Annotated in this window: 114 protein-coding genes and 1 pseudogene (2 of these 115 cut by a window edge); 49 read left to right on the top strand and 66 right to left on the bottom strand. The window is 45.8% G+C overall.

Going from position 1 to position 115343, the window contains the following annotated elements:
* The 4 genes from L2096_RS04600 to zupT all read left to right on the top strand — a co-directional run.
* Positions 1-970: the 3' portion of an aldehyde dehydrogenase family protein gene (locus L2096_RS04600; protein ID WP_250364949.1), read on the top strand. 479 nt of this gene lie to the left of the window's left edge; only the last 970 of its 1449 coding nucleotides appear in the window; its start codon lies off the left edge, out of view; the stop codon is at positions 968-970.
* A 396-nt stretch (positions 971-1366) separates the two neighbouring features.
* A complete protein-coding gene (locus tag L2096_RS04595; protein ID WP_250364948.1) occupies positions 1367-2845 on the top strand; it encodes a sodium-dependent transporter in 1479 nt (492 codons plus the stop codon).
* Between the two features lie 12 nt (positions 2846-2857).
* Positions 2858-3001: a methionine/alanine import family NSS transporter small subunit gene (locus tag L2096_RS04590; RefSeq protein WP_004933550.1), complete on the top strand. Its 144-nt coding sequence runs from the start codon at positions 2858-2860 to the stop codon at positions 2999-3001.
* Between the two features lie 82 nt (positions 3002-3083).
* Positions 3084-3890, top strand: a complete 807-nt coding sequence (zupT, locus tag L2096_RS04585) for a zinc transporter ZupT (protein WP_004944576.1) — start codon at positions 3084-3086, stop codon at positions 3888-3890.
* Positions 3891-3921: 31 nt separating this feature from the next.
* Here zupT and rsmB read toward each other — a convergent pair whose 3' ends face one another.
* Complete coding sequence (rsmB, locus tag L2096_RS04580; RefSeq protein WP_250364947.1) at positions 3922-5226, bottom strand: 16S rRNA (cytosine(967)-C(5))-methyltransferase RsmB; 1305 nt, start codon at positions 5224-5226, stop codon at positions 3922-3924.
* The gene (fmt, locus tag L2096_RS04575) at positions 5223-6182 is read right to left on the bottom strand and encodes a methionyl-tRNA formyltransferase (protein ID WP_111812402.1); all 960 of its coding nucleotides are present in this window, start codon (positions 6180-6182) and stop codon (positions 5223-5225) included. Before fmt ends, rsmB begins: the two co-directional genes overlap by 4 nt.
* Positions 6183-6494: 312 nt before the next feature.
* Between fmt and ilvD the strand changes: the two genes are divergently transcribed.
* The 4 genes from ilvD (at position 6495) to L2096_RS04555 (ending at position 11948) form a co-directional block, all read left to right on the top strand.
* Positions 6495-8180: a dihydroxy-acid dehydratase gene (ilvD, locus tag L2096_RS04570; RefSeq protein WP_111812401.1), complete on the top strand. Its 1686-nt coding sequence runs from the start codon at positions 6495-6497 to the stop codon at positions 8178-8180.
* A 72-nt stretch (positions 8181-8252) separates the two neighbouring features.
* A complete protein-coding gene (locus tag L2096_RS04565) occupies positions 8253-9581 on the top strand; it encodes a hypothetical protein (protein ID WP_004944586.1) in 1329 nt (442 codons plus the stop codon).
* Positions 9582-9760: 179 nt separating this feature from the next.
* Positions 9761-11080: an NAD(P)/FAD-dependent oxidoreductase gene (locus tag L2096_RS04560; protein WP_250364946.1), complete on the top strand. Its 1320-nt coding sequence runs from the start codon at positions 9761-9763 to the stop codon at positions 11078-11080.
* Between the two features lie 127 nt (positions 11081-11207).
* Complete coding sequence (locus L2096_RS04555; protein ID WP_250364945.1) at positions 11208-11948, top strand: sulfite exporter TauE/SafE family protein; 741 nt, start codon at positions 11208-11210, stop codon at positions 11946-11948.
* Here the strand turns inward: L2096_RS04555 and L2096_RS04550 are convergent.
* The 4 genes and pseudogenes from L2096_RS04550 to L2096_RS04535 all read right to left on the bottom strand — a co-directional run bounded on the left by L2096_RS04550 (position 11940) and on the right by L2096_RS04535 (position 18018).
* A pseudogene (locus L2096_RS04550) lies at positions 11940-12853 on the bottom strand (LysR family transcriptional regulator). The gene L2096_RS04555 and the pseudogene L2096_RS04550 overlap by 9 nt on opposite strands.
* Positions 12854-12965: 112 nt before the next feature.
* Complete coding sequence (locus L2096_RS04545) at positions 12966-14261, bottom strand: solute carrier family 23 protein (RefSeq protein ID WP_004933573.1); 1296 nt, start codon at positions 14259-14261, stop codon at positions 12966-12968.
* A gap of 271 nt (positions 14262-14532) precedes the next feature.
* Positions 14533-17217, bottom strand: a complete 2685-nt coding sequence (gene ppc, locus L2096_RS04540) for a phosphoenolpyruvate carboxylase (protein ID WP_250364944.1) — start codon at positions 17215-17217, stop codon at positions 14533-14535.
* Positions 17218-17403: 186 nt separating this feature from the next.
* Complete coding sequence (locus tag L2096_RS04535; protein WP_004933577.1) at positions 17404-18018, bottom strand: TetR/AcrR family transcriptional regulator; 615 nt, start codon at positions 18016-18018, stop codon at positions 17404-17406.
* 148 nt (positions 18019-18166) lie between these two features.
* Here L2096_RS04535 and L2096_RS04530 point away from each other — a divergent pair, with 148 nt between their 5' ends.
* From L2096_RS04530 to L2096_RS04505, 6 genes are all read left to right on the top strand, one after another.
* On the top strand, positions 18167-19273 hold the full coding sequence (locus L2096_RS04530; protein WP_250364943.1) for an efflux RND transporter periplasmic adaptor subunit: 1107 nt from the start codon (positions 18167-18169) through the stop codon (positions 19271-19273).
* Positions 19270-22398: an efflux RND transporter permease subunit gene (locus L2096_RS04525; protein ID WP_250364942.1), complete on the top strand. Its 3129-nt coding sequence runs from the start codon at positions 19270-19272 to the stop codon at positions 22396-22398. Before L2096_RS04530 ends, L2096_RS04525 begins: the two co-directional genes overlap by 4 nt.
* A gap of 132 nt (positions 22399-22530) precedes the next feature.
* Positions 22531-22908 (top strand): hypothetical protein, encoded by a 378-nt coding sequence (locus L2096_RS04520; RefSeq protein ID WP_004933584.1) that lies wholly within the window; start codon positions 22531-22533, stop codon positions 22906-22908.
* Positions 22909-23010: 102 nt separating this feature from the next.
* Positions 23011-24129, top strand: coding sequence for a molecular chaperone DnaJ (dnaJ, locus tag L2096_RS04515; protein ID WP_250364941.1), 1119 nt, complete (start codon positions 23011-23013; stop codon positions 24127-24129).
* A 118-nt stretch (positions 24130-24247) separates the two neighbouring features.
* A complete protein-coding gene (gene dapB / locus L2096_RS04510) occupies positions 24248-25069 on the top strand; it encodes a 4-hydroxy-tetrahydrodipicolinate reductase (RefSeq protein ID WP_004933588.1) in 822 nt (273 codons plus the stop codon).
* 199 nt (positions 25070-25268) lie between these two features.
* Entirely contained in the window at positions 25269-25916 is a 648-nt protein-coding gene (locus L2096_RS04505) for an START domain-containing protein (RefSeq protein ID WP_004944619.1), read from the top strand.
* A gap of 48 nt (positions 25917-25964) precedes the next feature.
* On the opposite strand, the gene L2096_RS04500 is transcribed toward L2096_RS04505, so the two are convergent.
* Together L2096_RS04500 and dkgB are read right to left on the bottom strand one after the other, a co-directional pair.
* A complete protein-coding gene (locus L2096_RS04500; protein WP_004944623.1) occupies positions 25965-27143 on the bottom strand; it encodes an MFS transporter in 1179 nt (392 codons plus the stop codon).
* A 9-nt stretch (positions 27144-27152) separates the two neighbouring features.
* A complete protein-coding gene (dkgB, locus tag L2096_RS04495; protein ID WP_025096041.1) occupies positions 27153-27956 on the bottom strand; it encodes a 2,5-didehydrogluconate reductase DkgB in 804 nt (267 codons plus the stop codon).
* Positions 27957-28097: 141 nt separating this feature from the next.
* Here dkgB and L2096_RS04490 point away from each other — a divergent pair, with 141 nt between their 5' ends.
* Complete coding sequence (locus tag L2096_RS04490; RefSeq protein WP_250364940.1) at positions 28098-29003, top strand: LysR family transcriptional regulator; 906 nt, start codon at positions 28098-28100, stop codon at positions 29001-29003.
* Here the strand turns inward: L2096_RS04490 and L2096_RS04485 are convergent.
* Complete coding sequence (locus tag L2096_RS04485) at positions 28986-29339, bottom strand: hypothetical protein (protein WP_250364939.1); 354 nt, start codon at positions 29337-29339, stop codon at positions 28986-28988. The genes L2096_RS04490 and L2096_RS04485 overlap by 18 nt on opposite strands.
* A 90-nt stretch (positions 29340-29429) precedes the next feature.
* Between L2096_RS04485 and L2096_RS04480 the strand changes: the two genes are divergently transcribed.
* The gene (locus L2096_RS04480) at positions 29430-30842 is read left to right on the top strand and encodes an aminotransferase-like domain-containing protein (protein WP_004933615.1); all 1413 of its coding nucleotides are present in this window, start codon (positions 29430-29432) and stop codon (positions 30840-30842) included.
* Positions 30843-30884: 42 nt separating this feature from the next.
* Here L2096_RS04480 and ahr read toward each other — a convergent pair whose 3' ends face one another.
* From ahr to L2096_RS04440, 8 genes are all read right to left on the bottom strand, one after another.
* On the bottom strand, positions 30885-31907 hold the full coding sequence (gene ahr, locus L2096_RS04475; protein ID WP_004933617.1) for an NADPH-dependent aldehyde reductase Ahr: 1023 nt from the start codon (positions 31905-31907) through the stop codon (positions 30885-30887).
* Positions 31908-31930: 23 nt separating this feature from the next.
* Positions 31931-32485, bottom strand: coding sequence for a DNA-3-methyladenine glycosylase I (locus tag L2096_RS04470; protein WP_004933621.1), 555 nt, complete (start codon positions 32483-32485; stop codon positions 31931-31933).
* Positions 32486-32519: 34 nt separating this feature from the next.
* Positions 32520-32765 carry a hypothetical protein gene (locus L2096_RS04465; RefSeq protein WP_055415563.1) on the bottom strand — a complete coding sequence of 82 codons (246 nt, stop codon included), beginning with the start codon at positions 32763-32765 and terminating at the stop codon, positions 32520-32522.
* An 11-nt stretch (positions 32766-32776) separates the two neighbouring features.
* Positions 32777-33313 carry a M23 family metallopeptidase gene (locus L2096_RS04460; protein ID WP_004933628.1) on the bottom strand — a complete coding sequence of 179 codons (537 nt, stop codon included), beginning with the start codon at positions 33311-33313 and terminating at the stop codon, positions 32777-32779.
* 37 nt (positions 33314-33350) lie between these two features.
* Complete coding sequence (gene mutY, locus L2096_RS04455) at positions 33351-34385, bottom strand: A/G-specific adenine glycosylase (protein ID WP_250364938.1); 1035 nt, start codon at positions 34383-34385, stop codon at positions 33351-33353.
* A 130-nt stretch (positions 34386-34515) separates the two neighbouring features.
* Positions 34516-34878, bottom strand: coding sequence for an HIT family protein (locus L2096_RS04450; protein ID WP_004933633.1), 363 nt, complete (start codon positions 34876-34878; stop codon positions 34516-34518).
* Between the two features lie 59 nt (positions 34879-34937).
* The gene (locus L2096_RS04445) at positions 34938-35681 is read right to left on the bottom strand and encodes a dienelactone hydrolase family protein (RefSeq protein WP_004933637.1); all 744 of its coding nucleotides are present in this window, start codon (positions 35679-35681) and stop codon (positions 34938-34940) included.
* Between the two features lie 193 nt (positions 35682-35874).
* Positions 35875-36033: a DUF1328 domain-containing protein gene (locus L2096_RS04440; protein WP_004933640.1), complete on the bottom strand. Its 159-nt coding sequence runs from the start codon at positions 36031-36033 to the stop codon at positions 35875-35877.
* A 187-nt stretch (positions 36034-36220) separates the two neighbouring features.
* Between L2096_RS04440 and L2096_RS04435 the strand changes: the two genes are divergently transcribed.
* Positions 36221-36673, top strand: a complete 453-nt coding sequence (locus L2096_RS04435) for a YcgN family cysteine cluster protein (RefSeq protein ID WP_004933643.1) — start codon at positions 36221-36223, stop codon at positions 36671-36673.
* On the opposite strand, the gene L2096_RS04430 is transcribed toward L2096_RS04435, so the two are convergent.
* On the bottom strand, positions 36670-37308 hold the full coding sequence (locus tag L2096_RS04430; protein ID WP_218261696.1) for a cation efflux transmembrane domain-containing protein: 639 nt from the start codon (positions 37306-37308) through the stop codon (positions 36670-36672). The genes L2096_RS04435 and L2096_RS04430 overlap by 4 nt on opposite strands.
* 64 nt (positions 37309-37372) lie before the next feature.
* On the opposite strand from L2096_RS04430, the gene L2096_RS04425 reads away from it, so the two are divergent.
* From L2096_RS04425 to L2096_RS04405, 5 genes are all read left to right on the top strand, one after another.
* The gene (locus tag L2096_RS04425; RefSeq protein WP_111812391.1) at positions 37373-37786 is read left to right on the top strand and encodes a Cd(II)/Pb(II)-responsive transcriptional regulator; all 414 of its coding nucleotides are present in this window, start codon (positions 37373-37375) and stop codon (positions 37784-37786) included.
* A gap of 122 nt (positions 37787-37908) precedes the next feature.
* Positions 37909-39099 carry a PQQ-dependent sugar dehydrogenase gene (locus tag L2096_RS04420; RefSeq protein ID WP_048765198.1) on the top strand — a complete coding sequence of 397 codons (1191 nt, stop codon included), beginning with the start codon at positions 37909-37911 and terminating at the stop codon, positions 39097-39099.
* A complete protein-coding gene (gene blaASDC, locus L2096_RS04415) occupies positions 39100-40284 on the top strand; it encodes an ASDC family class C beta-lactamase (protein WP_250364937.1) in 1185 nt (394 codons plus the stop codon). It begins immediately after the preceding gene.
* Between the two features lie 79 nt (positions 40285-40363).
* Complete coding sequence (locus L2096_RS04410) at positions 40364-41638, top strand: replication-associated recombination protein A (RefSeq protein ID WP_025096028.1); 1275 nt, start codon at positions 40364-40366, stop codon at positions 41636-41638.
* Positions 41639-42114: 476 nt separating this feature from the next.
* A complete protein-coding gene (locus tag L2096_RS04405; protein ID WP_250364936.1) occupies positions 42115-44151 on the top strand; it encodes a putative bifunctional diguanylate cyclase/phosphodiesterase in 2037 nt (678 codons plus the stop codon).
* On the opposite strand, the gene L2096_RS04400 is transcribed toward L2096_RS04405, so the two are convergent.
* The 8 genes from L2096_RS04400 to dapA all read right to left on the bottom strand — a co-directional run bounded on the left by L2096_RS04400 (position 44148) and on the right by dapA (position 50832).
* Positions 44148-45002 (bottom strand): formate/nitrite transporter family protein, encoded by an 855-nt coding sequence (locus L2096_RS04400; protein ID WP_119690648.1) that lies wholly within the window; start codon positions 45000-45002, stop codon positions 44148-44150. The two genes, L2096_RS04405 and L2096_RS04400, sit on opposite strands and share 4 nt — an antisense overlap.
* A 208-nt stretch (positions 45003-45210) precedes the next feature.
* Positions 45211-45942, bottom strand: coding sequence for an amino acid ABC transporter ATP-binding protein (locus L2096_RS04395; protein WP_055414841.1), 732 nt, complete (start codon positions 45940-45942; stop codon positions 45211-45213).
* Entirely contained in the window at positions 45920-46588 is a 669-nt protein-coding gene (locus L2096_RS04390; protein WP_004944662.1) for an amino acid ABC transporter permease, read from the bottom strand. The genes L2096_RS04395 and L2096_RS04390 overlap by 23 nt, the downstream gene beginning before the upstream one ends.
* A gap of 2 nt (positions 46589-46590) precedes the next feature.
* Positions 46591-47256, bottom strand: coding sequence for an amino acid ABC transporter permease (locus L2096_RS04385; protein WP_004944663.1), 666 nt, complete (start codon positions 47254-47256; stop codon positions 46591-46593).
* Positions 47257-47289: 33 nt separating this feature from the next.
* A complete protein-coding gene (locus L2096_RS04380; protein WP_004933682.1) occupies positions 47290-48075 on the bottom strand; it encodes a transporter substrate-binding domain-containing protein in 786 nt (261 codons plus the stop codon).
* 488 nt (positions 48076-48563) lie between these two features.
* Complete coding sequence (purC, locus tag L2096_RS04375; protein WP_004933683.1) at positions 48564-49283, bottom strand: phosphoribosylaminoimidazolesuccinocarboxamide synthase; 720 nt, start codon at positions 49281-49283, stop codon at positions 48564-48566.
* A gap of 37 nt (positions 49284-49320) precedes the next feature.
* Entirely contained in the window at positions 49321-49926 is a 606-nt protein-coding gene (locus L2096_RS04370) for a lipoprotein-34 precursor (NlpB) (RefSeq protein ID WP_250364935.1), read from the bottom strand.
* 9 nt (positions 49927-49935) lie between these two features.
* Positions 49936-50832, bottom strand: a complete 897-nt coding sequence (dapA, locus tag L2096_RS04365) for a 4-hydroxy-tetrahydrodipicolinate synthase (protein ID WP_004933688.1) — start codon at positions 50830-50832, stop codon at positions 49936-49938.
* A gap of 387 nt (positions 50833-51219) precedes the next feature.
* Here dapA and pncA point away from each other — a divergent pair, with 387 nt between their 5' ends.
* Together pncA and L2096_RS04355 are read left to right on the top strand one after the other, a co-directional pair.
* Positions 51220-51849 carry a bifunctional nicotinamidase/pyrazinamidase gene (pncA, locus tag L2096_RS04360; protein ID WP_004933690.1) on the top strand — a complete coding sequence of 210 codons (630 nt, stop codon included), beginning with the start codon at positions 51220-51222 and terminating at the stop codon, positions 51847-51849.
* Between the two features lie 50 nt (positions 51850-51899).
* Complete coding sequence (locus L2096_RS04355) at positions 51900-52859, top strand: bile acid:sodium symporter family protein (protein WP_250364934.1); 960 nt, start codon at positions 51900-51902, stop codon at positions 52857-52859.
* Here L2096_RS04355 and L2096_RS04350 read toward each other — a convergent pair.
* The 12 genes from L2096_RS04350 to ribBA all read right to left on the bottom strand — a co-directional run bounded on the left by L2096_RS04350 (position 52856) and on the right by ribBA (position 63281).
* On the bottom strand, positions 52856-53323 hold the full coding sequence (locus tag L2096_RS04350; RefSeq protein WP_151746035.1) for a 2-thiouracil desulfurase family protein: 468 nt from the start codon (positions 53321-53323) through the stop codon (positions 52856-52858). The genes L2096_RS04355 and L2096_RS04350 overlap by 4 nt on opposite strands.
* A gap of 2 nt (positions 53324-53325) precedes the next feature.
* A complete protein-coding gene (locus L2096_RS04345) occupies positions 53326-53676 on the bottom strand; it encodes a GNAT family N-acetyltransferase (RefSeq protein ID WP_350028480.1) in 351 nt (116 codons plus the stop codon).
* Positions 53677-53719: 43 nt separating this feature from the next.
* Positions 53720-54271: a VOC family protein gene (locus L2096_RS04340; RefSeq protein ID WP_004933698.1), complete on the bottom strand. Its 552-nt coding sequence runs from the start codon at positions 54269-54271 to the stop codon at positions 53720-53722.
* Between the two features lie 15 nt (positions 54272-54286).
* Positions 54287-54925, bottom strand: coding sequence for a maleylacetoacetate isomerase (gene maiA / locus L2096_RS04335; RefSeq protein WP_151746036.1), 639 nt, complete (start codon positions 54923-54925; stop codon positions 54287-54289).
* On the bottom strand, positions 54912-56231 hold the full coding sequence (gene fahA, locus L2096_RS04330; RefSeq protein ID WP_250364933.1) for a fumarylacetoacetase: 1320 nt from the start codon (positions 56229-56231) through the stop codon (positions 54912-54914). Before fahA ends, maiA begins: the two co-directional genes overlap by 14 nt.
* A gap of 333 nt (positions 56232-56564) precedes the next feature.
* Positions 56565-58403: a glutamine--fructose-6-phosphate transaminase (isomerizing) gene (gene glmS, locus L2096_RS04325; protein ID WP_250364932.1), complete on the bottom strand. Its 1839-nt coding sequence runs from the start codon at positions 58401-58403 to the stop codon at positions 56565-56567.
* A gap of 12 nt (positions 58404-58415) precedes the next feature.
* Positions 58416-59780 carry a bifunctional UDP-N-acetylglucosamine diphosphorylase/glucosamine-1-phosphate N-acetyltransferase GlmU gene (gene glmU, locus L2096_RS04320; protein WP_004944682.1) on the bottom strand — a complete coding sequence of 455 codons (1365 nt, stop codon included), beginning with the start codon at positions 59778-59780 and terminating at the stop codon, positions 58416-58418.
* 19 nt (positions 59781-59799) lie between these two features.
* Positions 59800-60315, bottom strand: coding sequence for a phosphatidylglycerophosphatase A family protein (locus tag L2096_RS04315; RefSeq protein WP_250364931.1), 516 nt, complete (start codon positions 60313-60315; stop codon positions 59800-59802).
* Entirely contained in the window at positions 60293-61210 is a 918-nt protein-coding gene (gene thiL / locus L2096_RS04310; protein WP_076033210.1) for a thiamine-phosphate kinase, read from the bottom strand. The genes L2096_RS04315 and thiL overlap by 23 nt, the downstream gene beginning before the upstream one ends.
* Positions 61211-61224: 14 nt before the next feature.
* Complete coding sequence (nusB, locus tag L2096_RS04305) at positions 61225-61674, bottom strand: transcription antitermination factor NusB (RefSeq protein ID WP_004933735.1); 450 nt, start codon at positions 61672-61674, stop codon at positions 61225-61227.
* A 3-nt stretch (positions 61675-61677) separates the two neighbouring features.
* Positions 61678-62148, bottom strand: coding sequence for a 6,7-dimethyl-8-ribityllumazine synthase (gene ribH, locus L2096_RS04300; RefSeq protein WP_004933736.1), 471 nt, complete (start codon positions 62146-62148; stop codon positions 61678-61680).
* 11 nt (positions 62149-62159) lie between these two features.
* The gene (ribBA, locus tag L2096_RS04295) at positions 62160-63281 is read right to left on the bottom strand and encodes a bifunctional 3,4-dihydroxy-2-butanone-4-phosphate synthase/GTP cyclohydrolase II (protein ID WP_004944690.1); all 1122 of its coding nucleotides are present in this window, start codon (positions 63279-63281) and stop codon (positions 62160-62162) included.
* 92 nt (positions 63282-63373) lie between these two features.
* On the opposite strand from ribBA, the gene L2096_RS04290 reads away from it, so the two are divergent.
* The gene (locus tag L2096_RS04290; protein WP_048765242.1) at positions 63374-63589 is read left to right on the top strand and encodes a hypothetical protein; all 216 of its coding nucleotides are present in this window, start codon (positions 63374-63376) and stop codon (positions 63587-63589) included.
* Here L2096_RS04290 and L2096_RS04285 read toward each other — a convergent pair.
* Positions 63578-64891 (bottom strand): hypothetical protein, encoded by a 1314-nt coding sequence (locus L2096_RS04285; protein ID WP_171063718.1) that lies wholly within the window; start codon positions 64889-64891, stop codon positions 63578-63580. The genes L2096_RS04290 and L2096_RS04285 overlap by 12 nt on opposite strands.
* A 59-nt stretch (positions 64892-64950) precedes the next feature.
* Here L2096_RS04285 and serB point away from each other — a divergent pair, with 59 nt between their 5' ends.
* From serB to L2096_RS04270, 3 genes are all read left to right on the top strand, one after another.
* The gene (serB, locus tag L2096_RS04280) at positions 64951-66171 is read left to right on the top strand and encodes a phosphoserine phosphatase SerB (protein ID WP_004933741.1); all 1221 of its coding nucleotides are present in this window, start codon (positions 64951-64953) and stop codon (positions 66169-66171) included.
* Positions 66172-66591: 420 nt separating this feature from the next.
* Positions 66592-66927: a ciprofloxacin tolerance protein AciT gene (aciT, locus tag L2096_RS04275; protein ID WP_004933743.1), complete on the top strand. Its 336-nt coding sequence runs from the start codon at positions 66592-66594 to the stop codon at positions 66925-66927.
* A gap of 157 nt (positions 66928-67084) precedes the next feature.
* Positions 67085-67570, top strand: a complete 486-nt coding sequence (locus L2096_RS04270; protein WP_004933745.1) for a hypothetical protein — start codon at positions 67085-67087, stop codon at positions 67568-67570.
* Between the two features lie 60 nt (positions 67571-67630).
* On the opposite strand, the gene dtd is transcribed toward L2096_RS04270, so the two are convergent.
* Positions 67631-68068, bottom strand: coding sequence for a D-aminoacyl-tRNA deacylase (gene dtd / locus L2096_RS04265; protein ID WP_048765245.1), 438 nt, complete (start codon positions 68066-68068; stop codon positions 67631-67633).
* A 162-nt stretch (positions 68069-68230) separates the two neighbouring features.
* Here dtd and pncB point away from each other — a divergent pair, with 162 nt between their 5' ends.
* The 3 genes from pncB (at position 68231) to asd (ending at position 71246) form a co-directional block, all read left to right on the top strand.
* Positions 68231-69442 carry a nicotinate phosphoribosyltransferase gene (gene pncB / locus L2096_RS04260; protein WP_004933750.1) on the top strand — a complete coding sequence of 404 codons (1212 nt, stop codon included), beginning with the start codon at positions 68231-68233 and terminating at the stop codon, positions 69440-69442.
* Between the two features lie 107 nt (positions 69443-69549).
* Complete coding sequence (locus L2096_RS04255) at positions 69550-70398, top strand: sulfurtransferase (RefSeq protein WP_055414855.1); 849 nt, start codon at positions 69550-69552, stop codon at positions 70396-70398.
* Positions 70395-71246, top strand: coding sequence for an archaetidylserine decarboxylase (gene asd, locus L2096_RS04250; RefSeq protein ID WP_004944709.1), 852 nt, complete (start codon positions 70395-70397; stop codon positions 71244-71246). Before L2096_RS04255 ends, asd begins: the two co-directional genes overlap by 4 nt.
* A 53-nt stretch (positions 71247-71299) precedes the next feature.
* Here asd and L2096_RS04245 read toward each other — a convergent pair whose 3' ends face one another.
* From L2096_RS04245 to L2096_RS04225, 5 genes are all read right to left on the bottom strand, one after another.
* On the bottom strand, positions 71300-72058 hold the full coding sequence (locus L2096_RS04245; protein ID WP_048765251.1) for a sulfite exporter TauE/SafE family protein: 759 nt from the start codon (positions 72056-72058) through the stop codon (positions 71300-71302).
* Between the two features lie 95 nt (positions 72059-72153).
* The gene (zapE, locus tag L2096_RS04240) at positions 72154-73239 is read right to left on the bottom strand and encodes a cell division protein ZapE (RefSeq protein ID WP_250364930.1); all 1086 of its coding nucleotides are present in this window, start codon (positions 73237-73239) and stop codon (positions 72154-72156) included.
* Between the two features lie 153 nt (positions 73240-73392).
* Positions 73393-74751, bottom strand: coding sequence for a phosphate regulon sensor histidine kinase PhoR (gene phoR / locus L2096_RS04235; RefSeq protein ID WP_250364929.1), 1359 nt, complete (start codon positions 74749-74751; stop codon positions 73393-73395).
* A 9-nt stretch (positions 74752-74760) separates the two neighbouring features.
* Entirely contained in the window at positions 74761-75471 is a 711-nt protein-coding gene (gene phoB, locus L2096_RS04230) for a phosphate regulon transcriptional regulator PhoB (protein ID WP_004933773.1), read from the bottom strand.
* A 196-nt stretch (positions 75472-75667) separates the two neighbouring features.
* Entirely contained in the window at positions 75668-76366 is a 699-nt protein-coding gene (locus L2096_RS04225) for a TetR/AcrR family transcriptional regulator (RefSeq protein WP_004933776.1), read from the bottom strand.
* Between the two features lie 192 nt (positions 76367-76558).
* On the opposite strand from L2096_RS04225, the gene L2096_RS04220 reads away from it, so the two are divergent.
* Positions 76559-77395, top strand: coding sequence for an SDR family NAD(P)-dependent oxidoreductase (locus tag L2096_RS04220; RefSeq protein WP_250364928.1), 837 nt, complete (start codon positions 76559-76561; stop codon positions 77393-77395).
* Between the two features lie 65 nt (positions 77396-77460).
* Here L2096_RS04220 and L2096_RS04215 read toward each other — a convergent pair whose 3' ends face one another.
* The 5 genes from L2096_RS04215 to L2096_RS04195 all read right to left on the bottom strand — a co-directional run bounded on the left by L2096_RS04215 (position 77461) and on the right by L2096_RS04195 (position 82603).
* Positions 77461-78828 carry an MATE family efflux transporter gene (locus tag L2096_RS04215; RefSeq protein ID WP_004933784.1) on the bottom strand — a complete coding sequence of 456 codons (1368 nt, stop codon included), beginning with the start codon at positions 78826-78828 and terminating at the stop codon, positions 77461-77463.
* A gap of 87 nt (positions 78829-78915) precedes the next feature.
* The gene (locus tag L2096_RS04210; protein ID WP_151795507.1) at positions 78916-80085 is read right to left on the bottom strand and encodes a methionine aminotransferase; all 1170 of its coding nucleotides are present in this window, start codon (positions 80083-80085) and stop codon (positions 78916-78918) included.
* 33 nt (positions 80086-80118) lie between these two features.
* A complete protein-coding gene (locus tag L2096_RS04205; RefSeq protein ID WP_004933790.1) occupies positions 80119-81426 on the bottom strand; it encodes a DUF445 domain-containing protein in 1308 nt (435 codons plus the stop codon).
* A gap of 22 nt (positions 81427-81448) precedes the next feature.
* The gene (locus L2096_RS04200; protein ID WP_025095631.1) at positions 81449-82021 is read right to left on the bottom strand and encodes a CC0125/CC1285 family lipoprotein; all 573 of its coding nucleotides are present in this window, start codon (positions 82019-82021) and stop codon (positions 81449-81451) included.
* A gap of 42 nt (positions 82022-82063) precedes the next feature.
* Complete coding sequence (locus tag L2096_RS04195; RefSeq protein WP_004933797.1) at positions 82064-82603, bottom strand: DUF924 family protein; 540 nt, start codon at positions 82601-82603, stop codon at positions 82064-82066.
* Positions 82604-82811: 208 nt separating this feature from the next.
* Here L2096_RS04195 and gshA point away from each other — a divergent pair, with 208 nt between their 5' ends.
* Positions 82812-84389, top strand: a complete 1578-nt coding sequence (gshA, locus tag L2096_RS04190; RefSeq protein ID WP_104123997.1) for a glutamate--cysteine ligase — start codon at positions 82812-82814, stop codon at positions 84387-84389.
* 18 nt (positions 84390-84407) lie between these two features.
* On the top strand, positions 84408-84920 hold the full coding sequence (locus tag L2096_RS04185) for a disulfide bond formation protein B (RefSeq protein WP_004933803.1): 513 nt from the start codon (positions 84408-84410) through the stop codon (positions 84918-84920).
* 59 nt (positions 84921-84979) lie between these two features.
* Here the strand turns inward: L2096_RS04185 and L2096_RS04180 are convergent, their stop codons facing one another.
* Complete coding sequence (locus L2096_RS04180) at positions 84980-86323, bottom strand: GPI inositol-deacylase (protein ID WP_004933805.1); 1344 nt, start codon at positions 86321-86323, stop codon at positions 84980-84982.
* A 216-nt stretch (positions 86324-86539) separates the two neighbouring features.
* On the opposite strand from L2096_RS04180, the gene L2096_RS04175 reads away from it, so the two are divergent.
* Both L2096_RS04175 and parE read left to right on the top strand, forming a co-directional pair.
* Positions 86540-87124 (top strand): YqiA/YcfP family alpha/beta fold hydrolase, encoded by a 585-nt coding sequence (locus L2096_RS04175; protein ID WP_250364927.1) that lies wholly within the window; start codon positions 86540-86542, stop codon positions 87122-87124.
* 15 nt (positions 87125-87139) lie between these two features.
* Positions 87140-89020, top strand: coding sequence for a DNA topoisomerase IV subunit B (gene parE / locus L2096_RS04170; protein WP_250364926.1), 1881 nt, complete (start codon positions 87140-87142; stop codon positions 89018-89020).
* A gap of 49 nt (positions 89021-89069) precedes the next feature.
* Here the strand turns inward: parE and L2096_RS04165 are convergent, their stop codons facing one another.
* The 4 genes from L2096_RS04165 to alc all read right to left on the bottom strand — a co-directional run bounded on the left by L2096_RS04165 (position 89070) and on the right by alc (position 92536).
* Complete coding sequence (locus L2096_RS04165) at positions 89070-89978, bottom strand: AEC family transporter (RefSeq protein ID WP_250364925.1); 909 nt, start codon at positions 89976-89978, stop codon at positions 89070-89072.
* Between the two features lie 150 nt (positions 89979-90128).
* Positions 90129-90899 carry a hypothetical protein gene (locus L2096_RS04160; RefSeq protein ID WP_250364924.1) on the bottom strand — a complete coding sequence of 257 codons (771 nt, stop codon included), beginning with the start codon at positions 90897-90899 and terminating at the stop codon, positions 90129-90131.
* A gap of 102 nt (positions 90900-91001) precedes the next feature.
* Entirely contained in the window at positions 91002-91517 is a 516-nt protein-coding gene (locus tag L2096_RS04155) for an ureidoglycolate lyase (RefSeq protein ID WP_048765364.1), read from the bottom strand.
* A 14-nt stretch (positions 91518-91531) separates the two neighbouring features.
* A complete protein-coding gene (gene alc / locus L2096_RS04150) occupies positions 91532-92536 on the bottom strand; it encodes an allantoicase (RefSeq protein ID WP_004933818.1) in 1005 nt (334 codons plus the stop codon).
* Positions 92537-92749: 213 nt separating this feature from the next.
* Here alc and hpxO point away from each other — a divergent pair, with 213 nt between their 5' ends.
* A complete protein-coding gene (hpxO, locus tag L2096_RS04145) occupies positions 92750-93907 on the top strand; it encodes an FAD-dependent urate hydroxylase HpxO (protein ID WP_004944763.1) in 1158 nt (385 codons plus the stop codon).
* 61 nt (positions 93908-93968) lie between these two features.
* On the opposite strand, the gene L2096_RS04140 is transcribed toward hpxO, so the two are convergent.
* The 4 genes from L2096_RS04140 to puuE form a co-directional block, all read right to left on the bottom strand.
* Positions 93969-94694 (bottom strand): outer membrane protein OmpK, encoded by a 726-nt coding sequence (locus L2096_RS04140; protein ID WP_004933826.1) that lies wholly within the window; start codon positions 94692-94694, stop codon positions 93969-93971.
* Between the two features lie 189 nt (positions 94695-94883).
* Positions 94884-95207 (bottom strand): hydroxyisourate hydrolase, encoded by a 324-nt coding sequence (gene uraH, locus L2096_RS04135; RefSeq protein ID WP_025095621.1) that lies wholly within the window; start codon positions 95205-95207, stop codon positions 94884-94886.
* The gene (gene uraD / locus L2096_RS04130; protein ID WP_171063719.1) at positions 95204-95707 is read right to left on the bottom strand and encodes a 2-oxo-4-hydroxy-4-carboxy-5-ureidoimidazoline decarboxylase; all 504 of its coding nucleotides are present in this window, start codon (positions 95705-95707) and stop codon (positions 95204-95206) included. Before uraD ends, uraH begins: the two co-directional genes overlap by 4 nt.
* Positions 95708-95844: 137 nt before the next feature.
* Positions 95845-96816, bottom strand: a complete 972-nt coding sequence (puuE, locus tag L2096_RS04125; RefSeq protein WP_149930691.1) for an allantoinase PuuE — start codon at positions 96814-96816, stop codon at positions 95845-95847.
* A gap of 259 nt (positions 96817-97075) precedes the next feature.
* On the opposite strand from puuE, the gene L2096_RS04120 reads away from it, so the two are divergent.
* The 4 genes from L2096_RS04120 (at position 97076) to dsbD (ending at position 100773) form a co-directional block, all read left to right on the top strand.
* A complete protein-coding gene (locus tag L2096_RS04120; RefSeq protein WP_004933837.1) occupies positions 97076-97423 on the top strand; it encodes an HPF/RaiA family ribosome-associated protein in 348 nt (115 codons plus the stop codon).
* Positions 97424-97601: 178 nt separating this feature from the next.
* On the top strand, positions 97602-98144 hold the full coding sequence (locus L2096_RS04115; protein WP_250364923.1) for an ankyrin repeat domain-containing protein: 543 nt from the start codon (positions 97602-97604) through the stop codon (positions 98142-98144).
* 16 nt (positions 98145-98160) lie between these two features.
* Positions 98161-98928 carry a transporter gene (locus L2096_RS04110; protein ID WP_004933844.1) on the top strand — a complete coding sequence of 256 codons (768 nt, stop codon included), beginning with the start codon at positions 98161-98163 and terminating at the stop codon, positions 98926-98928.
* Positions 98929-98949: 21 nt separating this feature from the next.
* On the top strand, positions 98950-100773 hold the full coding sequence (dsbD, locus tag L2096_RS04105) for a protein-disulfide reductase DsbD (RefSeq protein ID WP_250364922.1): 1824 nt from the start codon (positions 98950-98952) through the stop codon (positions 100771-100773).
* Positions 100774-100779: 6 nt separating this feature from the next.
* Here the strand turns inward: dsbD and L2096_RS04100 are convergent, their stop codons facing one another.
* Together L2096_RS04100 and L2096_RS04095 are read right to left on the bottom strand one after the other, a co-directional pair.
* Positions 100780-101970: a GGDEF domain-containing protein gene (locus L2096_RS04100; protein ID WP_151790784.1), complete on the bottom strand. Its 1191-nt coding sequence runs from the start codon at positions 101968-101970 to the stop codon at positions 100780-100782.
* Between the two features lie 117 nt (positions 101971-102087).
* Positions 102088-102984: an alpha/beta hydrolase gene (locus L2096_RS04095; protein WP_004933853.1), complete on the bottom strand. Its 897-nt coding sequence runs from the start codon at positions 102982-102984 to the stop codon at positions 102088-102090.
* Positions 102985-103157: 173 nt separating this feature from the next.
* Here L2096_RS04095 and L2096_RS04090 point away from each other — a divergent pair, with 173 nt between their 5' ends.
* Positions 103158-103595 carry a DUF2147 domain-containing protein gene (locus L2096_RS04090; protein WP_004933856.1) on the top strand — a complete coding sequence of 146 codons (438 nt, stop codon included), beginning with the start codon at positions 103158-103160 and terminating at the stop codon, positions 103593-103595.
* 65 nt (positions 103596-103660) lie between these two features.
* On the opposite strand, the gene L2096_RS04085 is transcribed toward L2096_RS04090, so the two are convergent.
* Both L2096_RS04085 and L2096_RS04080 read right to left on the bottom strand, forming a co-directional pair.
* On the bottom strand, positions 103661-104011 hold the full coding sequence (locus L2096_RS04085; protein WP_039909803.1) for an arsenate reductase: 351 nt from the start codon (positions 104009-104011) through the stop codon (positions 103661-103663).
* A gap of 461 nt (positions 104012-104472) precedes the next feature.
* Positions 104473-105294, bottom strand: coding sequence for an exodeoxyribonuclease III (locus L2096_RS04080; RefSeq protein WP_076033194.1), 822 nt, complete (start codon positions 105292-105294; stop codon positions 104473-104475).
* A gap of 38 nt (positions 105295-105332) precedes the next feature.
* Between L2096_RS04080 and pyrE the strand changes: the two genes are divergently transcribed.
* The 4 genes from pyrE to L2096_RS04060 all read left to right on the top strand — a co-directional run bounded on the left by pyrE (position 105333) and on the right by L2096_RS04060 (position 108936).
* Positions 105333-105983, top strand: coding sequence for an orotate phosphoribosyltransferase (pyrE, locus tag L2096_RS04075; RefSeq protein ID WP_250364921.1), 651 nt, complete (start codon positions 105333-105335; stop codon positions 105981-105983).
* Positions 105984-106260: 277 nt separating this feature from the next.
* Positions 106261-107289 carry a DUF1852 domain-containing protein gene (locus L2096_RS04070; protein WP_250364920.1) on the top strand — a complete coding sequence of 343 codons (1029 nt, stop codon included), beginning with the start codon at positions 106261-106263 and terminating at the stop codon, positions 107287-107289.
* A 23-nt stretch (positions 107290-107312) separates the two neighbouring features.
* The gene (locus tag L2096_RS04065) at positions 107313-108341 is read left to right on the top strand and encodes a methionine synthase (protein WP_055415526.1); all 1029 of its coding nucleotides are present in this window, start codon (positions 107313-107315) and stop codon (positions 108339-108341) included.
* A gap of 103 nt (positions 108342-108444) precedes the next feature.
* Positions 108445-108936: a flavin reductase gene (locus L2096_RS04060; RefSeq protein WP_048765366.1), complete on the top strand. Its 492-nt coding sequence runs from the start codon at positions 108445-108447 to the stop codon at positions 108934-108936.
* A 63-nt stretch (positions 108937-108999) separates the two neighbouring features.
* Here L2096_RS04060 and L2096_RS04055 read toward each other — a convergent pair whose 3' ends face one another.
* The 3 genes from L2096_RS04055 to L2096_RS04045 all read right to left on the bottom strand — a co-directional run bounded on the left by L2096_RS04055 (position 109000) and on the right by L2096_RS04045 (position 112472).
* Entirely contained in the window at positions 109000-109212 is a 213-nt protein-coding gene (locus L2096_RS04055) for a DUF1737 domain-containing protein (protein ID WP_004933879.1), read from the bottom strand.
* A 145-nt stretch (positions 109213-109357) separates the two neighbouring features.
* Complete coding sequence (locus L2096_RS04050; protein ID WP_250364919.1) at positions 109358-110515, bottom strand: esterase-like activity of phytase family protein; 1158 nt, start codon at positions 110513-110515, stop codon at positions 109358-109360.
* A 259-nt stretch (positions 110516-110774) separates the two neighbouring features.
* Complete coding sequence (locus L2096_RS04045) at positions 110775-112472, bottom strand: DUF4394 domain-containing protein (RefSeq protein WP_250364918.1); 1698 nt, start codon at positions 112470-112472, stop codon at positions 110775-110777.
* Positions 112473-113046: 574 nt separating this feature from the next.
* Here L2096_RS04045 and ribA point away from each other — a divergent pair.
* The 3 genes from ribA to murG form a co-directional block, all read left to right on the top strand.
* A complete protein-coding gene (ribA, locus tag L2096_RS04040) occupies positions 113047-113649 on the top strand; it encodes a GTP cyclohydrolase II (protein ID WP_004933891.1) in 603 nt (200 codons plus the stop codon).
* 171 nt (positions 113650-113820) lie between these two features.
* On the top strand, positions 113821-114765 hold the full coding sequence (gene gshB, locus L2096_RS04035) for a glutathione synthase (protein WP_004944798.1): 945 nt from the start codon (positions 113821-113823) through the stop codon (positions 114763-114765).
* Between the two features lie 241 nt (positions 114766-115006).
* Positions 115007-115343 carry the start of an undecaprenyldiphospho-muramoylpentapeptide beta-N-acetylglucosaminyltransferase gene (gene murG / locus L2096_RS04030; protein WP_250364917.1) on the top strand. Its footprint extends 761 nt past the window's final position, so only the first 337 of its 1098 coding nucleotides appear in the window; it begins with the start codon at positions 115007-115009; its stop codon lies off the right edge, out of view.

The raw sequence follows: 115343 nt of genomic DNA, 5'->3' as shown, positions 1-115343 counted from the left end.
CTTTCCACTGAACCTGACCGCACACAAGATTGCACCCGCCATTGTGGCAGGTTGTCCTTTTGTACTCAAACCAGCCAGTTTGACGCCTATTAGTGCCCTCAAGATTGCTGAAATCTTGGCTGAAACTGATCTGCCTCAAGGAGCGTGGTCGATACTGCCTTGTGAGCGCAGTGCGGCAGATATTTTGGTGACTGATGACCGTTTTAAAATGCTAAGTTTTACTGGTTCAGATCAGGTGGGATGGGATATGAAAGCCCGAGCTGGCCGTAAAAAGGTTACGCTTGAGCTTGGTGGCAATGCTGCGGTCATGATTGAGCCTGATACAGCGCTAACAGACGCTTTGATTGATCGTTTAATTGCGGGAGCATACGGTCAGTCAGGGCAGGTGTGTATTAGCGTACAGCGTATTTTGGTTCATAGTGATCTTTATGCCGAGCTGAAAAAGAAACTGCTGGCCAAAGTTAAAAAACTCAAAGCGAGTGATCCGGCACAGGAGTCGACAGTAGTTGGGCCAATGATCAAGGAAAAAGAAGCGGTTCGATTAAAAAAATGGATAGACAAAGCAGAGAAAAAAGGCGCCAAAATTTTGGCAGGTGGCGAACTTAATGGTGTTTTATTTGAGGCGACGTTGTTAGAACAGGTGGATGAAAACCTCGAGATTTATAAAGATGAAGCCTTCGGGCCTGTTGCCATTTTAGAAAAATACAAAAATTTTGAGCAGGGAATTGCCAAAATAAATCGCAGTCGTTTTGGCTTACAAGCAGGTGTATACACTCAAAATCTAAACAAAATGCTGTATGCATGGGAGCATTTACAGGTGGGTGGGGTGATCATTAATGATATTCCCACTTTCAGGGTAGATAACATGCCTTATGGAGGCGTCAAAGATTCTGGTTTAGGGCGTGAAGGAATTCATTCCGCTGTTCGGGATATGCAAGAAGAGCGCCTATTAGTCATCAAAAACGGCTAAGCTTGAGTATCCAGCACTGTACAAAAACTGTTCCACGTGGAACAGTTTTTTCTTTGAGATGGTGATATCTGTTAAGCCAGCCTGATCAACAGATCGACTAAAAATATATTTTTGCTTTAAAAATAGGCAAATCTGATCGAAATGATTATCCAGTTCATGAATCAATGCATCAAAAAAGAGAAAATCTTGATAAAAACAGGTATTGTTCAAGCATAAGAAAGACAAAAACCACATGAACCATCTTTAAGGAAGAAGGAACAGTTTTTTGTCTGTTTGGGGCATGTCGTGACGCTTACCCAGTGAGGCTGCCATCAATACGTTCAAGATTTTACAGGTGGTATTTTTCTTGCAGTAATCAATAAAAATTTAAGCAAGAAAAACCAGGGAATTTATATTATGACTGATACTCGTGAAAACTGGTCCTCGCGATCAGGTTTTATTATTGCTGCGGTGGGGTCTGCCGTGGGTTTGGGCAACATCTGGCGTTTTCCTTATGTGGCCTACGAAAATGGCGGTGGTGCATTTTTAATTCCATATTTACTGGCACTGATTACCGCAGGTTTACCGCTGTTATTTCTCGATTATGCGGTGGGGCATCGCAGTAACAGTTCACCACCCAAAGCTTATCGTAAATTATTTAAAGGCGGCGAAACGCTGGGATGGTGGCAGGTCTGTGTCTGTATCGTGATTGGGCTGTACTACGCCAGTGTACTCACGTGGGCAGGTAGTTATATTTACTTCTCCGTCGGTCAAATGTGGGGCAGTAATCCAGAAGTTTTTTTCTTCAATACCTATTTGCAAACCAGCAAAGCATCGGGGCTTGATCTGACTTTTGTGAGTCATTTGTTCTGGCCAATTCTGGGTATCTGGGCACTGACCTTGATTATTTTGTATGGTGGCGTGAAAAAGGGCGTAGAACTCTCCAATAAGATCTTTATGCCATTGCTGTTTGTTTTGTTTACCATTTTGGTGATTCAGTCCTTACGATTGCCGGGTGCTGTCGAAGGCTTGAATGCATTTTTTACCCCGAACTGGGCTGCCATGATGGACTATAAGGTCTGGCTCGCAGCTTATGGTCATACCTTTTTCTCACTTTCGGTGGGCTTTGGTATTATGGTGACGTATGCATCGTATTTAAAACCCAAAACCAACCTCACTGGATCGGGCCTGATTGTAGGTTTTGCCAATGCATCAACTGAAATTTTGGCTGGAATCGGGATTTTTGCGGCACTGGGCTTTATGGCGCATGCGGCAGGCAGTGAAGTCAAAGATGTGGTCAGTGGCGGTATTGGACTAGCCTTTATTGCGTTTCCTAAAATTATTTCGAGCTTGGGTGCTGGCGCCGATCTTTTTGGTTTGCTGTTCTTCTCGTCTTTGTTTGTCGCCGGTATTTCCTCGATGGTCAGTATTTTGGAAGTTCCCATTGCAGCAATGCAAGACAAGCTAAAATGGGGACGTAAAAAAGCCGTGACCATTATTGGTGGTGGCAGTGCGGTCGTGTCGATCTTTCTATTTTCAAGCGTTAATGCCATCAAGCTGGTCGATATTATCGATCATTTCATTAACAATATTGGCATTATCGGCGGTGCATTATTGTCGATTATTAGTGTTGCATGGTTTAAGCGTACTGCTCTCAAAGCGCTTCGTGATCACGTTAATCGCATCTCGACCATTCAATTAGGTAAAGGCTGGGATTTCACCTTAACTGTAATTACGTCGCTGATTTTGTTAACCACGCTCAGCATGACCGTATATAATTTAATCAAAAATGGCTATGATACTTATAGCGCAAGTTTGCTGGGCATCTTTGGTTGGGGCAGTGTGTTGTTCTGTGCTGTGATTGCTGTGGTACTTAGTAAAATGAAAGATCGCTAGGAGAGAACCAGTATGAATAAGTTTGCAATCATTATGATGATTATCTCCATGGTCTTTGTTTGGGGCGGGCTGATTTTGTCGATTCTTCATTTGATGAAGCATCCAGAAGAGCTCGATGATGTGCTTGAGGATGTCAAAGATCAGCACACACTCTAAATAAAAGCGCCATAAAACAAATTGTAAATGAAAGTCATTATCAATTAAGATGATGGCTTTCTTGTTTTAGGATCAATAGCATATGACGGCACTATTGAGCTCCGAGGTTTTGATTGCATTTAGTGTGACCTTACTTGCAGGGCTCGCCACCCTCATCGGGGGAGCAATTGTGCTGTTCTTCAAGCAGCCCAGCTTTCGTCTGCTTTCTTTTGGTCTGGCCTTTTCTGCTGGTGCGATGATTTATATCTCACTCACAGAAATCCTGAATAAATCAATCCATGCGTTTAGCCAAGTCTTTGATGACAAGATCGGCTTTGCTTGGGGAACGGCTGCATTTTTGGCGGGTGTGGTTGGGGTATTGCTACTGGATCGATGGGTTCCTAACCCACATGATTTGGTCGAAAAAAATACAGCACAGCAGCTTGATCGGCGTCAATTGCAGCGGACCGGATTATTGACCATGCTGGCCATCACGGCACATAATTTTCCAGAGGGACTGGCCACTTTTTTTGCAACCTTAGACAGTCCAATGCTTGGTGCACCTCTGGCAGTCGCCATCGCAATTCATAATATTCCTGAAGGGATTGCGATTGCCGTACCGGTATACATGGCCACCAACAAAAAGTCTTATGCGATCTTGGCCAGTCTACTCTCTGGTCTTGCCGAGCCAGTTGGTGCCGCACTCGGCTATTTCCTGTTAGCGCCCTACATGGGTGATCTGGTGTTTGGTATCGTTTTTGGACTGATTGCAGGCGTGATGGTGTATCTTGCACTGGATGAGCTTTTACCCACTGCCCAGCGCTATGGTCGAGGTCACGAAACAGTATATGGACTGGTTACAGGCATGGCAGTGCTGGCAGTGAGTCTGGTGTTGTTTAAATGGATCTGAGACACACCACACCGCCAGCTAAAAAATCGCGTTATGCGATTTTTTTGATGCGGCAGTAATAAAATCCGTCACCTTGTCCAGAGGTCGGTAGCAGTTGGCGTCCGTAAGCTTGCTCAATCCCCCAGTCGGCCTCGATTTTAAGCTCCGATGCGTTGCCATGTTCTGCAAAGAACGCCTGCATTTGTTGCTCATTTTCAGGTTTGAGGATGGAGCAGGTGATATAGAGTAACGTTCCGCCGACCTTCAATTGAGGCCATAGATTTTTCAAAATTTGCTGCTGCAACGACACGGTTTGTGCAATATCGGTCGATTGTCTGAGTAAGCGAATGTCGGGGTGGCGACGTAATACACCAATCGCCGAACAAGGGGCGTCCAGTACAATACAATCTAATGCGTCAGGCGCCTGCCATGTAGTGGCATCTGCAGCAAGAATCTCAAGTCTTGAGGCATCTAACTGTAAGCGTGAAATATTTTCACTGACACGCAGTAAACGTTTGGCATCGTGATCCAGCGCAATCAGCTGCTCAGGTTTAAATGCCTCAAGCAGATGCGCCGTTTTACCGCCTGGTGCCGCGCAAGCATCCAGCACGATTTTCTGGTCTAGATCGTGCAACAAACTGGCGCATAGCTGTGCATGTTCATCTTGTACTGAAAACCAACCTTGTTGATAGCCCGGCAGCTCGGTGATTTGAACTGACTGCTCGATCACAATACCTACATCCGACCATGCACAGGCTCTGGCTTGTATCGACTGTGCTTGCAGTTTGAGCAGGTAAGCATCGCGTCCGATCTGGCGCTGGTTAATGCGTAAGGTCAGCGGTGCGGTGTGTTTAAGCTGTTGGCAGAGATCATCGAGTTGTGCTGGCCAGTCTCTTTTTAATCGTTTGTACAACCAGCTTGGTAGGCCATGCGCCTGTTGTAGCTGGTTTTGAAATGCATCTGTTTCACGAGTAGCACGTCGTAAGATGGCATTCACAATCCCGCTTAAGGCATGAAAGCCCAGTTGCTTGGTGGCTGTGACGGTTTCAGAAATAGCAGCATGTGCCGGAATACGGGTACACAGCACTTGGTATAGCCCCAGATACAAACAGCTTTCGACCGTTTCGTTATTAAGGGGTTTGGTTAATAGGGGCAGGGTAATGGCTTTTAAGGCAAACCACTGACGCAACGTACCCAAGACCAGTTCGTGAAACAAGGCACGATCACGATCTGGAATATCATTGAGCTGCTGATGCAAAATCCCCGAGAGTGACTGACCTTGCTGCACTTTGAGTAGGGTGCTGACCACTTGGGCACGTAAATTGAGGTCTGTATTTGGACGCGGAAACTGTTTCATGCAAGTACCTGCCCAACATTAAGTTTTTGTGTCTGTGCAATCTGTACAGGATTTAATGCTTTGCCCCCTGGCCATTGTAATGCTTTAAGACAAACCACGCCTGTACCACAGCACACATGCACGCCCTGTTTGTCGATGGCAATAATTTGCCCTGCTTGGGTATCTGCTGCACTCAGGGTTGAAACAGCCGATTGCCACACCCGAAGATTATTTTGATCATCGAGTGGAATAAACGCGACAGGCCATGGGTTAAATGCCCTGATATTTCGATCGATCTGAATGGCATCTTGTGTCCAGTCAATTCGAGCTTCGGTTTTGGTCAGCTTGTGGGCATAAACGGTCTGCTCTTCGTTTTGTACTTCGCGCTCGGCCAGTAGTTTTTGTAATTGCTGCTCAGATTCAAGCACCGTGCAAATGGCCTCTGCGCCTTGTTCGGCCAGCTTTTCATATAAGTGGGCAGAGGTGTCGGTGTCTAGAATAGGGCAGTGTGTTTTTAGCAACATATCGCCAGTATCTAGTCCTGCCGCCATTTTCATGATGGTCACGCCGGTCTCAGGGTCACCTGCGGCAATGGCACGCTGAATCGGAGCTGCTCCACGCCAGCGTGGCAACAATGAGCCGTGAATATTGAGACAACCGTATTTTGGCGTATCTAACACCACTTGGGGTAAAATCAAACCATAGGCAGCAACCACCATTACATCGGCATTTAAAGCGGCCAGTTCGGCTTGGGCGCTTTTGCCCTCGTCAGTCGAAGACTTGAAGTGCAAGGGCTGATACACCGGCAAATGATGCGTTAAGGCCAGTTGTTTGACCGGTGAGGGCGTTAATTTTTGCCCGCGACCTGCTTTACGGTCAGGCTGGGTATAGACAGCAACAATTTCGTGCGATGTTTGCAGCAAAGCGTCTAATGCAGATGCAGCAAAGTCAGGGGTGCCAGCAAAAATAATCTTCACACAGACATTCCAAAATAAACATGTGCACCAGTATAAGCCAAAACCCCGCTAAGCGCGAAAAAGCGCATTGTTCTCGATACGATCCGCACTCAAAACTTATCAGCCATACAAAAATTTATAAAATAAAATCAAAGTCATAAAAATAGATTATGAATTACCAAAAAATTATTCATTTCACTTTGCCGTGTGTAACAAGATTTAATAGCGTTTTTTCGTTATTGTATTCAGTGACGGGCGAAAAAAACAGCACAACACCAATGAGGTGATACCCGCGTAGCGACAGGACCTTGCCTCAGCCACGGAGAAAAACGCATGAGTAATGACAAAATACGCCAGCATTCGGCACCGGTTTATGACGGGATCGAAAATGCACCTGCACGCTCGATGATGCGTGCAGTCGGATTTAAGGATGACGACTTTACCCGTCCCTTTATTGGCATCGCATCGACTTGGGCCAATGTCACGCCGTGCAACATGCATATCGATGGCTTGGCACGTGAAGTTGAGCAAGGGGTAAACCAAGCCAACGGCAAAGGTATTATTTTTAATACCATTACCATTTCCGACGGTATTTCAAACGGTACCGAAGGCATGAAGTATTCCTTGGTATCGCGTGAGATCATTGCCGACTCGATTGAGGCTGTGATTGGATGTCAGGGCTATGACGGGGTGATTGCCATTGGTGGCTGCGACAAAAACATGCCGGGCTGTATCATGGGGCTGGCGCGCTTAAACCGTCCTGGCCTGTTTATTTATGGTGGCACCATTCAACCAGGTCAGGGGCATACCGACATGATTTCGGTGTTTGAAGCGGTGGGACAGTACGCCAAAGGTGAAATCAATGCCATTCAGGTCAAGCACATCGAAGAAGTGGCGCTGCCTGGTCCTGGCTCGTGTGGCGGTATGTACACTGCCAACACGATGGCCTCTGCCATTGAAGCTTTGGGTATGAGTTTACCGGGTTCTTCAGCACAAGATGCCATTTCAGAAGATAAACGTCAGGACTGTCATCGTGCTGGCGAGGCGGTGATGAATCTGCTACGCCTCAATATTCGTCCGCGCGACATCATGACCAAAGCTGCCTTTGAAAACTCGATTAAGGTGGTGATTGCACTGGGCGGATCGACCAACGCAGTATTGCATTTGATTGCGATGGCACATAGCGCAGGTGTGCATCTGGATTTAGACGATTTTGTTCGTATTGGCAAAGAAACGCCGGTGGTGGCCGATTTACGTCCGTCAGGCAAATACCTGATGTCTGAGCTGATCAAAATTGGTGGCATCCAGCCGTTGATGAAACGCATGCTACAACAGGGTATGTTAGATGGCAGCTGCCTAACCGTAACGGGTAAAACACTGGCCGAAAACTTGGCCGAAGTAGAAGATTATCCAGCGGGTCAGGACATTATTTTGCCTTTTGATCAGCCTATCAAAAAAGATTCACACTTGGTGGTGCTCAAAGGTAACTTGTCACCAACCGGTGCTGTCGCCAAAATTACTGGTAAAGAAGGGTTGTATTTTGAAGGTCCGGCCCGCGTGTTTGAGGGTGAAGAAGGCGCGATGCGTGGTATTTTAGAAGGCGAGGTTCAAGAAGGCGAAGTGGTGGTAATTCGTGGCGAAGGCCCTAAAGGCGGCCCGGGTATGCGCGAAATGCTCAAACCTACCTCTGCCATCATTGGCAAAGGCCTAGGGCAGTCGGTGGCACTGTTAACCGATGGTCGTTTTTCTGGTGGAAGTCATGGCTTTGTCATTGGTCATGTCACGCCTGAAGCCTATGACGGCGGACCTATTGGTTTGGTTAAAAATGGTGATAAAATTTCCATCAATGCAGAAACACGTGAGATCACCTTACATATCTCTAACGATGAGATGGACTCACGTCGTGCACAATGGCAAAAGCCACGACCGAAATATACCAGCGGGGCTTTGGCGAAATTTGCAAAACTTGCAGTGGGTGCGGACAAAGGTGCAGTTACCGATCTAAATCTTGATCTATAATTGATCATATTGTCCCTAAATTGTTATAAACCCTTGTATGATTACAGGGGTTTATTGTTCGAGGCGCTATACATGTCACTGTTAAGACGTTGGTTTGATCCGATTCGGTCGAGTTGGTTTTATCAAAAACCTTCGCGTCAGGCGGTTTTACCAACCGATCAAGGATTGCAGATTTATCTGCGTCTAGACGATGTCTACAGTTATCTTGCCGTACAACAGCTGAATCATCTTGATGATATTTTAAGCGACGAACTTAAGCCGCTCAAAGTCATTATTTCGCGCGAAGCCGCCGCGCCGCCAAATAGTATGTCGCATGCCGACTGGCAAAATTATTGTTTGAACGACGCCAAAATTTTGGCTCGGCAGCATCGTTTTAGCTTTGATGAAACACCAGAACTTCCTACACCTGAATCTTTGCAACAAGCCGAAGTAATTTTGCGCAATACCCCGCTGACTGGTAAAGATTTTTTGTACTTGCTTGAAGATGTATTTCATATGCTGTGGCAGCAGCAATATGGCAAGCTACGAACCTTATATACCATGGCCAGTCAGCAGCATAGCCCGCAAAACTTTCCAGAACGAATTTTTAAAGATGTACCAGTGGCAGCAAGTTTCTTTGAATTTGGTGGCCGTAACTACCACGCAGTAGATGATTTACTCCGACTGGCCCGTCGTTTGCGTCAGCAAAAACTTTTGACCGGTGCACCGCTTTTTCTGATCAATCACATTGAATGGCGTGAGCATCTGATCAATGATGCTGAAGAATTGGCTCAGATTCAGGCACTCAAACCCGAGCTAGATCTGTTTATTGCGCTTGAAGATCCGATCAGCTGGTTATTACTGGCTTATATTCGTGAAGAATTGGCCAATTACTACGATATCAAGCTCAATGTGTATCCACTGCCGTATCAGGGGCGTGACTGGTTTGACTGGAGTCTGGCCACTCGTTTATCTAAACGGACTGAAGTGGCATTCACGCCGTTTTGCCGTCCGACAGAGGCTGCAACGCACAATATGGCCCAGCTGTATTATAGTGTGCCCGAAGAGCAGCAGATCGAGACCATTCACTGTATTTTAGAAGCAGTCTGGACCAAAGGACGCGACCTGTCTTTTAAGGCACACTTTGAAGCCTTGCGTCAGCAGTTGCGTATTGACAGCTTATTGCCAGAAGATGAAGTATTGCAGCGCTTAAACCACAATGATCAGGCCTGTATTGCACATCATCAACCCGATTTTCCGGTACTGGCCTTACGTATTGATGGACAGCAATATGTGTTTAACAGCTTGTATCGTGTCTGGCTGATTGAAAGTATTTTTAGTCATGTACTGGAGCAGCAGTATAAACACGACGCGGTTGTATCATTCGCCCAATCATCTGACGCATCAAAAAATGAATTGTGATGCGCTTTTTAAGCATGTCGCATTGAATGAGACCAGCACAAACAGATTGATTACCTAAAACTACACAGCCGCTGTAAAAGTTTATTTTTTATTCAAATTATTCATGTTTATAATAGCTTGCAATTTTCTTATGCATGGCTGCTGATGGGTCGTCATGCATAAGAAAATTGGAGGACGTTATGTCGACTCAAAACAAGTATGCCGAAAAACAACATCGAATCGTCATTGTTGGCGGCGGTGCAGGAGGATTGGAGCTGGCCACGCGTTTGGGTAACCAGCTGGGAAAAAGGAATAAAGCCGAGATTATTTTGGTTGATGCTGCCCTCACGCATATCTGGAAACCCTTGCTGCATGAAGTTGCGGCCGGCACACTCAATTCTTACGAAGACGAGTTAAATTATTTTGCCCATGCCAGCCAGCATCACTTTGAGTTTTTTCTGGGGCGCATGATTGATATTGACCGTAAAGACAAAACGATTTTATTGGCAGCGCTTCAAGATGAAGACGGTAAAGAAGTTGCGCCAGAACGCAGTATTGCCTACGACACCCTTGTGGTTGCCATTGGTTCGACCTCCAATGATTTTGGCACTGTGGGTGCCAAAGAGCACTGTATTTTTCTCGATTCCCGACCTCAAGCCGATCGTTTTCAGCGCGAATTTTTAAGTTTGTATTTAGAGGCGCAGGCTAAAAATCTGGTACAACATCATCACAAGCAGCTCAATATTGCAATTATTGGGGCGGGCGCAACTGGCGTAGAGCTGGCAGCAGAATTACACCATGCAGCCAATCAGTTTTCCAAATATGGCCTAAACAGTATCGACCCTAAAGATGTCAAAATCAGCCTGATCGAAGCGGCACCTCGCGTTTTGCCTGCATTACCCAAACGGGTATCACACGATGCCGAAGCCACACTGCGTGAGATTGGTGTGCAGGTGATCAAAAATTGTCGGGTGGTCGAGATTGATGCACATACGGTCTACTGCGAAGATGAAATCGAGATTCCTGCCACCTTAAAAGTCTGGTCTGCCGGCATCAAAGCGCCCGATTTTTTGCAAGGAATTGGTGGTCTGGAAACCAACCGAATTAATCAACTGGTGGTCAATGCCAGCTTGCAAAGCTCACTCGATGAAGACATTTTTGCCATGGGAGATTGTGCCTGTTACATTCCCGCAGGTGCAGAGCGCCCAGTTCCGCCGCGTGCACAGGTGGCCAATCAGCAAGCCATCTTTTTAGCCAAAGCCATGGCGCTGCGTTTAGAAGGTAAACCACTGGGTAGCTTTGGGTTTAAAGACAAAGGCTCCTTGGTGTCGTTGAGCGATCAGAGTACCGTGGGCAATATCTTGGGTAATATTAATGTCGATGGTCTGTTTGCCCGCATGATGTATATCTCGTTGTACCGCTTTCATCAGGTGGCTTTGCATGGGGTATTCAAGACCAGTTTAATGATCATCAAAGACTTGCTCTCAAAAGGTTCTTCACCACAGCTTAAATTGCACTAACTCCATCTGCTGCTCACCTCTGTTTTAGAGCCTCAATCTTTGCTTGAGGCTCACTTCCAAAATCAAGCATCGTGATGCCACCCGTATTGAATTAGCATGATTCATATATTAGGGAGGAAATGAAACGATGGACATGCTGTTACTGGTGATTGCGGTTTTTATCTTTGCGGGGCTGGTCAAGGGCACGTTGGGGCTTGGCTTGCCGACCGTCGCCATGGGCCTAATGAGCATGGTGATTTCGCCGTTTCAGGCCGCGGCACTCTTAATCGTTCCCTCCATGATCACCAACATATGGCAACTCTTTGCCGAAGGCAGAGTCTGGGCACTGATTCAGCGTTTTTGGTCGTTATTGTTGGGTATTGTACTCGGGACGTGTTGGAGCTTTTTACCTACTTTAAGCGCATCTTCTGGAAAAACCAGTGAAATGCTGCTGGGCGGTATGTTAATTGCCTATGGTGGATTTGGACTCTTTGTCAAACAACTTCCCGATCTTTCGCGCCATTCGGGTTGGCTGTCACCGATTGTGGGATATATCGGCGGTGCGCTGATTGTCTCTACCGGGGTGATTATTATTCCGGCTGTACCATACTTGCAATCGCTTCGGTTAAAGCGTGATGAACTGGTGCAGTCGCTTGGATTGGTATTTACCTTTTCTACCGTTTGTCTGGCGATTTATTTATACCTTTACACAGGTGCCTCCAGTGTCGTGGATTATCGACTGGCATGGCTTGCGGTATTGCCTGCATTGCTGGGTATGTGGTGGGGACAAAAAATCCGCTACAAAATTGCCGAAGAAAAATTCCGTCGACTGTTTTTTGTGGGGCTGATGCTGCTGGGGCTGTATATGCTGGGTTCGCCTTTAACATAATTGCAGCTTGGGAGCTGCGGGCCGATGCGTCAATAAAAAATCGGTAAAGTCACGATACATCGTCGAGAGCTGGCTAAAGTCGCGTGCCACAATGAGTAATTTCCGATTGGCCCATGCACCGCTCAGTGGCAACAGGGCCAAGGCGTGGCTCTCTTTTAAACGGCTTGCTGCACGCGCTGGCATAATCGCCACACCCGCACCTGCGGCCACCACTTCGGCAATGGCAGTAAAATTTGGTAGGCGTAAACGGTAATCGATGTGAATACCAAGCGCACGTGCCTGAATATCGATTGAGCGCTGTAAGGAGTGATGCGTACTTAATCCGATCATACTCTCGCTAAACACCGCCGGTAAATTGAGCGGATGCTGGCGAGTAAACTGATGCGTAGCTGGGCATATCAACACCAAAGGATCATGGACAAAATCTTGAGTTTGTAAATATTCAGTCTGGGAGAAGCTTGAGACCAGCCCCAATTGTGCGCGTCCCTGTTCGAGTGCCTGAATAATCTCAGAGCTTTCTGCCTCGTGCAATTCAATACTGATCGTAGGGTGCTTGAGCAAAAACATTGGCAGTAATGTCGGCAGATATTCACTTTGTGCCGATGAGTTACTCATAAGTGAAGTCGCTGCTGGGGTTCAGCGCGAAAGCGGTTCATGTCTTGTTCTAACAATTGCGCCTGCTGCAACAGCACACGGGCATGATCTAAAACGCGTTGCCCCGCAGGAGTCAGTTCGACACCAGTCCGATGCCGCGTAAACAGGGCACTACCGAAATAGTGTTCTAATTTACGAATACGTTCGCTGGCAGCTTGCAAGGAGAGCGCTGCCCGCTCAGCACCGTGAGTCAGGCTGCCTGTATCGACGACATGTAAAAACAAGCGAAGGTCAACAAAATCGTAGCGCATGGCAACGTTCAATCCTTGAGTGAGCCAGCTTATCATACTGAAAATGATGCATGCTCGCAGCGTAAAGGCATAAAAAAAGCAGCCCTAAGGCTGCTGATCGTATCTAGATGCTTTAACTTTTGTCTTTCAGGCTAAAAAATAAATTCAGCAAGATGGCGGCAAATGTCGCCGTACCAATACCGCCCAGATTAAAACTGCCAAAGGTCAGTTCAAAATTACCGGCACCTAAAATAATGGTCACCGCGGCCACAATCAAATTTTTGTTGTTGCCAAAATTGACCTTGTTTTCAATCCAGATTTTGGCACCGGCAATGGTAATTAAGCCAAATACCACAATCGATGCACCGGTCAGAACGGCGGTCGGAATTGTACTGATCACGGCACCAAATTTGGGTGACAGCCCTAAAAACATGGCAAATACACCCGCAATCACAAAGACGATGGTCGAGTACACGCGTGTAACCGCCATGACACCGATATTTTCGCCATAGGTGGTCATGCCGGGTGCGCCCACACTGCCAGAAAGACTGGTCGCAATTCCGTCTGCCACAAAAGCCTTGCCTAAATGTGGCGTCAGGTTTTCACCGGTCATGGCACCGACAGCTTTAATATGTCCCAGATTTTCGGCCACCAAAATCAGTGCCACTGGCGCAATAATCAGCATGGCATTGGTTTGAAAGGTGGGAGCACTAAAACTCGGTAGACCAAACCATGCCGCCGTAGCGATTTGACCAAAATCAATGGCCTTACCCAAGCCCAGTCCGTTGGTCACGATGGCATAGATCAGATAAGACATCAGTAGTCCAATCAAGAGCAGTAAACGCTGTAATAGCCCCCGAGTAAACACAGCAATGGTTCCCATACACAGTACGGTAATCAGTGCCATCCACATATCAAAGGGATGCCCGGCAACTGCCTTGACGGTAACGGGTGCTAAATTCAGGCCGATAATCATCACCACGGCACCAGTCACCACAGGTGGCATGAGTTTTTCAATCCAGCGCGTACCAGTCAGCATGACCAAAAAGCCAATTGCAGCATAGACCACACCACAGGCGACAATACCACCCAGTGCAACCGATAAATTGGCATTGGCACCTGAACCTGTCACATGACCCGTAGCCGCCGCCACGACTCCAATAAAGGCAAAGCTTGAACCGAGATAGCTCGGCACCCGGCCGCCGGTCATCAGAAAAAATAAAATGGTACAAATACCAGACATTAAAATGGCCAGATTTGGATCGAATCCCATCAAAAGGGGAGCTAGCACCGTCGCACCAAACATGGCGAATGCATGCTGGATGCCCAGTACCGCGCTTTGGACAGGAGGGAGATATTCGTTGGTTGCGACTGGTCGATGATCGATCTGACCGCTGTACGCCTTCCATTTTGGAAACCAGCTGGACATAAAATAGGCTCAAATAATCCAATTGGAGCACATCATACCCTGTCTGGCGATGAGTTATAATTACTCGTTGATGACCTTATGTGTTCAAAATCATAGATTTATTTTTATTATTTACCAAACGGTAAAGATAATTTAGTATGAAATCAAGGTATTGATTTACTTAAACTATACATTATAAAAAGTTGAACCATTGTTAAAAAAACGTTTTTTTCATATGAATGAATCGGCGGCAAGCCTGTACTCACCGCCGATAATGAATAGATTTCAGCGATTAGCCTGTATTACGCAGACCCGCTGCAATTCCGGCAATACTCACCATCAGTGCGTGATCGACAGGTGTATGATCGGCGTTGGTTTTTGCCGTATATTCACGACGCCGTTTCATCAGTTCTGCCTGAAGTAAATGCAATGGCAACAGGTAGGGTTTACGTACCTGCATAGCTTGATCCAGTACATCATTTTTACTGAGCAGCTTCGATTCACCTTTCATGGTCAATAAGGTCTGAACGGCATCGTTCAAACGTGCGCGTAGCATTTCGCCCAGTACCTTAAGCTCATCATCATGAGTAAGATGCGATTCGTAATACAACGCGACATTGGCATCGGCTTTGGAGAGAACCATCTCCAGCATATCGATCAGGGTTTGGAAGTACGGCCATTCTGCCAGCATTTCGTCGAGCAGCGGCTTTTTGTTTTCATCGATCACTTGATTAATGGCTGCACCGGTGCCGAGCCAAGCTGGCAACATGAGTCGAATTTGCGTCCATGCAAATACCCAAGGAATGGCACGTAATGACTCGATTCCGCCACTCACTTTACGTTTGGCCGGTCGTGAACCCAGTGGCAACATTTGCAGTTCAAGCTCAGGCGTCACGGTTCTCAGGTACTGTACAAAATGAGGATTTTCACGCACGGTTTCGCGATATACGCGAACTGAAATATCCGTCATCTGATGCATCAGCTCACGCCACTCTGCCTTCGGTACGGGTGGTGGCAGTAAGGTCGCTTCAAGGGTTGCTGCGGTATACACTTCAAGGTTTTGTAACGCAACGCCTTCTAAACCAAATTTAAAGCGGATCATCTCACCCTGTTCAGTCACACGAATGGCTCCAGAAATAGAGCCAGGCGGTTGTGAAAACAGGGCCTGCTGTGTTGGCGCCCCGCCACGGCTAATCGAGCCGCCACGACCATGAAATAAGGTGAGCTGTACATTGTGCGCCTTGGCCACCGCCGTCAGTTCTTCCTGCGCACGATACTGTGCCCAGTTGGCCGACATAAAGCCTGCGTCCTTGGCAGAGTCGGAGTAACCGATCATGACTTCATGTTTGCCCTGAATATGCTGCTTGTACCAGTCCATATTAAACAGCGTTTCCATGGTTTTGGCTGCGCCGTCTAGATCTTTTAAGGTTTCAAACAGTGGTACCACACGAAGCGGATGCAAAATACCGGCTTCTTTTTGCAGAAGCAAAACGGCTAGGACATCGCTTGGATATTCGGCCATGGAAATAATATATGCACCCAAACTTTCTGGCGGCTGCTCGGCCAGTGTACGCATGGTGGCAAACACTTCTTTGACATCTGCATGTTCAATCAGGCTGTCTTCTGGTTCTTTAAGATATTTAGGCAGAAGTGGGCGTTTGCTTTGCAATTCCTGAATCAGAAAGTTTTGACGGGCTTGCTCAGTCCAAGATTCGAAATTACCCAAGCCTAAATATTCGGTAATGGCGGAAATCGCCTGACGATGACGCCCCGATTCCTGACGAATATCCAGTTTAAGCAGTTCGATACCAAAGCAGTTTACGCGGTAAATAAAATCGAGCAGCTTGCCATTGGCCAGTTCCGGTAAGTTACAGGCGATCAGTGAACGATGACACAATAGCAACGGTTCAAGTAATTCCTGTTTGTGGCGGATAATCTGACTGTCATCGCTATCTAGACCTTGCAAACGTAGCGACAACCAGTGACGTGTAGCTTTCAGGCGTTCACGCGTGGTACGTAAGTATTCACGGTATGGCTCGGGATGACTACGACCCAGCGCAAGGCTTAATTCTTCAGAACAGGCCTGAATCGAGAGTTCCCAGCGTAAACTTTCGATATCACGTAGATACAGATCGGCCGCTTGCCAACGGGACAGCCACAATACTTCTTGCGTGACCGTGTGTGTGACATTCGGATTGCCGTCACGGTCGCCGCCCATCCATGAGGCAAAACGAATTGGAGAAATATCAAGTGGTAAGGTCGCGTTGCAGTGCTGATGCACCAGTGTATTTAGTTCTCGAACAAATTTAGGTACTGCGTTCCACAAGGTTTGTTCAATGGTGGTAAAACCCCATTTGGCTTCATCGAGCGGCGTTGGCTTGTTTTGACGAATTTCATCGGTCTGCCATGCCGAACAGATCAAATGCTTCAGGTTGGTGAGCACTTGCTCACGCTCTTGCGGGGTCAGCTTTTGCTGATCGAGTTTTGACAGGACATCATTGATATCGTCATATTTTTGAATCAGGGTGCGTCGGCTGACTTCGGTCGGATGCGCAGTCAGTACCAGTTCAATATTCAGCTCGCATACCTGATCAAACAGTTGTTGCGGGGTGATGTGATTGTGCTGAAATTTCTCAAACAGGCGAATTAGTGGATTCGGTGAAGGGGCATGTGCATCAAACTCGCTTTGACGACGGCTACGAACCACATGGTATTGTTCTGCAATATTGGCAAAATTCAAAAAATAGGAAAACGCGCGGGTCAGCGGTAAGATTTCCTCGTCCTTTAAATTTAAAAATAACTTTTCTAATTGCTTTTCAACTTTCGCTTGACCGTCACGTGCACCTTTGGCGAGTGCACGAATTTGTTCAATCTGATTAAACAAATCTTGTCCTGCGTGTTGTTTGAGTGTTTCGCCCAGTAAATTTCCCAGTAAGCGTACATCCTCACGCAGTGGAGCATCAATTTGTTGAATCATTCTAGTTCTCCTGTTCTTCTACTATATTCACTTTCAACCACCTGAATATACGCCGATTAGCAAACATTCCAAGTCGTTACATGAAAAAAATGCATTTTTTACCGTGTATTAAGCAAAAAAGGTGCGTTGCTACGCAAATGTTTCGTGATGTAGAAAAACAAAATCAATTGACCAGATCGCCAGCATTTAAGGGCTGTATTTGAGCATGAAAATCTCGATAGCATATTGAATGCTGAGCTCAAGCTCATCAGGCGTAGGAGGCATTTCTATGCCAAGCAAGACATTTTGGTGACGTAAACCCAGTAATAACGACAAGATCAATTCGGTCTGGCGCAGTGGGTCATCGGCTTGAATCAACCCGAGTTTGCTGGCTTGCTCAAAAAAGTGAGTCAGCATGTTGCAGAGTTTTTGATGTGATGCTGCAAAAAACTGTTTTACCAATGGGCTTTTTTCTGCCGCAAGTTCATACAGCACATGATCAAGCTTGAGTGCTTCGGGTAAATAAATGGTGTGGAGCGCACACCGGCTAATACTCGCCAGTTGTTGCTTGAAATCGGATTGGGGCTGTAACTGAAATGTGTCGGCAGAAATGTAGGTTTCACAGCTTTCTTCAATGGCGCAGACAAACAGATTGGCTTTATCTTGAAAATGATTATAGACCGTCAATTTGGTCACACCTGCCATCTGTGCAATCTGATTCATACCGGCATGATGATAACCCTGTTTTAAAAAGATATTTTTTGCTGCTTCCAGAATACGTTGTCGTTTCTCAAGATCTTTTGGTCTTCCAGAATTTTGCACACTAAACCTCAATAAATTTTTTGAAAAACAAAGCAATAACGTTTATTTTTTAATTAATGTACTTATGGGTATATTAATTAAAAAATAAACAATTTAAGATAATCGCATATTGTGCCTTAAAAATAAATTTGAAAAGAGTACTGGGATCATGAACAGAGCACACCTTGGCCTTTCGGGCTTGATCATTTTATGCAGTATCACGTTGTTGGGGTGTCAGAAAGAAAAAACAGTCAATCAAGACATTCCCTTGGTGATGGTGACTAAACCGAGCAGCAGCGCACAAGCACAACACAGTTATGCGGGGCAAGTTGAAGCCCGCCAGCAAACGGCGTTGTCGTTTCGGGTTGCGGGTCAGATTACCGAACGTGATGTGGATGTGGGGGATCGTGTTCGTGCTGGCCAAGTACTGGCCAAACTCGATGTCAAGGATGCGCAGTTACAGCTCAATGCAGCACAGGCACAATTAGATAATGCCAGTGCGGCGGCACAGGTTGCCAGCGACGAACTAAAGCGCTACCAACAGTTACTGCCGATTAATGCGGTAAGTCGTTCCCAGTTTGATGCAATTAAAAATCAATATACCGCGGCACAAGCAAGTTTAAAGCAGGCCCGTTCGAATCTGGATGTTGCAGCCAATCAAACCCGTTATAACCAGTTACGGGCGACTCAGGCAGGCGTTATTACTGCGCGAGAAATCGAGGTTGGGCAGGTGGTAAGCGCAGGGCAGACGGTTTATCAGCTTGCGATCGATGGCGATCGTGAAGTGGTGATTGGCGTACCCGAGCAACTGATCAGTACGCTAAAAATTGGTCAGTCTGCCAGTGTGCGCTTGTGGTCAAGCTCGGAAAATGTTTATCCGGCATATGTTCGGGAAATTTCGCCCGCAGCTGACGCAACACGAACTTTTCGTGTCAAGGTGGCATTTTCACAGGCACAACCGAGTATTCAACTGGGGCAAAGTGCGCGGGTGTTTTTGAGTGAGCCGACTCAGACCTCATTGAGTGTTCCGCTCAGTAGTGTCTCGGCGACGCATCAGCAGCCCTATGTTTGGGTCGTACAAGCCAATCATACGCTCAAGAAAGTTCCGGTTCGCTTAGGGGACTACGGCCGTGAACAGGTCAGCATACGGTCAGGGCTTCAGCCATCCGATTGGGTGGTGGTGGGCGGTGTGCATTTATTGCGTGAGCAGCAAAAAATTCGTCCGATCGACCGAAATAACCGCGCTGTCAACCTTCAAGCGAGGGCTGCATCATGAATTTTAACCTGTCTGAATGGTCACTGAAAAATAAAGCCTTGGTGCTGTATTTTATGCTGCTTTTAATGGTGGTGGGGGTGTATTCGTATACCCAACTTTCACAAAGCGAAGATCCACCTTTTACTTTCAAAGTGATGGTGGTGCAGACCTACTGGCCTGGGGCTACGGCCAAAGAGGTGGCAGAGCAAGTCACCGACCGGATTGAAAAAGAACTCATGACCACAGGTCAATATGACCGGATTTCATCATATTCGCGTCCGGGTGAGTCGATGGTCACTTTCTTTGCCAAAGACACGTACACCTCTGCCGATATCCCGGATATTTGGTATAACGTGCGCAAAAAAGTGAGCGATATTCAGCATGAGCTTCCCGTTGGTGTGCAGGGGCCTTTTTTTAACGATGAATTTGGCGATACCTTTGGCAATATTTATGTTTTGACCGGAAAAGATTTTGATTATGCGCTTCTTAAAGCCTATGCCGACCGTTTGCAGCTTGAACTACAGCGCGTACCCGATGTTGCCAAAGTAGAACTGATTGGCCTGCAAGACCAAAAAATCTGGATTGAACTGTCCAATACCAAAATGGCGCAGCTCGGTGTACCCGTCAGTGCCATTCAGCAGGCCTTACAGCAGCAAAACAATATGGTCAGTGCCGGGTTTTTTGAAACCCCCTCCGACCGGATGCAGGTGCGTCTGACCGGAAAGCTGAGTTCGGTTGAAGATCTAAAGCAATTGCCGATTTTAGTCGGTGATAAAACCATTCGACTCAGTGATGTCGCCGAGGTGTATCGTGGCTTTAGTGAACCGGCACAGCCGCGGATGCGCTTTATGGGAGACAATGGCATTGGTATTGCGGTATCGATGCGTAAAGGCGGCGACATCATTGCTTTGGGGAAGCAACTGCAACAGACTTTTTCTCATTTGCAAAAAACTTTACCTTTGGGCATGACCTTAAGCAAGGTCTCAGATCAGCCGGTGGCGGTTCAGCACAGTATTCGAGAGTTTATTCAGGTACTGGCAGAAGCGGTCATTATTGTGCTGTTGGTCAGTTTCTTCTCTTTAGGATTCCGAACCGGACTGGTGGTAGCGTTTTCAATTCCACTGGTCTTGGCCATGACCTTTGCAGGCATGCATCTGTTTGATGTGGGCCTGCACAAAATTTCACTAGGCGCGCTCATCTTGGCGCTGGGCCTACTGGTCGATGATGCCATCATTGCGGTGGAGATGATGGCGATTAAAATGGAACAGGGCTACAGCCGGCTCAAGGCCGCGGGCTTCGCATGGAAAACCACCGCATTTCCCATGCTTACAGGTACCCTGATTACTGCCGCGGGCTTTTTACCCATTGCTACAGCCAGTTCAAGTACTGGCGAATATACCCGATCCATTTTTCAGGTGGTGACCATTGCCTTGGTGGTGTCATGGATTGCAGCGGTGGTCTTTGTGCCGTACTTAGGTGAAAAGCTGCTGCCCGATTTTAGCCATACACCACAGCGCGCGCCGTGGTATCAGCGTTTTTGGGCGAAACTGCGCAAACAGCCTGAACCTCAGCCTGTGCCTTATGATCATGGGCATGATCCCTATCAAACGCGTTTTTATCAGGCTTTTCGTCATGCCGTCGATACCTGCGTGAGCTACCGGAAAACCGTGATCGTGGTGACGGTTGGACTGTTTGTCGGGGCTGTTTTGCTATTTAAATTAGTGCCACAGCAGTTTTTTCCGCCCTCTAATCGCGCCGAAATTTTGGTCGATATCAAATTAGAAGAAGGCGCGTCTTTAACCGCCACCGAGCAGGCGGCAAAAAAAGTCGAGCAGTTTTTGGCGAAACAATCGGGCATCGATAATTATGTGGCCTATGTCGGTACAGGGTCACCACGCTTTTATCTACCACTCGATCAACAGCTTCCACAGGCCAGTTTTGCCCAGTTTGTGGTGCTGGCTTCGTCACTTGAAAACCGCAATCAGATTCGCCATTCACTTGAGCGAGAGATTAAATTGTTACTGCCATACGCCAGAACGCGAGTGTCGTTACTTGAAAATGGCCCACCCGTGGGCTATCCCATCCAGTATCGTGTTTCGGGAGAAGATCAGGATCTGGTACGTGACTGGGCACAAAAAGTAGCACAGACGGTAAGTCAAAATCCGAATGCCAGTAACGTACATCTGGATTGGGGTGAACCGAGTAAACGCATTCAACTTGAAATTGATCAGGAACGCGCGCGTCAATTGGGAATTAGCAATACTGATTTGGCCAACTTCTTAAATAGCTCGCTGACAGGCAGCGTGATTGATCAATATCGCGAAAAAACCGAACTGATCGAAATCCGTTTACGCGGTGATCAGAACGAACGTGCCGATGTGGCCTCACTGGGCAGTCTGGCGGTGCCGACCAGTAGCGGTCAGAGTGTACCGCTTGGGCAAATTGCCAAAATCAATGCCACATTTGAAGATGGGATTATCTGGCACCGAGATCGATTGCCCACCATTACGGTTCGTGCCGATGTTCACACCGATTTACAGCCTGCTACGGTGGTGTTTGAGTTGCAAAGCTCGATTGATCAGTTGCGCAGTCAGTTGCCGAGCGGTTATTTAATCGATGTCGGCGGTGCGGTCGAGGAGTCTTCTAAAGGCCAGGCATCGGTCAATGCTGGCATGCCGCTATTTTTAGGCGTAGTGCTGACGTTGCTGATGCTACAGCTTCGAAGTATCTCGCGAACCCTGATGGTGTTTTTGACTGCACCGTTGGGCTTGATTGGTGTGAGCTTGTTTTTATTGCTGTTCAATAAACCTTTTGGTTTTGTAGCCATGCTGGGCACCATTGCGCTCTCAGGCATGATTATGCGTAATTCACTGATCTTGATTGATCAGATCGAGCAGGATATTGCAGCCGGGCATGATCCATGGACGGCTATTATCGATGCGACCGTGCGCCGATTCCGACCGATTTTACTGACGGCGCTGGCTGCGGTCTTGGCCATGATTCCGTTATCGCGCAGTATTTTCTTTGGTCCTATGGCGGTTGCCATTATGGGGGGATTGATCGTGGCGACCTTTTTGACTTTGTTTTTCTTGCCAGCACTGTATGCAGCATGGTTTAAGGTTAAAAAAACGCCAACTTTGTCATAATTTTTTGCGAATAAAAGGTGCGAAATAGTGAAAAGTCAAATATAGTAGCACCTTATTGTTAACACAAAAAAACAGAGCATACATTCATTGCAATGAAACCTAAAAATGCAATGGATTCGAGGTTAGATACGAATGGGGCAAGATCAATTAAAACAGCATCGTCGTTATATTACGATTTCTTATGTCTGTATGTTTCTTGCATTGGCAAGTGTGGTTTTAGCAGTGGTTGCCTATTTTCTGGCTCGAAAAGTTGCTCTGGTTGAAAATGCAGAAGTCTGGATTCAGGCGCACGGCGTCTGGATCATGCACAGTACCGTGCTATTTCTGCTCATGACCTTATTTGCCTCGCTTTGGTTTATTCCCCTGATTTTCTTTGCATGGAACAGCGCACTCTGGGTTACCGCGTTGACCATTGCCGGTGTGATTTTTGCTGCAATTGCCTGGTTGTATTTGCTCAATGCATTGATTAAAGGCATGTCTAAGTATTTAAAAAAGAAAGCGGTTTTTTAAAACCGTTATTTTTTTTCGCAATTTCCCTTGTAATCATGACGCACGCCCCCAACTTAATCGCAATCAGGTATTAAATAAATTCCGTGAGGAGCATCGCCAGTCATGGCTAAACGAGATTATTATGAGGTTTTAGGCGTTTCGAAAACCGCAGGTGATGATGAGATCAAAAAAGCCTACCGTAAGTTGGCGATGAAGTATCACCCGGACCGTAACCCCGATAACCACGAAGCAGAAGAAAAGTTTAAAGAAGCTGCTGAAGCATACGAAGTACTGTCCGATGCTGAAAAGCGCAGCATGTACGACCGCATGGGTCATAATGCATTTGAAGGCGGTTTTGGCGGTGGCGGTGGTGGCTTCGGCGGATTTAGCGCAGAAGACATTTTTAGTCAGTTTGGCGATATTTTTGGTGGTGCCTTCGGTGGCGGCGGTGGTCGTCAGCAACAGCGTCAACGCCGTGGCTCAGACCTGCGCTACGTAATGGAACTTACGCTTGAAGAAGCGGTTCGTGGAGTGAAGAAAACCATTACCTTTACTGCACCAGCACCGTGTGAAGTGTGTGACGGTAAAGGCTCGAAAAATCCGAATGACGTTGAAACCTGCCGAACCTGTCATGGCTCGGGTCAGGTACGTATGCAGCAAGGCTTTTTCTCGGTTCAGCAAACCTGTGGCACCTGTCGTGGCCAAGGTAAAATTATTAAAAATCCATGTAATACATGTCATGGTTCAGGCGTTGCCGACCGTCAGCAAACCTTAGAAGTGACCATCCCTGCTGGCGTAGACAACGGCGACCGTGTACGTTTAAGCGGTAAAGGCGAAGCGGTACGTGATGGCCAGTCTGGCGATCTTTACGTCGAAGTAGTGGTGCGCGAGCATGAAATCTTCCAGCGTGATGGTGCAGACCTATATATGGATGTGCCGGTCAGCATTGCAGATGCTGCATTGGGTAAAGAGATTGAAATTCCAACGCTTGAAGGCCGCGTGAGTTTAAAGATTCCAGAAGGCACGCAAACTGGCAAACTGTTCCGCTTGCGCGGTAAAGGCGTACGTCCAGTGCGTAGCAGCATGGTCGGTGATTTGCTTTGCCGTATTGTGGTTGAAACACCAGTAAACTTGACCAGCCGTCAGCGTGAACTGTTAAAAGAATTGCAAGCCAGCTTGGATGGAGACGATCACGGTTCTTCACCTAAGAAAAAATCCTTTCTCGACCGTTTGTTCGATTAAGTGATACTGAAAAAAACCTGCTTCGGCAGGTTTTTTTATGGCGATTTTTTTAGCGCACTGCCTGAGTTTTGATATAGTAGGCTGCAACGTTTGATTATCTATTTTCAGGATTAAAATTATGTCAGCATCTCCACGCATTGGTGTTTTGGGTGCGGGTGGCCGTATGGGTCGCATTCTTATTCAGGCTGTGCAACAGGCCGGCTATCAGTTGGCGGCGGCGGTTGAGCGCCCAGAAAGCAGCTTGGTCGGTACAGATGCAGGTGAGCTGGCAGGAATCGGATCGATTGGGGTCAAGGTGGCGGGTAGCCTGTCTGAAGTATTAAAAGACTGCGATGTGGTGATTGATTTTACTGCACCTGTTGCGACCGAGCAGCATCTACAACTGTGTGCTGAGGCTGGTGTGGCCATGGTGATTGGCACGACAGGTTTTTCAGAACAACAGAAGCAACTTTTGAACGAGACCGCAACGCGTACTCCAGTGGTGTATGCTGCAAACTATTCGGTAGGGGTAAACGTTTCAATCAAATTGCTTGAGCTTGCCTCTAAAGTATTTGGCGACAGTGTGGATATCGAGATTATTGAAGCACATCATCGTCATAAAGTAGATGCGCCGTCTGGCACTGCACTGATGATGGGTGAGGCGATTGCAGAAACCCTAGGCCGTGACTTGAAAACCGATGCAGTGTATTGTCGTGAAGGGCATACTGGTGCACGTGAGCGTCAAAGTATTGGCTTTCAAACCATCCGTGGCGGCGATATCGTCGGTGAACATACCGCGATGTTTATTGGTGAAGGTGAACGTGTTGAGATCACTCACAAAGCCACCAACCGCATGAATTTTGCATCGGGTGCTGTGCGTGCTGCGGCATGGGTGGTCGGACGAGATGCCCGCAAATACGACATGAAAGATGTACTGGGTTTTAACGAGATCGACGTATAAAGCTTCATTCTTATTCTTCTTAATAAACCAAATCGTCTCACATTGAGGCGATTTGGCCTTAAAATAAAAAATGACCGAATACCCATAAGGCGCTGCCACCTATAAAGTCTGTCGTTGAGCCGTGTCAAGCAATTGGCTTTGGTGCAACCCAATGATACTGCTCGAACTTGCTCGGTATGGCATAAATAATGAGAACAATATGAAAAAAAAATCATGGCTTTTGGCTTTGCTGCTCACATTGACCACATCTGCCCAAAGTGCGCCTGCCAACGAAAAACTGAGCCTTGTTCGCAACAATATCAAGGTCTGGACCTATCGTTCAGAGGCCAATCCGGTGATTCAATATAAGGCAGAAACCACCTATGATGTGCCGCTTGAGCGGGCGGTCAGTTTGGTGCTTGACGTCGCTCGTGCGCCAGAGTGGGTGCCTTATATGGGGGATGCCAAGATTTTGTCGAGAGACGACAAGAAGGGCGAGTTTGTACTGTATATGGTGCTCGATTTTCCTTTTCCGCTAAAAGATCGTGATGTGGTGGTGAAAAGTAGTTTGAGTAAGGATGCGACAGGCCGTATCGTGATTCGAAATATGGCCTTGTCTGGTGGATATCCCGAACAGCCGGGCCGAATTCGCATACATCACTATGTCGGAGACTGGACGTTTCAAAAGTTAGGTGCGCAGAAAGTAAAGGTCACCACATCGGGTTACGCCGACCCTGCAGGAAGTATTCCGCTGAGTTTTGTGAATATGTTTGTCGAGCAGCAGCCCTATCAAATGCTGATGAAAATGAAAACAGAGCTGGCACAGTCCACAGTATCGAATGTCTATTTACCCGACGTGTTAAAATAAAGCAATAAAAGTAAAGCAATAAAAAAGCGTCCCTGAGGACGCTTAAATTTAGTCGGTGCATGGTTTGGCATGAGAATGCGCGGTCTGTGCCACTCGCATTTGCAGCAGTACCAGCAGTAACCCTAATCCAGCTAAACCAGCACCGGTGTAGGAGACGGCTGCATAACCGAGCTGCTGACTCAAGACCCAGCCACCTGCCGCGGCACCCAGTGCATTGCCTAAATTAAATGCACCCACATTAATCGATGATGCCAGCCCGGGCGCCTCGTGTGCAATTTTCATGACGCGCATTTGGACCGGAGGAACCAGACCAAAAGTGGCAATACCCCAGAGAATCACGGCAATCGCTGCGCCCAGTTGTGTTTGCGCCAACCATGGAAAGAGTAACATCATCACGATTACCATCGATAAGAAACCAATCAGCGTTGCATTTAAAGCGCGATCCGCCAATCTGCCTCCCAAGTGATTGCCAATCGAAAATCCAATCCCGATCAGAACCAGCATCAGCGTTACAAAGCTCGGTGTTGCATCGTTAAAGCGATGCAAACTCGGTGCAATGTAGGTGTAGAGGCTAAACATCGCACCAGAGCCCAATACCGTGGTCAGCAGTGCCATCAAGACGGGAAACCGGGTCAGCACCTTTAGTTCTGCTCGAATATTCGGACGTTGACCCGACTGCCCCTGTGGCAAGGCTTGATACAACGAGATCATGGTCAATAGCCCCAGTCCCGAAATACTTAAAAATGCCATTCGCCAGCCAATTGTCTGACCAAGCCATGTGGCCAGAGGAACTCCCCCAATATTGGCAATGGTCAGGCCCATAAACATGGCTGCCACGGCACTGGCCTGTTTATGCACGGGAACCACACTGGCCGCCACCACCGAACCAATGCCGAAAAATGCGCCATGATTGAGACTGGTGATGAGGCGTGCGGCCATCAGGCTCCAGTAATTCGGTGCCAGTGCCGCTAAAATATTGCCCACGGTAAACAGTGTCATCAGTAAGATTAACGCCTTGCGCCGTGGCACATGCCCCAGCCAAAGCGTCATGATCGGTGCACCGAGCATAACGCCCAAGGCATATCCTGTAATCAACATTCCCGCTGTCGGAATACTGATCTGTAAATCACTGGCGATATTGGGCAATAAGCCCATTGGTGAAAATTCGGTGGTTCCAATGGCAAACGCACCTATCGCCAAGGCGAGCAGAGGAAAGTTCAGTTTCATGGCCTAATCTCAGTCCCACTCAGGAGCAAGTTCAGCCGGATTGACCTCTCGACCGTTACGCTCAAGCGCTGCTATCTGTTGCATGTCATCTGCACTCAGCTGAATCTGCTGTGCTTGCAGATTTTGAATCAGATGTTCACGCTGCGTCGAAGATGGAATGACGGCAAAACCGCGTTGTAACGCCCATGCCAGTGCAATTTGAGCGGTACTGGCCTGATGCTGGGCCGCAATAGCCTTGAGTACGGGATCTTGCAAGACTTTGCCGTAGGCCAGTGTCATGTAGGAGGTAACGTCAATCTCATGCTGTTTGAGCATATCAACCAGTTTGGCATTTTGCAGATACGGACTCAGTTCGATCTGGTTGGTGGCAATGTGCTCTGCACCGACTGTATCGATTGCCAGTTGCGTTTGTGCGATATTAAAATTTGAAATCCCGATATGCTGGGTCAAGCCTTGCTGTTTGGCCTGCATCAATAGCTGCATGACAGCCACCAGATCAATGTTTTTTTGTGGCGCAGGCCAATGCACCAAGGTTAAATTCACAGCGTCGGTTTTGAGTTTCACCAAGCTGTCTTTTAAGCTGGAGATTAAATCTTGTTCGTTCAGATTGCTGACCCAGATTTTAGTGGTTAAAAATAACTGGTCACGTGCCACACCGCTGGCTTGAATGGCTTGACCTACTTCGGCTTCGTTGTCATAAATCTGGGCTGTATCGATGGCGCGATAACCGACTTCTAAGGCGGTTTTCACCGCATCCACCACCACCTGATCTTTTAAACGAAACGTACCTAAACCAAATGCAGGAAGAATCATATGCGTACCTATTTTTTACGCCCGCGGACTGCGAGCAAGAATTTAAAACAATGATGATTATTCTGCGGTGATAATTGTTGCGAAAAAATACTGCAATACGCAAAATATCATTGAGTATTTGTCAAGAATCATGATCTAGATATGAAATCGACCATAGAAGAGCTAGTTGCGTTTATTCGTATTGTCGATGCCGGATCGATTGTATCGGCTGCAGAGCAACTCAATCAAACGCCATCGGGTATTAGCCGTGCACTTAACCGGCTTGAAAAAAAACTCAATGTGACCTTACTAGAACGAACCACGCGTAAAATTAAACTCACTCAAGAGGGCAGTTTATTTTTGGTACGGGCACGGACGATTTTGGCCGATCTGTCAGATGCCGAAGAGGCACTGTTAAAATCGGACAGTGATACCTCGGGACAGCTTCGCGTCGATTCGGCCACACCGTTTGTGCTGCACGTGATTACACCCTTAATGAAAAAATTCATGCAGCGCTATCCCAATATCGAGATCGAACTCAATAACAACGATCAGGTGATTGATCTACTTGAATACAAAACAGATGTTGCGATTCGTTTTGGCGCATTGCATGACTCCAGTTTGCATGCACGGCTGATCTGCAAAAGCCGGCTTTATATTGTAGCCAGTCCTGAATATCTGGCCGAACATGGGCATCCACGACATTCACATGAACTGAATACGCATCAGACCATTGGCTTTAGCCGTCCGGTATATTTAAATACATGGCCCCTCAAGGTGGGTGAGGAGTATTACAGGATTGAACCTAAAATTACTGCCTCCAGTGGTGAAACTGTCCGTCAGCTGGCATTGAGTGGCCACGGCATTGCACGTTTATCTGAGTTCGAGATCTGGCAAGACCTACAAGCAGGCCGACTGGTAGCATTGTTTGAAGATCAAATTGAGCGGCAGCTTCAGCATATTCATGCAGTGTACTATCAGCAAAAGCACTTGCCAAACCGCATCCGCTTATTCATCGACTTTTTGGCCGATGAGCTAAAAGATCAATTTTCAACGCCAGATGAATGATTGTGTGCCACTTGGAAGCTGAACCTGCAATAAGGATGCATGTTCGTTGGGGCGCTGTATACGAAACAGATTTTGATTCTGGCTGCATTCAAACACCAATTGCTCGGTTTTTAATGTGCCGATCAGCATGCCATGCTCACTGGCTGGACGATACTGATAGCGGATCTGGTTGGGAGTATGCGACTCGCGCTGCCAGAGTCGAAAATCATACAGTTGCTGCATTTTAAGATAGCCCTGAATCATACTCTGACAAATATAATCTTGCTGCTGCTGTTTCGCATCGAGCGGATGACAGGCGCTTAACAGGAATATAAATATAAACCCTAACTTTTTCATGGTGTTATCTCATATATGTTGCTTTTTAGAGGTTAATCGGTTTGTATGAATCAATACAGATACAGATTTTTATAAAAAAGCGGTACAGATATGGCCTTTCACTATCAGCGCTTGGCACAGCAGATTGCACATAAAATTTATCAGCAACAGTTATTGCCGCAGCAGAAGTTAAGTTCTTTGCGTGATTTTGCAGCCCAGCATCATGTGAGTGTCAGCACTGCAAAAAGTTGTTATGAATGGCTTGAGGCGCAGGGGTTGATCTATGTCCGTCCAAAATCGGGCTATTTTGTCAAACCCAGAAGTGGGTTGAGTCGTTTACCCGTCAGCCCTGAATTTGAATCGATGCCACGTGAGGTTTCCAATCTGATGTTACAAAATCAGATTCAGGAAGCCTCTATTCAAAATCATTTGATTCCCTTTGGCGCTATTCAGCTTAGCCCTGAGCTGGTGCCAATCGATGGCTTGCGTCGCTCGATACAACGCGCCTTGAAATATTGCAAACCTGAAGATTTTTTGTATTGTGAAAAGCAGGGCCATTTGCGCTTACGTCAGGCACTGAGTGAACACTGGCGTGAAGACGGCATTTATGTGGCACCCAGTGATATCTTTATCACCAATGGGTGTATGCCGGCATTGTCGTTATTGATTCAGCAGTTAAGTCGTGAAGGCGATAGTGTCCTGATTCCAACGCCGACTTTTAACGGACAGCTGCAAATGCTGGCGGGTTTAAATCGACATATTATCGAGATTCCAGCAGACCATAGCGGCATTGATCTATTGCGCCTTGAACAGGCCATGCAGCAGCATCGACCGAAATTGTGTTTGCTCACGGCCAATTACCAAAATCCCTTGGGCTATTGTTTGGCCGATCAGGATAAGCAGACCATTGCGCAGTTAGCGGCACGTTATGAATGTATTATTTTAGAAGATGATATCTACGCCGAATGCAGTCACAACGGGCAGCGCCCGCGACCGATTAAACACTGGGACGAGGCAGGGTATGTGGTCTGGGTCAGTTCGGTGTCAAAATCATTATCGAGCGCGTATAGAATCGGCTGGTTTTGTATTGGGGCACAGCTCGAATCCATGCGTCCACAGTTTCTTTCACACAACATGATTGTGAATACACCATTGCAACTGGCGCTGGCCGATTTTATTTTTAGTCGTGCCTATCGTGCACATCTGAATCAGTTATATCCACGTTTGCTTCAACAGGTCGAAGCCTATCGAGACGCGATTTTAAATGCATTTGCGCCTTTAAGCATTGGTTTGAGTCAGCCTCAAGGGGGCTATGCCTTATGGCTTGAGCTACCCGAAACTATCAATAGTATGACGTTATACGAGGTTGCCCAGCAACACGGCATCAATATTGTTCCGGGTACGGTATTTGGTGAAGATCAGCGTTATGGACATTTTATCCGGCTGAGTGTGGGGCATGCTTTGCGGCGTGATTATCATGCAGCGATTATCTTTTTGGCAGATTGGGTGAAACAGCATGGTTAAAATCTGGCGATCACAAGCGATCACCAGATTTATGCGAGCAGATTAAAAATCGGCTTGGAGCACAATTCGATAACGTGCCTTGCCCGAGTGTAGACGCTCAAGCGCATCATTGAGCTTCGACATAGGATACATCTCGATTTGCGGCGCGATATTTTTACGGGCAGCAAATTCGAGCAGCTTGCGTAAGGCAGCAGGCGAGCCAGTAGGCGATGCGGTTAGTGATTTAGCACCTCCAAGTAGCGCACCGACAGGTACAGGAATCGGCTCCATCACCACGCCCAAAAAGTGGAAGGTACCATTAGGTGCCAATGTGTTTAGATACGCATTCCAGTTTAAAGGCACATTGACCGTACTCAGCAGTAAATCAAATTTACCTTGTTGCGATTTAATTTCGGCATCATCACGGCTATTGACCACGTGATCGGCACCCATGGCTTTGAGTTCGTCGGTTTTACTTGGATTTGAACTAAACGCAGTAATTTCGCAGCCCCATGCTTTTAATAGCTTGATGGCCATATGCCCCAGTCCGCCAATCCCAATCACGGCAACGTGATGAATCGCTTGAATCTGATGTTTTAATATGGGGTCAAACACGGTAATTCCACCGCACAACAGTGGCCCGGCACTGGTTGGATCAAGTTCGTCTGGTAAGGGAATGACCCATTGCCAGCCGGCACGGACTTTATTGGCAAAGCCACCCGCATGGCCAACAATGGTTGCGGTATTTTCACCAGTACACAAGACCTGCTGACCACTGATACACTGATCACAGGCCTGGCAGCTTTCTGCCGTCCAGCCAATCCCGACACGTTGACCCAGTTTGAGCCCTTTGGCTTCGCTGCCAAGCTGCGTAATGGTACCAATGACTTCGTGACCTGCCACCACTGGATAAACCGAAGAATGCCACTCATTGTTGATGACCGAAACATCGGAATGGCACAGCCCACAATATTCGACTTTGACTTCTACCTGATGGGGCAATAGTTCACCGGCATCAAATGTATACGGCACGAGTGCTTCGCCAGCTTTCATTGCGGCGTAAGCTTGAATTTCATTACTGCTCATGATTGACATCCTTAATGCTTGACTCATTTAAACGAACAATCATCTTCATGATCATTCACCATGCCTACAGCCTGCATAAATGCATAACAGGTCGTGGGTCCTACAAATTTGAATCCAAGTTTTTTAAGTTGTTTAGACAACTGGACACTGAGCTCTGTTTGAGCCGGGGCTTGCCGATAATCTTGAACATCATTAAGTATTGGTTGATGTTGCACCTTTTCCCATAACCATGTTGAAACATCCTGTGTCTGATGTTTAAGTGATTGCCAAGCAATCGCATTATCACGAATGGCTTTGAGCTTGCCGATGTGTCGGATCAAGCCTTTATCCTCTAATTTGAGTTCCAGTTGGTCATTTGTGAACTTGGCAATTTCTTCAATGGAATGCTGAAAAAAATGTTGTCTATAAGCTTCTCGCTTTTTTAACACCGTGATCCAAGAGAGCCCGGCTTGTTGACCTTCGAGGCATAGCATTTCAAAGAGTTTGGCTTCATCATGTTCGGGTTTACCCCACTCATGATCGTGATAAGCCATATACACAGGATCTGTAGAACACCAGCCACAGCGCCGAACACTCATCTTATGCTCCTTGAAATTGAATCTTAATCTATTGTTATAATGTAAAACGCGTCCACTGATCGGACGATGTGTTCCAATAATATAATTCTGCGCGTTCTAAGTTTTCAAACTTGATCCAGAAATCCTGACCTGATTTATCGGCATAGCCAGTACTGATCAAGAGGGCATCCTCTGTAATTTCCATGATCCAGCCTTGATAGCTTTGACCATCTATACAGATTTTTTGTTGATTCCCCGATTCGGCAAATTCGACCAGTCGATTAACCAAAGCTTCAGACATCATTTAAGTTCCTAACGTAAATATGGATAAGGGTTTACTGCACCACGGCCTTTTCCGTCCAGATAAAGTCCATAATGCAAATGGGGAAGGGTATGGCGTGCATTTCCGGTATTGCCTACATACCCGATCAGTTCGCCTTTTTTGACAGCATCACCCACGCTTAAACCACGTTTGTGTCCGTCCAAATGGGCATAATAATGCCATGAAGCGGCCGGACCAATAATCCAGATGACTTTACCACCTAAGTTGTTGTCTCGTAAGTCTGCAACAATCCCATCGGTGGTGCTGTATATTTTTGTTCCACGTGGAGCAAGTATATCGATGCCTTCATGCCGACGACCATGACTGCGCGCAGCTCCCCATGTATCACTGAGTGCATCGCGTTGAATGCCTTTCACCGGAATGGGCAGGCGATGGCTGAGCGGGGTGGCCTTTAATCGTGCCAGATCTGCGCTGGGCAGAGGCGTTGTTTTTTTTGGTGTTGTGGTACAGGCAGACAACACAACCGTTACAAAGATGATCCCAATATAGACAAAAAAAGGGCGCACAGCTCCTCCTTGGATGTGTCTTTTGGGCATCACTATGTCATGAATCCAGCGCAGAGATCAATTTTTTCATCGCGGTGGGAATACCCCGAGATGTGGCTTCTTCGGGGCTGAGCCACTCGCCGGCAGCCGCACTCATCAAATGCTCCTTTTGATCATGTTCCACGTGAAACATCTGTACATTCAACACCCAAGTAAAGTGGGTGAAGCTGTGGCTGATCTGTACGTTTTGCGCCAGCGGACTGAGACCATACTCCCTAACCCATTGCTGTATCTCGCCTGAATGCTCGATAATCGGGAGACACCACAAGCCACCCCAAAGTCCGCTTGCATCGCGTTGCTGCCAAAACCACTGTTGTTCCGACTGGATTAACAGTACTTCGGCGTGGCGTATCGGCACTGGTTTTTTGGGCTTCTTATAAGGTAATTCATTTTCGATGCCTTGCTGATGTGCCTTGCAGTGCTGCTGCATTGGACAATACAAACACAACGGTTTTTTAGGCGTACAAATGGTTGCACCTAAATCCATAATCGCTTGGGTATAGTCGTGATTACGCTGCCGAGGGCAGAGCTGCGTTGCAATCTGCCACAGCATGCGCTCGTTGACAGGTTTGCTAAAGTCATCTTCGAGTGCCAAAAAACGTGATAAGACACGTTTGACGTTGCCGTCCATAATCACGCCATATTGGCGTAATCCGAGCGACATCAATGCGCCAGCTGTGGAGCGTCCAATTCCGGGTAAGGCCATCCAGCCGTCTAGATCGTGAGGAAAATGACCTTGCCGATGCACAATGCCTGCTGCCTTATGCAGATTGCGTGCCCGCGCATAATAGCCCAGACCGGCCCAGTAGGGCGCGACATCATCCCATGTGGCACTGCCGAGAGCATCGACAGTGGGAAAGCGCGTCATAAAGCGTTCAAAATATTGCAATACGGTTTTGACTTGTGTCTGCTGCAACATGATTTCAGAGACCCAAACCTTATAAGGGTCATCGGCCACCTGCCAAGGCAAGTCGTGTCGGCCATGTTGATCAAACCAAGTCAGCAATGCATCGGAAAAACAAAAATCAGACATGAAATCATACAGCGGCAGGGAAGGGGTCAGTATACCCAAATTGAATTATCACAGCTATCCGTTGCAAGTAAAGCCATGCAAAAGGGACGATCATTGATCGTCCCTGAGCTGATACTATGCGTGTGCCGGTTTAGTCTTGCACAATCCCCCAGCGCTTATCGAGCTTGAGCTGCTGCCCTTTATAGCGTGGAATGATGTGAATATGCAGATGCTCAGACGCTTCGCCAAAGACATCGCCGTCATTAAAAGCCACATGGAAACCATCGGGTTGATGACGAAGTTTGAGTTCATTACGTGCAAGTTCGAGTAAAGAAAGCAGGCTTTTACGCTCTTTATCTGTCACTTCAAAAAAAGAACTGACATGACGAATCGGGATGATGATGGAGTGTCCTTTGGACAGAGGATTTGCCTCGGGCAAAATTACACCAAAATCATTTTTATCAATGACGTCGTAGTCGTCAAATTCACAATAAGGGCATTTTTTCTCTGTCATTTTCATATCCTCGATTGATGTTGTTCTTTAAACCCTTGTGTCCTAGCACCGTTTATACATCACTTTGCACACAGATGACGTTCAAGTAAGGCATACATAGCAGCCAAACTGTCTTGCTCTGCTTGTGCACTATAGCCTAAATCTACCCCATTTGCTTTGGCTCGTTCATCGGCAAGCGGGTTACTAAAGCCATGTTTGGCACCTTCCAATACCACGACACTGTAGTCCACCTCTGCATTGTTCATTTCTTCTTTGAATTTAGCAACATCTTCAAGTGTGACCATGCTGTCTTTTTCACCATGTAATACTAAAATTTCACCCTGAATTTGTCCTTTTTGTGCAGGTGCTTTCGGGGCGAGTGTGCCGTGAAACGAAACGACCGCTTTTAAGGGCGCACCTTCGCGTGCCAGATCGAGCACAACTTTACCGCCATAACAAAATCCAATCGCGGCCACATGACTTGCATCCACTTCAGGTTGTGCTTGGAGTGTTTCAAGACCCGCCGTTGCACGTGTGACGATGGTATCTGGATCTTGAAAGGTTTGCGTCATCCACTCATTGGCCTGGGCTGCCTCTGTGGTTACTTTTTTCTCGCCATACATATCGATCGCCAGTGCCGCATAACCATGCTCGGCCAATTCACGAGCACGCTGTAGCGTATAGTCGGTGCGACCCCACCATTCAGGTGCCACAATCACACCTGCAACCGGGCTTTTAGTAGCGGGGGCTGCAAAAAAACCAATCAGATGAGTACCGTCCTTTGCGGTGTACTCAATTTCACGAGTAATAATCGATGCTGTCATGGGTTAAATCCTTATAAAGAATAAAAGTCAGCTTGTGCAGATCAGGCACTATGTGACTCAAAGAGCCTGCTACATGGTCTCAGGATGTTCAAAAAAATAGTGGGTTGATGTAAGATTTTCAAGATAAAAAAGAAGGACCGTACAGTACGATCCCTCTTTTTTATGGTTGAAGCGTATAGACACGAATGAATCGTTATACCCGACCACGCGAGATAAATCCGATAATTGCCAAAATAACAGCAACTACGAGTAAGATCACTGCGAAATCTTTGGACAAGCCAGCAACGCCACCAAACCCTAACAGACTCGCAATAAGTGCAATCACTGCAAATATAATCGCCCAACGGAACATTTTTTTGATCTCCTTATATTTATCGTTCTTTCAATATAGAGCGAAATTTCAGATGGCTATGTGTTGTTTATGTGGCGAAAATGTATAAAACACAGCATCTTGAGGAAACATTTGTTACAAGGTCGCTCAACCACGAAGGGCCAGCAAAGAGTGTTATACTTTAGGCTCTGGTACCGAGATATTCACTATGACCACCGCACTGCGTCCCCAATTTTGGAAACACTATCCGCTTGATGCACTCAATACAGCAGAGTGGGAAGCCCTGTGCGACGGTTGCGGCCTGTGCTGTCTGATTAAACTTGAAGATGAAGACACGCATGAAATTGCCTATACGCAGGTGGCCTGCAAACTGCTCGACTGCAACACTGCGCGTTGCTCTGATTATGAAAATCGTCAAGCCAGCGTGCCCGACTGTATTCAACTGACACCTGAGCGTTTGCAAAGCATTCGTTGGTTACCGTCGAGCTGTGCCTATCGGCGTTTAAATGAAGGGAAAAACTTACCTTCATGGCATTATTTAAATACGGGCTCAAGGCAAAGTATGCTGAAAGCACGCAAATCAGCAGCAGGGCGATGTATTTCAGAAACCGAGGTACATGAAGACGATATCGAGGAATACATCGTACGCTGGATTCGTTAATCTGCCCTACGACTTTGTATGACTTGGCTATCCCGACGCTCTTGAAGTGATTGCTGAGTAACGCTCCATGCGGCAGTCAAACCCAAAAAGGCCATGATTGAGGCCACCACCAGATCGGGCCAGATGCTTTGGGTACCAAACACACCGAGTGCAGCCAGCATAATGGCGCAATTTCCAATCGCATCGTTACGGCTACACAGCCACACCGATTTCATATTGGCATCGCCATCGCGAAAGGCAAACAGTACAATCGCGCTGATCAGATTGGCCATTAAGCCCATAAAGCCAATTGCACCCATAGTCATTGCTTCAGGTGCCATGCCGTAGAATATCGACCAGAGTACTTTAAGCAATACAATCAGGGCAAAGATCCCCATGGTCAGGCCTTTAAGCAGTGCAACGGTGGCCCGCCAGTACAGGCTCATGCCCAACGCAAAAATCGAGATGATGTAATTGACGGAATCACCCAAGAAATCCAGTGCATCGGCCCATAGCGAAGTCGAGCCAATATGTGCACCGCCGAAAACTTCAATCAAAAACATGCCAAGATTTAGTAAAAGTGCAATCCATAATGCCGTTTTGAATTTAGCACTCTGATGTTTTTCGGGTGGGTGATGTTGACAGCAGCCAGCCATTTGCAAGTTCCTCAGTATAGGATAAGCTGAGTAAAAAGGCTGGAGCCGCTCCAAGGTCAAGCACATGATGAAATATTTAATTGGTGAACTGGCAAAAAAATCGCAGGTTTCTGTCGACAGCATCCGTTTCTATGAAAAACGTGGTGTGCTCAAAGCACCCAAACGTGCAGACAATAACTATCGTTACTATGATGATCAGGCACTGGATCAACTGATTTTTATACGGCATTGCCGAGAGCTTGGGATGTCTTTAAACGAGATTGAGACATTGCAGCAATTGCTCGAGCATCCTGAACAGCAATGTACGCTGGTCGATCAGGCGATCGAAATACATTTGGGCCACATCAATGAAAAAATCAAACAGTTTGAACGCTTTAAAACCGAGCTGCAACAACTCAGGCAACGTTGTCAGTCAAGTACGACCATCGACGACTGTAAAATTGTACAAACGCTCAAAGAGCATGATCCCTCAATCTAGTCGTCTTGATTGACTGTGCTAGTCTCTCGACATATCTGGTAAAACAAAACTACATATTCACAGCATTGTGCCGAGTCTGAATTTTTTATGCTACAAGATCAAAGACTCAGGAGTATAACGAGATGACGAAGCAATTTGCCACGTCGATACTGTGTAGTAGCTTTATTTTGTTGGGGGCGTGCGGTGCAAACAACACCAACTCCAAAGCACCCCAATCCAATTCGCAAAGCAGCTCAAGCGTGCAACAGGCAACCCGCGTAGAGCAAACATTTAACCAGGAAGCGGTTGCCAAATTTGATGAGCCTTGGGCGCTGACCACATTGCCCGATGACCGATTACTGATCACCGAGCGTCAAGGCAAGCTTAAACTCTTTGACCCAGCCACTCGAAAAAGTCTTGAGGTTGCGGGTGTACCGAAAGTCAGTTATGGCGGGCAGGGCGGATTGGGCGATGTGATTGTGCATCCCGATTACGCGCGAAATTCTTGGATTTATCTGAGCTATGCTGAGGCAGGCACCGGTGGATACGGTGCAGTGGTAATCCGTGCCAAACTCGATCAGACCCGTGCAGCACAGCCACGTTTGACCGATATTCAAAAAATCTGGACGCAAGTGCCCAAAATGTCGGGACAGGGCCACTATGCACATCGTTTAGCTTTTGATCAGGAAGGTAAACTCTGGATCAGTTCGGGCGAACGACAAAAGTTTGATCCAGCGCAGGATATGACGTCGAATTTGGGTAAAATTGTGCGCTTAAATGACGATGGCACGCCAGCAACCGGGAATCCATTCGCCAGTCAAGGTGGTGTTGCTGCGCAAATCTGGTCACTGGGTCATCGTAACCCGTTGGGCATGGCCTTCGATGCCAAAGGTCAGTTGTGGGTCGTTGAAATGGGCCCCAAAGGCGGTGACGAGCTGAATCGGATTGTGAAAGGTGCCAACTATGGCTATCCGATTGTTTCCAATGGTGATCATTATTCAGGAAAACCAATTCCCGATCACGATACTCGCCCAGAATTTCAAGCGCCTGAGGTGAGCTGGACACCGGTTATTTCTCCGTCCAGTATGATTATTTACCAGCATAGCGCCTTTCCAGCATGGAAAGATAAAGCCATTATCGGCGGGTTATCTTCTGAATCCATTGTGGTGGTTGATCTTCAATCGCAACCCGTACAGGAAGTACAGCGCATTGATATGCAACATCGGATTCGAGGCGTGCATGCCGCCAAAGATGGAAGTCTTTGGGTGATTCAAGATGGCGCCAATGCCAGCCTACTCAAATTAACGCCCAAATCATCAACCGACAGACTTTAAATGAAATCCACTTATTTACATCGTATCGCATCGTTCACTTTTACCGGCTGTATGGCAGGATTCATCTCCTGCACTGCAGTCGCTCAGCCACTGAGCGCGCAGCAGGTTCAGCATCAAATCGATCAGCATTTTCAGCCATTGATCGATCAGTATCAGATTCCGGGTATGTCCGTTGCAGTCACCATGCACGGACGGCATTACTACCGTCATTATGGTGTGGCATCCGTACAAACCCAGCAGGCGGTTTCTGAGCAAACACTATTTGAACTTGGTTCCGTGAGTAAACTGTTTACAGCGACCCTAACAGGTTATGCGCAAGCACAGGGCAACCTGAAACTCAGCGATCATCCCGCACAGTATTTTCCAGAGTTAAAACAAAGCGCCGTGAATCAGGCTACGCTACTGAATTTGGGTACCTATACCGCAGGGGGCTTTCCGCTACAGTTTCCCGAGCAGGTCACCAGTCAATCCGACATGGTCAAGTATTTTCAGCAGTGGCAGCCCAAAGCAGCCCCAGACCGTATTCGTGAATATTCTAATCCGAGCATTGGTTTGATGGGAGAACTGACGGCGAGAGCCATGAAAGCCCCGTATACCACCTTAATGGAGCGCAATTTGCTGGTGGCGCTGGGCATGCGCCGTACTTATATTCAGGTTCCAACTGCTCAGATGCCACATTACGCATGGGGCTATAAGGCTAAACAAGCGATTCGGGTTTCACCGGGGATGTTTGATGCACAGGCGTATGGGCTCAAAAGTACCACAGCCGATATGCTCAAGTTTTTAGATGCTGAGCTGAATCCACAGCGACTCAAACCTGCCCTGCAACAAGCAGTGGAAAGCACACAAATCGCTTATTTTAAGGTTGGGCCTATGCAGCAAGGTTTGGGGTGGGAGCAGTATGCCTATCCTGTTGCTTTAGACACTTTGCTGGCCGGTAATTCAACTCAAATGGCGCTAAATGCACAGCCGGCTCAGCCGATTGCTCATCCAGTCAAAGCGCCAGCACAAACTTGGCTAAACAAAACTGGTGCAACGAATGGCTTTGCGGCCTATGTGGTATTTATTCCAAGTGAGCAGATTGGACTGGTCATGCTGGCAAACCGTAATTTTCCCAATGAAGCCCGCATTCGTGCCGCCTATGCCACGCTTACGCAGCTTATTCAGTCTAATCACAACAAATGATCAGTTGCAGTGTAGATTCAAATTGTAGATTTGCACCAGACGCAATAGACTACAGGAAAACCCCATAAAGTCTTTGATGATGTCAGATACTCATATTCCACTTCCCGAACGTTTACGTCCACGCGATTTATCAGAAATTATTGGACAAGATCATTTGCTGGGTGAACATGCGCCACTGCGTCAAATGATTGATCAGGGCCATTTGCCCTCGATTATTTTCTGGGGGCCACCCGGAGTGGGAAAAACCACCATTGCATTGCTGTTGGCACAGGCGGTAGATCGGCCTTTTATCAGTCTGTCTGCACTCAATACCGGGGTTAAAGAGCTACGTGAGGTGATTGCCGAAAGTGGCGACCTGTTGACTCCCGTGGTATTTATTGATGAGATTCATCGGTTTAATAAATCGCAGCAAGATGCGCTGCTGAACGCGGTTGAAAAAGGCAAGATTACCCTGATTGGCGCCACCACCGAAAACCCGTCGTTTGAGGTGAATGGTGCGCTATTGTCGCGTTGTCAGGTATATACCTTGAATGTGCTCGATGCAAATGCCATACAACGCTTAATTGATCGAGCGCTCGATTCGGATGCCTTTTTAAAAGCGCGCCATATTCATATTGAAGAATACGATGCGCTGCTTCAGTTCGCCGCTGGTGATGCCCGTAAGGCACTCAACCTGATCGACTTAATTGCCAGTACATTTGAGCCTGATCAGGAAAATTTGGTCACCAATGCCGTAACGGTTAAGGTGGCACAACAAAATATTGCCCGCTACGACAAATCGGGTGAACAGCATTACGATATCGTTTCGGCCTTTATCAAATCGATTCGCGGGAGTGATCCGGATGCAGCGCTGTACTGGATGGCACGAATGCTGAAAGGCGGGGAAGATCCCGTATTTATTGCACGGCGCATGCTGATTGCCGCTTCTGAAGATATTGGTAACTCCAATCCGAATGCATTGCTGTTGGCCGGGGAATGTTTTCGCTCAGTGCAGGCTGTGGGCATGCCCGAAGCGCGAATTATTTTGGGCCAGTGTGCCGTATATCTGGCTACGAGTCCGAAAAGTAACAGCACTTATCTGGCCATCGATCGGGCCTTGGCTTTGGCAGAAAAAACCGCCAATTTGCCTGTACCATTGCATTTACGCAACGCACCGACCAAACTGATGAAGCAGCAGGGCTATGGTGTGGATTATCTGTATCCACATCATTATCCGGAGCATTTTGTAGAGCAAGAGTATTTGCCGCCTGAACTCAAAGGCACCAAGCTATACGAATACGCCAGAAACAAGCGTGAAGTCGAAGGTGAGCGTTTACAGCAACGTCGCTGGCAACACGAGCAGCAGCAACAATAATCAAAGGAACTCCCATCAAGGAAGATGAGAGTTATTTCAATAAAGTCATGAAAAAAATAGGTAAAAAGAATGGATGTTGGAGCAGTTTGAATTGCAAACCTGCGTGCGATATTTAATCTGCGCAACAGGTTGCGAAAACCAGTACCTTTGAAATCGATGCGATCCATAAAAAATTTAAAGAAAACTGGGATCGTGTCTATCCTGCAAAGTTATTGGTGGATTTAGAAAATGATACAACAGATAAAATGTCATAATGCTTAAGCAGATTATAACGGATCAAATACCATCGATCCGTTAATCATGAATATATCTTCAAGTTAATCTATTAAAAATGAACAATTTAAAAAATTATAATTTATAGTAAAAGTATGTTTCTAATATTTAAATAGATTTTTTATGCCAAATAAAACGGATGACAAATGATGTTATACTTATAGACAGATTTGTCTATAGAATAAAATAGTGCTGATATAAAAGTGAAAAATAGTTTAAATCTGGATCATACAGTTAATAGCATCACTCATTTAAATAAAAATATGACGGTGTGTGGTGGAAATGCAGCATTCTTTGAACGCATTAACATGGATGTCGCGGTATGTCAGCAACGCGATTTGCAAGATCTACTTCCAGATGACTGGTGGCAGCATATTTATCCCTTATTGCAACCCGCATTTGAGGGACACTCGGGACAGGCCTGCTGGCAGATTCAATGTCACAAGCAGGGCACTCTCTCTAAAATGGCCTTTGTATCGCCTTATTTTTCAGGCGATCAGCAGGTCGCCGGCATCACCCTCAGTGTGGTTGAACAAGCTGATCAGCTTAGCATGCAGCAGCAGCTTGCGAAAATTCTGAAAGATTTTGAAAACTACAAATTGGCGATCGATGCGCATTCGATTGTGGCCATCACCGATCATCGTGGCATCATCACCCATGTGAACGAGAAATTTTGTGATATCTCGCAGTATGAATATCACGAACTGGTGGGCAGCACGCATAAAATTATCAACTCGGGCTATCATCCACGGACATTTTTTAAAACCATGTGGAAAACCATTGCTCAAGGGCAGATTTGGAAAGGTGAGATCTGTAATCGTACCAAACATGGCAATTTGTACTGGGTCGATACCACCATAGTGCCGCTTAAAGACAACAATGGTTTATTAAAGAATTATATTTCTATCCGAACCGATATCACGCAGTTGAAATCTTCCGAAGATCATGCCAAGTACATGGCGCTGTATGACGAATTAACCGGACTGCCCAATCGACGCTATGTCAAAGAGCGACTAAAGCAGGTGATTCAGGCCAGTAAAGACGAGCAACATCATAGTGCAATCATGATGATGGATCTGGACAACTTTAAAACGGTCAATGATACCTTGGGGCACGACTACGGCGATCATTTACTCAAAATGGTGGCGAAACGGGTCAGCAAATGTGTGCGGGAAACAGAAACCACGGCACGTCTGGGTGGTGATGAGCTGCTGATTATTCTGTCTCACTTAAGTGAAGATGAGGCCACAGCGCATCAGCAGGCACATTCGATTGCAGAGCGTATTTCTCAAGTGATTTATCAGCCTTTTGTACTTGAAAATCAGGTCATTCAAACCAGTGCCAGTATCGGAATTTTTGTATTTAAAGATGATTCCATTCCACAAAATGCACTGCTCAAATATGCGGATATGGCGCTCTATCAAGCCAAGGCCAACGGAAAAAACTGCATTTGTACCTTCGATCCTTTGATGGAATCGCAGGTGGTGTCACGCGCCTCGCTCATTTCAGATTTACGGCAGGCACTGATTCGAGATGAGTTCGAGTTGTATTATCAGGCTATTGTGGATCAGCATAAAACCATTATTGGCTATGAAGCATTATTGCGCTGGATTCATCCGGTACGGGGGCTGATTTTACCCGGCGAATTTATTGAACAGGCTGAGAAATCGGATCTGATCCATCATATTGGTAATCGCGTGTTACGGATGGCTTGTCAGCAGTTGTACCAATGGAGCCAGCATGAACATTCGGCGCACTGGACGGTATCGGTCAATATTAGTGTACAGCAATTTCGCCAATCCGATTTTGAAGACAACGTCATGCAGATCATTCGCGAAACAGAGGCCAATCCTCATCGCCTGCGTTTAGAACTGACCGAAAGTATGTTTTATCGCGATATGCACAGTTCAATTCAAAAAATGAAAAAACTGATCGAAATTGGCGTTCGCTTTTCGATGGACGATTTTGGCACGGGCTACTCATCGCTGAATTACTTGAAGCTATTGCCTTTAGATCAGCTCAAGATCGATCGATCCTTTGTAAAAAATATTGTGGATAATCCGCGCGATCTGGCGATTGTGAATACGATTATCCGTCTAGCGCATTTGCTTGATTTGAATATTGTCGCCGAAGGCGTCGAAACTCAGGAGCAGCTCGACTGCCTAAAAGAAAACCAATGCTTTAGTTTTCAGGGCTTTTTGTTTGGGCAACCACTACCGATCAAAACGCTGTACGATTAGTCCAGTTCTTCATTCACCTGTCCGTAAATCAGTAAGGTAAACACGCCTGTTCCTCCCAAAATATTGCCCAAGGTGGTCGGAAGTAAAAATTGAAGCACATAGTCATAAAGCGAGGCATGCCCCTGATATACCCAGTAGGCCATTTCTGCCGAGCCGACGATCACATGTGTAAATCCACCCAAACCCATCAGATAGGTAATAAAGAAAATCAGTAAAAACTTGTTGGTGGCCGAAGGGAGCATCCAGACCAAGGATGCAATCAGGATACCCGCAGGGATTCCCTTAATAATATTGTCTGTGGCACTCAACGCAGCTACATGATGGGCCAGCTCGTGTAAAGCCTGATCAACTTCTGGTGGAAAAAGCTGGGCGTTGAGTAAAAATAAGGCCGCCAGCGCCGTTCCGATTAAATTGCAGACAAATACAATACTCCACAGCCGAAATACGCCTTTGAGCTTATCAAAGGTAAACGGATTAAAGAGTGGAACCACCGTAGTAATGGTGTTTTCGGTAAAAAGTTGCATGTGTCCAATAATGACCAGTACAAATCCGACCGTGTAGCCCATGTTGGTGACCAGATCTACCCAAAGTGCATCTGCGGGCAAGTAGGCGGTTAGAATGGCTTTAAAAACAAAGGAGAAGCTGATAATCACGCCTGCGGTAATACCTGAGAAAATCAGCGCCTTGGTCGGACGGTTCAGCTCCTCAATGCCATCGCGGCGGATAATTTCATAAACCAAGCGGGGCGAAAGCTTTTCGTGTTCTTCCACTGCCATTCGCTCTTGCCAGCTTAGATTGTTGTCGTTTTTTTCTTTTTCAACCTCGGCTTTTTCTTTTTCAGTCTCGCTCATTGCAATTTCCTTTATTGTGATCATGTGATTTTGAAATGCATATAAGCCAGCATCTGGCATTGATTTATGCGTGTTATTCTCTTTATTTTTATAAGATTTTTACAAAGAGTCCAGTATTCAACGAGGTGATTTATGTAATCTTAGATCACTGAGGACGGTAGAAAAAAGTAGGCAATACATCCTGCAGATGAATTGCCCTGAACAGGTTTTAGGCGTGAGTTAAATGAATAAACGAACGTAATTCATCGGTTTGAGGTGCTGCAAATAATGCTTTGGCAGGGCCGTATTCATGTACGCGACCTTCATGCATAAACAGCAAGTAGTCGCCCACGTCACGGGCAAAGCGCATTTCATGCGTGACCATGATCAAGGTCATGCCATCTTGGGCCAAGTCTCGTACGACTGCCAAAACTTCATTGACCAATTCTGGATCGAGTGCCGAGGTAATCTCGTCACAGAGCAAGATTTTAGGCGACATGGCCAATGCACGTGCAATCGCAACACGCTGCTGCTGTCCGCCAGAAAGCTGACTCGGCATGGCATCGGCTTTGTGTTTTAAACCAACTTTATCCAGCATCAGCATGGCCAGATCACGAGTCGCCGCCTTATCGACTTTTTTGACAATCTGGACCGCCAGCATCACATTTTGAATCACGCTCAAATGTGGAAATAAATTAAACTGCTGAAAAATCATCCCGACTTTCAGGCGCAGTGCCGTTAAATCGGTTTGCCCGACTTCAAGTAAGGTCCCATCGACCTCGATGTATCCTTCATCGATGGTTTCGAGACCATTGATCGATCGCAATAAAGTACTTTTGCCCGAACCACTGCGGCCAATAATCGACACCACTGAACCAGCTTCTACTTCTAGTCCAATACCTTTGAGTACATGGTGATCGCCAAAGCGTTTATGCAAATTATGAATGTGAAGCAGAGCCATGAAGTTTCTTCTCAAGATAAGCTGCCAAGGCAGATAGTGGATAACACAAGATGAAATAACCGATCGCAACCAATCCAAAAACCAAGAATGGTTCAAAGGTGGCGTTGGCCAGTACAGAACCAGTTTTGGTCAGTTCGGTAAAACCAATGATCGAGGTAACGGCAGTGGCTTTTACAATCTGTACGGAAAACCCGACTGTTGGTGCAATGGCGATACGAGTTGCCTGAGGCAAAATCACATAACGAAACTGCTGTAAACGCGTCATCGCAAGGCTTGCAGCCGCCTCCCATTGACCGCTTGGAATCGCTTGTACACAGCCGCGCCAGATTTCGGCAAAATAGGCAGCGGCATAGGCTGTGAGTGAAAAGGCAGCAGCAGCCCATGGTGAAATATCAATACCCAACAGTGACAGGCCAAAAAAGGTCATAAATAATTGAATCAGCAGCGGCGTACCCTGAAAGAATTCGATATACACCACAGCAACTTTTTGTAATATCGGATCTGGGTTAATCCGAAGCATCAGAACCAGTAAGCCACACAAGCCACCGAGCACAAACACCATCAGCGATAACAGTAATGACCAGCCCAAGCCATTCAGCAGATTTTGAATAATGTTCCAGAGCGTAAATTCTTGCATCATCATCATGATTAAACGCTCCCTTTAAAGCAGACACGTCCAATTCGCATCAAGATTGCGCGAACGCATACCGCCAACACCAGATACAGCACCGCCACCACAATATAGATTTCAAAGCCACGGAAATTACGCGACTGAATAAAGTTGGCGACAAAGGTGAGTTCTTCCATCGAAATTTGCGAACACACCGAAGAACCCAGCATCACAATAATAATTTGGCTACACAGCGCTGGCCAGACCCGACCCAGTGACGGTGGCAAAACTACATGTCGCAAAATTTGAAAGCGGGTCATGGCCAGTGAAGCTGCTGCCTCGATTTGACCTTTGGGCGTGGCCTGAATACCAGCACGAACGATTTCGGTACTATAAGCCCCCAAATTGATAATCATGGCCAAAATGGATGCAGTCCATGCATTCATGGTCACGCCAATGGCGGGTAAGCCAAAGAAAATAAAAAACAACTGCACCAGAAACGGGGTATTACGGATCACTTCGACATAAATCCGAAACAGGGCACTGACCGGTTGAATACGCCAAGCACGGCATGCTCCCCCAATCACCCCCAGTGCCAAGCCAAACACCGTACCAATCAGTGTTAGAACCACTGTACGGCCCAGCCCTTCGGCAATCATGCCGGTGTAGGGCAGAACACTGGAAAACTCAAACTCGTAGGCCATCTCGATCTCTCATTCAAACGGACGTGGGTGACATTAGAGTTGTTTTGGAAGAGGAGCACCCAACCATTGCACCGAAATTCGATTGAGCTGACCGTTACTTTTTGCGGTTTTAATAATGGCATTGAGCTTGCCTTGTAAAGCTGCTTCGCCTTTATTTAGACCGATATAACATGGCGAGTTTTTAATAATGAATTTGGTATCAAGCGGCTTTTTGCTAAAGTGTTTACTTAAGCTTCCCGCGACCACGTTGCCAGTTGCAATCAAATTCACCTGACCTGAGTAGAAAGCCGATACGGTCGAGTTATTGTCTTCAAAACGCTTAATGGTGGTTGAGCTTGGTGCGACTTTGCTCAGCTCTAAATCTTCGATTGAACCACGTGTGACGGCAATCGTTTTACCCGCTAAATCCGCAGCAGATTTTACCGCGATATTCTTTTGTCCAAACACGCCATTATAAAAAGGCGCATAGGGTCCAGCAAAATCAATGACTTTTTCTCGCTCAGGATTTTTACCTAAACTTGAAATCACCAAATCCACTTTTTTGGTGGTCAGATAGGGAATACGGTTGGCACTGGTGACTGGCACCAATTGCAATTTTACTCCTAAATCTTGTGCAATCAGTTTAGCCACATCAATATCGTAGCCCTGTGCTTTTAAATCGGTCCCCACAGTGCCAAATGGCGGAAAATCTTGCGGAATTGCAATTTTAATTACACCGGCTTTTTTAATATCGGCTAGGGCATCGGCATGAGCAAAGTTTGAAACTAAAACAGCAGAAAGCGTGGTTAAAGCAAAAACAAAGGATGTACGGTTTGACATGGTCACTCCAGCAAGCATAGGGGAGAACAGATTGTGTATCTAGATTTAGCAACAACCATGCCATGATGAAAAAAAGAAAATTAATTAATATAAGTATATGATTTTAAATTGCTTTAAGGTTTTCATAATTGAATCAATAAAAAGTTGGACTATTTAAAATGCTTAATAATGAGTATAAAAAAACGGAAATAGCCCCTTCTGGTAAGACCAGGTCAGACCAGAAGATAAACATCGATATCGAGGCTGAATCGAATACTAAAAAATATTTTTTAAAAAAATAATATTTTTCAGTATCTTAATGTGGTTGATATAGTGAAGTAAGTAGTGGATGAATGTTCTAAATGCATTAAAATGTACTTTTTTGGATCATTTTTGATCGATGCTTAATTTTTGCACCAGAATTGCCTTCGACGATAGACTAAGAAAATAAAGATGGAGCAAACATAAAAAAACAGCGCCAAGCGCTGTTTTTTTTAAACACAAGACAATTAGATATCTGTTAAATCGATACCCAAGCGTGCTGCCACTTCTTCGTAGGCTTCAACCACGCCGCCTAAACCTTGGCGGAAACGGTCTTTATCAAGTTTCTTTTTGGTGTCTTTGTCCCACAAACGGCAACCGTCTGGAGAGAACTCATCACCAAGGACGATACGGTCGTGGAACACACCAAATTCAAGTTTGAAATCGACCAGAATCATGTTACCCGCATCAAACAATGCTTTTAACACATCATTGACTTGATAGGTAAGTTCTTTCATTTTAGCCAACTGATCCGCTGTCGCCCAGCCTAAAGCAATCGCTTGAGATTCGTTCACCATCGGATCGCCAAGGCCATCGTCTTTAAAGAACAATTCAAATGTTGGCGGAGTCAGTTCTTTGCCTTCTTCTACACCTAAGCGACGGCACAATGAACCTGCCGCATAGTTACGAATCACGCACTCGACTGGAATCATGTCGAGCTTTTTCACCAACACTTCGTTTGGTGTAAGCAGCTGTTCAAAATGCGTTTCGATACCTGCTTCGGCCAGTTTTTCCATAATAAAGGCATTAAAACGGTTGTTGACCTTGCCCTTACGATCTAGTTGTTCGATTTTTTCGCCATTGAACGCGGAGGCATCATCACGAAAGACTAAAATCAAATGGTCTGCGCTGTCTGTCTCGTATACAGATTTTGCTTTGCCAGTATAGAGCAAGGTTTGTTTTAACATGGGGGAACCTTTTTCAAAAAAAAATCGCCTAGAGAGTCTAGGCTGGCCAGTTTTGGTTAATCTGGTTTAACACTTGGTTGGCAGTCGCAGTATCGGCAAAGCTGTTACTTGGCGTAAACAGTGCCAGATTGTTACTTGTACCAACGGCAGTTAATCTGAGGACAAAAACTTGCTCACCCACTTTAATGGTGGCTTGATACGCATTTTTGTCTTGTGCAATCACGCTGTAGTTCATGCTGCTGAGCGTCGCCATGGTGTATTGCCATACCGCTTCTGATGGACCGTCAATTTGCAATAACGGATTTTTGTTTCCATCGGTCACCAAACGCGGACGACTCATGCTCATGCTGGTATTAGATGCAGTTGCAGGTTGCGCTTGTACCTGTTCCGGACGAGGTGCTGCATAACGGTTACCGCGTTTATTTTCAAAATTTGGTGCATGCTGAATTGCCAGATCATCAACAATCGGCGCCGGATACAGCGGTGTAAACGGGCGCATGGTTGCATTGGCAGGCAATTCAAGCGGAGCAACATTAGATGCCTTTTTATAGTCCAAAGAATGATTATTTAAACTCAAGCTGTTACAACCGGCCAAAGCGATACTGGCGATTGCGAAGGTAAACCCAAGACGTAACTGCATCATAATTTGCTCTTATTGAATAATTCCCGCAGCTTTTAGCTGATGACGGAGAGGTTCGCGATATTGTTCGGCGAGAGGAGTCAAAGGAAGACGAATTCCGGTTTCGATTAAGCCCATCTCATGTAGCGCCCATTTCACAGGAATTGGGTTCGATTCGCAAAACAGAATATTGTGTACATTTGCAACTTGCTCATTGAGCGATTTTGCCTGCTCCGACTCACCTTGCAAAGCAGTTGCACATAACTCACTCATTGCTTTAGGAATAATATTGGCAGTGACCGAAATATTGCCTTTGGCGCCAAGCGTAATCAATTCCCATGCGGTTTCGTCATCACCCGAATACACCGCCATGTTGCCCTTTAAACCGTCGATCAATGCTTTGCCACGTGGCACGTCACCAGTTGCATCCTTAATGCCGATAATATTTGGAATCTCGGACAGACGGATTGCCGTCTCGTTCGACATATCCACGCCGGTACGGCCCGGAACGTTGTATAGAATTTGTGGAATATCTACGGCTTCTGCAATGGCTTTATAATGCTGATAAAGGCCTTCTTGTGTTGGTTTATTATAATATGGCGTCACCAAAAGTGCGGCATCTGCGCCAAGCTCTTTCGCGGCTTTTGTCAATTCAATGGCTTCGTGAGTGGAATTTGCACCAGTACCTGCAATAATTGGAATACGTTTGTTCGCCACACGAATAATTTCTTTAATAACGGTTGTGTGTTCTTCCATGCTAAGTGTTGACGCTTCGCCAGTGGTGCCGACGGCGACAATACTGTTTGTACCTTGTTGGATATGCCACTCAACGAGCTTCTCAAGACCCTTCCAATCTACACTGCCATCTTTATACATAGGGGTGACGATTGCGACGATTGAACCTTGAATGGTCGGTGCTTGCTGAGTCATTTTAAAAAAATATCCTATTGTTCCATCCGGATGAAATAGTAAATACGAAAAGTGGACGGTCTGCAGTATTTTGAGTGTAAGTCACGGCCTAAACAAGTAGGCTGGATGACTATTATGCAAATTATGACTGATCAGAGAGATAAGAACAATATCCTTTGATCAAAGCATGTAAAAACTTTGACACAATACAAAGTCTCAAAAGGATGGTGTGGCCGATCTGTCACATAATCAGTGCGACGCATTCAATCATTGAATTTTTTAACATGACTTGTCAGCGGCGTATGAGTTGCTATGCTGTGAAATATTTAAAATATGATCGATTCCTCATATAAGAAAGACTGCTGAAGCGCTCTGCGACGGTGGGCATGAATTTCCATGGAGAGAAAAATGAAACAACCCAATCACGTCGCTTTAATTGTGGTCGATGTACAAAATGGATTTACGCCCGGTGGGCACCTCGCGGTTGCAGATGCCGATCAGATTATTCCGTGTATTAATCAGTTGGGTGCTTGTTTTGATACGATTGTCATCACGCAGGATTGGCATCCCGAAGATCATATTTCCTTTGCCCAAAATCATGCAGGTAAACAGCCATACCAGCACATTCAACTGCCTTATGGCGATCAGGTCCTGTGGCCGAGCCATTGCGTTCAAGGGACGCATGATGCCGAATTGCATCCCGCACTTGATTTACCTTCGGCACAGTTGATTTTAAGAAAAGGCGTTCACCGTGATATCGACAGCTACTCCGCTTTTATGGAAGCAGATCGTAAGACCACAACTGGTCTGGCGGCATATTTAAAGGCGCGTGATATCGATACTGTCTATATTGTGGGTATCGCGACCGATTTTTGTGTGGCATGGACTGCCATAGATGCCTGCGCGGCTGGGTTTGATAGCTACGTGGTGGTCGATGCCTGTAAAGCCATCGACATGAATGGCTCTTTACAGCATGCGTGGCAAGATATGTTAAAAGCAGGGGTGAAACGCATTTCATCGCGTGAGTTATTGAACTAGGTTCAGCAAGCATGCTTTTCATTTTTGGTTTTTAAAGGTTTTATCTCTTGATGACAGCTTTACTTCGTTTTACGGCATTTGTGCAAAAAACCTTTGCCCTTTGGGTGGTGGTCTTTGCTGCGCTGGCACTCTGGACGCCGGATTTATTTGTGTGGCTTAAAGCTTATATTCCATGGCTGCTGGGGATCATTATGCTGGGCATGGGCATGACCATGTCGCTAGACGATTTTCAAGGCATGTTACACCATCCTAAAGCCGTATTAATTGGCGTGGTGGCGCAGTTCGTGGTGATGCCGGGACTGGCCTTTTTACTGTGTCAATTATTTCAGTTGCCTTCAGCGATCGCGATTGGCGTGATTTTGGTGGGATGTTGTCCGGGTGGAACGGCATCGAATGTAATTACTTATATGGCGCGAGGCAACGTTGCGCTCTCGGTGGCATGTACCAGTGTTTCGACCTTGCTGGCACCGCTGTTGACACCTGCTATTTTTTATCTGTTGGCCAGTCAATGGATTCAGATTGATGCCATGTCGATGTTTGTATCGATTTTACAGGTGATTCTGGTGCCCATCGTGATTGGGCTCTTGCTACGACGTTTTTTTGCAGTGCAAGTGAATCGATATATCGAGGTGATGCCGCTGATTTCAGTCGTGGCGATTGTTGCGATTGTGGCAGCAATTATTGGGGCCAGTAAAGCCGCGATTTTACAGTCGGGCGCTTTGATTTTATCTGTGGTGATACTGCATAACGGACTTGGGTTTTTAATTGGCTACTGGGCCAGTCGTGCATTTAAGCTCTCGCATCGTGATGGCAAGGCGATTGCGGTTGAAGTGGGGATGCAAAATTCAGGTTTAGGTGTAGCACTGGCCGCGGTTCATTTCGCGGCGTCACCATTGACCGCCGTACCGAGTGCCTTGTTTAGCTTATGGCATAACATCTCAGGCGCGTTGCTGGCGACCTATTGGGCGCGTCAAAGTCGTCACGAAACAGATACAACATCTGTTGATTAGTGTTGTCGTTGATACCAATCTTCAAGTTCATGTTCGGACAAAACATCAAATCCGTACTGTTTGAGCAGTGCGGCAGTTACGCCTAAACCTGCCTGTTTCTGGCCATTAAAATGCCCGTTATAAATAAAGTGCGAACCACATGAGGGGCTATTTTCTTTGAGTACAATTACGCTGGCATTATGCAGCTTTACAATGCGTAGTGCCTGATGGGCACCTTCGATGAAGGCGGCTGTAACATCTTCACCCGTCGCATCTATCACTCGTGCGCGACCAGCCAAAACATCCTCACCCGAACCGCCCTGAATTTCGGCAGCAGGGCGAGGGGTAGGTAATCCGCCCAAGCATTCGGGACAAATACTTTTGGCCAGACCTTGTGCCAGCAAACGTTGAACCAGTGCAACAGGACAACTTTTTGCATCGTAACGTACTGGTTCACCAGCCAAACAGGCACTGACCAAAATCATATTTATGCGTCTCGCAACACATCTTGCAATTCAGGGCGTTTATCAAATACCGATTTTGCATATGGGCAAAGTGGAATGACCTTGATTTGATCTTGTCGAGCAAAGTTGATCAATGCATCGAGCAACTCACGGCCAATGCCTCTTCCACGATACGCACTTTCGACTTCGGTGTGGTCAATACTCAGGCTATGATCGCCTACCCAAGTAAAGTGCATTTCACCCGCGACTTTGTCGTCATCTAGGGCCTGAAACATACCCTGTTTGCCATCTTCTATTTTTTGTATGTCCAAAGCATTCTCCTGCTTATACCATATTATGGGGCTGCTTATTGCGGCATGCCTCGAACATAGCATGAAAAATCAAAAAAATAGCGCCAGTATACATAACTCCTCAAAATTAGATTTCGCTCAATTCTTCAGCATGTAAAAACTGTGTATGATGTGGGGCGCGTTTGGTGCGTGTCCACTCGTCTAGCATCTCTTGTTTGATCTGATCGGTAATTTTTGCAATCTTTTCAGGCGAGCGCGGATCATCATAAGTGAGTTCGATACGGTGTCCATTCGGATCGAAAAAGTAAATCGAGTGGAAAATTCCGTGATTGGTCACGCCTAGAACGTCCACACCATTGTTTTCCAGATGTGCTTTGGCCTCAAGTAAGGTGGCTTCGTCTTTTACACGCAGTGCCAGATGCTGTACCCATTTCGGGGTATTTTCATCTCGGCCCATATCCGGTTGATGTGGCAACTCAAAAAATGCCAAGACGTTGCCATTGCCCGCATCTAAAAACAGATGCATATATGGGTCGAAGGCTTTGGTTGAGGGCACATGATCTTCGGCAAAGGCCAAAATAAAATCCATATGCAGATTCTTTTTGTACCATTCGACGGTTTCTTTGGCGTCTTTGCAGCGATAAGCCACATGGTGGATTTGTTCGATTTTAAATGTCATGCTCATGTCCTTATTTTATGCAGCATCGGGTTGTTGTTCTGGCGCCGCTTCAATAAACGCGGGGAGGGTCATACACTGTGCATAGACCGCTTCAATGAGTGGATAGGCGCTTAAATCAATTTGAAAGCGTTTGGCGTTATAAACTTGTGGAATCAGACAGCAATCTGCCATGGTCAGCTGATCACCAAAACAAAATTTACCTGCCGTCGCCTGTAATTGGGCTTCTAGGCTATTTAGGCCAGTCACGATCCAGTGCTGATACCATTGATTTTTTTCGATATCAGAGAGCTTAAGCGTACCTGTTAAATATTGCAGTACCCGCAGGTTATTTAGCGGATGAATATCACAGGCAATATTGAGACAAAAGGCACGAACTTGGGCGCGTAAATGGGCCGCTTGCGGCAAAAGTCTTGGATCTGGATATTGCTCTTCAAGATATTCAAGAATACTCAGCGACTGGGTCAGAACATGCTCTTGATCTTTTAAGGTCGGCACCAGCTCGCTCGGATTAAGCTGTACATACGCAGGTGAGTGTTGCTGACCGCCATCTTGAAGTAAATGAACGGGTACAATTTCGGCAGTCAGTCCTTTAATAGCAAGTGCAATGCGGACTCGAAACGCCGCCGAGCTTCTAAAATAGCTATACAGTTGCATAGTCGGTGCGTTCCTGTGCTTCGGTTTCTTGAAAAGCGAATTGACGTGCCGGCAAGATCGTGCCTGTCACTTCGCCAAAGCCAATCCGTAAGCCATTTTTTTCACAATAGCCTTTCATGATTAGCGTATCGCCATCTTGTAAAAAGCCGCGCTGCTCACCGTTTGAAAGTTGTAATGGGCGCGTATTATTCCATGTGAGTTCAAGCAGCGAGCCATAAGAATCTGGAGTCGGGCCAGAAATAGTACCTGACCCCATTAAGTCACCCACTTGTACATTACAGCCTGCCACCGTGTGATGAGTTAGTTGTTGTGCCATCGACCAGTACATATATTTAAAATTGGTGCTGCAAATCACATCTGCATGTTGTTGTTCGGCAGCTTTGAGTTCTACCGATAAATGAATGTCGTAACTGTTGGCCGAAAGATCTTCTTGTAAATAAGCCAGTGGCAGTGGATCTTGTTGTGGCGAATGCGTTCGAAACGGTTCAAGTGCCTCTAGCGTGACAATCCATGGCGAGATGGAAGAGGCAAAAGTTTTGGCATTGAACGGCCCGAGTGGTACATATTCCCACTGTTGCAAATCGCGCGCCGACCAGTCGTTAAACAGCACCACACCAAAAATATGATCCCATGCGTTTTCAATTGAAATCGGTTCACCTAGGTGAGTTGCCTTGCCCACAATAAAGCCCGTTTCCAGTTCAAAATCCAGCTTGCGACAGGCTGAAAAGACAGGACGCTCCTGATCGGGCAATTTGATTTGACCCGATGGACGCACAATATTGGTACCGCTTACCACCACCGAGCTGGCGCGTCCGTTATAGCCCACAGGTAGCTCAGACCAGTTCGGCAATAACGCATTTTTGGGGTCACGAAACATGCAGCCCACATTGGTGGCGTGTTCTTTAGACGAATAAAAATCGGTATAGCCCGGAATATGTACAGGTAAATGCATCACCACATCGCTTTGCTGATAAAAAGCGTGCTGACGAAGTGCGGTGTTATCGCGAAGCGTCGATTCATTTTTAGACAATAAGCGCTGCAAGGTTTGTCGCGTGCTGTGCCAATACGCTTTACCACTTTCAATAAATTTATTTAAGGTGGGTTGGTCGAAAAACTGTTCACCCTCTTGGAGAGTTAAAAGCCCTGCACGCTCAAGTGCCGCCAGATCGACCACCCAGTCGCCGAGTGCCACGCCTACACGGCGTTTACCTGTTGTGGTTTCGCTAAAAATTCCGTAAGGCAAATTCTGAATAGGAAAATCCGAAGTCGGGGAAACCTCGATAAATGAAGATAAATGCGCGCTCATGTCAGCATTCCTTGGCATATCAGTAATCTCTTTATCTTTCATCATACGGATTTTTTATAATTACGCAATACGAAATTTATTTATGAATAATGTAATTATATTGATAGTTAAAAATTTAAATAGATAAAAAAACCTGCAATAGATGCAGGTTGAATTGTTGATGCCAAATAGAATCTAAATTTAGCGGCTTACTTCATAAGCATAAAAAAATCCACACAGCGATGCTTTTCTAGAGCATCGCTTGTGTGGATTTTTAAGTAATTCAGTATGAGACTTTATTAAGTAGTATTTATAAAGTACTCTCATACAAAATTAGTTTTCAAAATCAGTTGCTTACTCTACGGTAACTGATTTTGCAAGGTTACGTGGCTGATCGACATCTGTACCGCGCAATACCGCCACATGATACGACAGTAACTGTACCGGAATACTGTACACAATCGGTGCCAGCCAAGCATTCACATCTGGAATTAAAACCACATGCTGACGGTCTTTGTCGCGAATACCGCTGTTTTCATCGGCAAACACAAACAGTTCACCGCCACGTGCCTGAACTTCTTCCATATTCGATTTTAGTTTATCGAGCATATCGTCTTGCGGCGCCAAAATGACCACAGGCATTTCGTTATCGACCAAGGCCAACGGACCATGTTTTAATTCACCCGCGGCATAGCCTTCGGCATGAATATACGAAATTTCTTTCAGTTTTAATGCACCTTCAAGGGCAATCGGATAATGTGTACCACGGCCCAAGAACAAGCAGTGCTGCTTCTCAACAAACAGTTCAGATAAACGTAAAATTTCCGTATTGTGTTGCAAAGTATCGAGCATGACTTTTGGACAATGCCACAATTGCGATGCAATCTCTGAAATTTGTTCAGCGGCAATTTGCTGCTTCACCTGACCAATTTTCAAAATGAGCAGCATCAATGCTGCAAGCTGAGTGGTAAAGGCTTTGGTCGATGCCACGCCAATTTCTGGGCCTGCGAGGGTTAGCAAATGATGATCTGTTTCGCGTACCATCGATGACGTGGCCACGTTACAAATGGTTAGGGTCGAGATCTGAATATCTTTGGCTTTGGCACGCTTTTGTGTGTCACGTAGCGCTGCCAAGGTATCGGCAGTTTCACCAGACTGAGAAATACAGATATACAAAGTATTCGCCACAATCACTGGTGAGCGATAACGAAACTCGCTGGCAATCTCCACCTGACATGGCACATTAATCAATTGCTCAAACCAGTACTTGGCAATCATACCGGCGTGGTAACTGGTACCGCAGGCAATAATCTGTACGTTTTGGATCTGTTTAAAATCCACTTCGGCCAAGTGCAAGAAATCATCACGCAATGCATTGCCATTTAAGGCTTGTGAAATGGTTTGTTGAATGGCTTCAGGCTGCTCATAAATCTCTTTGAGCATGTAGTGCTTGTATTCGCCTTTTGATGCATTACTGACCGCAGCATCAAGCTCTTTAACCGGACGCTCGATTTTTTCGCCATGTGCATAAATTTCAATGCTGTCACGGGTCAGACGGGCAATATCACCTTCTTCCAAATACACAAAGCGATTGGTCACAGGTAAAAGCGCCAACTGATCTGAACTGATAAAGTTTTCACCAATCCCCACACCAATCACCAAAGGCGAACCTTCGCGTACGGTGATCAACTCATCTGGATGATCCTTATGCATAATACCCAGCGCATAAGCGCCTTTAAGCTCTGGCACTACGCTACGAACCGCATCGAGCAAACTGGTTTGCTCTTTAAGCGCATGATGCACCAGATGCGCCACGACTTCGGTGTCGGTTTGTGAGGTAAAGACATAGCCTAGCGCTTCTAGGTCATCTTTAAGCTCTTGATAGTTTTCAATAATACCGTTGTGCACCACAGCCACATCACCCGAAATATGCGGATGTGCATTGTGTTCGGTCGGTTTACCATGCGTGGCCCAACGTGTATGTGCAATACCTAGAGAGCCGCTTAATTTGCTCTGTACAACGGCCTCGGCCAAATTGGCCACTTTTCCTACACGGCGCTCGCGCAGGATATGCGATGGACTCACCAATGCAACGCCCGCAGAGTCGTATCCGCGGTATTCAAGGCGTTTGAGACCTTCAATTAAAATCTCACTAATGTTGCGTTCTGCAACGCCTCCGACGATACCACACATGCCTAATACCTCTTATTTTTTCAACTTTTGCGGACGTTGATAATTTGCTTTTTCAATTTGTTGCGCGCGCTCAAATGCCAGTGCATTGTCGCTCACATCACGGGTAATCACCGAACCTGCACCCACGGTCGCACCATTACCAATATGTACAGGTGCAACCAGTGAACTGTTGGAGCCAATAAATGCAGCATCGCCAATCACGGTTTTAAATTTATTTGCACCATCATAATTGCAGGTAATGGTCCCTGCACCAATATTCGAACCAGCACCAACTTCGGCATCGCCCAGATAGGTAAAATGGTTGGCTTTTGAGCCGACCCCGATACGGGTATTTTTCACTTCAACGAAGTTGCCGATGTGTACGTCGTTGGCCAGCTCTGCACCCGGACGCAAGCGCGCAAATGGTCCGATCAGGGTATTTTCACCCACAACCGCATTTTCAAACACGCTGTAAGGTTGCACTTTTGTGCCAGCAGCAATACGGGTATTTTTTAATACGCAACCCGCGCCAATTTCGACAAAATCGCCCAGTTCACAGTCACCTTCAATAATCACATTGATATCGATTTTGACATCTTGTCCGATTTTGAGCGTACCACGTACATCAAAACGAGCCGGATCACTCAAGGTGAGACCCTGTTGCATCAGGCTTTTGGCTTGTTGCAATTGAAATTCGCGCTCGAGCGCTGCCAGTTGTAGACGGTCATTGACGCCTTCTACTTCATAGGCCAGTTCGGGCTGAATTGATGCAATTTCCAAACCGTCGGCAACGGCCATGGCCACAATATCGGTGAGATAGTATTCACCTTGGGCGTTGTTATTCGATAGCTTTGGTAACCATGCGTGCAGTTTCTGATTACTGACGCAATAGATGCCGGTATTGATTTCCTGAATCTGACGCTGTTGCTCAGTGGCATCTTTATGTTCCACAATCGCCTGAATCTTGTCGTTGTCACGAATGATACGTCCATATCCGGTCGGATTGTCCACATTGAGCGTGATCATGCCAATGCCTGTCGCACTTGATACGGCAAGGAGCTGATCGAGAGTTTCTTGGCGCACCAACGGCACATCGCCATACAAAATCAGTGACATGCCTTCTTGTGGTAACACGGGTAACGTCATCTGAACCGCATGACCTGTGCCCAGTTGTTCGGCTTGCTCAACCCACTGAATATTTTCTTGCTGAAATTGTTGCTGAACGTGTTCACCACCGTGTCCATAGATGGTAATAATATTTTGTGCATGCAGTTGTTTTGCCGTTTGAATGACGTGTCCGAGCAAAGGACGGCCCGCCAAAGGCTGTAATACTTTAGGAAGGCTAGAGCGCATACGCGTTCCTTTGCCCGCAGCAAGAATAATAACGGTCGTTGTCATGAATAACCTACTTAACGGTTTAGACCAGTGATAAATATATCAAAATACACAGTGCAGCCCAGAGCCCTGCAATCAGATCATCAAGCATAATGCCAAATCCGCCATGCACCTGTCGATCAATCACTCGAATGGGCCACGGCTTCCACACATCGAACAGCCGGAATAGGGCAAAACTGATGAGGGCCCATTTTACATCCATTAGATTAAAATAGATTAAAGGCAATACGGTAATCGATTGTCCTGCAAATTCGTCCCAGACAATCCGGCCATCATCGTGTACATCCATCAGTTCTGCGGTTTTCCCACAGAAAAAAATCCCGATTACACTCATCAGTGCAATCAGAGCCACACTTGGATAAAAACCGATCCAGACCCAAAACGGAATGAACAGTAAGGCAAAGGCCGAGCCAAAAGTGCCGGGTGCTTTGGGCGCCAAGCCTGAACCAAAGCCAACACCACAAAATACGATGCAGCGATTGAACCAAGACATGCGTTTGAAGTCGATTGAAGGTTTAGGCAAAGTGTTGGTATCCATGCAGTTGAAGCGGGTAGTCCTGTCCTTGATAATGATAGGTCAATTGTTGTTGTGCGGTAATCTGACCAATTTTTGTGATTTTGGTATCGAGCGAATGCTGTTGAAGTTGTTCAAAATGTTCAGGTGAGATGGTAAAACACAGCTCATAGTCATCGCCCCCTGCAAGTGCAAACTGCCACTTGGCTGTATTTTCAAGCGCTTCGAGTGCAGGGTCGAGCGGTAGCTGCTCAAGGTCGAGCTGCGCCCCAACATGAGATGCTTTTAAAATATGCCCCAGATCTTGGGCCAAACCGTCGGACACATCAATCATGCTTGATGCAAGCCCTTTCAGGCGTTGTCCGAGTTCGCAGCGTGGTGTTGGATAATCCAGTCGCTGCTGCAAGGCAGAGCCTAAATGTGCCAGACCATAGGCAGCGTCACCCACTTGACCACTGACCACTACATAGTCACCCACCTGTGCGCCAGATCGGCATACGGCTTGCTGCTGATCGACATAACCAAGCGCCGTCACCGTAATAGTGAGGTGCGGGCTCTGTGTGGTATCGCCACCAATCAGGTGTACCCCAAATTGATCACAGCATTGATATAGGCCACGACTAAACTCACTTAACCAGTCATGATCGACTTTAGGAAGGCTAAGTGCCAGCAAAATACTGTGTGGTTTAGCTCCCATTGCAGCAATATCAGACAAATTAACTGCAACACTTTTCCAGCCAATGGCATGGGCAGAGGTGCTAAGTGGAAAATGCCGACCCGCAATCAGGGTATCTGTACAGATGACCAGTTGCTGGCCATGTGGCGGCGTAAGCAGGGCTGAGTCGTCACCAACACCGAGTTCATCGCCATGTAAGGCCGAACGGGAAAAATATTGGTCAATTACAGAAAACTCAGCCATGCACGCAACACGCCTTAGTTGGCTTGTTGTTTTTCAGCTTCACGAAGTCGAGAAGCCAAACGATCAAGAACACCATTGATGTATTTGTGGCTATCGGCACCACCAAAATGTTTGGCCAGCTCAATCGCTTCGTCCAGAACAACACGATACGGGATCTCGAGATGGTCTCGAAGTTCATATGCACCTAAACGTAAGGTTGCCAATTCGACGCCATCCAGGGCACTGAGTTCGCGGTCTAGTACCGGAACAAGTAACGTATCCAATGTTTCATGTTGTGCAACCACTTGCGTGAGCAATTCATGATAGTAGCTGAGATCGACCTTGTGCATCGCATTTTCGACACGGGTACGTGCTTCAATTTCATGCACAGGGTTGTGGCTCATTTGCCATTCATAAATGCCTTGTACAGCAAAACGACGTGCTTTACGTTTCGCTGCATAAGCGGCTTGGAGTGTTTGCGACATGCTTTAGATTGCCTTTAACAGATTAACCATTTCAATTGCAGTTAAGGCTGCTTCAGAACCTTTATTACCTGCTTTTGTACCCGAACGTTCAATTGCCTGTTCGATACTGTCAGTTGTCAATACACCATTGATAACCGGAAGACTACTTTCAAGTGCAACCACACCAAGGCCTTTGGCACATTCGCCTGCAACGAAGTCGAAATGTGGAGTACTTCCACGAATGACTGCGCCTAAAGCAATAATGGCATCAAATTTGTTAGAATCAGCCAATTTTTTAGCAACGATTGGCAATTCCCAAGCACCTGGTGCGTAAGCAACAGTGATATTATCCTCGCTAACGCCATGACGTTTCAAGGTGTCAATTGCACCTTCGAGTAAATGCTCAACGACAAAACTGTTAAAACGACCCACTAAAATCGCGTAACGGCCTTCGCTCGCGAGATGTAATAAACCTTCAATACGGCGAATTGCCATAACAACCTCGATTAGTTTTCTAGAGTTTGATCTGCGGTGATGTATTTCACCACTTCCAAGTTAAAGCCAGACAGCGCGTTAAAACGTAAAGGTGAACTGAGCAGATTCATTTTTTCCACGCCCAAATCACGTAAAATTTGTGCACCGACCCCAATCGTTTGATATTGCTGTGACAGCGCAGCATTTGATTTTAACGGTTTCGGTTTGGTCAAGCTTTCAAGGGCAGGGCCCAAATCTTGTAAATGATCCTGTCCAATCCAGACCAATACGCCACGCTCTGCGGCAGCAATGGTGCTTAAAGCACGATCCAGATTCCACGCCGGCTCACCGCCTTGCTTATTGAGTTTGAGCAAGTCGCGGGTCGGGTTAAAGCCATGAACACGCACGGTGGTAACGCCTTCACGCGGCTCACCTTTGACCAGTGCCAGATGGATATCCGGATTTCCAACTTCACGGTAGCGGAAGAGCTCAAAGTGACCGTATTCGGTTTCGATAGTTTGCTGGCTCAAGCGCTCGACCGTCTGTTCATTGGTCATACGGTAATGAATGAGATCGGCAATGGTTCCAATCTTTAAACCATGCTTTTCTGCAAAGACTTCTAAATCGGGGCGACGTGCCATGGTGCCGTCTTCGTTGATGATTTCGCAAATCACCGACGCAGGTTCAAGCCCGGCTAGACGAGCCAGATCACAGCCTGCTTCAGTATGACCGGCACGGTGAAGAACACCGCCTGGTTGTGCCATTAAAGGAAAGATATGGCCCGGTTGTACAATATCGCTTGGTTTGGCATGCGCAGCCACGGCAGTGCGAATGGTGTGGGCACGTTCTGCTGCCGAAATACCGGTGGTGATGCCTTCTGCGGCTTCAATTGATAAGGTAAAGTTCGTGCTGTGCTGTGCGCCGTTCTGGTCGACCATGAGAGGCAGGTTTAACTGCTGGCAGCGTTCACGACTTAAGGTCAGGCAGACCAGTCCACGCGCGTGCGTGATCATAAAGTTGATGTCTTGCGGACGTACATGCGTCGCAGCAATGACTAGATCACCTTCATTTTCACGGTCTTCATCATCAATTAGAATGACCATTTTGCCTGCACGGATATCTTCGACAAGCGCTTCCACATCACTTAGTGGCATAAGCCTTTCCCTTCTCACTGTGTCCGAAGACGATTATCTTTCACAATTTGCAGCATAGTTTAGCGTGTTTTCACCGAATTTGCCTATGCTGCATGCATTTACTTTCTGGCATCTCTTTATACACAGAACCGAAGTCACTTGAAAAGCCTAAATGGATCGAAATTAAAGCATTCTGTCCACGAAATAATCAACGTTTTAGTCATAAAAAGAATGAACTTTTCGCATTTTCTGATAATTCAGCGCATAAAAAACAAAAAAAACCCGCCAGCGCGGGTTTTGGTGATGTGAAAGCGGACTTAGATTTTTGAGGTATGGTCTAAAGAGGCATCAATCGATGCGCGTGCCTTTTTTCCCATCAGAATCTCGGTGCGAATACGCTGTGCAGTCTCGGCGCAGTCATTGTTCATACCGTTCATCATAAAGGCATGACGGGTCATCACATTACTTGGATTCGGCATGGCAACCAACTGGAATGCCTCACCCACTACTTTAAGCTGATGGTGATTGAGGTGCAATGCAGATTCTTTGGCATGCAAATAGCCAGTCAGGCGCTGCGCTGCCTCGAGTGGATTAAGTTGCATGGCCTCAACGGCAGTCGAGACGGCAAAACGGGTTTGCAGGGCAAAACGTTTGTCTTCACGATAACGCTTGTACAGTACGTCAGAAAGCAACTGGAACACTGCGCCTGTCATGAGTAAACACAGTGTACCTTGTGTAGTTGGCTTACTCATGATCAAGTTGGCGCCCTGCTGCTGAAACTCATTGACCACCTGAATCTCGTTTGGATTCACATGGTAATGCTTGCAGCTCAGCTCAATGCTTTTTTGTAAAAAGATCTGGCAGAGCTTGAAGTAGGGCACCGAAACAGACTGGTTGACGCTATTGAGTAATTGTTTCGGATCGTAAAACTGAATATTCAGTGCCACCGCCTGATCGCCTTGCGTGTGCTCAGGCAATACCACGTCTGGAATCTGAATGGCTTTTTGCTGCGCCTGCTGTTTGGCCTGTGCCACCAAGGTGATGGTATTTTGCTTTTCTGTTTCAAGCGCCTGAATCAATTGCTGGATTTCATGCTTTAAGCGAGTTTCACTGTTGATGCGTGCCAAATATTCACTGCGGCTTGGGCGAGCAATGGCGCGATATGCCAGCCAGAGGAGCAAGTGAATCACAAACATGGCCAAAATGGTCAACCACTGGGTTCTTAAGATTTCACCAATGCTGGGTTTAATCAGCGTGATTTCAATGGTGCCGACTTTCTTTTCGTTTTGCAGTGCATCCCGTACAAACACTTCACCTTGGCGAGTTTTTTCCATACCACTGGTGGCCAGTACCTGTTTGTTGGCATCCAGAATACGGATTGAGGCCACGCTTGGGTTGGTGGCATAACGGTTGGCAATCAATGCCAAGGATACCGTATTGGCCGGTTCCAGCTCGGTCAGACTGTCGGTGACCAGTTGACTGGTCATCAGTTGCCCCTGACTCGCACGGTTCTCATTGAGTTGATGGGTGGTTGCAATCACCATTAAAAAGGTATGCAAAGCAAAACTTACGATTAATAGGCTAGCAAATAGCCCTTGTCGAGGTGCATTCAACGTAAACTTCCAAGGCAAATAGATTCAATTTCGATTATGATTCTTACAATAGTTGTAGCTCAAACCCGAGTCAATTCATGCGAGAAATCATTCTTATCTCTTTTTTGGGACCCGACCAACCTAATCAGTTCACCCGATTAATGCAGGTATTGTCCGTTCATTCCTTACATATTCTAGATGTCGGCCAGGCCGTTATTCATAATCAGCTCACCTTGGGCATCGTGGTTGCATCCGATGACGAAACCGCTACAGCACTAGCGATGAAGGAAATTTTGATTCTAGCACATGATATTGGACTGACTGTGCGCTTTAAACCCATCTCAAGTGCAGAATACGATCAGTGGGTCAGCGAAGGTGGCCGTACACGCTATATCGTGACTGCATTGGCGCCAGAATTGACCGCTTCACATTTACAAGCTGTTACCAAAATTGTCTCCGATCAGGGCTTCAATATTGAAACAGTGACCCGTTTATCAGGCCGCCCAGCACTGGGTTCGCAGCAAGATGCACCGCAACGTGCCTGTGTACAGTTTGGTTTAAGTGGGCAAATGCTCGATGCTCAGGCCATGCGCGCGGCATGTTTAAGTCTTTCTGGTGAACTCAATATCGATGTGGCAGTTCAAGAAGACAACGCCTATCGCCGTAATCGTCGTTTGGTCTGTTTCGATATGGATTCGACCCTGATTGAGCAAGAAGTGATTGACGAACTGGCATGTGAAGCAGGGGTTGGCGAGCAGGTGGCTGAAATTACTGAGCGTGCCATGCAGGGCGAGCTGGATTTCCAGCAAAGCTTCCGTGCACGTGTGGCGCTGCTTAAAGGTTTGGATGCCTCGGTATTGCCGCGTATTGCCGAACGTCTGACTATTACCGAAGGGGCAGAGCGTCTGATTTCGACCTTAAAAGCATTGGGCTACCGCACCGCGATTTTATCGGGTGGTTTTCAATATTTTGCCGAATATCTACAAGATAAACTCGGTATAGACGAAGTACATGCCAATATTTTAGATGTTGAGGCAGGTGTGGTGACTGGTGAGGTAAAAGGTGCCATTGTTGATGGCGCCCGTAAAGCCGAACTGTTGCGTGATCTGGCACAGCGAATGGGCATTTCACTTGAACAGGCCATTGCGGTTGGTGATGGCGCGAACGATCTGCCAATGCTGTCGATTGCCGGATTGGGTGTGGCATTTCGTGCCAAGCCATTGGTGCGTCAAAATGCCAATCAGGCCATTTCGAGTGTAGGTTTGGACGGTGTGCTGTATTTACTTGGGGTACATGACAAGGATCTGACACGTGCCTAAAAGGCTCGATTTTCAGGCTTTGAACGCTGCTCAATGAGCGGCGTTTTTTATATGAAATTCCCATCCAATCCAGCCCTTTAGCCCAACACGTCAATTGATAAATTTTGAAACGTATCGCGCAAAAAAAAATTAAAAAACACTGCTTTTTGAGGATATGGCGTTGTAATGACACGCCAACAACGATCAGCTCTAGAACGGCGCTTTTTTTGATGGTTGAAAATGTGTAATGACAAAATAATGTTGCGACAGGGTGTGTCGTCACAAGCCATTTTGACTCTTTTTTTCTAAAAAAAACCCTCCATAATGCAGCTACAGACAAAAACAGATGCGTTGTTGAATGCACGATGTTGAATGCGTGAAGGGACTTAACTTGATGTTCTGCTCGGGATGCAGAAACTTAATCTTAGACGGAGGTTTAGTATGGTAACAGCCAGCTTCGCCACACTGCTTGGTGTCGGGATGATCGTGCTTGCACTAGCTGTTGTATTCTTTTCGCCGTACCGTCATTGGCTCGGTTTCATGTTTGCAGGTATGTTTTTTTGGGGCTTGATCGAGGTTGTACGTTTTGGGGTACAGACCGTATTTGAACTGCCGGTCACCTACAGTTATCTTGCGGCATTAAGCCTGTCGATGGTCACGGTCACCATCATTTTACTGCGAGAAGACAAGCGCGCACAAAAAGCCTTGGCAAATCGTCAGTATATCGAACACACCCCTGTCTATGAGGACGATCAGCAGCAATACTCGAGTCGCTAAAGGGTGTGATCCAGTCATAAATCAGGTGCAGTACGGCTGCGCCTTTTTTACTTTTTTTATCATCTTTTATGAACGAAACACAGTATAGCTGCCGATACATTTATGCTAGGATGACCCAGTTCATTTTTTGATAAGAATACAAATAGGCTTAAATGTCATGAAACTTTCTTCTCTACCTGTCGTGAAGTTACCTCTGGTCGACTTAAGTACCGATCCGCTTGACTTACTGGTCATGGGTTTGGCTTTACGTATGAAGCAGTTGGCACGTACCTGCCCGAAATTTATTGAACTCACACATGACCGTGCCTTTCGTATTCAGATTGGCACCGATTTGGGTTTTGCGCGCCAAATTATCGTCAATCACGGTCAAATCGAGACAGCCGCGGGCAGTGCAGAAAAAGCAGATTTTATTTTGCAATTTGCCGACAGTGAGCAGGGCGTTAAAACCTTGATCAAAGGTGATCCAACCGCGTTTATGACGGGGATGCAAAATGGCACGATCAAAATGGAAGGCGATTTTAGTCTGTTGGTCTGGTTTAATCAGGCAGCAAAACTGATTCCACCAAAGCTACCAAAGCCAGTGAAGCTCAAGATCAAGCAAGCTCGCCAGTTTTTAAAAGAAAAAACCGGCAAATCGTTCTAAGTCAGAAGAGATGTGTACAGCAGGCGCTCGGTATCGGGCGCCTGTTTTTTTAGGTCAGTTTTAAATCTCGAGCTGAAACGTCACTGGGCCATCGTTGATCAGATGCACTTTCATATCGGCTGCAAATATTCCGGTTTCAACGCGAGCAAATTGCGATTTGGCATACTCCACCAATTGTTCATAGAGTACTTTGGCATCTTGCGGTGGCATCGCTGGCCCAAAATCGGGACGCAAGCCTTTTTGGGTCTGGGCCATTAAGGTAAACTGTGACACCAGCAGTAAGCCACCCTGCGCCTGATCGATATTCCAGCCCATTTTGCCGTTTTCATCATCGAAAATCCGGTACTTTAAAATCTTATCGATCAGTTTTTTACCTTTGTCGAGGTCATCGTCTTTACCTAGACCTAAAAAAACCAGAAGTCCATGCTGGATCGCTCCTGTGGTATGTCCATCGACCACCACGTGGGCTTCAAGGACGCGTTGTAGTAGTGCGCGCATGACAGATCTCAAAAACGAAATGTGCAAAATACTATCAGAAATACAGCAAAAGTCAGCACATTGCCACAGTGTTGACAGGACAAAGGTCTTATACAAATCAAGGTGATTCTTGCCAAAAAAATGTGGTTTAATGCATAAAGCTAACCTGCATGTTTGTTGTCTATGTCTCCAATCATTCATTCATTACTCGATACCGATCTTTATAAATTTACCATGTTGCAGGTGGTGCTACATCAATTCCCCCAGACGCACAGTGTGTACCAGTTTCGCTGCCGTAATCTGGATCAAACGGTTTATCCACTGACGGATATTCTGGATGATCTGAATGAACAACTCGATCACTTATGTGCGCTCAAGTTCAAAGATGATGAACTGCAATATTTGCGTTCCTTTCGATTTATTAAAAGCGACTTTGTCGATTATTTAGAGCTGTTTCAGCTCAAACGCCGTTTTATTCGTGCCAGTATCGATGCCAAAGGCCGTTTAGACATTAGTGTTGAAGGCCCGATGATTCAGGCCATGATGTTTGAGATTTTTGTACTGGCGATTGTCAATGAACTGTATTTCCGGCGTATTCGCACTGAGGCTGTGCTTGAAGAGGGTGAACGACGCCTGCAAGCGAAACTTGAATTACTCAAGCAGTATGAAGCGCAGCATGCAAACGACGAACCGCCATTTCTAGTGTCCGATTTTGGTACCCGTCGTCGCTACAGTCTAGAATGGCAAAAGCACGTGGTCGAGTCGTTTCATCGTAGCTCACCGCATGTGTTTCGGGGTACCAGCAATGTATTGCTGGCTAAAGAATTAAATATTACGCCAATTGGTACCATGGCACATGAATTTTTGCAGGCCTTTCAGGCACTTGACGTAAGATTACGCAATTTTCAAAAAGCGGCCCTAGAGGCATGGGTACAAGAATATCGTGGCGATTTAGGTATTGCCCTGACCGATGTGGTGGGGATGGATGCGTTCTTGCGCGATTTCGATCTGTACTTTGCCAAGCTGTTTGATGGGTTGCGTCACGATAGTGGCGACCCGTACGAATGGGGCGACAAGGCCTATGCACATTATCGACAATTAAAAATTGATACCAAAACCAAAATGCTAACTTTCAGCGATGGCCTGACCTTACAAAAGGCATGGGAATTGCATCAGTATTTTAAAGACCGCTTTAAAGTCAGTTTTGGGATTGGCACCAACCTCACCAATGATATGGGGCAAACGCCACTTAATATTGTATTAAAGCTGGTCGAGTGCAATGGACAGTCTGTGGCGAAAATTTCAGACAGTCCGGGCAAAACCATGACCGATAACGACACGTTCTTGGCCTATTTGCGTCAGGTATTTGACATTGAAGATGTGGCACTGGTGTAAAAGTGATTGCACTTTTTCTGCTAAAGATGCATGAAAAACAGAAAGACCTGAAAAAAGCCTATGCTAAGATGAGGCATGGCAAACCTAGAGAATGTGATTAAAACGAAATGGCCGTACCTGAAATCAATTTGGGTTTATTGATAGAGCCCGACGAACTGCTGGCGTATCTGGATCATCCGCAGTTGCGCATTGTCGATTTAAGCCGAAGCTCGGTGTATGAACAATTGCATTTGGCACATGCTTACGCGCTTCGTCCGGCACAACTGGTTCGTCAGGAAGAACTCGCTACGGGACTCTTACCCGATCAGGCACAACTTGAAGCCCTAATTCGCCATTTGAATCTTTCACCCTCACATCATGTGGTGGTCTACGACGACGAAGGTGGTGCATGGGCAGGACGACTGATCTGGACCTTACACTGCCTCGGATTTACCCAAACCAGTTTGCTTAATGGCGGGATTCATGCGTGGCTTGGGGCCGGATTGCCCACCACGTCCGAGGTGGATACGGTTGAACCCGTCAGTCATTTATACCCGGTCGATACTTCACATGCTGCCCAATATCAAATCCAGTATGATGAGCTGCGCGCCTTGATTGACAGTCAATCGGTACAGCTTTGGGATTGCCGCACACATGACGAATATACCGGATTAAGACTGGCTGCCCGACGCGGTGGACATATGCCCGGCGCACTTCATTTTGAATGGAGTACTGCCCTAAACCGCGAAAATCATCTAAAATTGCATCCATTTGAACGCACTCAGCACCGATTGCAACAGCTCGGCTTTCGTCTTGACCAGCCTGTTATTGTGTATTGTCAGTCCCATCATCGTTCGGGATTGGCGTATATTTTGGCACGTTTGCTTGATTGGCCGGTGCGTGCTTACGACGGGGCGTGGAGTGAATGGGGCAATCGCCTCGATAGTCCTGTGATTACCGGAGAACAGCCATTTTGAGCTTAACGTCACGATTAAAAAAAGATTTATTTATAAAAGCACAATCGCTTGTGCCACAGCATCAGTTAAGTCGCGTGGTGGGTAAGCTTGCCGAGAGCGAAAATCTGCTGGTCAAAACCGCGGTCATTCAGGCGTTCAAAAGCAAATACGGCATTGATTTATCGATTGCACAACAGGCCGATGCCCTAAAGTACAAATCTTTTAACGAATTTTTTACCCGTGCCTTAAAAGATGGCGTCCGTGTGGTCGACAATGCCCAAGACAGTATTGTTTCGCCTGCCGATGGTGCTATTTCACAAATCGGCAGTATCGATGACGGTGAGGTGTTTCAGGCCAAAGGACAGTCTTTTTCGGTTGAAAAACTGATTGGCGATCCGCAACTGGCGCAGCCATTTAAACACGGGCAATTTGCAACGGTGTATCTATCGCCACGCGATTATCATCGTGTGCATATGCCGCTAACAGGCCGTTTAACTGAAACCTTGTATATTCCGGGTGAGCTGTTTTCGGTGAATCAGGTGACAGCCGAAAATATTCCGGGTCTGTTTGCACGTAACGAGCGTATGGTGTGCCTGTTTGATACCGAGCTGGGCCGTATGGCCGTTGTGCTGGTGGGCGCGATGATTGTGGCTGGAATTGAAACCGTGGTCACAGGCAAGGTGAAACCGACTGGACGCCTTGAGCTGAACCATCATGATGTGGTGCTTGAAAAAGGCGATGAGCTGGGTCGTTTTTACTTGGGTTCTACCGCGATTGTTTTGTTTGAAAAAGACAAAATGGCTTGGGAAAGCCAGTTTAAAGCCAACTCGGTGGTGGTTATGGGTGAGAAACTCGGCCACACGCTTTAATCAATATGTGTGTCGTGTACAGCCTGAGTAGACAGGCTGTACATGATCAAAAATTATGAATGGGTCAAAGCATATTTCAGTAAAATTGAAAGCCCAGAGAAAAAAATCACCACATGAATAATTTTTAAAAATTGCACTTTAGAGAGTTTAAGCGTGATGTGTTTTCCCACGTAGCTGCCAATCAGCATTGATGGTATAAAAAGCAGCATCAGTGCGAAGATGTGCCACGAAAAATACACCCCAGCAAGTGCAAATAGGATGACGCGTAGCAGCGTACTACAGCCAATGAGTGTGGTTTGTGTGATACGGATTTTTTGTGGGTCTTGTAAGCGACCATTTAAATAAATCGAATACATAAATCCGCCACTGCCAAACATGGCACCCAATAACCCACCGCCGAATCCAAAAGGAACAACATGTTTGGAGTCAAAGCGACGCTCAGGTTGAATTCCACTTAATGCATAAAGCGCATAAAGTAAAATAAATACCGCAAAAGCCAATAAAGACGTTTCAGGTTTAATTTTAAGCAGTAATAAAAATCCGATCAGACTACCCACACACATCAGTGGAATCAGTCGTTTAAGCTCGGTCATATCGGCTTTTTTACCATCTCTGATGAGATTCGATAGGGCAGCACATAAATCTAGAAGTGCCAGTAAGGGAATAATCTCGGCCAATGGTAAAAACTGGAGGAGAACTGGGCTGGCAATCAGCGCCGTTCCAAAGCCAATCATACCAAAAATAATATACGAACACAGAACAGCCATGAGCATGACACTGATCTGAACGATGGAAAAATCGATAAAAGCCACGCTAAACTCCGTTTTTATTGTGTGAATCATCGACTGCGCGAGATCGAGATGTGGCAAGCAAGACCTCTACGCAGCAGCTTATGGTTTTAATGAATCTATTTGTGCGTGACGGCTATAGGTGCCTCGTGATAGTCACGACTTTGCATTTCTTGTAAGCGCGAAAAGGTGCGCTGAAATTCGAATTTGAGCTTTTCACCTGTGTAGAGCTGTTCAATCGGCTGCTCAGCAGTCAAATACAGCACTACTTTTTGCTCATACAACTCATCAATCAGATAAATAAAGCGTCGCACTGCATCGTAAATGGCGTCCGTTAACTCGGTGATATTGCTAATCAGCACATGGTCATAGCGACGACACAGCTCGATAAAATCTGCCGGACTACGTGCATCGCGGCACAGCCGATCAAAGCTGAACCACGCCACGCGCTCATGTACGCCAAGTGCCTCTAGATCGCGATGATTGATTTGAATCAGCGTGGGATGTGCATTGTGCTGGGTCAGATGCCGATAAATACTGCTTAACCATGCATCGGCCGTTGCATCGAGGGGCGAATAGAAAAACTGATCCAGAACATGGTGGCCTTTTACCACGCGATAATCGAGGGCATTGCCAATCTTGAGAATGTGGCAATGCGTATGAATATGCCGGATGGTCGGTAAGAAACGCTCTCGATGTAAGCCATGCTTGTACAAATTATCTGGATCGATATTCGACGTCGCCACCAAAATCACGCGCTTGGCAAACAGTAAGTTAAACAGATTGGACAAGATCATCGCATCAGTGACATTGCTGACAAAAAACTCATCGAAGCAAATCAGTTTATATTTTTTAATCAGGTCATTGGCAATGTGCTGAAGTGGATCACGCGTGCCGCGATAATGCACCAGTTGCTGATGAATGTTTTTGAGAAAATGATGAAAATGGATGCGGACTTTCTTTTTATAGCTTAAGGACTGGTAAAAAATATCCATCAGCCATGTTTTTCCGCTGCCAACGCTGCCCCACATATAAAGCCCACGAATAGGGCGCTGTATAAAAAATGCTTTGGGGCGTTCCAGTTTCTCCCAGATCTCATTTAATTGTTCAATTGCCGCCTGCTGCGAAGGATCAGCCAAAATGGCTTGCTGCTGAATCAGAGCCTGATAGTACTGTTTTGGGCTCTGGCCGGTGTACTGTGTCATGTCGATTGCTCGTATAGCCCATCTTGAAGGGGGCTTAATCAAGATTTGTTATGATTATAAAAACAATAACCGCCACTATACGCAGATTGTGGCGGTTTTAACAGATGGAATCAGCATGTTGTGCTGCCTAGCAATACAGAGCAGAGGGTGTGTTTACATCATCTGGTACAAACGTTCTTTGGGGAAAATGGCCTTGAACGTCGAACCTTCATTTTCTTTAGATACGACATCGAGATAAGCGCCGTGCTGCATCAGCACATGTTTAACGATGGCCAACCCAAGACCCGTTCCGCCTGTGGCACGGCTGCGGGCGCTGTCGACACGGTAAAAACGTTCGGTCAAACGCGGCAAGTGTTTGGGATCTATACCAATGCCGTTGTCTTGTACGGTAAAGTAGCCGTGCTCGCCATCGTCGTGCCAACCAATAGTAATAATTCCGCCCTTGGGCGTGTACTTGATGGCATTGGTGATCAGATTACTAAAGGCGCTGGCAATTTCCATATCGGAGCCAATCAGATCACAATGGCTGTCGATATCCAGATTTAGGGTATGTCCGTAGTCGACATTGTAGGCCTGGGCGTCGTCAAAAAGCTGATTCATCAGACTTGGCATTTCAATGATCTGATTTTTGGCAATGGTTTTATTATTTTCCAGATTCGAAAGTAACAGCAGATCATTCACCAGTGCATTCATACGTTTGGTTTGTGACTGCATTTGATCGAAAGCGCGTTTCCAGCGTGGATTTAAATCTTCCTGATCGGTGAACGTTTCGATGTAGCCGCTCAAAACGGTCAGGGGCGTACGTAATTCATGCGAAATATTGTCGACAAAATCTTTACGCATCTGCTCAAGATTATGAATTCGAGTGACATCGTAGGCCACCAGCAAACGACTTTGCTCGCCAAAACGGGTCAGTTTGATCTGTACATACTGATCGTCAAACAACGACGATTTGATTTTGATGCCGTCGGGCGCCTGATCAATATGATTAAAATATTCAATAAATTTGGGCTGGCGTAAAATACTTAAAATATTGTGACCGCGATCGAGAATCTTGATGCCCAGTAAACCTTCTGCCGCTGGGTTACACCATTCAATCTGGTGCAGGTCATCAATTAGCACCACGGCTTCATTCAGTGCAATCAATGACGATTGCGCACGGTCAATCAGTCCGACCATTTCGGCCTGTACAATCCGCTCTTGACGCTGTGCCCGATATACATTGAATAACAACGCGCCCCAGATACCGTTTAAATTGGGCGGGGTATCGTAGGGACGATTCGAGATCCATTCATTGACAATGTACAACGACCGAAGCTGCAAGCCAAAAAAAATCAGAAAGGCAATAAAAATACCGGCCCAAAAGTAGCCCAAACCCAGACCAATACAGGTGGCAATCACCAGAAGAAAGGCCAGTAGGCGTAAATCCTGTTTGGCAAATGCCCATAAACTACTGTAACGAAAACGTTTATGCTCACGTGCCAGTTCGGGGACAGGATACGGTTCGTACATAGTCAAGTCTTAGCCTGCTGCCAAATCTGCGCGGGTCGAGAAGCGATATCCCGTGCCACGCACGGTCTGTACAAAACGATCGACACCAAAAGGTTCGAGTACCTTACGCAGGCGTCGGATATGTACATCAATAGTTCGGTCTTCAATATAAACATTGCCACCCCAGACCTGATCGAGCAACTGTGCGCGGGTATAGGCGCGTTCAGGATGGGTCATAAAAAAGGCCAAAAGACGATACTCGGTTGGACCCATGTCTAAGATATTGCTGCCAAAACTGACACGCTGACTGACTGGATCTAAAATCAAGCCGTTGGCATCAATCACTTTTTCACCGCTGAGTGCATTGGCACGACGCAACACGGCTTTAATGCGAGAGACCAATTCACGTGTGGAAAACGGTTTGGTCATGTAGTCGTCTGCACCTGCATCTAGGCCTTGTACCTTATGGTCTTCTTCGCCACGTGCAGTGAGCATAATCACTGGAATTTCAGCCAGATTTTCGTCACGTTTGAGACGGCGACACAGATCGACCCCACTGATCCCGCCGGGTAACATCCAGTCGAGTAATACCAGAACTGGGCGCTGATCGACAATCATCTGATGTGCCTGTTTCGCATCTTCTGCCTGCAAACATTGAAAGCCTGCCATATCCAAAGAGGTATGGATCATTTCGCGGATGGGTAATTCATCATCGACGATTAAAATATAGTCATCTTTCACAGCGCAATATCCTATAGGGGTTCAAACGGTAAACCGCTTTTATTTATGACAGGCTTATTACAAAGATTAATTATGACAGTATCATTGCAAAAATTGCACTGAAGTGGATTTTTGCAATGAATTGTGACAAATAAAACTACAATCCGATCGTTTAATACGGGCGTCGTCATTGAGATTTCATCGATCTAGGCTGTGGTCAAGTTTTAGATTGAGCCGGATCGTGTGACAGCTTTTCCAGCAGCGACACAAACACAATCCGGCAGGCAAACAGCACATCATCTAGAGATTGTTTGAAGCCACCCATCACCCAGCGAATCGCCACCTGTGTGACATAACCGTTCAGACCTGAAGAAACCAGTGAAAGCTCTTGCTCGCTATAACGCAGATTGGGCATACTCAGCATCACCAGTGCCTGAATCATGCGATCAAAACGCATCATGGTTTCTTGAATGGTGGCCTGATTATGTAATTCCTGTACCAGCATGGCATCGATATAAATAATACGTGCCAAGCGTGGATCGTCTTTAAGCGTGCGCAAGAGAGCAGTTAAGCCCGCATCGATCATGTTTTCCGGCGTGGCGTTGTGTTTCATGACAGCTTGCATCACATTATTTTGCAGCGTTTCGATCTGTTTTAAAAAGATCGTCTGAAACAGGTCTTCGCTCTTTTTAAAAGATTCGTAAAAGTAACGCTCTGTGAGCTTGGCTTGATTACAAATGTCTTTGACGGTTACAGAAAAAAAGCCTGAAGTGCCATAGGCTTCAATTCCAGCTTCGATAAGTTTTTCTCGTCTTGCCGTTTTCCGCTCGGTCAGGGACAGCCCCTTAAACTGGCGCTCCTGCGATTTTTTTTTGGAAGACGACGCACTGTGTCGATCAAGTTTGGCTGCGGTCATCGCTGCAAGGGTTCTCCGAAAGTCTGTTATTAGTGTAGCAAGTTTTTTTACAAATGACCGAATCAGTCATCGGCTGGTGTTGGTATTTGCTGGTACTTGGACTATATTGACAATCTGAATTGTCAAAAATATAGTGATGTTGAGTGCGACGTGGCAAAATGGGTCAATCGCTCAAACTTGAAGGAAGCGAACATGAAAAATTTTAAAAATAAAGTGGCAGCGATTACCGGTGCAGGTTCAGGGATTGGTCAGCAATTGGCGCTATTGCTTGCAAAAGAAGGCTGTCACTTGTCGTTGAGTGATGTAAACGAAGCAGGCTTAGAGGCCACAGTTGCGCTACTTAAACCCTATCAAATTCGCGTGACCACCAAAAAAGTCGATGTGGCCGACCGCCACGCTGTTAAGCAGTGGGCACAAGAAACCGTGCAAAACCACGGCTCGGTCAATATGATCTTCAACAATGCCGGTGTCGCGCTTGGCTCAACAGTTGAAGGCGAAAGCTATGAAGATCTGGAATGGATAATGAACATTAACTTTTGGGGCGTGATTTACGGCACCAAAGAGTTTTTGCCGCTGATTAAACAAAGTAAAGAGGGACATATTATCAATATTTCCAGTCTTTTTGGTTTGACGGCGCAGCCCACCCAATCGGCTTATAATGCATCAAAATTTGCAGTACGTGGCTTTACCGAATCGTTGCGTCAAGAACTGGATATTGAAAATTGTGGCGTAAGCGCATTATGTGTTCATCCGGGAGGAATTCGAACCAATATTGCCAACGCTGCCAAAATGAATGACAGCTTGAAAACACTGGGAATGCATCCGGAAAAATCGATCAAATCGTTTAATAAGCTGTTGCGTTGTCCACCTGAAGAGGCGGCTCGCCAAATTTTAGATGCGGTGCGTAAAGACAAGCGCCGTGTACTGATTGGTAACGATGCCAAGACACTGGATCTAATGCAGCGTCTGTTCCCAACGGGATACCAGAAAGTGACTGCACTGGCGACGTCAATGAGAAAAAATTTCTAAGCATTTCATGCCATGCGCTGAAAAAAAGGACCGATACAGTATCGGTCCTTTTTTTATCGCCCTAATTAAATCAGTGCGCGAACGGCCTTTTTCTTCCAGACAAACTGATAATAAGCCGCCTGTAAAAAACTCAAGCATACAAAAGCCAGCGCATAAGCAATCCAGATACCTTTTAAGCCCCACATTGAACTGAACCAGTACGCACAAGGGACTTCAATTAATAAAATGGCCACAATATTAATGATCATCGGTACATTCACTGTCCCGCTGGCACGCATGATCGAGGCAAAAATTGAACCGGCGCCAAAAAATAAAATCGACCAGAGTACAATAAACAGCAATTCTTGACCCAACTCGACCACACTTGGATCAGTAATAAACAGCGCCATTAAATATTTTGAAAATAAATACGCTAAAACCACCAGACTACCAGTAATGGCGATGTTCATTCCTAAAGCCGTACGCGTGACTCGGGACAATAGATCCGATTTCCCCATACCAATTGCTTGTGCCCCAAAAATAGAAGCCGCAATCGAGATAGAGAGTGCCGGAAACTGAATATAATTCAATACTTGATTCACTGCACCATAGGCCGCAGTTGCATTGGCACCAAAGCGATTGACCAGCCCGACAATGACCAGTCCGGCCACCGAGGTGGTGATCATCTGAATACCGGTTGGAATACCCAAACGTAAAATCAGTGGACTGACTTCGCGGTTATGCCGAATATGACGCAGCAGTGCCCAGTCGGGCTTCAGCGGATGATTCTTTTTATTCAGGTAAATCGCCAGAAACCCTAAAACCAATACATAACCGAAAATAGTTGCAATGGCGGGTGAGACAATGCCCATTTTGGGAAAACCAAAATAACCGCCGATTAACACGGGTGTGATCACCAGCCCAATCAAGCTGGTCATGCCGAGCGCAATCAATGGCGTGATGCTGTCGCCTACACCACGCAAGATTGAGGTATAAATAATATAGACAAACAACAGCGGACTACCCGCCAGCATCCATTGCACATAGGGCAACGACAAATGCATTACTTTGGCATCGGTGCCCAGAAGGGTCAGAATTTCACGGCTAAAGAACACGCCGAGTCCTGCAATCACACAACCTATGATGAGGGTCATAAACAACGTAGAGCCGACTACGGTTCGGACTTTTTCAATATTTTGTGCGCCCCAAGCCTGACCAATTAAGACCGTAGAGCCTGCCGATAGCCCAATAATAAACGCCATCATACAAAACAGAATTGGAAAAAAGACGGCCACTGCCGCAACGGCATTGACCCCCATCATTTGTCCGACAAAGACGGTATTAATGGTTCCCGATAGACTTTGTAAGGTATTGGTTGCAATTAAAGGAAGCAAAAAAATTAAAAATGTTTTCCATAACTTCTGCTCTGTAATCAACGAGCGTTTTGGGGACATTGGCTCTCCTTGGCACGTGCAATTTTATTGATCTTTGATTTCAAAATAGCACGTGCGGGGTAGGGTATAGTGAATATATTTTCTATTTTATGATAGCCAAGGCGAGCACTCTGCAAGACGCTGTGTCGCTTGTGTGAGTGTCTGTTCTGTTTTTGCAAAGCAGAAGCGGATTAAACGCATCTTCGGATCGGGTGATTGATAAAAAACACTTAAGGGAATAGCCACCACACCATACTGTTCAGCCAAGAAATAGCACATCTCCACATCGGTTAAATCGGGTCGAATAGCGCTGTAATCGACGCATTGGAAATATGTTCCCGGTGTGGGCGTAAACTGAAAATGGCTTGCGCTGAGCCCTTGATTAAACAGATCGCGTTTGGCCTGATAAAAATCAGGAAGCGCTGGAATATGGGTGGGGTGCTGGCGCATGTACTCAGCCAATGCAACTTGTGCTGGGGTATTGCCACAAAAATTGGCATATTGATAAATTTGCCGAAAGCCCTGCATGAGCACTGGACTGGCCACGCAGTAGCCGGTTTTCCAGCCAGTCACATGAAAGGTTTTACCAAATGAACCCACCACAAAACTACGTGCCCTGAGCGCTGGAAAATGCAACGCGCTATAATGACGCTGCTGATCGAAGACCAGGTGCTCATAGACTTCATCGGACAACACCAGTAAGTCATGCTGTTCGACCAGCTCAATCAGCTGCTGCCAGTCGTCTAATGACCATAGTGTTCCGGTGGGATTATGCGGGGTATTGACAATAATCATGCGGGTATGTGGGCGGATTGCGGCCTTCACCTCGCTCCAGTCCACCGCAAAGTTGGGTGCCTTAAGCGCAATATGGACCGGAATTCCACCCGCGACCCGCACTGCCGGTGCGTAACTGTCATAGCTGGGATCAAATACAATCACTTCATCGCCAGCCTGCACCACCGCTTGAATCGCTGCAAAAATCCCAATGGTGGCTCCCGGCGTGATGGTTACTTCATGCACAGGATCAATCAGGAGCTGATCGCGGCTCAGAAACAATGCTGCAACCTGTTCCCTTAGGGGCAGCCAGCCATCGCCCGGTGCATATTGATTATAACCACTGCGTGTCGCATCACACAGGGCTTCAATTAGTGCATCGGGTGCGGCAAAGTCAGGAAATCCCTGAGACAGATTAATGGCTTTAAGGCGCTGCGCCAGAGCAGTCATGGTGCTGAAAATGGTCACACCCTGATTGGCCAGCTTAAACTGAAGGGGCTGCATTGGTTGAATGTCCACGCAATAATGATCAATCGGTTATAGCATATAATCGAACAATGCACGGATAATCCCGAGCGTCAGTCCAATAAAGGCACCCACGACCACGCCATTGACCCGGATCATGTGTAAATCGCCACCCACTTCATTTTCAATCTTTCCGATCATTTCGCTGGAATCCCATTCGTGAATGCGTTCACTGATGTAGCGAATAATTTTATCGCTGTACTGATCACTAAACACGATGGCCAAGCCAGTCATTTTCTCATTAAGTACCTGACGCACGGCCGCGTTTTGAACCAGATTATGCCCCACCTGCTGAATGGCCACCTGTAAGTTGTGTGCAATGCCAGAGTCGGCTTTAAGTAAATCGCGCTTCACGGCATCACATAAAATCACCACGGCACCGCTGATAAAGTTTAAAACCTGTGGACTGTCCAGCAAGGCATCTTTGCCTGCATTGAGGCGCTGGCTGGCATCACTTTGACCATCCGAAAGTTGCAGCATCAGGGTTTGGGTATATTCTTCAATGCCTTGGCGCCACGGATGTTCAGGATCGGCCAGCATCGATTCCACCTTTTCGATCAGTGAATCGATGGTACGTTGTTGTACATCAATTCCAATCCAGCTGGCTCCTTTGGCCAGTTTCCATACCCCCAGCTCTTTAAACAAGGTACGGGTCAGTTCACGGGCTTGTTCTGGGTGCGTCACAATCCATTCATGTGCGAGATCTAGACCACGCTGCAACACATCCTGATGAAAGTCATTTTCAAGCACCGCACGCAGCATTTCGCTGGCCAGTGCATTGATTTTAGTACTTTTTACCCACTCTACGCTGTTACTCTGAATAAACTGCGCGATTTGCTGCTGCCCTACAAATTCAAATAATTTCGGCACGGTCTGCTGGATCAACTGCACCACTTGGGTATTATTTTTAGGATTTTCAAGCCATTGACCGACTGCCAGGCTCAGGTCGGTCTTGTTCAGGCTTTGCTCGACCACCTGCGGCGACAGAAAGTTTTCCTGTACAAAGCGTCCCATCGACTCGGCAATTCGGGCTTTATTGCGCGGAATAATTTCGGTGTGATCGAGTAAAAACTTGGGAATTGGAATTTTTCCAAAAGGATTACGAAACAGAACTGTGATGGCATACCAGTCTGCGAGCCCACCCACCACGCCCGCTTCGGCACCCAGCATAAAAATATGGATCACCCATGCATATTCAGGGAAGAATTTTGCTGCAATCATCAGCAAAATCCACATCACGACCGCACTGATCAGCGCGATCGTCGCCAGACGTTTGCTACGGTGGAGGTTGGGAGAGTGGGTTGTAGACGCTGGCTGCATAGGCTTTGCTTAGTCCTTGGGGTCAGTTTTTGGGCATATTCGGCGCAGCAGCAGGCTGAGGCATAAGCACTTCGCCATTTGGGCCCAAACCATACTTGGCACCCAGTGAGCGAAGAATCAAAGTGGCATCAAAAGCATCTGACGGCGCTGTTTTCTGATCTTTAAAACATGCAATAGTATAAGACACTTCAACCGGATCGAGATTGACCACTTGTGGGGTATCAAAGAACGGGTCCGGCCAAAAGGCAGGATGGCGTCGGTAATAACCATAAGGGTAATACATACTTGGCGATGAATACACTACAGCCTGACGCGGTGGTTTCTGGGCCATATTGCTCGGATCATTTAGCACCTTAAAAAAGCGAAAGCCATTTTTGAGTGTTGTTTGCGCAGCCTTGACCAAGGTGATTTCTTCTGCGGCGCCATAACTCACGGAGGAATCCGCTTTAAATCCAATGCGAAAACTTTGGCTATTTAGCGGATAACTGGAAAATTGCCCCAGTTGATCGAAGGTTCTGGGTTTATGCGGTAAGCTGGCACAGCCGGTAAAAGCCAGACTCGTGGCAAGCAATATCGAAACAGGAAGATACTTCATAACAACCTCCAACAAGGACGAGGCAAAATTAGCCCAGACACATCAGAAATGACTGCCGGGCTGGGTAAGAAATTCAAGCTCCTCCGCACTGGAGGTGCGCCCCAAAATGGCGTTGCGGTGCGGATAGCGGCCAAATCGATCAATAATCTGCTTATGCTTTTTTTCAAAGCTTAGGTTGGTTTCATTACCCAAGCGCTGAAACAGTTTGAGCGCAAACTCATGAATGGCTTTCGATTCACTGTGCATAAACGGCATATATAAAAATGAGCGCTGCTCTGGGCTTAACTGTGCATCGAGTTTGAGCGCGATCGCCTCTTGTGCAAGGCCCAGCGCGAGTGGATCTTGAGCAAATGCACTGGCGTTGTCACGATAAAGATTGCGTGAAAACTGATCCAGCACAATGATTTCGGCCAGACGGCCTTCTGGTGTGTGTCGCCATGACCAAAGCTCGACGGCACAGGCCTGCCGATGTATTGCCTCAAAACGTGTTCGAATCAGCTGATCAAATGCCAGGTCTTTGGCATACCAAAAATCGGTGTGTTCGGGGGCAAACCAGAAATCCAATACGTCTTGATAATTCATCGAAATTACAGCTCGTTAGCAGATATTCTTCAATAAAATCACAAATCTTGCATGTCTTAAATACTAAGTTTGTGATAAAAAAGTGCCGAAATGAAAATATTCAATTTTTTCGAAATTAGTTTTGCCGCTGCTATGCCCAACATAATTCACGTTATACTAATAACATTATGATTTTGTGTAGTAGTTCTATCATTAGCGAGCATTGTCCATGAGTCAACCCAATTCGACCTCTCAATCTGTAGTGCAAACTTGGGTGGATTCGTCATTATTAAACGGCATGTTGCGGGGCATCGAGCGCGAGAGCTTGCGCATGCAAGGCAACGGCTTTTTATCACAGCAACCCCATCCGCACGGTCTGGGCTCGGCACTGACGCATTCACGCATCACCACCGATTACTCTGAAGCCTTGATGGAGTTTATTACACCGCCCAAAGCCAGTATTGAAGAAGTTTTAAGCGAACTTAAAGACATTCATGCGGTGGTGCATGGGCATCTCGATGAAGGTGAGAAGTTATGGCCACTTTCAATGCCATGTATGCTCGATGATGAAGAAGAACAAATTCCGCTGGCCAATTATGGCACATCCAATATTGGTCGCTTTAAAACGCTGTATCGACGCGGGCTAGGTGTACGCTACGGCCGTCGTATGCAAACCATTTCGGGTGTGCATTACAATCTATCATTTCCAGACACGTTGTTTGAAGCCTTGCAGGCGCATGAAACCGACCATGCGCTTCAGCAGATGAACTTACAAGATTATCGAAGCCATCGCTATTTTTCCCTGATTCGTAATTTTATCCGCCTGACGCCACTGGTAATTTTTTTGGTTGGGGCCAGCCCATCCGTATGCCGCTGTTTTCTGACTGGACGCGAGCATCATTTACTGCCACTGGTTCGCGGAACATTATATTTACCCGATGCAACCGCATTGAGAATGGGCCGTCTGGGTTATCAAAACTCGGCTCAGAAGAAACTCGGGATTCATTACAATAACCTAAACGGATATCTGGAAGGTTTGCAAAATGCGGTAAAAACGCCGTATGAGGCCTTTAGCGCGCTGGGCTTAAATGATGATCAAGGTAAGCCGATCCAGATTAATGATCATGTGCTGCAAATCGAAAACGAATATTACAGTCTGGTGCGCCCAAAGCAGGTGCCGCAAGGCGGTGAAACGCCATCGGATGCGTTACGCAACCGTGGGGTTGGCTATGTAGAGTTGCGTGCTGTTGATGTCAATCCGTATAGTCCGATCGGAATTGATGAAAACACAGCAGGCTTTTTAGAGGTACTCGCTTTGTATTGCTTGCTTCTGGACAGCCCGCCACTTGAGAGTGATGAGCAAGATATGATTGAGCGTAACCAAACTGAAGTGGTCAATCGGGGTCGCGCGAAAACGGCTCAAATTGAGACCTCTGACGGAGTTTACGCTGTACGTGACTGGGCGCGTCAGCATGTGAATGAAATGCAAGCCTGTGCCGAGTTACTCGATGAAAGCTACCAGACATCGTTGTACAGTGATGCTTTGCGCGTTATGCAGCAGCGCATTGATGACGTGAATCAGTCTTTGTCGGCACAAGTGATAAAAGACACCTTGACCCACGGTGGAACATGGAGCTTTGGCAGTGTTTTGGCCGAGCAACATGCAAATATCTATGATCAATATTCGTTAAGTGCTGAAAAACAAGCCTATTTCGAGCAGCTTGCTCAACAGTCACGTCAACAACAGTATCAACTCGAACAAGAATCCTCGCTCAGCTTTGAGGATTATCTTGCTCAATTTCGATAACAATTTTGAGGAATGCGCATGCAGTGGAGTTATCGCTTCGTAAGTGGTGTATTGGTTCTGGCCAGTATTGTCGGCATGTCTTTTGCGCTCTACTTGGAGCATGTAAAAGGACTTGAACCTTGCCCGCTGTGTATTTTTCAGCGTGTCGGGCTGATGGCGATGGGCATCATTGCACTGATCGCATTTTTGCATAATCCAGTTTCGAATGCAGTGAAACGCTTTTATGCCTTCTTGGCATCAGTGGGGATTTTGTGGTCGGTGGGTGTGGCATCGCGTCATGTCTGGTTACAAACGTTGCCACCTGATCAAGTACCTAGCTGTGGGCCGGGCCTGAACTATTTGCTCGATGCATTGCCACTTAAAACCGTCATGCAGCAAGTGTTACAAGGCTCTGGTGAGTGTGCTGCAATTGACTGGACCTTTCTGGGTCAGTCCTTACCGGTATGGTCTTTGGCGTATTTTGTGCTCATCTTGGCGATCTGCGTGTGGCAGCTTTTACGCCATTACCCGATCTACGCCAAGAAAAAATAAAAATGCAATACACAATCCCGAATGATGTTGCATCATTCGGGATTTTTTTCGAGTTGATGTTAGGTTTCCGCAATGCCATGAAGTGATGGCGTTGAATGCTGAGGAACATTGATCATATGCGTTTGGACACCTGTGGTGACATAATCTTGATGCTCAGGATAAAACCAGCGTGTGATCTGCTCTGCAACACTCGAATGGTACTGAATTTCAAAATGGTTCAGTCCATTAAAAACCGCTTTGTGGGCATCGGGAACTTTTAAATGAAAGCGTGGATTGGGATGTTCGCCTAAAGCACTTTTTACACTGACCAGATAATCTCCAATAATCGACAGGGCCTTGTTTTTAACGTTTTTAAACTCGACTGTGCCCGCAATTAAAAAGGTATTGATATGAGACGGCAGTGGAGCCGGTTTACGATTGTCATCCATGAGCCCAATTCGGGCTTCTAAATGTTCCCAGTCATCATCTCGGACACTGCCATGACGCAAGTCTAAAATCCCGTTGCTGCGAATATTAACCAGATGGCCAATTAACTTTACAAAGGGAAAGCGCCCGAGTCGATCTTGTAATGAAAAGCCAAAACGCTCAAGTACCGCGCCGTGGTGAGGCGAGCCAATACAGACCAGATTATCGACCATCTGTATCCAGCGATACATATTTTGCTTGCCATAAAACAGCGCACTGCGCGACACCAGTCCACCCATACTATGACCGATTAAATCAATACTGGTAATACCCGGATTTCGGTTAATCAGATCTTCAAGTGTATTTGACAGACTACGGCCATTGGCAGAAATACGCCGACCCGTATTGTAATTCAGATACAACATAAAATTGTTGTCGCGCTGGGCCAGCAGCCGCTCTCCAATGCCGCCAAAATTACGGTTTGACCAATCGGTATGATTCATGCACAGGCCATGCACAAAAATTACCACACGGCCAGCCAGATCACCTTGTTGCAAGGCGCCATAATGATCATAAAGCACCATCGGAAGTGCCAACGGATTTTGATATTTGAGTAAATAATCACCGAGTACACCGTTTAATGCGCCCACCAAAAAATGCAGCATCGGGGTCAGCGGTTTGTCATGCAAAATTGGAAATTTTTCGATAATACGACGCAAGCTGGGTGCAATAAACATACGGCCATAACGCTGCAGCATGCTGTATGAAAAGGTGTAGATATTCTGAACTTGCGGAATACGCAAAAACCGGCTGGATTGTTGTTCGCTCATCCCCAGCGTATTTTTTAAAATTTCATGATGAATGATTTGCACAATATCATGCACCCCCCACAAGCTGGTGCTCACCAGTTGCGCAAGGCCTTCAAGTACATCCGCTTGACTGGGCGGTGTACGGTCCCATTTGCAATATGTCTCATGAAGTGGAGTTAGACTGGTCATGATTATTTTCCCCGACTCACAAGGCCCGATACTTTATTTTTCATATGCTTCAGGCTATAAAACAGTTTATATGTCATCTTAAGCGCTATACAGTGCAATGTTTCAACATACTGATGAATGGCGCGTAGAGAGATGTTTTTTGTCTGACAATCGCGTATTGCAACAAAAAACCTATATAGCCTTACCGTTTTTACTCATTATACGTGGTTCGTAGTGATGAATCTGATCTATTTACATGGCTTTAGAAGCAGCCCGCAGTCCATCAAGGGGCAGCAGCTCAAGCAATTTGCCGAGAACGATCCAGAGGTATCTTTACATTTACCCGATCTAAATCTGCCGCCGCTTCAGGTCATGCAAAAACTTGATCAATTGGTTGAATCACTTCCTGATGTCGCGCTGGTCGGCAGTAGTCTGGGCGGCTTTTATGCGACTCAACTTGTCGCAAAATATCATCTACCTGCTGTGCTCATTAATCCGGCCATGCGACCATGGCAACTGTTTCGCGAGCTGTTTGCAGATGAAGCCTTGCCGTATACCGTGGCAGCTGGCTGGACGCTTGATCATCAGCAACTGATTGAACTTGAACAGATCGCGGTCGCTCAACTCGAGGTTGCCGACAAAATACTCGTGCTGTTACAACAGGGCGACGAAGTTTTGGATTATCGCGAAGCACAGCGCTATTATACTCAGTCATCGCCTGTATCCTTGATTTTCACGGATGCACATGGTAACCATGCCATGGAAGATTTTGAAAAAAAACTGCCATTTATTCTGGCATTTTTGTCCTATTCGCTAAAATAAAGGAAGTCCCCCAACGTGTCACAATATACGGCTCAGTCACTTGAAGTTTTGTCAGGTTTAGATCCGGTTCGTCGTCGTCCCGGTATGTATACCGATACAACACGACCAAACCATCTGGCGCAGGAAGTGATTGACAATGCTGTCGATGAAGCATTGGCCGGGCACGCCAACAAAATCCGCGTCACCGTGTATCAAGATGGCTCGTTATCGGTCGAAGATAACGGCCGAGGTATGCCGGTGGATATCCATCCGGAATATGGCCAAAGCGGTATCGAGATTATTTTGACCAAGCTGCACGCTGGGGGGAAATTTAGCACGGATAATTATCAGTTTTCTGGTGGATTACACGGTGTGGGCATTTCTGTGGTCAATGCCTTGTCGAGCCGGGTAGAGGTCGATGTTCAGCGTCAGGGCAACCTGTATAAAATGGTATTTGAGCACGGTGAACCGACTGGCCCTTTAGCGATACAGACGGGTAAAGCACCGAAACGTGCTTCGGGAACCACGGTTCGATTCTGGCCAGAAGCCAAATATTTTGATTCACCTAAATTTGCACTGAAAGCACTCAAGCACAATTTAAAGGCCAAAGCTGTTTTGGCAGCCGGCTTACAAATTATTTATGATGATCAAATCAATAACGAAACCATCGAATGGCAATTCGAAAATGGTTTGGTCGATTATCTCATGGACGAACTCGAAGATCGTGAGATTTTGCCTGCACCAGCTTTTTTAAGTAGCGGACAGGCAGAGCGCGCCAGCTGTGAATTTGCCATTTGCTGGAATGTTGAAGGTGGCGAGCAGATTCAGGAAAGTTATGTCAACCTCATTCCAACGGCGCAAGGCGGTACGCATGTCAATGGTTTACGCTCTGGCGTGACAGAAGCCTTACGTGAGTTTTGTGAGCTACGTAACTTGTTGCCACGTAATCTTAAACTCTCGGCCGAAGATGTTTGGGATGGCGTGAATTTTATTTTGTCGCTTAAGTTTCAAGAGCCGCAATTTTCTGGCCAAACCAAAGAGCGTTTATCGAGCCGTGAAGCCTCGGGAATTGTACTCAATATTGCCAAAGATGCCTTTGCGCTGTGGCTGAATCAGCATGCCGAAATTGCCATGCAACTGGCGGAAATGGCCATTTCCAAAGCAGGGCGTCGTTTAAAAGCCGCAAAAAAAGTTGAGCGTAAAAAAATAGTCTCAGGGCCAGCATTGCCCGGCAAACTGGCCGACTGTGTAGGACAAACCCGAGAAGAATCTGAGCTGTTTATTGTCGAAGGTGACTCGGCAGGGGGCAGTGCCAAGCAGGCGCGAGATAAAAACTTTCAGGCCATCATGCCGATTCGCGGCAAAATTTTAAATACGTGGGAAGTGTCGTCAGATGAAGTACTGGCCTCACAGGAAGTGCACGATATTGCGATTGCCATTGGTGTCGATCCGGGCAGTGATGATTTATCAGAACTGCGCTACGGTAAAGTTTGTATTCTGGCCGATGCGGACTCGGATGGTTTGCATATTGCCACTTTGCTGTGCGCTTTGTTTGTAAAGCATTTTCCAGCTTTGGTCGAAGAAGGGCATTTGTATGTGGCCATGCCGCCTTTGTTTCGAATCGATGCCGGAAAGGATGTGTTTTATGCCTTGGACGATGAAGAACTTGATTCAATCCTGAGCAAGTTAAAAACCAAAAATCCGCAAATTACCCGATTTAAGGGCTTAGGTGAAATGAACGCCAGTCAGCTGCGTGAAACCACCATGGACCCAGATACGCGCAGACTGGTTCAGCTGGATCTGGATGATGCACACATGACCGCGGGTTTACTCGACAAGTTACTGGCCAAGAAGCGCTCAGCCGACCGTAAGCACTGGTTAGAACAAAAAGGCAACTTGGCTGATATTGCTGTTTAATGAAAAAAACCCTGTTTGAAAACAGGGTTTTTTATAGAACAATTTAAGCCTACAAATACTGAGTGACGAAGTACATCGCGAGCGGAACAGTCACGACGGAAAGTACGGTGCTGAGCATCACCGAAGTGGCAGCTTTTTCTGGATGTAAACCTAAATTATTTGAAATCACCACCACATTGGCGGCCATAGGTGTTGCCACCATTAAGGCAATCACTTGTAGCACTAAAATATCAGTCGGAAAAATGAGATAGAAAATGACAAAACCCACCACCGGATACACGATATGTTTCCAGAAAATTGATAAAATTGAATAGAGCCAGTCAAATTCGATCTTGGTGAATTTCGCGATGGTGATTCCAATCGTCATCATTCCTAAAACACTATAAGCGCCTTTAAAATTACTTAAAAATGATGACACGATCGGATTAAGATTCAGATCGAGATATTTAAATAATATGCCCAATATCGCCGCATAAATAATTGGCATTTTGATGACTTTGATCAAACTTTCTCGATACGTACTGTTGCCTTTTGCCGTAATAAAATAGCCAACTGTAAATTCATATAAATTGATGCCAATAATAATAAATATGGCAATCGCGATTTGTGTTGGATCAAAAATTGCCAAAACCAGAGGCAAGGCAAAATAACCCGTATTTCCTGTTCCTGCGGCAAAACCAAATAAATGGACACGACTGTCTTTCCAGAAGAGTCGCGCGAATATCAGCCCCAGCATGGCCATAAAAGAAGCCAATAAGAAAGCACCAGCAGAATATTTTAAATAGCGCCAGTTGGCTGGTGACTCAGTAATGGCGTAAAAAATAACAAATGGCGAAATTACATAGACCAAGAGTGCCGCAATATCTTTAGAATCTAGCTTAAACCTTTTACCAACGCCCCAACCAATTCCGGAAATAAAAAGCAGTAAAAATGCACGTAAAAAAACTTCAATGACCATAACTTAAACTCGATAGACCCTAATTTTTATTAAGGATTTTTTTAATCATAATAAAATTTTAAAAATTATAGGGTTAAGTAAATCTTTATACAAGTCTGTCTATTTTCGCATTAACGCATCATTGTGTATGGGTATTTCCGTATTTTGAAGTTATGGCGAGCCTTTTCTGGTTTTTTGATTTAAGTCCGACTCAACTTTTTGATAGATGCCATCGGCAAATACGTTGTGACCAAAGCCACATGCGGAGTCACTTTCACTTTGTTTGATGGTAATAAACTGACCGATTTTGGTATCTGCATTAAATGCTAAATCGATTTTACAGTCTTGATAAAGGTACTGTGCCTGTTTTTGACTCAGCGGCATTTGAATCGTGAAGTTACCCATATTGGGGCCATAAATCAGCCCGCGTAATCCAAAATAATAACCTTGGAAATCGATTTGATAGCTTTTGGCTTTTTTGCTGACAAAAACGTAATTCCATTGCCCGAAACCATTTGGTCGTACATAGGTGCCTTCAAGGCTGCTAGAAATCGCAGGTGGAGCCAACTGTTTTAAATTAAAACGACTGGTATCTGTCGTGCCATCGCGCAAGAACCATGCACGCGCCCAGAGCGGCTGTCCATTTTTGGCATAACTGAGCCCCACATTATTGTTAGCCAGATCCATATCGCGTGCAGTCAATTTAGAGCCACTTTCTTCCTGATTTAAAATACAAAAATGTGTCCATGACGCGTGTAATTCAAACTGATCGATCGCTTTGGCATAGTCACGCTGATCGTAATATTTTTTCCCTAGCTGTGTATAGGATTTAATCTTGGCGCAGCCTTGCTTAAGTTCTTGTTCATATGAAATTTCGGCAGCACTAATTTGTGCGATTGCAGTGCCTAAAAGTAATACACTCAGTTTAAAAAATATCGTCATTGGTCTTGTTCTGTTTTCATGTCATACACGCTATGTTAGCGAAGTTTAGCGCAATATAAAATCAAAAGCCCCGACGAATCGGGGCCAATGCGTAGCGAAACTTTATATCATTTCTTGGATGCAAACCGGTTGCTCGAATCGATAGACATCACAATTGTGGCCTGTACCAATCCGATCAATCACGGCAAAGTCGCTGGGTGCTTCAAGTGTCAGTAATGGATGATGCCATGTGCCAGCACGATAATTCACCCCCTGACTGCCATCAGACACAAAGGCATGAATCTGATCGAGATCTGGTTGATCGGGATGCGTTTTTGAGGCCAACGCCACCACAATCAGAAACTTCTGACCCTGCATCGGAATAAATGCTTGCGAACCCGCAGGATGTCGCTCAAGCATCTCGATCTGAAATGGCACAGCAGTGGCTTTGATATTTCGAAAAATACTAATACCAGCTTTGGCTTCACCCTGAATTTCCGTTTCAACAATGGCATGATAGCGCTCGGTATGCGCATCGTTAATGTGAAAAAAGGCATGCCCTGTACAGCTGATCACCTCGCCAAAGGCCTGAAAGTTTTCAACAGTGAGTGGCTGAATCTGAATGTTTCGTTGCGGCATAATGAATTCTCGGTTTAGACCAGTTTGCCCCATAGACGAATACGGCTAATGCCACCATCTGGAATCATATTCACGCGAATATGAGAAATTTTTTCGTGTGCCAAAATTTCATTGATATACGCATGGATATGATCCATCTGCATATCTTGCGCTTCTAGAAGGAATGGCCAGAACATGCTTTGCGGAATTAACTGTGGGTCGGTTGCATTTTCAATATAAATGGCTTGGATTGATACTTGCGCAGGGTAATTCCCTTTAAAGTGTGCCGTATCGATCTCAATTTTGTCGATTTTTCCTGCTTTGCCCAGTGCCAGTACACACCAGTCAAATCCTGGCGCACGGCGACGTTTGGTTTCCCAGCCATCACCCATGTTTACACCACGGCCCGGATTAATCAAATTACGCGGATGACCAAAATGTGCGTCGCTATAGGCAATGACGCGGCCACCGTTTTGTAACGCCAGTAAATCTAAGGTTTGGTCTGTATCTGTGGTCTGAATCTGGACCTCACCATAGACACGTAAACGTGCTACACCACCATCTGGAAAAATATTCAGTCGAATATGCGTGAAAATACCGTCTTGATTCACATCAAAAACATGATGCTGGCTTGGCCCTAAAATCGAATTGCCCAAAAGTGGTTGCCACTTTGCGTGTGCAGTGTCTCCATTTGGTGCATAGCAGCCCTCTAATGAGGCAGATGCCGGATAATTGCCGGTAAAAAAAGTGGTGTCAATATCGACAGCCTGAATCGTGCCTGCAACACCAAGTTTCACAATGCACCAATCATAACCAGCATGACGTTTACGACGGGTTTCCCATCCATCCATCCATTTTCCGTTGTCGTCAAACTTGTCTTCGACAAAGATTGGTGCTTCAAATTGCAGCATCCGCTTTGCCTCAGCAAAAAAATCATCTGAACATTCAACAATTTGAGCGCCAATTCTGGTATCTGCCAGATTGGTTAGCGAATGTAGTGCTGATGGGAGTTCAAATGCTGGTGCAAGAAGCGTGGCCATTGTATATTTCCGTTATAAGTAATTAATCAAGATCAACTTGACGTAAGTTGATGTGTCTTTTTAACTCAGAATGACACAAAAATGCATCATCATCGTGCTTTGTTATGCAGGGTATATGCCAATTCTAATAATCTGGTGCATTTCCCTACACGTGGCATGGATTTGGCTTAAGACAATATAAGATAAAAGTGTCGTAAAAATAAGGAGTAACACATGAATGTGGTCATTATTGGTGCAGGTATGGGCGGCTTAACGACAGGTATTGCCTTAAAAAAGTTTGGTCACCAAGTCCGCATTTATGAGCAAGCGGAGCAAATTCTTCCGGTTGGGGCCGCCATTTCTCTCTGGTCCAATGGCGTCAAATGCCTGAATTATCTCGGTTTGGCCGATAAAATTGCGCGACTCGGCGGGCAGATGGATCATCTGGCTTATGTGGATGGTCTGAGCGGCGAAGTGATGACTGAATTCAGTTTGCAGCCTTTAATTGAAGAGGTGGGTCAGCGCCCTTATCCGGTTTCTCGTGCCGAACTGCAAGCCATGCTAATGGATGAATTTGGCCACGATGATATTCATTTGGGTAAGCGCATGATGTCCTTGAAAGAAGTTGAACAAGGGGTCGAAATCCACTTTGCCGATGGTAGCAGCACGCATGCCGATATACTGGTGGGCGCTGATGGAACGCATTCAATTACTCGTGCTTACGTTTTGGGTGAGCAGGTCGAGCGCCGTTATGCCGGTTATGTCAACTGGAACGGTCTGGTCGAGATTTCTGAAGATTTGGCTGGCCCACATCATTGGACCACCTATGTGGGCGAAGGTAAACGTGCTTCACTCATGCCTGTGGCCAATGGTCGCTTTTATTTCTTTTTAGATGTGCCATTAGCTGCGGGTCTGGAAAATGACAGATCTACTTATAAAGAGCAATTAAAAGGATATTTCTCAGGCTGGTGTCCGCAAGTGCAAACCCTGATTGAGCGCTTAGATCCGCAAAAAACCAATCGGGTCGAAATTTGTGATATCGAGCCGTTTGCACAGTTCTACAAAGGTCGCGTGGTTTTGGTGGGCGATGCTGCGCACAGCACCACGCCGGATATCGGGCAAGGTGGCTGTCAGGCGATGGAAGATGCGATTTATCTGGCACGTTCACTGCAAATCAATACTTTAAGTATAGAAGACGCGCTGAAACGTTATCAGGAGAAGCGCAACCAACGCGCCAATGAAATGGTACTTCGGGCCCGTAAACGCTGTGATGTGACGCATATGAAAGATGAAGCTGTGACCCATGCATGGTATGCAGAATTGCGTCAGGAAAAAGGGTTGCACATTATGAATGGCATTATTGGCAATATTGTGGGAAATCCGTTGGATTAAAGTCTTTAGAGGTCTAGATGAGTTGGCATCGGGATACATGGCGTATCCCGATGTTGATATTTTAGAAGTGGTATTTGACCAAGGCACTGACGTTATGCTCGTCGAAACCTTTTAAGCCAAATTTGTTATTCCAGATGGAATGCTCAATACCTAAATACAAACGTGTGTCTGGTGAAATATGTTTGCCCACGTTCCATTTGTACTGCGTGGTCCAGTTTAATTCGCTGGCATGATCGCCTTCAGCGGTTGACCAGTCCATGAATCCGTCTACCAAGAACTCTTCCTGAGCAACTTTAAATGGCAGCGCATAGACCGCTGTCATCTGGTAGTCATCGTCGGTTTTTTCGTTGTTGGCACGGTAAAAGTTCAGTGCAAAATACTGAAAATACGGGACGTTGAAATCGACCGCGAAGCCGTAAAGGAAGTTGTCAAAGTTATTGCCATTGGCACTGTTGCTTTCCCATGTGGTCGACACCAACACATCTTTGATTGGCCCATAGGCAAAGGAATGCCCAGTAATTTCACCTAAGCTAAAACGAGGTGAAAGCTCGAAGTAGGTACTTTTATAATCGTCGCTGCCACGCATGCGATCCATAAAAAAGAACACATCGGCATATTTCACTTTGGCTGCATATTCAAGCGTAATGGTGGTTTCCTTTTTATCCACCACTTCGTAATTTTCCCCGTAAAGCCCTGTCACACTAAAATCTTGCCAGATCGGTTTCGCATATAGTGCGGCGCTGCCAGTCATCATCAATGCGGCACAGGCCAGTTGCGTCAGCTTCATAAATTTTATCCCCATAAAAGCGCGTCAATAATAGCGCGCCGGGGCTAAAATAAAAGCAGAATTTAAACTTTCACTAAAACTCGGCAGTTTATACAAAGCCAGTCCCTTGGCTTTGTAATGATCTGGTTTTAAAGGTGTTCCTCGCCATGATGGCACTGATAAACGAGCGTATCGCAAAAAGGCGTTGTATTAGCTGCCACGATAGGTCGAGTAAGCAAAAGGACTAATTAAAAGTGGCACATGATAATGCTCTTCCGGGTTTTCGATATTGAACTGAATCAATACATTGGGGAAAAAAGTCTTGAGCTGTTTCTGTGCAAAATAAGGCGCTACATCATATTCGAGTAAATAGGCGCCAGCGCTTATTTGCGTTAAACCAAATGCTTTTAAACGGCCATCTTGGTCGGTTCGGCCTTGGCCCAGCAGCGTGCGTGTGGTGGCGTCGTAGAGACGGACATCTACATTTTGCGCGGGTTTACCCAGATGCGTATCTAAAATATGCGTGCTGATCATGGCTCAATTCCTTGAGAAAGTCTTAAAAGGGCAATCGCTGCAAGCTGTTCATGCACGATTTGTTTTTCGGTGTCGATATCATGCGACAAACGCTGGTTCAATGCACTGAGCATTTGGTCACTGCTCAAACCTGCGGCTTTGATCAAGAAAATAAAACCAAACTTTTCTTCATAGGCCATATTGCCTTCAAAAAGTGCGCGTTGCGTGGTTTCATCTTGCTTTACCCCCGATTGCTCTGCATCGGAAAATGCGGCTTCGCGCTCAGTCAACGCTTGCTTGGCTTTCTTTTCACCGATACGCGGATGCGTCGCCAGCGCTGCTTCAATATCTTGCCACGTCCAGCGTTCGGCTTGATTTGCCGCGGTGCTCAGTAGCTCATCACGAGATGAATAGGGACGCTGTTGGCTTAGTGTCTGAGTCCATGATGGAATATGTACACATGCATGCAACACGGTCTTTGCATCGTCGATCGGCGCAGCATTAAATTCAGAAAAACGCACTGTTTTCATCCATATGCAAAAAGGTACTTCCTGATTATGGAGCAATTACAATGCCACTGGGAATAGATATCTCCAAAGCGAAATAATGGAGATATCTATTTAATGATGATGTCTATTTAGATATGTTTTCAGGCGCTTTAAGGTGCCTGATAAGGATGGTGCGTATACCAGTGTTTGGCGATATCGTTACGGCGACAGATCCACACTCGATCATGTGACTGCACATAATCTAAAAAGCGTTGTAGTGCCTTGAAGCGTCCAGGGCGACCTAAAATGCGGCAATGCATGCCGATAGAGAGCATTTTTGGTGCAGTTTCACCTTCAGCATAGAGCACATCAAAGGCATCTTTGAGATACTGAAAAAACTGCTCGCCACTGTTAAAGCCACCCGGTGAGCAAAATTTCATGTCATTCGATTCAAGCGTGTAAGGGATAATTAAGTGCGGTCGGGTGCTGCCGTCGGGTTGGGTCAGCGTGGTCCAAAACGGCAGATCATCGCCATAATAGTCACAATCGTATTGAATCTGTGGGAACTCCGACAAGAGCTGACGCGTATTGGGGCTATCGCGTCCGGTATACCAACCGATGGGTGTTTCGCCAAAGAGCGCTTCTAATACAGAGAGTGCCTGATCCATATACATGCGCTCAGTCTCAAGATCCATATCTTGATAATGAATCCAGCGCTGCCCATGAGAAACCACATCGTAAGGACTGTTTTTAATCGCGTCTACAATATACGGATGACGCGCCAAAGCCATACCCACACCAAAAATGGTCATGGGTAAGCCACGTTTTTGAAATTCCTGATGAATCCGCCAAAAGCCTGCACGTGCACCATATTCGTACATCGAATCCATCGACATATGTTTGGACGGGAAGCTTGCTGCACCAATAATGTCCGATAAAAACTGCTCTGAACCGGCATCGCCATGCTCAATATGGTTTTCACCGCCTTCTTCGTAGTTGAGTACGAACTGTACGGCAATTTTGGCTTGATTGGGCCAGTTGGCATGCGGTGGCTGGCCATGATAACCGATTAAGTCGCGAGAGTAGGGGGTAGTGTTCAGTTGCTCGATGAGGTCTTGGCCTCTTAAATACGACGCGGTCACAATCATGCATCCTTTTTGATCAAAATGACGAAAAAAATAAAAAAATCAGCTTGCATATTTTTGAGTATAGACGGATATTGAAGTTAGAGAAGATCTTCAAAGACCCAAAAACAACATCTCACAGATGGATAAAAGGAGATAACAAGCCATTACACAATGTTGATATACAACAGCACCAAATTAAAGCATGCTCAAAACGTGCCAATTAAGTTTTGCATAGATTGTTATATAGAATTACAGATATAAAGAGGATGGGATTATGAATATTGAAATCCGCACAGATAAACACATCCAAAGTAGTGAACGTTTAATTGATTATGTTCGTGCAGAACTTTCTAAAGAATTTCAACGTCATTCAGAACGCATTACCCATTTTTCGGTTCATCTGAGCGATGAAAACGGTGAAAAACGTGGTGATGAAGACATTCGCTGTTTAATCGAAGCGCGTCCGGCAGGTTTAAAGCCAATTGCGGTGAGCCATAAAGCAAGAAATGTCGATCTATCAATTCATGGTGCGATTGATAAACTAAAACGTAATCTTGAACATACCTTTGAAAAACTAGAGCCGACACGTGGTGGTCGAGTTGAATTTGCTGACGAAGAATAAGTCAGTCATTAAAAAAAGCCCGAAAGGGCTTTTTTTATGTCATCACAATTTACAGGTATGATTGGACGACTACACGATTCAACAGTAGTATTTTTCTGAGTATGCTTTAATTCGTATCTAATAAATGAAAAAATAACAGCAAACCTTTTTTTATACTCTTTAACTTTGTGAGATGCTCATGTTAACAGACCAACAAAAAGCCTTTGTTCAGGCCATCGAAGAATTAGACCTTGAACAGGTTGAACGCCTGTTAGCATCAGGTCTCGATCCGAATTTCATCGATCTTGAAAAAGGCCCGCCAATTTCGATTCTGTGTGACGGCTTGTTTCAGTGGTGGGAAAATGTATGCGAAGCCTATGAATCGGGTGAACCACTCACTGAAGAGCAAAAGAAGCAACAGCTTCAAGTGCATCTTGATATTTTAGAAGAACTGATTCAGGCCAAAGCCAATCTACATTTGTGGGATGCAGAGGAGCTCTATGGTCCGCTATGGGATGCGGCAAGCTCAGCGTGTGTCCCGGTGGTACAGCGTCTGCTTGAAGAGAAGGTTGATCCGAATACGCGTGATGAAGAAGGTCTGACGATCTTGTCATCGATCAGTGATTTATTTTTTGATTGTGACTACGACGAAATTGACTGGTCTGAAGCATTAACAGAAGAAAAACAGACATTGGAGTTACTGCGTCAACATGGCGCCAAAATGTCAAAAGAATTGACTTAAAACACAGGGTAAAACGATGAAAAAATTACAAACATTGGTTTTTATATTGGGTACAACGGCCAGCATTAGTAGTTTTGCGGCTGAATTTTCATTTGATCGTCCCGGAACCGGCTTTGGGACGGGGATAACGCCAGTGGGGAAATTGGCATGGGAGCAGGGACTTCCATCGGTCTCTTACACCGAAGCCAATGTCGATGGGGCTAAAGAACGCGTGACCACCGTCAATGGGGACGTGCTTTTACGAACCGGTTTGACGCAAGATTTAGAATTGCAATTGGGCTGGCAGGGGCCATTTTGGTCGCAGTACAAACGTGCAGGCGTTAAAAATGAAACCCATGGTTTGGGCGATATCAGTGTGGGTTTGAAAAAAGCCATTGATCTGAACGATGACCGACTCACGATGGCAGTATTGGCTCAGGCCGTGATTGCTACAGGCAATGACGAGTTTTCTGCACATGATGATATTTATAGCCTAGGCTCGACCGTAGCCTACGACTACAGCGACTTACTTGAAACTTCGATCAGCATGTTTTACGAAGTTCAAAACAGCAACTGGGCGGTCACTGCAGTACCGACACTGGGCTATAAGTTTGGGGGCAAATGGTCAGGGTTTTCCGAGTTTGTGTATCGTAAAGCCGAAAGTCAAGATTATGAATATGGTCTAGGTACCGGTGTGATTTATGCACTCAATGATCGTACCCAGTTTGATGCCAGCGTTGGTGTACAGCTCAATGGTAATGATCGCGGTTACACCGGTGGTTTTGGTGTGTCTTACCTGTTTTAAATCTAAGGTGTAAAAATATTTATGCAGATGTCGATTCGACTACAAAATAGCATTGCCGCGAGCTTGGGTGCATGGATTGTCTTGATCTTCATGCTTGTGCAACATGCGCAGGCTGCTGAAGGATTACTCTCTCCCGAGCAGGCATTTTCGTTTAATGTTGAATCGACCTCTCAAGATCAGGCTGAATTGTCATGGAATATTCAGCCAAATTATTATTTATACCAGCACAAATTTGAGGTGCGCCAAGGTAATCAACCGCTCAGCCTGAAACTACCGAAGGCGATTGATCAGTTCGATGACAACTTTGGTCACACCAAAGTTTATTATGATCAGGTGCATTTTTCGATTCGCACTCAACCTTCACAGCACTATCAAGTAACGTGGCAGGGCTGTGCCAAAGACCGGATTTGCTACCCTCCACAGACCTTCGATTTTGAAACCGATGCTGATGGTCTGATCAATGCGCAAAATACAACTGCGAATGCACCCAAACGCCTGACCGATCTTGCAGGACTTTCATCTGCAAAAAATGAAACCACCGCCACAGCAGCAGATACGGCCACACCAAGCAAACCCACAAGCACAGCGCCAGTGGCACAAGATCAGGCATGGACATCGCAACTTGAACAGCATTCACTCGGCTATACCGTTTTGTTGTTTATGGGCTTGGGGGCCTTACTTGCATTTACACCATGTTCACTACCGATGTTGCCAATTTTGACCTCCTTGATTGTGCGCGAAAGCAAAGGACTCAAAGCATGGGCTGTGGCATTGACCTTTGTGGTGAGCATGGCGGCTGTGTATGCAGTACTGGGATTGATTGCATCTTCTGCGGGTCTGAATTTTCAGCGCTGGTTACAGCAACCGGCCACCATTATTGGTTTTAGCCTGTTGTTTGTGGTGTTTGCCTTAAATTTATTTGGCTTGTTTGAGCTGAAATTACCACAAGCATTGACCAACAAGTTAGATCGGATTCAATCGGTACAACAAGGCGGTACCCTTGTGGGGGCAGCCGTGATGGGCATTATTTCTGCCCTGTTGGTGGGGCCTTGCATGACGGCACCGTTGGCCGGTACCTTACTCTTTATTGCCCAAACCCAAGACCAGCTTCGCGGCGCGTTGTTGCTGTTCTGTCTGGGCTTTGGTATGGGCATTCCGCTGTTAATTGCCACCTTTTTGGGCACCAAAATTTTGCCAAAAGCCGGCGACTGGATGAACCAGATCAAGGTGATCTTTGCCTTTATTATGCTGGCGCTGGCGATTTACTTTATTCGTCCCTTGTTGCCAGATGTCATCATTCAGCTGTTGAGTTTAGTGTTAGGCCTCGGATTTATCATCTACGCGGTGTATCGACTCGTAAAATATCGCGACCAGTTAAAGTGGCTATATATGGTGCTGTTGCTGCTGGTGATTCCGTTTGTCGCTTATGATCAGTATCAACATACGCAGCGTTGGCTCACCGATACACAGGCCTCAAGCAATACATGGCATGTGGCAAATACGGCTGAAGACTTTCAGAAGCTCTTGCAAAATGCGCCTGCCAATCAAGCCGTGATTATTGATGTGTATGCCGACTGGTGTGTGGCGTGTCAGCCGATCGAGCATCGTATTTTAAAAGATGTCGAGGTACAGACCGCTCTTCAGCCGTATTATCTGATCAAGCTGGATTTAAGCCGTTATGATGCCTCTCATCAGCAATTGCTGAATCAATGGGAAATTTTAGGGCCACCCACTTATGTGTTTTTAGATCGTCAGCATAAAGAAATTCGCGGCCTTAGATTGACTGGTGCCTTTAGTAAAAATGAACTTTTGCAACAGGTTCATGCTTTTGAAGCGCAACGTTAAGACACATCAATGATGTGCAAATTGCTGGATATCACCCGTGTAGCTTTTGACTTGATTTCGACCACAGGCTTTGGCCAAATACAGCGCCTGATCGGCTTGAGTTAAAATTTGCGAGCTATCCTCAGCCTCGTTGCAACTTGCGACACCAAAGCTGGCACTGACCTGAATATGCAGATGTTTAGAGGGCGAAATGATCAGCGTTTCTAGTGCGAGTCTATAACGCTCTGCAACCTGTCGTGCTGCGCGAAGCGAGGTTTGCGGCAACAGTACAATAAATTCCTCGCCACCAAAGCGTCCAATTTTGTCTTGCTGGCGTGAGTGTTGGCGCAGGCATTCAGCGATTGCAATGAGCACTTGATCACCAGTGTGATGTCCATACTGATCATTAATATGCTTAAAATGATCGACATCCAGCAAAATAATGGCATAGCTTTGAGGAGTGTGATCATGCTGTAATGTATTGAGCGCCTCGTTAATGCTACGACGATTTAAAAGATTGGTCAGAAAATCTAGTTGACTGAGACGCTTGATTTCATATTCACGCTCGCGCCATTGAGAAAGTAAAATTTCAAATAAACCAAAAAAGCCAACCAGGATAGGCACTGAAAAAAACACCATACTACCCACCCAAAAGTTATGCTGTGCAGGTGATGGTTTTAGGGCAGCGATATTAAAAACTGGTGCATAGGGAATGTATTGTTTCAGGCTTAGATAGCCAGTTACGAGCAGTAATAAGGTCGCTGGAATCAAGGTAATATAAATAAGCCAGCGGTCAAATAAAATTAAACCAATGACCACTGTACTGATATACCCTACTGCGGTGGCGGGGCTTAAAGAACCCGTCATATAGCTGCCATGGTATAGGATCAGCGCAAACAGATAAATAGTGACAATAGGAATAACTTTCTGGATCCAGATTCTATGTGCATGATAATGACACAGATACATCAAGAAAATTAAAAGAGTCAATGTGAGGCTGCAGACCCACATGTCAATTTTGATTAATCTAATATTTACATATTTCCATAGCTCTGGATGTAGCAGTACAAAAAGCTTCCAGATAATCCAGCTCAAAATCATGCCAGATGACAGCAGGATGATGAGTTTGCATTTTTCAAGAACCGTCCAATTAATAATAGGATTCTTCATATACATGCTAAAAATGAAAGACCAAAGTCTAGAATTTGTTTTTGTCATGCCAAATTATCCATGACTTCTATTAGATTTCAGAGTTTAAGATAGCATTTATTATGATGTATCAGATATTCCTTCTTATTATTTTTGAAATGCTGCTGGCAAAATGCCAGCTTGCATTTAATCACGATCAAGTTGATGAGCAAATACGGCAAGATCTGAAATAGCCTGTTTGGCATCATCAAACCATGCATTAAACATATGGAAGTTATGCCACATGCCGGTATAGAGTTTGAAATCAACTTTTACATGCGCAGCTTTTGCATAATCGCGAAAGCGCTTGGCATCATCAAGCAAGATTTCTTTTGACCCCACTTGAACCAAGGTTGGTGGCAAACCTGACAGATCTGCAAAAAGCGGCGAAACGCGCGGATCATCACGTGCTACACGTGAGCCAATATAGTATTCAATGCCGGCTTCAAGTGCTTCAATTGAGAGTAAGGCATCGTGCTTTTTATTTAGGCGCAGTGATTCACTACTCAATGTCAGATCTAAAAATGGTGACATTAAAATCAGGCCACTTGGTAAAGGATCCTGATTATCTTTTAAACGCAGCGCCAGAGCGAGCGCCAGATTTGCACCACAAGAATCGCCAGACAAGATGATATCTTTGGCCAAAACACCTTGATCGAGCAAGATATGATAAATATCGTATAAGGCATCTAATGCTTCTGGAAAACGCGCCTCTGGAGAAAGTGGATAATCGACATGCAGAATTTGCATCTGGGTGCGCGCTGCCAGATCGGTCATAAAGGCACGGTGGGTATTTAAGCTTCCCAGAAAAAAGGCACCGCCGTGAATATGAAAAATAAGCTGTGTCGAAGACGATTGCGGTTTGATTTCCTCGGCACGAACGCCCGCCAAGCGCACTGAACGCACGGTCACGGTTTTATTCACGGGAAAAATCCGGCACATTTGCTCAAGTGCAATTCGCAGCGTTGTGGGTGGCAAGCTAAAACGGCTTGGTGTTCGTATCGTGGTTTTTAAAATTGTTTCGGTAAAATATTGTTTCCACATAATTTACAACCTATAGTGGTGTTGCAGATTTTTACAGTTTATTCGCAATGTATATGTTTTTTCCCCTGCGATTAACAAGGCTACACTAAATAGTCACATACAAAAATTGCATTATTGTTGTGAGTTTTTAATACTATAACTGTCGGTTAAGACTACAAGGATATTGGACAAAAATGAAAAAAATAGCATTGGCATTAGGATTGCTAGGCGCAACGGTTTTGGCAAATGCGGCCGATCCGCTCAATGGTACGGTATGGAAAACCATTGATGATAAAACCAACCAACCCAAAGCGATTGTCAAATTTACCGAGCAAAAAAATGGCACCTTATCGGGTACCATCCAGAATGTGCTTACACCAGGCCAAGAAAATGGCTGTACTGAGTGTGAAGGCCCATACAAAAATAAACCGCTTAAAGGCGTGACCATTGTTCACAACCTGAAGAATACTGGCGGCACCAGTTATGACGGTGGGAATATCATGGACCCAAAAACTGGTAAAACTTACCGACTCAAAGGTGAGATTGCCGAAGGCGGGAAAAAGCTGAACTTACGTGGCTACATCGGTATTTCTGCACTTGGGCGTAACCAGACATGGGTTCGTGTAAGCTAATTACATTGAGTCATAAATTTGTATTAACAGCCGAATGAGTCATTCGGCTGTTTGCTTTGAACGGTTTAGCCCTTTAATGCCGCATATGTATCGGCATCGAAGCCAACGACAAAACCAGAGTCTGTTTTGAGAACCGGACGTTTAATGATACTTGGCTGCTCAATCAGGGTTTGAATCAGTGTGGCAGTATCAGAAAGTGCTGCTTGTTGTTGTTCTGGGCTGAGTTTGCGCCATGTGGTGCCTTTTTTATTCACTAGAAGCTCTGGGCCGATGTTTTCTAGCCACACACCGAGGGTTTCGGCATCAATACCTTGCTTTTTATAATCGTGAAATGTGTAACGCAAGCCGTTGGCATCGAGTGCATCAAACGCTTTTTTCATTGAACTACAATTTTTGATTCCGTAAATTTCCAGCATGATCATCAACTTTTCTCATCACAAGCGCTTAAGCCTATCTAAAAATCTTAAAAAGCACCAGTGCAACGCCAATCTGTAATCACGTGGAATAACCTTTGCAGAAATACAGACAAGCAAGATGCAGATAAAAGTTTGAAAATGTCATAAGATTGACACATGACAGTGTTTAAATAGATTTAAAAGAAGTATGAAGATATAAAAATAAAATTGGATATTTAAATAGAGAAAACCCGCATTTAATCATCCTGATCATGCGGGTCTCATTTCAACGTCCAATGTCACATCCTTGAAATAACCATCCGGTTATCGTATTCGTCCTACGGCGTCCTATCCCTTTGTCATCCTGACATGTCCCTGTGCCGTGTGTGTATAATGCGCTTAAACCTATGAAATAAAAATACTAAATTTCCACAACAAATGTAGGTTTTTGACGTTTATTCAGTGTACATATGTACACTGAATTAGCTAATTTGATAATCCACAATGACCGGTGCATGGTCGCTAAACCATTCATCTTTATATACCCAAGCATTGACGGTACGGGATTTCCAGTCTGGGGAACACGCATGATAGTCAATTCGCCACCCTACATTTTTAGCACGCGCCTGACCACGGTTTGACCACCACGAGTAGAGCTCTGCTTCAGGGCGAACCTCACGAAAAGTATCGACATAACCGAGTTCGTCATAAATATGATCGAGCCATGCACGTTCGTGCGGTAAACAGCCCGACGACTTTTGATTGCCCGACCAGTTTTTAATATCGATACGCTTGTGCACGATGTTGTAATCACCACATACGATGATCGATTTATTTTCATCGCGCCATTGCTTTAAGATCTGGGCGTATTGCTCTAAAAACACATCTTTACGCGCCTGTGCTTCATCGCCAGAAGATCCAGACGGAAGATACAAGGAGCATACATAGGCTGGCTGTTCGAGGCCCAAATCAAACTCGGCAGCAATAAAGCGGCCTTGAGAATCAGCCAGTTCAAAGCCCAAACCGTCCTGAACAGCGCGAAAGGGAATACGGCTATAAATCGCGGTACCTGCATAGCCTGCACGTTCGGCAGGAAACAGGTGCGTATACCAGCCTTCGGGTTTAAATTTGTCGGTCCATTGGGCATGCGTGATGCGGCTTTCTTGCATACATACCACGTCTGCCTCGGACTTTTCTAACCATTCCAGTAGGCCTTTGGTGACCGATGCACGTAAGCCATTTACGTTGATTGAAACGACTCGTAGAATTTTTACATCACTTGGATACTGATCCTTTGGTATCATGCGCAAGTTTGACCTCAATTGATGAATCTGGAGCACCTATGACAACGCCATCGTCTTTCAACCCGCAAGCCTTTATCGAACTCGCGTTATCACGCGGTGTGCTTAAATTTGGTGAGTTTACCTTAAAATCAGGACGTGTCAGTCCGTATTTTTTTAACGCAGGTTTGTTAAACGATGGTGAAGCATTGTCGCTACTGGCGCAAGGCTATGCCGATCAATTGATGCAATGTCAGCATGTCGATGTCATTTTTGGCCCTGCCTATAAAGGTATTCCGTTTGTTGCCGCAACAGCGGTGGCATTATCGCAAGTGCATGGTAAAAGTGTGCCGTGGGGCTTTAACCGTAAAGAAGCCAAAGATCATGGTGAAGGTGGTGTGCTGGTCGGCGCTGCGGTTGAAGGTAAAAAGGTCTGGATTATCGATGATGTAATTACCGCAGGCACCGCCATTCGTGAAGTGGTCACCATTTTAAAAAATGCAGGGGCAACCATTGCAGGCGTGCTGGTGGCACTCGATCGTCAAGAGCGAGGGCAAGGTGAACTTTCTGCCATTCAGGAAGTTCAAAAAGAGCTTGAGATCCCGGTTCATGCCTTGATCACCATGAAAGATTTAATGAATTATCTTGAAGCCAAAGGTGAAACTCAAGCGTTAGCCAAAATGGAAGATTACCGTTTGAAATACGGCATTTAATATTGAGTAATCAAAAAGGAAGCATCGGCTTCCTTTTTTTATTTGCGATTACATCGCGTGCGCTGAAATGTCATTAATATCAAGATTGCAGAATAAATCACCATTAAAAACGTCCATTGAACCCTTAGATTCATTTTAGCCAATCGCTGAATGCCTTTATTTATGGGGCTATTGGGCTAAACATGAATTTTACTCAGTTTGCTGTGAAACTAAATCATTTTTATTCATCTAAGGCTTCGGGTATAACTGTCTGCATAGAGAATAGGGGCAGATCACCATGAGTAAAGCGTTTGAATTTTCGATTAAGAGTATTCGTTTTGACGAAAATTATCGTCCAGCCGACAATACGCGCATTACCACCAATTTTGCGAATTTAGCCAGAGGCGAAGCTCGTGAAGAGAATCTGCGTAATACATTGACGATGATCAATAATCGTTTCAATGATCTTGCCCAGTGGGATAATCCAAATGGTGATCGTTACGCCTTAGAACTCGATATTATTTCGGTCGGGATTGATGTTGAAGGCAACGGTGAAACGTTTCCAACGATTGAAATTTTAAAAACCACAATCATCGATTATCAAATCAATCAGCGTATAGATGGTATTGTGGGCAATAACTTTTCTTCGTATGTTCGGGATTACGATTTTAGCGTTTTGCTCTTGGAACATAATAAAAATCAGGCAAAGTTTAGCATTCCAGAAAATTATGGCGATTTACACGGTAAAATCTTTAAGTCGTTTGTCAACTCAGCAGCCTACAAGCAGAACTTTGCCAAGCAGCCTGTAATTTGCTTAAGCGTATCGAACACCAAGACTTATCACCGCACAACCAATGAGCATCCTGTACTCGGTGTGGAATATCAACAAGAAGCTTATTCATTGACCGATGAATATTTTGCCAAAATGGGTCTAAAAGTCCGTTATTTCATGCCAAAAAATAGCGTGGCACCACTGGCATTTTATTTCCAAGGTGACTTGCTGCGTGATTATACCGATCTTGAGCTGATAGCGACCATCAGCACCATGGAAAGTTTCCAGAAGATTTATCGTCCAGAAATTTACAATGCCAACTCAGCCGCTGGAAAAATTTATCAGCCAAGCTTAAAGCACCAAGATTTCTCATTGACACGCATTGTGTATGACCGCGAAGAGCGTAGTCAGTTGGCAATCAAACAAGGCAAGTGGACAGAAGAACACTTCATCAAACCGTACCAAGATATTTTGACGCAATGGGCTGCAACTTACACAGAAACAGGTCATTCGGATAAAAAGACTTACGCTGAAAAAAATTGTGCTGCTGTTTAACTTAAGATAGAAGATTATTGATTATGAAACGTGTATTACCGACATCAACTGCTGGCAGCTTACCAAAACCGTCTTGGATTGCAGAACCTGAAAAACTTTGGTCACCGTGGAAACTCGAAGGCGATGATCTAGTACAAGGCAAACGTGACGCATTGCTTGTGTCTTTGCAAGAGCAGCTACATGCTGGTATTGATATCGTCAGTGATGGTGAACAAACGCGTCAGCATTTCGTGACCACCTTTATTGAGCATCTTGATGGCGTAGATTTTGAAAAGCGTGAAACGGTTCGAATTCGTAACCGTTACGATGCCAGCGTACCAACGGTTGTCGGCGCAGTTTCACGCCAGAAGCCGGTATTTGTAGAAGATGCCAAGTTTCTGCGTCAGCAAACCACACAACCAATTAAATGGGCACTGCCTGGCCCAATGACCATGATCGATACCCTATTTGATGCGCACTATAAGAGCCGTGAAAAGTTGGCGTGGGAATTTGCTAAAATTCTGAACCAAGAAGCGTTAGAATTAGAAGCAGCGGGTGTAGACATCATCCAGTTCGATGAACCAGCATTTAACGTATTCTTTGATGAAGTCAATGACTGGGGCGTTGCTACACTTGAGCGTGCGCTTGAAGGCCTTAAATGCGAAACAGCAGTACATATCTGCTATGGTTATGGCATTAAAGCCAATACAGACTGGAAGAAAACGCTTGGTTCAGAATGGCGTCAGTATGAAGAAGCCTTTCCTAAGCTACAGCAGTCAAAGATCGACATTATCTCACTTGAATGTCACAATTCACGTGTACCTATGGATCTGATTGAACTGATCCGTGGTAAAAAAGTCATGGTGGGTGCAATTGATGTTGCAACCAATACGGTTGAAACACCAGAAGAAGTGGCAGATACCTTGCGTAAAGCCTTACAGTTTGTTGATGCAGATAAATTGTATCCATCGACCAACTGCGGTATGACTCCACTCGCACGTCACGTTGCACGCGGTAAATTACAGGCCCTGAGTGCAGGTGCCGAAATTATTCGCCGTGAACTTTCAGCCTAAGCGTTTTAATCATCCTGGGGATATAAATGCCTTGGGGTGAATCAGTAAATTCAGTCGGTGACCTGTGCCTGTTGGGCATAGGATTCAATTGAGGAAGATGGGAATGGTTGCAGCAACAGACTTTCGAAACGCAATGTCGTTATTATCCAGTGCGGTCAGCGTTGTGACCACAGCGGGCATGTCAGGGCGCTACGGATTTACTGCATCTGCGGTGTGTAGCGTGACCGATACACCACCTACTTTATTGGTTTGCATGAATCAGTCTGCCAGCTCTCACGCGCATTTTCTCAAAAATAAAATCCTGAGTGTGAATGTACTCGGTGCCCAGCATGAGCAGCTCTCGACGGTGTTTGCATCGAAGCTTAGTCCTGAAGAACGCTTTCAACATGGCCAATGGATTGAGCTGGAAACAGGTTCGCCGGTTTTAAATGATGCATTGGTCAGCTTTGATTGTGAAATCGAGCAAATTCAGCAAGTGGGCACACACACCATTTTTATTTGTCCGATTGTGGCAATTCGTCAGCAGCATCATGAGCAAGGTTTGGTTTATTTCAACCGTGCCTATCATCATGTAGGTGAAACAACGCTGGCGTAAATGACCGTTTAAAAACAGATTTAAAATATAAAAAATGCCTGTCTCGTGACAGGCATTTTTAATTTAGGCATGTTGTTTGAGCGTTTCAAGCATATCCGCTTCTGGTTCGTAAGCGGCATCCACTTCTTTGGTAATAGCTTGCCCTACAATCACCTGAGTGCCGTTAAATGTCATGGTCGGTGCGCCGTATAATGTCCAGCCCTGATTCAAGGCTTTGCTGACTCTTGCACAAAACTGGGCATCGTCTGGACCGGTTAAATAGCGATAAAGTTGCATGTTATATGTGCTCTATTCGATTAACTGTTTCAAGATACAGTGTCGTGTCACTAAAGCAAGCGAGATGATTCCAGCATCTGAGTGCAGTATCTCGATACATACTTAAGCGGTTATCGTTTTATTTTAGAGATATGCATCATTTGATTTAAGGCAATACTTCAAAAGCTAAAAACTGGGTATTTTTTTGATTTTGGAAGTTATTGTCTGAAACTAAAATGAGTGTACGATGCCCATTGGCCAATGTAGGCCCCCAACTGATGCCTTCAATATTTTCAATTTTGATAGAGTTGTATTGAATCGGAAGCTCAAGAAGTGTTTGCTTAGATATAGATTGGTATTGAGCATTGACTAAACTTGAAATTTGACGCACGTCAGTTGTGTTTGGCTGAATCGTTGCCTTCACAATTCGAATCGTATTGCCTACCAAATCGGCATATGCACGTTCAATCACCAAAAATTCATTTTCACTTAATGCCAGCATTTCTGAAACACCATTGTCTGGTCGAAAGGTCTCTGGTGGACTGTCTACTGGAATTTTGGGGATATCATAAGCGTATTGCGCTGTGTTTTGTCCTGTGTTGATATCAAATTTTAAAAACCGAATGACACTACCATTGTTGATGCTGGTCATTGGTCCATCTTGAATTAAGGCATCTTCTGTCGCAGCAAATAATTCTCCTTTGGGTGTTAAGGTCAGTGCTTCAAATAATTTATTACTGCGTCCACCTTGCGTCAGATTATCTTGATAATAAAAAGCTTTTGGAATATCAAATTGTCTAATAATTGAGCCATCTAAGCTATATTCACGGATAAAAGGTTGGTACAGATCGGTGCTGTTGCTGGAATAATTCCCTTCACTTGAGATATAAACATGACCATTTTGAGCCATTCGTATCGATTCCGGATCGATAGTTTTACGGCCTATCGGATGCAATTGATTATTTTCATCATGTAGATAAATCATTTTATTGATGGTAATGGATGATATTTGGTTGGCATCTAGTGCAATATCTAAAACATAGGCACGAGGATTCGCGACTTCACCACGATCGTCCGAGATCGCCCAATAATGACCTTCACTGTCTCGATCAATTCCAGAAATTCCTCCAAATTCAACCCCATTAAACTGAGTTTGGGCAGCAATGTTATAGTCGCCAATCAAGCGTAGCCCACTGATCGAATTGGCTGTAGAGGGAGAGATTGAGGTGCTACTTTGAGAGTTGCTATTTTTACAACTGATGAATAGAAAACTTAAGCTACAGATTAGGCACAAGCGACTCAATTGACGAGAATATGCGTGCATGAATAAAGCCCCCAGTAATGAGTTATAGGTGCTTTAAGCTAAATCCACTCAGTGTCAATTTAATGAATGTGAATCACGTTTAAAAGGATATGTTTCTTGAAAAACCTAGTGATTCCTTTTCATGCTGAATAATGTTTTTTAATGTCAGTCTAGATAAGGACTTATAGATCGTCGTGCGGTTGAGGAAAGAATTAAGAAATAACTCTACGCTTAGGGGGCAGATTCACTCATTCAAAGCAAATCTGCCGATGCGTATTTTTTACTTCAACAAAATTGCCAGATCAATCAATGGCGCTGTGCTTGACGTACCAATAGTCGATGCTGCCACATTTGGCGTACCATCAACGCTGACTGCTGCGCGTGCGCGGGTATCGCTGGTGGTTGTGGTATTGATATCAACTCGATAAAGCACAGAAGGCCCAGTGCTTCCTGCCACTGTTGCCAGTGCCAGACCGTTATCACCACCTGCAATATCAAAGCCGTTGTCGGTGCCCAAGCTAATTCCTAGCCCACCAATTCGATTAATCGTACCGTTGTTTGGCGGGTCTTGTTTGACCAGCGTTTGATTGGTTTGATCAAGATCAAACAGTTCGGTTGCTACGCCACTGATTGCAGTTTTGAAGCTGTTGGTATACGCCGCTGCCGTGACAATTGCACCCGCAATGCCATTAATGTCACCATCTTTAATGGTTTCGCCCGTATCGACATTAATACGCAGGCTTTGTCCACTGTTACTGATCACACGTAAGCGATCCGCCGCAGGGTTAAAGTCCACTGCAAAAGAGGTTCCTTGTAAGCCGGCGTAACTACTACCCGTAGCAGGCTTAAGAGGGGTTACCAAAGTGGCGACGCCTGTATCGGTATTGATGGTATAGAGATTGGCTTTGTTGGTCAGACCGTACAATACGCCAGACTTATCGGTGGTGGTGCGTAGTCGGTAATCGATACCAATAAATTTCTCATCGACCTGTACGCCACTAATTGAACGCTCTTGGACACTATTTGGTGTGCTCAACGAGAACACCACCAGCTTATTGTTGGCATTTAAGCCAATACCTGTTGCGGTGGTATCTTTGGCACGTTTGAGTGCCAGTCCGCGAATGCCTGAAGTATTGAAGCTGCTGGCCAGCGCCGCACTATTAAATACGGCAGGGTTACTGGTGCCCACATTCCCGACATTAATTTGATACAGTTTATAGCTTCCTGCCGCTTTTAAGGCCGCATAGCCAACGTTACTCACTGGATCGATATCAAAACCGCTGCCACCTTGGAAATCCAGTCCTTCTGCAAGTCGTGCAGAAGTTCCTAGCGTACCCGCATTGGCGTTTTGTAAATAAATACTGTCGGTGGTCTGGTCGATACTAAATAAGCGTGTGGTCGCGGTGCCTGCAAATGCATTGGTATAGGCAGCGGCAACAATGACTGGACTGCTGGTGGTCGGGTTGATATCGAGATCTGTAATCGTCGCACCAGTGTCGACGTTGATGCGCAGATTTTGCCCTGTATTGGTGATGACACGTAAACGATCGGCCACGGGATTAAAATTGACCGTAATCAGTTCTGCATCGCCATTAATTTTAGTAAAAGGCGCATTACCGTCAGTGGTATCTGTCGGATCAGCTGTTAACTTTCTTAAGAAAGTCGCTGCACCAGTACTCGGATCGACGGTATACAAATTACCTTGTAAGCCAACGGCATAAAGCTTTTCGTCTTTCGGACGATAATCGATCCCCACAAGCTGATCGTTGGCTTGAAGCATGGAGATTTTTTTCGATGATACAATCTGATCTGGCGTGTCGCGGTTTACAGAGGCAATGGAGCCATCTGCAGTTAATATGATGGTATCTCCTGTAGCACTTGATGATACGTTATCATCGCTATCGGAGTCTGAGTTGCATCCTGTAATCAAAAGGCAGCTTGCCGATGCAAGTGCCAATGCCAATATACTTTTTTTCATGAGTTTTATTTCCAGCACTGTTTGGAGTGGTTAAACAAGGTACAAGGAATGAGTGATCAACTTCCCCAGTCGCATTTGTTATTCCGCTGTGTTCTAATTGTGTCCTGTATAAATCGTGAACGATTTACTATTCTTAAGTTAGAGTTGTGATCAAATTTTGTAAATAAAAGAATTATTTTTGATCGATGTAAATTGGTCATTTAAGTGTAAGTCTTCACGTCAAATTCACATGGTTTATGGGTAAAAAGTAAACAGTGTAAGATTTTCTACACGCTGATACCGATCTGACTAAACAAATCACTATCATCGAACGCTTGGATACGTTCACAAAAAATTCACTGTACTGTCGTTACCCTAAAATCGAAAATGATGATGTACCAGTGGCTGTAGCACTTTTTTATTGCATATATTGCGGCAAAAACTCACTAACCTTTTGAATCCAGTGGGCCTTTTTCTTATTAAATTCGGATTTAGATTTGTCGCTTCATAGAAGCTATTTAAAGCGCCTGATCTTGTCATTCATGATGATGTATCCGGGTTTGATCTCATTGGTTTTTTACAAGCGGATAAACTCATGGCTATAGAATTCGTTGCAAAATCAAAATTACCGACCGCTTATGGTGATTTCGACATTCATGTGTTTCAAGATCCCAAAACGGGCGAAGAGCATGTGGCGCTGAGTAAAGGCGGTGCGGATCTCTCTGGACAACCCGTGTTGGTGCGCATTCACTCAGAGTGTTTAACGGGGGATGCTTTCGGCTCACTCAAGTGTGATTGTGGTCCTCAATTGCATGCCACGATGAAGATGATTCATGATGCAGGGCAAGGTGTGATTCTGTATTTGCGTCAGGAAGGGCGTGGCATTGGCTTAACCAATAAAATTCGCGCCTATGCATTGCAAGATCAGGGGCATGATACAGTTGATGCGAATTTATTGCTCAACCTTCCTGCCGATGCGCGTCGCTATGATATGTGCTCGATTATGCTGGGTCATCTCAAGGTAGAAGAAGTGAAATTAATTACCAATAATCCTTTAAAAATAAAAGCACTACAAGATTTAGGAATCAATGTGGTTGATCGTGTGCGATTAACAGTCGGACTGAATATCTTCAATCAAGATTATTTGAATACCAAACAAAAACGCATGTCTCACATGTATGAAGAAAGCGATTTTTAATCGGCCTTTCATCAACATTGAAAGTCACAGTTTTCCTGCGCTGTAGTTGAAAAGGCAAAGATTTCGGATCTTTGCCTTTTTTTGTGGTCTGTGTTGTTTTATGCTGCTGTTCGGCGTGAGATAAAAAATTCGCTATACTTTTGCCACAACTCAACAGATGAGCGTCAGATTATGCGTGTACTTGTCGTAATGGATCCGATTGAAACGGTGAATCTTAAAAAAGATTCGACTATGGCCATGCTGTGGGCAGCGAGCCGACGAGGTCATCAATTAGGATATGCATTACAGCACGACTTATATATCGATCAAGGTAAGGCCTGTGGTCTGATTGCACCTCTCACCGTATTTGAAGATTACCAGCACTATTACGAACTGGGCGAGAAGCAAAAACAGTCGCTAGCCGACTACGATGTGATCTTGATGCGTAAAGATCCGCCGTTTGACATGAACTTTGTCTATACCACCTACATTTTGGAGCAGGCGGAGCGTGAAGGGGTGTGGATCATCAATAAACCGCAGTCCCTGCGTGACTGTAACGAAAAACTCTTTGCCACGCAGTTTCCAGAGCTACAAGTGCCGACACTGGTAACATCGCAGCAGAGCTTAATCCGCGAGTTCATTCAAGCGCATAGTGATGTGATTGTTAAACCGCTCGACGGGATGGGCGGGATGGGAATTTTCCGCCTGCATCAAGGCGGGCAGAATATTGGCTCAACTTTGGAAATGCTCACAGAAATGGGAACGCGTCCGATCATGGCGCAACGCTATATCCCTGAAATTGTAGATGGCGATAAACGAATATTGATGATCAATGGTGAGCCAGTGCCGTACTGTTTAGCACGCATTCCGCAAAATGGAGAAGTGCGAGGGAATTTGGCTGCTGGTGGTTTAGGTGAAGCACGTCCACTCACAGAAAATGACAAAAAAATTGCAGCCAAAGTGGGGCCATTTTTACGTGAAAAAGGCTTGGTCTTTGTCGGGCTCGATGTTATTGGAAATTACGTCACGGAAATTAATGTGACCAGTCCAACCTGTATCCGCGAGATCGATGCGCAGTTTGGTACTTCAATTGCCGATATGTTGTTTGATGTGCTAGAAGCAGATCGTCCACAGTAAAAAATAAATCACGCTATGTCCTTGTCGGCCAGTGTCTACAAGGGCATTAGATAATTCTAAAAATGATTATTTTGATTTTTATGCAGTTAATATATTTTTTGCTGTAGAACAACCAAAAAACACTATGCTTTATGTTGCAAACACGTGAAATAAGCTTTTCGTTGCGTGTGCTTTAGGATTAGAATAATCCGCTAAATAAATACCTGTTATTTCCCTTGTTTTTGAGCTAAAGAAGTATACCGTGACTGAAGCATCACAACGTAAATCCAAACATGTCATGATGATGGCTGCCGGTACAGGCGGTCATGTCTTTCCCGCATTGGCGGTTGCAAAACAATTGCAGCAACAAGGGTGCCAAGTGGCATGGCTGGCAACACCTACAGGGATGGAAAATCGACTGCTCAAAGACCAGGATATTCCGATTTATCAGATTGATATTCAAGGTGTGCGTGGCAATGGTGCGGTGCGTAAACTCATGGCACCATTTAAAATCATGAAAGCCACGTACAGTGCCATGCGTTATATGAAGCAGCTTAAAATCGATGCAGTCGCGGGCTTCGGTGGTTATGTGGCAGGGC

The organism is Acinetobacter sp. ACZLY 512 (assembly GCF_023614015.1).
GTDB lineage: Bacteria > Pseudomonadota > Gammaproteobacteria > Pseudomonadales > Moraxellaceae > Acinetobacter > Acinetobacter soli.
The sequence above is the reverse complement of the archived record's forward strand: the minus strand, read 5'-3'. Positions and strand labels throughout refer to the sequence as shown.

Excerpts from the sequence above, each read along its gene's own strand:
- L2096_RS04470 (WP_004933621.1), bottom strand. The coding sequence starts at position 32,485 with ATGAGTGTTCGGCGCTGTGGCTGGTGTTCTACAGATCCTGTGTATATG.
- hpxO (WP_004944763.1), top strand. The coding sequence starts at position 92,750 with ATGAATGTGGTCATTATTGGTGCAGGTATGGGCGGCTTAACGACAGGT.
- L2096_RS04080 (WP_076033194.1), bottom strand. The coding sequence starts at position 105,294 with ATGATACCAAAGGATCAGTATCCAAGTGATGTAAAAATTCTACGAGTC.
- L2096_RS04180 (WP_004933805.1), bottom strand. The coding sequence starts at position 86,323 with ATGACCAGTCTAACTCCACTTCATGAGACATATTGCAAATGGGACCGT.
- L2096_RS04155 (WP_048765364.1), bottom strand. The coding sequence starts at position 91,517 with ATGCCGCAACGAAACATTCAGATTCAGCCACTCACTGTTGAAAACTTT.
- L2096_RS04385 (WP_004944663.1), bottom strand. The coding sequence starts at position 47,256 with ATGGCCTACGAGTTTGAGTTTTCCAGTGTTCTGCCCTACACCGGCATG.
- L2096_RS04565 (WP_004944586.1), top strand. The coding sequence starts at position 8,253 with ATGTCACTGTTAAGACGTTGGTTTGATCCGATTCGGTCGAGTTGGTTT.
- L2096_RS04060 (WP_048765366.1), top strand. The coding sequence starts at position 108,445 with ATGGTTGCAGCAACAGACTTTCGAAACGCAATGTCGTTATTATCCAGT.
- L2096_RS04215 (WP_004933784.1), bottom strand. The coding sequence starts at position 78,828 with ATGTCCCCAAAACGCTCGTTGATTACAGAGCAGAAGTTATGGAAAACA.
- gshB (WP_004944798.1), top strand. The coding sequence starts at position 113,821 with ATGCGTGTACTTGTCGTAATGGATCCGATTGAAACGGTGAATCTTAAA.
- L2096_RS04205 (WP_004933790.1), bottom strand. The coding sequence starts at position 81,426 with ATGCAGCCAGCGTCTACAACCCACTCTCCCAACCTCCACCGTAGCAAA.
- L2096_RS04490 (WP_250364940.1), top strand. The coding sequence starts at position 28,098 with ATGAAATCGACCATAGAAGAGCTAGTTGCGTTTATTCGTATTGTCGAT.
- L2096_RS04220 (WP_250364928.1), top strand. The coding sequence starts at position 76,559 with ATGAAAAATTTTAAAAATAAAGTGGCAGCGATTACCGGTGCAGGTTCA.
- pyrE (WP_250364921.1), top strand. The coding sequence starts at position 105,333 with ATGACAACGCCATCGTCTTTCAACCCGCAAGCCTTTATCGAACTCGCG.
- fahA (WP_250364933.1), bottom strand. The coding sequence starts at position 56,231 with ATGAGCGCGCATTTATCTTCATTTATCGAGGTTTCCCCGACTTCGGAT.
- L2096_RS04100 (WP_151790784.1), bottom strand. The coding sequence starts at position 101,970 with ATGACAAAAACAAATTCTAGACTTTGGTCTTTCATTTTTAGCATGTAT.
- ribH (WP_004933736.1), bottom strand. The coding sequence starts at position 62,148 with ATGGCAATTCGCCGTATTGAAGGTTTATTACATCTCGCGAGCGAAGGC.
- phoR (WP_250364929.1), bottom strand. The coding sequence starts at position 74,751 with ATGTACGAACCGTATCCTGTCCCCGAACTGGCACGTGAGCATAAACGT.
- glmU (WP_004944682.1), bottom strand. The coding sequence starts at position 59,780 with ATGACAACGACCGTTATTATTCTTGCTGCGGGCAAAGGAACGCGTATG.
- L2096_RS04200 (WP_025095631.1), bottom strand. The coding sequence starts at position 82,021 with ATGAAGTATCTTCCTGTTTCGATATTGCTTGCCACGAGTCTGGCTTTT.
- L2096_RS04115 (WP_250364923.1), top strand. The coding sequence starts at position 97,602 with ATGTTAACAGACCAACAAAAAGCCTTTGTTCAGGCCATCGAAGAATTA.
- pncA (WP_004933690.1), top strand. The coding sequence starts at position 51,220 with ATGAAACAACCCAATCACGTCGCTTTAATTGTGGTCGATGTACAAAAT.
- L2096_RS04450 (WP_004933633.1), bottom strand. The coding sequence starts at position 34,878 with ATGACAGAGAAAAAATGCCCTTATTGTGAATTTGACGACTACGACGTC.
- L2096_RS04045 (WP_250364918.1), bottom strand. The coding sequence starts at position 112,472 with ATGAAAAAAAGTATATTGGCATTGGCACTTGCATCGGCAAGCTGCCTT.
- L2096_RS04340 (WP_004933698.1), bottom strand. The coding sequence starts at position 54,271 with ATGACATTTAAAATCGAACAAATCCACCATGTGGCTTATCGCTGCAAA.
- nusB (WP_004933735.1), bottom strand. The coding sequence starts at position 61,674 with ATGTCGCAAACACTCCAAGCCGCTTATGCAGCGAAACGTAAAGCACGT.
- L2096_RS04440 (WP_004933640.1), bottom strand. The coding sequence starts at position 36,033 with ATGTTCCGTTGGGCGATTATATTTGCAGTGATTGCACTTATTGCGAGT.
- purC (WP_004933683.1), bottom strand. The coding sequence starts at position 49,283 with ATGTTAAAACAAACCTTGCTCTATACTGGCAAAGCAAAATCTGTATAC.
- alc (WP_004933818.1), bottom strand. The coding sequence starts at position 92,536 with ATGGCCACGCTTCTTGCACCAGCATTTGAACTCCCATCAGCACTACAT.
- dapA (WP_004933688.1), bottom strand. The coding sequence starts at position 50,832 with ATGACTCAGCAAGCACCGACCATTCAAGGTTCAATCGTCGCAATCGTC.
- L2096_RS04505 (WP_004944619.1), top strand. The coding sequence starts at position 25,269 with ATGAAAAAAAAATCATGGCTTTTGGCTTTGCTGCTCACATTGACCACA.
- L2096_RS04065 (WP_055415526.1), top strand. The coding sequence starts at position 107,313 with ATGAAACGTGTATTACCGACATCAACTGCTGGCAGCTTACCAAAACCG.
- L2096_RS04175 (WP_250364927.1), top strand. The coding sequence starts at position 86,540 with ATGAATCTGATCTATTTACATGGCTTTAGAAGCAGCCCGCAGTCCATC.
- L2096_RS04560 (WP_250364946.1), top strand. The coding sequence starts at position 9,761 with ATGTCGACTCAAAACAAGTATGCCGAAAAACAACATCGAATCGTCATT.
- dkgB (WP_025096041.1), bottom strand. The coding sequence starts at position 27,956 with ATGATTCTTCCTGCATTTGGTTTAGGTACGTTTCGTTTAAAAGATCAG.
- L2096_RS04390 (WP_004944662.1), bottom strand. The coding sequence starts at position 46,588 with ATGATGATGATGCAAGAATTTACGCTCTGGAACATTATTCAAAATCTG.
- glmS (WP_250364932.1), bottom strand. The coding sequence starts at position 58,403 with ATGTGTGGTATCGTCGGAGGCGTTGCAGAACGCAACATTAGTGAGATT.
- L2096_RS04055 (WP_004933879.1), bottom strand. The coding sequence starts at position 109,212 with ATGCAACTTTATCGCTATTTAACCGGTCCAGACGATGCCCAGTTTTGT.
- serB (WP_004933741.1), top strand. The coding sequence starts at position 64,951 with ATGCGAGAAATCATTCTTATCTCTTTTTTGGGACCCGACCAACCTAAT.
- L2096_RS04355 (WP_250364934.1), top strand. The coding sequence starts at position 51,900 with ATGACAGCTTTACTTCGTTTTACGGCATTTGTGCAAAAAACCTTTGCC.
- L2096_RS04255 (WP_055414855.1), top strand. The coding sequence starts at position 69,550 with ATGGCCGTACCTGAAATCAATTTGGGTTTATTGATAGAGCCCGACGAA.
- L2096_RS04400 (WP_119690648.1), bottom strand. The coding sequence starts at position 45,002 with ATGAGCGAGACTGAAAAAGAAAAAGCCGAGGTTGAAAAAGAAAAAAAC.
- zupT (WP_004944576.1), top strand. The coding sequence starts at position 3,084 with ATGACGGCACTATTGAGCTCCGAGGTTTTGATTGCATTTAGTGTGACC.
- L2096_RS04445 (WP_004933637.1), bottom strand. The coding sequence starts at position 35,681 with ATGACAGCATCGATTATTACTCGTGAAATTGAGTACACCGCAAAGGAC.
- L2096_RS04350 (WP_151746035.1), bottom strand. The coding sequence starts at position 53,323 with ATGATTTTGGTCAGTGCCTGTTTGGCTGGTGAACCAGTACGTTACGAT.
- ribA (WP_004933891.1), top strand. The coding sequence starts at position 113,047 with ATGGCTATAGAATTCGTTGCAAAATCAAAATTACCGACCGCTTATGGT.
- L2096_RS04530 (WP_250364943.1), top strand. The coding sequence starts at position 18,167 with ATGAACAGAGCACACCTTGGCCTTTCGGGCTTGATCATTTTATGCAGT.
- dtd (WP_048765245.1), bottom strand. The coding sequence starts at position 68,068 with ATGCGCGCACTACTACAACGCGTCCTTGAAGCCCACGTGGTGGTCGAT.
- L2096_RS04410 (WP_025096028.1), top strand. The coding sequence starts at position 40,364 with ATGTCAGATACTCATATTCCACTTCCCGAACGTTTACGTCCACGCGAT.
- blaASDC (WP_250364937.1), top strand. The coding sequence starts at position 39,100 with ATGAAATCCACTTATTTACATCGTATCGCATCGTTCACTTTTACCGGC.
- L2096_RS04225 (WP_004933776.1), bottom strand. The coding sequence starts at position 76,366 with ATGACCGCAGCCAAACTTGATCGACACAGTGCGTCGTCTTCCAAAAAA.
- L2096_RS04425 (WP_111812391.1), top strand. The coding sequence starts at position 37,373 with ATGATGAAATATTTAATTGGTGAACTGGCAAAAAAATCGCAGGTTTCT.
- ahr (WP_004933617.1), bottom strand. The coding sequence starts at position 31,907 with ATGAGCAGTAATGAAATTCAAGCTTACGCCGCAATGAAAGCTGGCGAA.
- pncB (WP_004933750.1), top strand. The coding sequence starts at position 68,231 with ATGTCTCCAATCATTCATTCATTACTCGATACCGATCTTTATAAATTT.
- L2096_RS04090 (WP_004933856.1), top strand. The coding sequence starts at position 103,158 with ATGAAAAAAATAGCATTGGCATTAGGATTGCTAGGCGCAACGGTTTTG.
- ppc (WP_250364944.1), bottom strand. The coding sequence starts at position 17,217 with ATGATTCAACAAATTGATGCTCCACTGCGTGAGGATGTACGCTTACTG.
- L2096_RS04370 (WP_250364935.1), bottom strand. The coding sequence starts at position 49,926 with ATGATGCAGTTACGTCTTGGGTTTACCTTCGCAATCGCCAGTATCGCT.
- L2096_RS04160 (WP_250364924.1), bottom strand. The coding sequence starts at position 90,899 with ATGACGATATTTTTTAAACTGAGTGTATTACTTTTAGGCACTGCAATC.
- rsmB (WP_250364947.1), bottom strand. The coding sequence starts at position 5,226 with ATGAAACAGTTTCCGCGTCCAAATACAGACCTCAATTTACGTGCCCAA.
- L2096_RS04165 (WP_250364925.1), bottom strand. The coding sequence starts at position 89,978 with ATGGTCATTGAAGTTTTTTTACGTGCATTTTTACTGCTTTTTATTTCC.
- L2096_RS04380 (WP_004933682.1), bottom strand. The coding sequence starts at position 48,075 with ATGTCAAACCGTACATCCTTTGTTTTTGCTTTAACCACGCTTTCTGCT.
- L2096_RS04595 (WP_250364948.1), top strand. The coding sequence starts at position 1,367 with ATGACTGATACTCGTGAAAACTGGTCCTCGCGATCAGGTTTTATTATT.
- L2096_RS04110 (WP_004933844.1), top strand. The coding sequence starts at position 98,161 with ATGAAAAAATTACAAACATTGGTTTTTATATTGGGTACAACGGCCAGC.
- L2096_RS04085 (WP_039909803.1), bottom strand. The coding sequence starts at position 104,011 with ATGCTGGAAATTTACGGAATCAAAAATTGTAGTTCAATGAAAAAAGCG.
- L2096_RS04270 (WP_004933745.1), top strand. The coding sequence starts at position 67,085 with ATGAAACTTTCTTCTCTACCTGTCGTGAAGTTACCTCTGGTCGACTTA.
- L2096_RS04520 (WP_004933584.1), top strand. The coding sequence starts at position 22,531 with ATGGGGCAAGATCAATTAAAACAGCATCGTCGTTATATTACGATTTCT.
- L2096_RS04185 (WP_004933803.1), top strand. The coding sequence starts at position 84,408 with ATGCAGTGGAGTTATCGCTTCGTAAGTGGTGTATTGGTTCTGGCCAGT.
- L2096_RS04545 (WP_004933573.1), bottom strand. The coding sequence starts at position 14,261 with ATGTCCAGCTGGTTTCCAAAATGGAAGGCGTACAGCGGTCAGATCGAT.
- gshA (WP_104123997.1), top strand. The coding sequence starts at position 82,812 with ATGAGTCAACCCAATTCGACCTCTCAATCTGTAGTGCAAACTTGGGTG.
- L2096_RS04500 (WP_004944623.1), bottom strand. The coding sequence starts at position 27,143 with ATGAAACTGAACTTTCCTCTGCTCGCCTTGGCGATAGGTGCGTTTGCC.
- L2096_RS04070 (WP_250364920.1), top strand. The coding sequence starts at position 106,261 with ATGAGTAAAGCGTTTGAATTTTCGATTAAGAGTATTCGTTTTGACGAA.
- L2096_RS04195 (WP_004933797.1), bottom strand. The coding sequence starts at position 82,603 with ATGAATTATCAAGACGTATTGGATTTCTGGTTTGCCCCCGAACACACC.
- L2096_RS04345 (WP_350028480.1), bottom strand. The coding sequence starts at position 53,676 with ATGCTATGTTCGAGGCATGCCGCAATAAGCAGCCCCATAATATGGTAT.
- L2096_RS04095 (WP_004933853.1), bottom strand. The coding sequence starts at position 102,984 with ATGTGGAAACAATATTTTACCGAAACAATTTTAAAAACCACGATACGA.
- L2096_RS04315 (WP_250364931.1), bottom strand. The coding sequence starts at position 60,315 with ATGGATACCAACACTTTGCCTAAACCTTCAATCGACTTCAAACGCATG.
- maiA (WP_151746036.1), bottom strand. The coding sequence starts at position 54,925 with ATGCAACTGTATAGCTATTTTAGAAGCTCGGCGGCGTTTCGAGTCCGC.
- aciT (WP_004933743.1), top strand. The coding sequence starts at position 66,592 with ATGGTAACAGCCAGCTTCGCCACACTGCTTGGTGTCGGGATGATCGTG.
- L2096_RS04485 (WP_250364939.1), bottom strand. The coding sequence starts at position 29,339 with ATGAAAAAGTTAGGGTTTATATTTATATTCCTGTTAAGCGCCTGTCAT.
- L2096_RS04590 (WP_004933550.1), top strand. The coding sequence starts at position 2,858 with ATGAATAAGTTTGCAATCATTATGATGATTATCTCCATGGTCTTTGTT.
- thiL (WP_076033210.1), bottom strand. The coding sequence starts at position 61,210 with ATGGCTGAGTTTTCTGTAATTGACCAATATTTTTCCCGTTCGGCCTTA.
- L2096_RS04395 (WP_055414841.1), bottom strand. The coding sequence starts at position 45,942 with ATGGCTCTGCTTCACATTCATAATTTGCATAAACGCTTTGGCGATCAC.
- dapB (WP_004933588.1), top strand. The coding sequence starts at position 24,248 with ATGTCAGCATCTCCACGCATTGGTGTTTTGGGTGCGGGTGGCCGTATG.
- L2096_RS04420 (WP_048765198.1), top strand. The coding sequence starts at position 37,909 with ATGACGAAGCAATTTGCCACGTCGATACTGTGTAGTAGCTTTATTTTG.
- L2096_RS04480 (WP_004933615.1), top strand. The coding sequence starts at position 29,430 with ATGGCCTTTCACTATCAGCGCTTGGCACAGCAGATTGCACATAAAATT.
- dnaJ (WP_250364941.1), top strand. The coding sequence starts at position 23,011 with ATGGCTAAACGAGATTATTATGAGGTTTTAGGCGTTTCGAAAACCGCA.
- ribBA (WP_004944690.1), bottom strand. The coding sequence starts at position 63,281 with ATGCCACTAAGTGATGTGGAAGCGCTTGTCGAAGATATCCGTGCAGGC.
- uraH (WP_025095621.1), bottom strand. The coding sequence starts at position 95,207 with ATGATCAGCACGCATATTTTAGATACGCATCTGGGTAAACCCGCGCAA.
- ilvD (WP_111812401.1), top strand. The coding sequence starts at position 6,495 with ATGAGTAATGACAAAATACGCCAGCATTCGGCACCGGTTTATGACGGG.
- L2096_RS04555 (WP_250364945.1), top strand. The coding sequence starts at position 11,208 with ATGGACATGCTGTTACTGGTGATTGCGGTTTTTATCTTTGCGGGGCTG.
- L2096_RS04290 (WP_048765242.1), top strand. The coding sequence starts at position 63,374 with ATGCATTTACTTTCTGGCATCTCTTTATACACAGAACCGAAGTCACTT.
- zapE (WP_250364930.1), bottom strand. The coding sequence starts at position 73,239 with ATGACACAGTACACCGGCCAGAGCCCAAAACAGTACTATCAGGCTCTG.
- L2096_RS04050 (WP_250364919.1), bottom strand. The coding sequence starts at position 110,515 with ATGCACGCATATTCTCGTCAATTGAGTCGCTTGTGCCTAATCTGTAGC.
- L2096_RS04430 (WP_218261696.1), bottom strand. The coding sequence starts at position 37,308 with ATGGCTGGCTGCTGTCAACATCACCCACCCGAAAAACATCAGAGTGCT.
- L2096_RS04140 (WP_004933826.1), bottom strand. The coding sequence starts at position 94,694 with ATGAAGCTGACGCAACTGGCCTGTGCCGCATTGATGATGACTGGCAGC.
- L2096_RS04525 (WP_250364942.1), top strand. The coding sequence starts at position 19,270 with ATGAATTTTAACCTGTCTGAATGGTCACTGAAAAATAAAGCCTTGGTG.
- L2096_RS04465 (WP_055415563.1), bottom strand. The coding sequence starts at position 32,765 with ATGTCTGAAGCTTTGGTTAATCGACTGGTCGAATTTGCCGAATCGGGG.
- L2096_RS04210 (WP_151795507.1), bottom strand. The coding sequence starts at position 80,085 with ATGCAGCCCCTTCAGTTTAAGCTGGCCAATCAGGGTGTGACCATTTTC.
- L2096_RS04120 (WP_004933837.1), top strand. The coding sequence starts at position 97,076 with ATGAATATTGAAATCCGCACAGATAAACACATCCAAAGTAGTGAACGT.
- L2096_RS04435 (WP_004933643.1), top strand. The coding sequence starts at position 36,221 with ATGACCACCGCACTGCGTCCCCAATTTTGGAAACACTATCCGCTTGAT.
- mutY (WP_250364938.1), bottom strand. The coding sequence starts at position 34,385 with ATGTCTGATTTTTGTTTTTCCGATGCATTGCTGACTTGGTTTGATCAA.
- dsbD (WP_250364922.1), top strand. The coding sequence starts at position 98,950 with ATGCAGATGTCGATTCGACTACAAAATAGCATTGCCGCGAGCTTGGGT.